Consider the following 112,669-nt stretch of genomic DNA (forward strand, 5'->3'; position numbering starts at 1 on the left):
TGCGGGCAGTGCCCATGTGGTGCTTCCGATGACCGAGGATGCGCAGGTCATGGTGCCCTATCTCGAGGGTCTGAGCCCCGAGATCATGCCGCGCGAGGGGACGGTCGCGGGCGAGGCGCTGGCGCTGGCCGAGGCGATGCTGGCCGAGGAAGGCGCGCCGGGCGGTATACTCTTCGTCACCGATGCTCTCGATCCCGCCGACGTGGCGGCGCTGGACGCCAGCGCGGCACCTCTGGCGGTGCTCTCGACCCGGCCAGAAGGCAGCCGCGACAGGGGGCTCGACGCGCTCTCGGCCCCGGTGATCGCGGTGACGCCCGACCCCTCCGACATCCGCAGGCTCGACGGGCTGCTCAACGCCGCCTACCGCCGCGCGCAGCTTGATGACGTGGACCAGCCCTGGGAGGATCGCGCGCATTGGCTGGCCTGGCCGGCCGCGGTGATCCTGCTGCTCTGGTTCCGCCGCGGCTGGACGATGCGCTGGGTGGTGATCGCGGCGCTGGGACTCATGGCCGTGCCGCAGGGCGCGCGGGCCGAGGGCGTCGCGGACTGGTTCCTGACCCCCGACCAGCAGGGGCGCATCGCCTACGACCGCCGACAGTACGCGCGCGCCGCAGAACTGTTTGTCGATCCGCTCCGGCGCGGCCATGCGCTCTACCGCAGCGGGCAATACGAGGCGGCGGTGGAGGTGCTGGACCGGGTCGAGACGGCGCAGGCCGCCTTCATCCAGGGGCTGGCCGAGATCAAGGGCCACAACTACCGCGACGGGGTGCGCGCCTTCGAGGCGGCGCTCGCGCGCGACCCGGACTATCCCGGCGCGGCGGAAAACCTCGCAACCGCGACGCGTATCGTGGCCTATGTCGAGGCGGCGCAGGAGGCTTCGGATACTGGCGAAGATCAGGGAATCGGCGCCGACGAAGAGGTCTATGACAACGAGAGCGGGCAGGGCGAGGAGACCGAGCGCGAGGCTGGCAGCGAAGGCGGCGGCGGGCTGCTGACCGCGGATCAGTGGATGAACACCGTCGACACGCGCACCGAGGACTTCCTGCGGCTGCGCTTCGCGCTAGAGGCGGCACAGCCGCCTCAAAGTGCCAATACGGCGGCACCAGCGGGGTCCACTCCCGCCGCCCCGGAAGAACCGGCAGAGGAGGGGGGAAAGTGATGCGCCTGCTCCTGCTTCTGCTGCTGGTCCTGCCCGGTGTTGTCCGGGCGCAGGACGCCGAGACCATGCCGCAGCTCATTGTCGACTTCCCCGAGACCGAGGCGATCCCCGGCCAGTCGCTCAGCCTGCGGCTGACCGTGCTGGTGCCGACCTTCATGCCGAAGCCGCCGGTCTGGCCGAGCCTCGAGGCACCGAACCTGCTGGTGCGCCTGCCGTCGCGCTCGACCAACCCCGTGTCCGAGCGGGTGAACGGCGAGACATGGGCGGGCATTTCGCGGCATTATCGCATATCGCCGATGGTGCCGGGGCAGGTCGTGCTGCCACCACAGGAGGTGCTGGTCACGTGGCAGGACCTTAAGGCAGGCGAGGCGCGACAGGCCACGCTGACCACCGGGCCGATCGCTTTTGCGGGGGTGGTGCCGGAGGGCGCCGAAGGGCTCGATCCCTTCATCGCCGCCGCCGATCTGACTCTCACGCAGCAGATCGAGGGGGAGCCCGCCGCGATGGTGCCCGGCGACAGCCTCAAGCGGCAGGTGACGGTCAAGGTGACCGGCGTTTCTCCGATGTTCCTGCCGCAGCTGCTGGCGCCGGTGGAACTGCCGGGGGTCGCCGCCTACCCGGACGCGCCGCAGCTTTCCGAAACCGACGACCGGGGCGCGCTCAGCGGGTCGCGGGTGGAGAGCGTCACCTATCTTGCCGAGGCGGGCGGCGGTGGCGCGCTGCCGGAGATCAGGCTCGACTGGTACGACACGGACGACGGGGTGGTGAAGACCGCCTCTGCCTCCGGCCTTGAGCTGCGGATCGACGGTCCGCCACCGGGGCGGAGCGCGCCGCTGGAGCCGGCGCGGCTCGCGCTGCTGGCGGGGGCTGCGCTGGTCGGTCTGGCGGTGCTCTGGCTCGGGCTGCGCATCCTGCGTCCCGCCCTGTCGCGGCGGCGCGCGCTCCGGCGCAGTGCCTACCTGACCTCGGAGCGGCACGCATGGCGCGGGCTGATGCAGGCAATCCGCGCGCGCGACCACGCGGCGCTGCGCCCGGCGCTCGATCTCTGGGCCGAACGGGTGGTGGGGCCGGACCCGCGCCGCGCCGCGCCGGTCGAGGCGGCGCTGCTGGCGCTGGGGGCGCAGCGTTATGGCGGGGGGGCCGGCAGCGCGGGGGAGACGGGATGGTCCACCCTGCGCGGCGCGCTCGAGGCCGCCCGGCCGCGCGGCCCGCAGGCAGCCGCGCGCACCGCCCTGCCGCCGCTCAATCCGGGTGGGGCGCTCTAGAGGCCCTTGTCCTGCAGCCAGCCGGTGACGATCTCGGTGAGCCGCGCGCCGGAGAAGGAGGAAAAATGCCCGCCGTGCACGATGCGCACCGGCAGCGTCGCGAGGCGCTGCATCGAGCGGATGTAGGCCTCGGCGTCGGCATGGTAGGTGTCTTCGATCAGCGGCCCGTCATAGACGATGTCGCCGGAGATCAGCACGCCCGAGGCCTCTTCCCAGAGCGCGATGCCGCCGGGGCTGTGGCCGGGCGTATGGATCACTTCGAAGTTCCGGTCGCCGAGGTCGATGATGTCGCCGTCTTCCAAGAGCCGCGTCGCGGGCGCGCCCTTCACCGCGTAGCTGGTCGAGCTGTAGGGCACGTCGGGCAGCGCGTCGAAGATCTCGTCTGTCACGTAAGGGTCGGCGAGGGTGTTCCGGCGGGAGGGCTGCGCGAGGATGTCGGCCTCGGCAGAATGGCAGAGGCGGCAGGGAAACTCGTGGTGGCAGCCGATGTGGTCGAAATGGGTGTGGCTGGCGACGGCATCCAGCGGACGCTCCGAGACCAGCGGGACCCATTCGCGCAAGCTGACCACGCCCATGCCGCTGTCGACCATCAGATCGCGGTCGCGCCCGCGCACGTGCCAGATGTTGCAGCGGTAGAACTCCTGGATGAAGGGCTCGTCGATCCAGGTGATGCCGTCGCCGACGGCGCGCTGGCGGTACCAGTCCCTGGGCGGGATGCGGGTCTTCATGCGGCGGCCTTCGCTTTGGGGGACAACACCACGGGGTTGCGGCCGAAAAGCTCGACCTCGGCGCCGGGCCGGGGGTGCTCACCCTGCGGCAGATGCGCGGTAAGCAGCAGGTCCGGCGCAGCCACCGGGCGGAAGTGGCAGCGGTGGTAGGAGCCGTAGAAGGCCGCCTCCACCAGTGTGGCGCGGCCGAGGCTGAACTCGCCCGCAAAGCCGATGCTCTCGGGGCGCAGGCAGAGCATGCCTTCGGCGGGCGGGATGGCGAGCGGGCCGAGCGGCGATGTGACCCCCTCGGCGGCGGGGCTGACGGGGATGCGATTGGTCTCGCCCATGAAGTCCGCCGAGAACATGGTCTTCGGGGTCAGGTAGACCTCCTCGGGGGTGCCGCAATGCTCGATGCGGCCGTGGTTCATCACCACGATGCGGTCGGCGATGGCCATGGCCTCCTCCTGGTCGTGGGTCACGTGCACGAAGGTGGTGCCGACGCGGCGCTGGATCGCCTTCAACTCCTCCTGCATCTGGCGGCGCAGCTTGAGATCGAGCGCGCCGAGTGGCTCGTCGAGCAGCAGCACGTCGGGCTCGACCGCCAGCGCGCGGGCCAGCGCAACCCGCTGGCGCTGGCCGCCCGAAAGCTCGTGCGGGCGCCGCGCGGCCTTGTCGGCGAGGCCGACCATATCCAGCATCTCCAGCGCCTTGGCATTGCGCGCCGCCTTGGCCATGCCGCGCATGCGCAGGCCGAAGGCGACGTTGTCGCGCAGGCTCATGTGCGGGAAGAGCGCGTAATCCTGGAACATGGTGGTGGTGGGCCGGTCCTTCGGTGCGACATGGGTCATGTCGCGCCCGCCGATCAGCACCTGCCCCTCGGAGGGCGTCAGGAAGCCGCCGATGATCGACAGCAGCGTGGTCTTGCCGCAGCCCGAGGGGCCGAGCAGCACGATGAACTCGCCCGCGGCGATCTGCAGGTCGACCCGGTGCAGGGCGGTGAAGCTGTTGAACCGGTGCTCGACGGCCTTGATGTGCACATCCGCGGTCATTTCGATCCCTTTCGGAAAAGCGTGAGTTCGAGCGTCACCACCACGATGACCGAGACGAGGAAGACCAGAGAGCCGACGGCATTGGTCGCGGGCGAGAGCCCCGAGCGCAGCATCGACCAGATCTCGACCGGCAGGGTCACGTCGAAGCGGGTCAGCAGGAAGGCGATGATGAACTCGTCCCAGCTGAAGGTGAAGGCGAGGAAGAAGGCGGCGGCGAGCGCCGGGGTCAGCATCGGGGCTGCGACGAACCAGAGGACCTGCCATTCGCGGGCACCGAGGTCGCGCGCGGCTTTCAGCGCGCTCTTCTGGTGCTCGCCGATGGCGGCGTAGAGGATGGCGAAGCAGAGCGGCAGGTTGATCACCACGTGGCCGATGCCGGTGGCCAGAAGCGAGGGGCGGATGCCGATCTTGTTGAACATCTGCAGGAGGCCGAGCGCGATGATCAGGTAGCTGACGGTCATCGGCGCGATCAGCAGGCCGCGCATCAGCACCGAGCCGGGCAGCACCACGCGGGCAAGTCCCGAGGCGGCGAGAAAGCCCAGCGTCAGCGCCACCAGCGACGACAGCAGCGCCACGATCAGCGAGTTGCCGAGCGCCTCCATCATGGCGCGGTCGGTGAGGATTTTCGCGTACCATTCGAAGGTCACGCCCTTGAACGGCGGCACCGGCAGGCGGCCGTCCTGGAAGGAGAAGATCACCAGCGTCACCACCGGCAGCAGGATGAAGCCGAAAAGCGCGACGAGATAGGCCAAGGAGAGGTATTTCATCACACGCGCTCCATCTTCAGCCAGCGCGCGCAGGCGGCATAGGCGAGCGTCACGATGACCATCAGCACCACCGACAGCGCCGAGGCCATGGGGAAGTCTCCGCGGCGTCCGAGCTGCAGCATGATGAGCTGCGGCAGGGTCAGCTCGTTGTTGCCGCCGAGGATCTGCGGCGTGATGTAATCGCCGATGCAGAGCACGAAGGTCAGGAAGGCGCCGGTCATCACGCCGGGCAGGGTGAGCGGCAAAATCACCAGCCGGATCACCTGCCACCGCGATGCGCCGAGGTCCTCGGCGGCGCGGGCGTAGTTCGGCGAGAGCTGGATCAGGTTGGAATAGATGGTGAGCGTGAGGAGCATCACGAAGAAATGCACGAAGCCGATGATCGTGGCCGAGCGGGTCGCCATAATCTGCACCGGTTCCGCCAGCAGGCCCAGACCGACGAGCGCGTTCATCACCACGCCCTTTTCGCCCAGCACCAGCGCCCAGGAATAGGAGCGCACCACGTAGGAGGTCCAGAACGGCAGCACCGCCAGCAAGAGCGCCATGCGCCGCCAGCGGGCGGGCACGCGGGTGGCGATGATCCAGGCCAGCGGCCAGGCCAGCAGAACCGAGATGACCGTGACCACCGCGGTGATCTCGAGCGAGACGAAGATGCCCCGCCGCAGCGACGGGTCGGTGAAGATCCGCAGGTAGTTGCCAAGGTCATGGCCCTGCACGATCTCGCGCCCCTCGAGGTGCGCGAGGCTCATCATCACCATCGCCGCGAAGGGGATGGCGAAGAAGCCCAGCGTCCACAGCAGCGCGGGAGCGACCAAGGCCGCTCCCTGACGTTTTTCCTGTTTCTCGATGCTCATCTGGCTCTCTTAGTTCTGGAGCATGTCGGTCCAGAGGTCCTGCATCGCGGCATCGGTGTCCGCATCGGGCACCGGGTAGAGCTGCGCACGGGCAAGGTAGTCCGGCTGGTCGTCCCAGCGCAGGATCGCCTTCTGCTCATCCGTCAGAACGTCGCCAGCCGCCTTGTTGGCCGGCATGCCCCAGTAGCAGGACGATGTCGCGAGCCGCGCCTGGCCTTCGGGGGAGGTGATGTACTTGATGAACTCCAGCGCCAGCTCGGGCTTCTCGGTGCCCTCGACGATGGCCAGCGACTGCGCCCACAGGAGGCCGCCTTGCTCTGGGATGGTCCAGTCGAGGTCGGGGTTCTCGGCGTTCAGCACGGCGGTCAGCCACTCGCCGCCACCGATCAGCACGTCGACCTCGCCGGTGGCCAGCGCGGTCTGGCTGCCGACCACGTCCGAGACCTGCTTCGAGGCGGCGTTCAGCTTCATCAGCGGCTCGCGGATGGTGTCCAGCGCGGCGGCGTCGAGATCCGCGGTCTTGATGCCCGCCTCGAGCCCGACGAGGCCCAGCACCGGCAGGTAGTAGTCATAGATGGCGATGCGGCCGTCATACTTGCCAGACCAGAGCGCATCGAGGTTTTGCATGTCCGCCGGGTCCACCGCGGCCTTGTTGTAGGCGATGGTATTGTAGCCGAACTTCTCGGTCACCGCGTAGCTGGTGCCGTCGATGGTCGTGTGGTCGGCCAGCACGGCCTCGGGGAAGTAGCTGGAGGTGTTCAGCTGGTCCGCGGGCAGCGGGGCGAGCAGCCCGCGCTCGACGGCGCGGCCCACGTCCACCGCATCGATCACCATCACGTCCCAGTCGCCGGGACGGGACTGTTCCAGCAGGGTGAGACCCGCGGCTGTGCCTTCGTATTCCTTCACGTTGACCCGCACGTCATGCGCCTCTTCGAAGGGTTGCAGCAGCTCGGGGTCGGCGTGGTCGCACCAGATCAGCGCGTTCAGGTCCTCGGCCTGCGCGGCGGAGGCGAGTCCGGCGGTCACGGCAAGAATCGAGCAGGTGTGTTTCAGTGCCATTTTTTTCCTCTCCTGTCGGCGGTGCGGGCGACGTTCTCCGCCCTGCTTCCGGAAAAAAGTTGAACCGGTTCAGTTTTGCAGTCAATATCAATTTTAGAGTGACCAAGGAGGCCCCATGGCCGGACTGCGCGAAAGACAGAAAGCGAAACGCCATCGTGCCATAATTCAGGCGGCGAGCACGCTTTTTAAGCAGAACGGATACGAGGCGGCGCGGATCGAGGCGATCGCCGAGGTCGCCGAAGTCTCGGTCGGGACGTTTTACAACTACTTCGAGCACAAGGCGGACCTGCTGCTGGCCATCGTGACGATGGAGGTCGAAGAAGTGCTGAACCAGGGCGAGGGGGTTGTCGCCGCCCCGCCGGGCGACGCCTACGAGGCGATCTGCGCGCTGGTCGCAACCTATTACGATCACTCGCTGGTCTACCTGACCAAGGAGATGTGGCGCACCGCCATGGCCTTCTCGATCCAGAGCCCGGATACGCCCTTCTCGCGGCGCTACCGCGAGCTGGATCACCAGTTGTCGGAACAGGTGGTGGCGCTGATGACGCGGCTGCAGCAGGGCGGGCAGCTGCGCGCGGGTGTCGACACGCGCGCCTTTGGCGAGCTGACGTTTCTCGGGCTGAACGGGCTCTTCACCACTTACACGGTCACCGAGGGCATGGCCCTGGAGGAGCTGAAGGCCGGCATGTTCCGGCAGGTCCGCGCCCTGACCGCCCAGATCGGCACGCCCGACGCGGCATAGCGCGACGGCGCGCCAGGGCGAAAAGCCGATGGTCCGGCCGTGGCGGGGACGGGCGCGCGACACGCGCGTGGCGCGGTGGGCACCATGCCTCCTGCCGTCCGCGCGGCGGGGTCACCTGCCATCGGATTTTCCGGATCGCGCGATCACGGCCTTGTTCAGGTCCGCGATCATCTTGACCACGACGCTCGACACGTTTTCCTGAGAGTTCGCGCAGTCCGCGATCGTCCGGATCGACTCCGCGGTATGGCCCAGCGAACTCACGATCTTCTCGAAGCTTTGCAGGGCGTAGCGCGAGCGCTCCGTGCCCTGGTTGACGCGCTCGCTGGAGACGATGATGAGCTTGCCGATCTCCTGCGCGGCCTTGGAACTGCGTTCGGCCAGCTTGCGCACTTCCTCGGCCACGACCGAGAAGCCCACGCCATGTTCGCCGGCGCGCGCCGCCTCGATCGCGGCGTTGAAGGCGAGAAGGTTGGTCTGGTTGGCAATCTCGGAGATCACGCGGGTGATCTCGGCGATCTCGGACGAGGATTTCTCGATGAGCTCGATCGCTTCGATGGCCGCGTTGAGGAAATCGAGCCCGTCGCTGGCGGTCCGCGTGGTCGAGTCGGAGGCCTCGCGCGAGGCGCGGGTGGCCTCTGATATCTTGCTGATCGAGGTCGAGAGCTCGGCGACGATGCCGTTCATCCGGTCGGCCTGCTTCTGGATTTCCTGCTCAAGCGTCACCTGCTGGGTGATGTCCTGGGCACATTTCACCACCCCCACCGGGCGGTTGTGGCTGTCGAGCAGGGGCGAATAGGTCGCGAGAATCCACACTTCGCGCCCGAATTTCCCGAGCCGCCGGTAGCGGCCGGTCTGGAATTTTCCCGACCGCAGGTCGGCCCAAAAGTCGCGATACTCCTCGGAGCGGATCATCTCCTGGTCGCAGAACATCGAATGATGCTGGTGCTGCACCTCGCGCAGCGAATAGCCCATCGTCCGCAGAAAGGTGTCGTTCGCGGTGATCACATGGCCTTCCATGTCGAACTGGATCATCGCCTGACTCCGGTCGATGGCGCGAAGCTGGTTCTGCGCGTCCAGTTCGTGATGCTTGCGCGTCGTGACATCCATGGCGAATTTCACCACCTTCACCGGATGGCCCGAGACGTCGAGGATCGGGTTGTAGGTGGCCTGGATCCAGACTTCGCGGCCGTCCTTGCTGAGCCGCTTGTATTCGCCCTGGTGGTAGTCGCCGTCCGCCAGAGTTTTCCAGAACTCGGCATAGCCATCGGCCTTGGTGTAGCCCGGCTCGCAGAAGACCCGGTGGTGCTTGCCCCTGATCTCGGCCTCCGTGTAGCCCATCAGATCGAGGAAGTTCCTGTTGGCACCAAGCACCGTGCCGTCGAGCGCGAACTCGATCACCGCCTGGCTTCGGTCGATCGCCGCCAGCTTGCCGCTGACCTCGGCCTGCTCCTGCATCGCGGCGGTGATGTCATAGGCGATCTGCAGCACCTTGCTGACCTTGCCTTCGCCGTCGATCACCGGCGTGTAGCTCGCGCGCAGCCAGACGCTCGCGCCATCCTTGCCCAGATGCCCGAAAACCCCCGACTGCGGGCTGCCGGACTTCAGCTTCTTCCAGAAGTCGCGCTGATCCCTGTTCTGCGCCAGTCGTGCGGGACAGAGGTCGCGATGGCGTCGCCCGACCAGCTCTTCCCGTTCGTAGCCGAGCGCCGTGAGAAAGTTGTCGTTGCCGTGGAGCATCACGCCCGAAGGGTCGAATTCGGCGATGGCGTTCGAGCGGTCGAGCGCGGTCTGCATGGCGCGCAGATCGGCGCTGCGATGGATATTCTCGGTGATGTCCTGGGCGACCTTGATGACCCGGCCGAGGTTTCCCGCGCGGTCCGGCACCGGGGTGTAGGAGGCCGCGATCCAGATCGTGCCGCCGTTCTTGCAGCGCCGCTTGTAGCTGCCGGTGACAATCTCGCCAGCGCTCAGCCGCCGCCACAGCTCGGCCTGCGCCGTGTCCTCGGTCTGGGACGGTGCGCAGAGGATGGCCTGGTTCTGCCCGAGGAGCTCGTCGGACGTGTAGCCGGTCAACTCGAGGTAGCAGGGGTTCACCTCCATGATCGTCCCGGCGGCATCGAACTCGACCACCGACATCGTTTCCTCGACGGCGGAAGCGATGCTCTGGGCGCGCCGCGTCTCGACCGTTTCCTCGGTGGCATCGCGCAGCACGAGGAAGGCGCGTTCCACCTCACCCGTCGGGCCGAGCAGCGGCACGAGCCCACCGGTGACATGGGTGCAGCCGCCGTCGTCGCGGGAAAAGTCGAGGCGGTGGCTGTCGCTGCGGCGCGCCGCGATGGTGCGCAGGATCGGTCCGATCTGCTCGGGCGAGGCGCTGAGGTCTGCCAGCTGATGGCCGACAACCGCGCTCTCCGGCCTGGACAGCATGTCTTGGGCGCGCGGGTTGCAGGAAAGCACCGTCAACTCCGGTGTCAGTTCGAGCAGCCCCTGGGTGGCGTTGATCGCTTCGAAGAAGCGGCTTCGGCGCGCTGGCTCCGACCGGGTGCCGATCAGCAGCGCCTCGGCTGGCTCCGTGCCCGCCAGCGCAAGCAGCCGGGCGGCGATCTGGTGATCATCGCGGAGCGTCAGCACCACCTCCTGCGGCGCCGCAAGATTCTTCAGCGCGGCGAGCAGTGGCGCGCCGCTGGCGAACAGCTCCTGTGGCGGGCAGGGCAGCCGGGTCTTCGCGCCCAGGATCTTGCGGGCGTCGGGCGAAAGCGCGAGGACCATCCCGTCCGACAGCCGCAGCCGCGCCGCGAAGCCCGAATTGAGAATGTCCTGGCACAGGTCTGCAAGTGACAGTCCACGCGTGAGATCGGTCACGTTTCGAGTTCCTTTTCAGAGATAGTGGAGCGAGGCTGCGCGGCGGAAGATCCACCGCACACCTGCCGCTCTGGCGACGGCTCCAGCGGGTCGAGGCCGAGAGCAATTCGACCCAGATGCGCGAGACACGTACGACCGCACGGGCGACGATGACCTTGGCCAGACAACGACGCTTCACCAAGGTCAGGCTGGTGGAGGCCAGAGGTGTTCACGCGCCATGGAATGCCCTTTCGTGTCTCGTTTCGTCTTCTTGCCAGCGCCCGTCTTCCAGGAGGGCCGTTTTCTTCCAGGAGAGCCATTTCCAGAGGCCCGTGTGATGTGATCCGTGACATGCGGCCGGGGTCACATGGGCCGATCAAGGCGACATGGTTGGTTTGGCCCTGGTCGCCTTCGGTCCGCCGATGCGCGATGGATCGCCCAAGGCGACGGATAGCGCCGAAACGATAATGCCGGGTGAACGGCACAGATGTATTTGGCTGATATTCGGTTATAAATCTCTTCGCCCGTCTTGAAGAGCCCTGATGCCCCTCGAACATCCCGCGTAGCCGCCGCGCCGTCCGATCCGCGACGAAGATCGCCGGACCACGCAAAAGCTCGGCGGAACTTGTCCGCCGGCCCAGACGCCGCATCGCTTGACCGTGGAGGCGCATCGCGGCGCGTCCGGATGCTCGGTCAGCTCCGCCAACGGCAGGTTCACGCGGCCGACCGGCCGGGTGAGCTTTGCCTTCGTGCCCCGGATCGGGTCCGCAACTTCGAGAAATGGGGGCTGAGATCCAGGTCGGGCGGAGGCGGCTTGTCCCTGGTCACATCGGCCCCCCGATGCCCGTCGCGGCCGGCAGGTCGAGCTGGGCATCGAAGACCGGGATGAATTCGCCTGTATCGGTCTTGCGCAACATCCTGTCCGCCGCCGTCCCGGCCCGGCTGCAGTGCGCCACTTCGAGAAGCCCCTCAGCAACCGCGCCAACCATGTTCTGGCCGATGCGGAAGAGCAGCACGCAGGCCTTGCCCTCTTCGAAGGCCGAGAATGCGCCGAAGAGATGCGCCATGGAAAAGATCGGGATCAGCTGATTGCGATGGCTCAGGCAGCCCATGTAAGCGTCGTGACGGACCTTGGCCTCGAGCATCGCGCGGGGCAGATGCAGGATCTCCACGATGTCGGTCAGGCGGCACCCCATCCGGCGCTGCGCCGAGTGGCAGATGAGGCACGGTCCCGCGCCCTCTGCGGCAGGGTCGGTGGCGAGGTCGTCAGGAGCCTCGTCGCTGGCGGCGATCGTCGTGCCGGCAAGCTGGACCACCGCTGGCTCCGAAAGCAGGGCGGTGCTGTCGGCGATCAGGAAATGCGTGCCGTCCTCGTGCATGTAGACGCCGGTGAACAGGTCGCTGCGCTGTGATATGGCTGGCGGCACCGCGAGGAGCCTGTTGCGCGACAGATGCGCGATATCGAAGAAGCGATCGATCTCGATGCAGATCAGCCCGCCCGCCGGGACCCGCATAGCCACCGAGGCCGACCTTTCGGGGCGGGAGGCGTTGCGTCCGAGCCCCATGAGGCGGAGGCTGTCGAGGATCGGGATCTTCTGGCCATGGTGCTCGACCACACCGTCGCAGGGCGGACAGGCCAGGGGACTCGGCAGCACCGGGCGCATCGGGATGGTCGTCTGGATCTCGGTCACGGCAAACGCAATCCCCTGGCCGGCGTAGCTGCAGAGCAGAACGGCCTGGTCCTGCTGCGACGGGCCGGTCGCGGCCGCGGTGCCGCGGTCGTGCTGCAGCGCGTAGGGCAGGCCAGGCAGGTCGAAGAGCCGCTGCGGATCGAGGAGCCCGACAACCAGGCCGTCCCTCACGAAGCTGCGCGCTCCGGCCAGAAGATCGCTTCGGCCCGACACGCCCATGTGGGTGATGCGCCCCGGCTCGAGGGCGGTCATGCCTTCCAGACTGTCGACCACAAGTCCAACCAGCCGCCCGGTCTCGGCGCTGAGGAGGATGAGCACAACGCGGTCCCGCAGCGGCAGGGTCGACGAAAGGCCGAGCAGGAGCCCTAGATCGACCAGCGGGATCGTGTCCCGGCGCAGCACCATCGCCCCCAGCAGCCCCGGTACGGGGGCCGCCAGTGTGCTGAGGGTGGCGGGAAAGGGCACTGCTTCGCGGATGCTGAGGGCCGAAACCGCCAGGCGACAGCCCGCCACATCGATGAGCCCGAAGGTCTCTCGCCGCGGAGGCGCGGGCGCGCCGTCCGCCAAAGTGGGCAGATCTGCCTTGGCGGTGGTGCTCCCGGTCTCGGGAGCGGGCGGCCCGTCGGCGCCCGTCGTGTCAAAGTCTGCCGTATCGCGCGCATGTTCGGATCGCGTGGTGGCGGCGGCCATCAGGGGCGGCAAGGGCGGATCCGCCGCGGCACCACAGGGCGCTGTCGCCAAGGGCGTGTTTTCGACGCCGGGAGCGGCATCCTCGGCGCCATCCGGATCTGGCCACGGGGTTGCGCGCTGCGCAATCTCATGGGGCGGATCCGCGATCACCTGCTCATTTCCATGTGCGGTTACATGCGCAGAATCCAAGAGCCAGTCTCCCGTCGTCGGTGGGCCTGAGTCTAGGCTGGCGAGGCTAACGGGGGATTAATTGCCGTCAGGTTCGGTGCCCCGGCAGGCCGAGCTAGAGCAAAGGCCCCGCCTGAGGGGCCGGCCTGCGCAACGCGCCGCCGTCAGGAATTCGCGGTGGCGCGGTGTCCGAGATGGAGTTGGGCAGTGGCCGCGTTGGGCGATCTGGGATGGAGGTGCCGCGCGGGCTCTCGCGGGACTTGTGCAAACGCTTGTGCAACGGTTTGTGCACAGCGAAACGCAAAACCCCCGGGCCTCTGCCGAGACCCGGGGGTTTTCTGCCGAAACTTCAAGCTCTTGCGAGAAGTTTGGCTCCGGCGGTAGGGATCGAACCTACGACCAATTGATTAACAGTCAACTGCTCTACCGCTGAGCTACGCCGGAACGTGGGGGGTATTTAGCAATGGCGACTCCGGGCGTCCAGAGGCTTTTTGCAGTTTTTTCGCTCGAGCGTGATTTTTCTTCTAAGGAACTGAAAAAACTGAGGATTTAGAGAGATTACCTAGAGGAAAGATCGCTTTACGCTGGGTGAGGTCGATCAAATGCGCCAACACATTCCGGGTCGCGGCGGGCAGCAGGGCGGGGTCAGTGTCCTGATATATGGCTGCTGCGAGGCTCGCCGCATCGGCGGGGCCGGTGGCGAGTCTTTCGAGGATCGCGGCCTCGCGGGCAAGCCGGTGCGCGCGCAGCGCATCGATCCGTGCGCTAGGCGCGTCAATCGGGGCCCCGTGACCCGGCAGCAGCCGTGACCAGTGCCGCTGGCGCAGCCGCGCCAGCGAGTCCATGAACGCGCCGAGATCGCCATCGGGGGGCGAGACCAGCGAACTGGCCCAGCCCATCACCAGATCGCCGGAGAACAGCATGTCGCCCCAGGCGAAGCTCAGGTGGTTGCCGAAGTGGCCGGGTGTGTGCAGCGCCTCGATCCGCCAGCCGTCGCCGGCAAGCACCGCGCCGTCGGCAAGCACGATGTCCGGGACAAAGGCCGCGTCCACCCCTTCGCCGCCCCCGGCGAGCCCCGAGTCGGCCAGCTCCTGCATCAGGGCGCTGCGCCCGGCGCGGGCATCGCCGAAGGCCAGGACCGGCGCGCCGGTGGCCTCGGCCAGCGGGCGGGCGAGGGGGGAATGGTCGAGGTGAGCGTGGGTCACGAGGATGTGGCTGATGTGCTGGCCCGGCGCCACTGCGGCGAGAATGGCGGCGAGATGCGGCTCGGACAGCGGGCCGGGGTCGATCACCGCCAGCGCGCCGGTGCCCAGCACATAGGTATTGGTGCCGCGATAGGTCATCGCCGAGGGGTTGGGCGCAAGGATGCGGCGCAGCCCGGGGGCGAGCGGTTCGGCATGTCCGGGGACGGGCTGGAAGTCGGGCTGGGGATCGATCATCTTGGGGCTCGTTTGCGGATGGTGGCGCCGGGGCGCCTCGGCTAGGGTTAGCGCATGTTCTTCCAGTGGCTCAAACGTTACATGCCGCGCGGCATCTATGCGCGTGCGGCGCTGATCCTGATCCTGCCGGTCTTCACCATACAGCTGGTGGTCTCGGTGGTCTTCGTGCAGCGCCATTTCGAGGGCGTTTCGCAACAGATGACGCGCGGCGTGGCGCGCGACATCCGCTATGCGCTGCATACGCCGGCCGCCGCCGCGCCGCTCGGGCTGAGGATGCGCCCCGTGGACGCGCAGGAGGTGCCGGCGGCGAACCAGCGGCGCTGGTACGATTTCTCGGGCATCGTGGTGATCGAGACGCTGGAAAGTTTCGTTCCCGGCGTGCAGCGCGTGATGCTGCCCAACGACAGCGACGTCGAGCTTTACCTGCGCGGCTCGCGCGGGACGCTGTTCAGGATCGACTTCTCGCGCCAGCGCGCCTCGGCGTCCAATCCGCATCAGCTGCTGGTCAACATGATGTTCTTCGGCATCCTGATGACGGTGATCGCCTTCTTCTACCTGCGCAACCAGCTGCGCCCGATCACCCGGCTGGCCGAGGCCGCCGAGGCCTTCGGTCGCGGGCGGCACGTCCCCTACCAGCCCGGCGGTGCGGTCGAGGTGCGGGCGGCGGGCAACGCCTTTCTTGATATGCGCAACCGTATCGAGCGGCAGATCGAGCAGCGCACCATGATGCTCTCGGGGGTCAGCCACGACCTGCGCACGCCGATCACCCGGCTGAAGCTCGGCCTGTCCATGCTGGACGACGCGGACCGCGAGCCTCTGGAGCGCGATGTCGAGGACATGCAGCGGCTGATCGACGCCTTTCTCGACTTCGCCCGTGGCAATTCGCAGGACGGGGTGGCCGAGCCGGTGGATCCGGTGGCGCTGGCGGCCTCGGTGGTCGCCGATGCGCAGCGCGGCGGCAAGGCGGTGACACTGGGCGTGGTCGAGGGCGAAGGCGAGGTCAGCGTTCGGCCCGTGGCCCTGCGCCGGGCGCTTGAGAATCTCGTGGGCAACGCCGTGCGCTACGGCACCCGCTGCGAGGTCTCGGTGACGCTTACGGAAAAATCCCTGCGCTTGCGGGTCGAGGATGATGGTCCGGGGATTCCGCCGGAGCGGCGCGAGGAGGCGATGAAGCCCTTTGCCCGCCTCGATCCGGCGCGGAATCAGGACCGCGGCACCGGCGTGGGGCTTGGCCTGGCGATCGCCGCCGACGTGGCGCGCGCGCATGGCGGGGTGCTGCGCCTTGGGCAAAGCGACACGCTGGGTGGTCTGCGGGCCGATATCGTCATCGCGCGCTGACGCGGGCGGGCCGTGCAGTGCGGGGGCCGGGCACCGCCGCGGCGGCGCGCCGGTCGCGGCATCAGCCCTCCTTGAGCACTTCCCTGCGGGCCTCGACCAGGAGTGCCGCGCGCTTGGCGGTGACATCCTCGGCGCTGGCTCGGCCGTTCAGGTCTCCGGTGATGCTGGCGATGATCCCGGCGTGATCGGCCTTGTCGAGGTCGGCCTTTATGATGCGCTCGGCATAGGCCGTGGCCTCGTCGCCGCTCTTGCCGAGCAGCCCGGCGGCCCAGAGACCCAGTTGCCGGTTGCAGCGCACCTCGGCCTGGAAATTCAGGTTGGCGTCATGCGCGAACTTGTTTTCAAAGGCCTGCTCGCGATCGTCAAAGGTGGTCATGGGCATCTCCTCCAAGATAGGCCCTCAGTATAGTATCTTCAGCTTGACGCCTGCCTTGCGCTGGCGCAAGTCCGAGCATGTTCGCTTGCGGCAAGGGCAGCCTTGATTTATGAGGGCGAACGAGACGCAGCGGCCGATACGCGGCCCCGGGCGAAAGGATTCCCATGGCACGGCGCAAGAAGATCTACGAAGGCAAGGCGAAGATTCTGTACGAAGGCCCCGAACCGGGCACCATCGTCCAGTACTTCAAGGACGACGCCACCGCCTTCAACGCGCAGAAGAAGGACGTGATCGAGGGCAAGGGTGTGCTGAACAACCGCCTGTCCGAGTTCTTCATGACCGGCCTGAACAACATCGGCGTTCCCACCCACTTCCTCAAGCGGCTGAACATGCGCGAGCAGCTCGTCCGCGCCTGCGAGATAATCCCGCTGGAAGTGATCGTGCGCAACTACGCCGCCGGCTCGCTGGCCAAGCGCCTCGGCCTCGAAGAGGGCACGCCGCTGCCGCGCCCGATCGTGGAATACTGCTACAAGGACGACAAGCTGGGTGATCCGCTGGTCACCGAAGAGCATATTGCCGCCTTCGGCTGGGCCGGGCAGCAGGACATGGATGACATCCTCAGCCTGTCGCTGCGCGTCAACGATTACCTCTCGGGCCTGATGTATGGCGTGGGCATCCGCCTCGTCGACTTCAAGATCGAGATCGGCCGCGTCTATGACGGCGACTTCCAGCGCCTGATCGTCGCTGACGAGATCTCGCCCGACTCGATGCGCCTTTGGGACATCGAGACCGGCCAGAAGCTCGACAAGGACGTGTTCCGCCGCGACCTCGGCTCGCTGACCGACGCTTACACCGAGGTGGCGCGGCGTCTGGGCGTGATGCCCAAGCAGGCGACCCACGTGGCAAAGCCGAAGCTGATCAATTGAAAGCGTAACGCCGGGGGCGGCGCTGCGATTTACCTGATTTGGGAAAGATGAGGGGCAAAGCCCCTCTGCGAGGAACGGAGAGATGGCCATGAAGGCACGTGTGCATGTGATGCTGAAAGAGGGCGTGCTCGACCCGCAGGGCGAAGCCGTGCGCCACGCGCTTGGCGGGCTCGGCTTCGACGGCGTGGGTGCCGTGCGTCAGGGCAAGGTGATCGACCTCGAACTGGCCGAGGGTACGGGCGAGGACACGGTCAAGGAGATGTGCGAGAAGCTGCTCGCGAACACTGTGATCGAGAGCTACCAGATCGAGATGCTCTGAGCCGCTCCGGCGGATCGGCCGCAGGGCCACCGAGACAAGACAGCGTCCCCGGCACCGTGCCGGGGACGCTTTTTGTTGCGGCGGGCGGTTCTTGCGCCATTGGGGCGCTGATGTGGCGGGCCACGGGGAGGGGCATCGTCCGGCCCTGTCGAGGGCCGAATTGATGCCATATTTAACAAATTGATTCGTATCTCCTTGCGCTTGCGCGGCGTGGCTCTTGGCCAATCTCCGCGCGGGCCCTGGATTGGTTCTCTGGTGGCGACAGCATTGCCCGAAATCGGGCGGCGAGGCGGCGGCATCGCGGACCGGCGACGGGCACCGGCTCTGTTTCCTCGCAGGGGACAAAGCAAACGCGCGTTTGCGCAAGGCAGGCGTGAAATAAGCCGGATTTGCCAAGGTCACGCATCGGCACCGGCGAAAGTTGGAAACAATTTTTCGCCACATTCACGTCAGATTCACGCGGCCTTGCGCGATATTGGCCCTTGGTTCGTCACATCGCGCCACGCGAGCGCCATTTTTGACTTTGTTAACGGCCCTGCCGGATCTAAGTAGTTCGTTAAGCCCGACTGGGGGGCGACGAAGGACCGGCCGGGGGCGGCCGCCGATTTCAAGTCATCCGCGAGGATGTGACCGATGGTCTCGGGAGGATGTGCCCGGCACCAGCAGGACCGCCTTTGCCCGCTGCCACGCGGGGAGGTCCGACGGACGCAGCGACGCGGGAAGGACGGAAGTGGGGCAATAGGGCGCTGCCGCGCCGCAAGCCGCTGTCGCGGTGCGGGGCAGGCCCCGTTCTGGTGTTGAAGGGTGTAACGATGGCTGATCTGTTTTTGAACTGGGCGTCGCTGGGCGCATTTGGGACCACGCTGGCGGACACCTCCACCGGCGGCACATCGACCTCTGTCGACGCAGGCGGTGTCACGGTCGGCATCTCGTTCTCGGCGCAGGATGCCGGTGCCGAGGCCTTCACCGTGAACCACGACGGTTACGTGCCCGAAGGCTCCACGGTCGATCCGAACTCGCACCTCAAGCTTTTCGGCGAGGGTGGTGACGGCGGCAGCGTCTCCGCCACCTCGAGCACGGTGTTCGATTTCAGCTCTTCGAACGCGCTCTATGCCGATGAAGTACAGAACCTGTCGTTCATTCTCAACGACGTGGATGGTGGCGCGGGCTCCGACCTTGGCGATCTGGGCGGTGACAGCACCAGCACGGCGGGTGGCGTCGACTTCCAGGACAACATCACCATCCTGGCCTATGACGCCGAGGGCAACCCGGTCGAGGTCACGCTGACCTCGCTCGGCAGCACCAGCACCAGCGGCGGCACCGCGACCGGCGAAGATGTCACCAGCTTCGCGGACGAGGATGGCACCGTGCTGGTCTCGATCGCCGGCCCGGTGTCGCGCATCGAAGTGGTTTACGGCAACGGCGGCGACTCGACCCAGGGCGTGCTGATCTCGGACATGAGCTTCTCGACGATCGACGCCGAGGACAGCGATCCCATCGCCGAAGACGACAGCGCCGAAACCGACGAGGACGTGGCCGTCACCATCGACGTGCTGGCCAACGACAGCGACCCCGAGGGCGAGCCCCTGACGGTGGTCTCGGCCGAGGTCACCGGCGGCGAGGGCTCCGTCGTGATCAACGGCGACGGCACGCTGACCTTCACCCCGGCGGAGGATTTCACCGGCGATGCCGAGATCACCTACACGATCGAGGATCCGGCGGGCAACTCGGCCACCGGCCACGTCGCGGTTGCAGTCTCGCCGGTGAACGGCGATCCGGTCGCCGAGGACGACCTGGTCACCACCGCCAACAACACGCCCGTGACGCTCGACCCGACGCTGAACGACAGCGACCCGGATGGCGACACGCTGACCGTCACCGGCGTGGGCGAGGCCAGCAGCGGCACGGTGACGCTGAACGCCGATGGCACCGTGACCTATGCGCCGAACCCCGGTCACTCGGGGCCGGATTCCTTCACCTACACGATCGACGATGGCAACGGCGGCACCGACACGGGCACCATCGTGGTCAAGACCGGCATCCCGACCACTCCGACCGAAGGCGGGAACACCCCGCCGGACGCCGTGGACGACCTTTATCACACCACCGGCACTTCGACCGCGACCTTCGATCCGACGCTGAACGACAGCGACGCGGACGGCGATGCCTTGAGCATCACCAGCATCGGCACGCCGACCAACGGCACCGCCACGCTGAACGAGGACGGCACGGTCTCCTACACCGCCGAAGAGGGCTTCGAGGGCTACGATTCCTTCGCCTATACCATCGAGGACGGCCAAGGCGGCTACGACACGGCCTATGTTACGGTCGAGGTGATGCCCTGCTTCACCCCCGGCACGCTGATCGCCACGCCGCAGGGCGAGCGTCTGGTCGAGGATCTGAAGGTCGGCGATCGGGTGATCACCCGCGACAATGGCATCCAGGAAATCCGCTGGGTCGGCCGCAAGGAGCTCACCGGGTTCGAGCTTGCGCGCCAGCCGCATCTGCGCCCGGTGCTGATCCAGAAGGGCGCGCTCGGCAAGAACCTTCCAGAGCATGATCTGCTGGTTTCGCCGAACCACCGCGTGCTCGTGGCCAACGACCGCACCGCGTTCTACTTCGACGAGCGCGAAGTGCTCGCCGCTGCCAAGCACCTGACCGGGCTTCCGGGCGTGGACGAGGTGGAGACCATGGGCGTGGCCTATATCCACTTCATGTTCGACCAGCACGAGGTCGTGCTGTCGAACGGCGCCTGGACCGAAAGCTTCCAGCCCGGCGACTACACGCTGAAGGGCATCGGCGACGAGCAGCGCGAAGAGATTTTCGCGCTCTTCCCCGAGCTCGAGCACGCCGAGGGGCTACAAGCCTATGGCGCGGCGCGGCGCTCGCTCAAGAAGCACGAGGCGCAGCTGCTGATCGGCTGAGCCACGACGCATCCACAAGGCATGCAGCACGTCGCGGGACGGCCGGTGGGGCGGTCACGCCGCGGCGGAAAAGAGACCCCGGAGCGCGGTTCGCGGTCCGGGGTTTTGCTTTGCACCGAGGCGCGGGTCAGCAGGGATCCAGCGCTTCCTGGTTCTGCTGCCAGTCGTGCCAGGCCTCGGGCGTGTCCAGGTCGGTCAGCGCGCGGCGGCCGGGCAGGATCACCTGCCGCAGCCGGTTGCGGTTGCGCGCCAGAACGCTGCGCGCACCCTCGTCGCCATTCAGCATCTGGATCGCAGAGAAGCAATCGGCCGGAAACAGCACCGGGTGACCGGGCGAGCCATCCTCGGCGCAGCCTTGTTGCAGCGTGGGATGCGGCATGGCGCGAAACCCTTGCACGAGGCTCAGGATATCCTCTGACGTCAATTCGGGCATGTCGGCAGGCAGGACCACCAACGCCTCGGTTCCCTTGGGCAACATGCTGACCCCGCGGCGCAGCGAGGCGGACATGCCGAGCGCCGCGTCCGGCACCGCGACGAGCTGCACCGGAAGGCCCGCAAGGGCTGCGGCGCGCGGATGGTCATAGTCAGGCAAGGTGACCGTCACATGGTTGACCGCGCGCAGCGCTTCCTCGGCCTGGCGGCGCAAAAGCGCCCGGCCACCGACCTGCATCAAAAGCTTGTCGGCCCCGCGCATCCGGCTGCTCGCGCCGGCGGCGGGAATCAAAACGGCTATTCCTCCCATGGGACTCCTTATACAGCAAAGCCCGGAAACCCGACGGGATTTCTCGGGGGAGCGGAGGGGTGGGCGCGATCCCGCATCCTGGGCTAGACCGCGCCCGGACCTGCCGGGCGTTGGGCCTGCCCGAGTGAAGCCTAGCGACGCCGAAGCGCGGACAGGAAAGCAAATGCAGCAAATTTGCGAAAAAAGAGTAAACTGCGGGCGGCGGTTCCGGCTCTGCCGCCGCGTTTGCGTCCCAGGCTGCGCTTTCGCTCTTGGCGGGTGCCGGTGCACTGCTATTTCTGGATGAATAACCGCGGTGCGCGCAACAGTCGGCCCGCGGGCCTAGGAAAAGGGACAGTTTCGGACGATGGTTCTGGCACGGAAATCGGAAGATGAGCTTGAGCGCCTCGCCGAGCTGCGCAGCTTTGGTGTGCTTGACAGCGGTACGGACCCGGCCTTTGACGAAGTCGTGGACCTGCTCGCCGCGCTGCTCGAGGTTCCGGTCGCGCTGATCAGCCTCGTCGACGAGAGCCGGCAATGGTTCAAGGCGCGTCACGGCATGGAGCCTGGCCAGACGCCGCTCGAGCAGTCGATCTGCGCCCATGCGATCCTGTCCGAGGACATTCTGGAGATCGAGGACACGATGCTCGATCTGCGCAGCGCGGACAACCCGCTGTGCTGCGGCACGATCTCGGCCATGCGCTTCTATGCCGGCGCGCCGCTGGTCACCCGCAGCGGCCACAGCGTCGGAACGCTTTGCGTGCTGGACGACAAGCCGCGCAAGCTGACGGCACAGCAGCGCAAGCTGCTGAAGGTCATGGCGGGGCAGGTGATGCGCCAGCTCGACCTTCAGCGCGCCCTGCACAACAAGGAGATCCTGCGCGAGGAAATCGACCACCGGGTGAAGAACTCGCTCCAGACCGTGGCCTCGACCATCCGGCTCTACCGCGCGCGCTCGCAGGAGGCCGAAACGCGCGAGGCGCTTGATGCCATCGCGCGTCGGGTGGATTCGGTATCGCAGCTCCATGCCGAGCTGAACCTCACCTCCAAGATGCATTTCGTGCGGCTCGACACCTACCTGTCGCGCGTCGCGACGCTGCTTCAGCGGCACGCGTCGCTTCAGGTGCAATTCGAGGTCGATGTGCCGCGGATCGAGGTGGAATCGCGGGTTGCCGCCTCGATCGGGGTGGTGGCCAACGAATTTGCCGCCAACGCGATGAAATACGCCTTCCACGAGGGGGGCGCGGCGCCGGAGATCCGTTTCGAGATGCGCCCCGCAGGGGTGAATCGCATCCTCTTCACCTGCCGCGACAATGGCACCGGGCCGGTGCCGGGATCGACGCTGGATGCGCTGGCCTCGACCGCGCTCGGCGCGCGGCTGCTCGAGGCGGCGGTGAGCCAGGTCGGCGGCACCATCGTCGAGCGGCGCGAGCCTGGCGGCTACGTGCTCGAGGCCGAGCTGCCGATCGATCCGGCCGCCGACACGCCGGTCACTCCGGCAGAGGCTCCACGGGCCGCACCCGCAGCCGAGTGATCCGGTTGTTCTCGCGCTCCATGACCTCGAAGCGGAAGCCGTGGAAGCTGAAGCGCTGGCCGACGGTCGGGATCATCTGCGCCTCGTGAATCACCAGCCCGGCGATGGTGTTCGCCTCGTCGTCGGGCAGTGACCAGTCGGCGGCCCGGTTGAGGTCGCGGATCGTCATCGCGCCGTCGAGCCAGTACCAGCCATCCTCGCCGGCGCTGACCTGATGCTCGGCGTCGGGGTCGTGCTCGTCGGCGATCTCGCCGACGATCTCCTCAAGGATGTCCTCGAGCGTGATCAGCCCCTCGAGCGAGCCATATTCGTCAACCACCAGCGCGAAGTGCGTGCGGCGGCGCAGGAAATTGCGCATCTGGTCGGCGAGCGTGGTGGTGTCGGGCACGAAGTAGGGCTTCATCATCACCTCGGTGATGCGGAAGTCGTCGAGCGCCGCGAAGCCGCGCTCGCCGGCCTGCGCCATCGTGTCGTACATGGCGCGCAGCAGATCCTTGGCGTGGACCATGCCGATGATGTTCTCGGGCTCGCCGCGGTAGACGGGCAGGCGGGTGTGGTTGCTGTCGAGGCATTGCTGCAGGATCGCGCGCGGCTCGGCCTCGGCGTCGATGCTCTCGATCCCCGAGCGGTGCAGCATGATCTCTTCCACCGTGCGTTCGGCCAGATCGAGCGCGCCGAGGATGCGGTCGCGGTCCTCTTTCTCGACCACGCCTTCCGAATGGCCCAGTTGCAGCGCCCCGGCGATCTCCTCGCGCACGGCGAGGATCTGGCTGTCGGGGTCGGTCTGCACGCCGATGAGCTTGAGCAGGACGCGCACCAGCGCACGGATCGCCGCCACCACGGGCGAGAAGATCAGGATCACCACGCGGATCGGCGGCGCGACCGTGGCGGCGGCCTGCTCGGGATTGGTGATGGCGTAGGTCTTGGGCAGCACCTCGGCGAAGATCAGGACCAGGAAGGTCATGATTAGCGTCGCCATGGCGACGCCACCATCGCCGAGCAGCCGGGTGAACAGCGCCGTGGCGAGCGACGTGGCCAGGATGTTGACGAGGTTGTTGCCCAGCAGCACCGAGCCGATCAGCCGCTCGTTGTCCTCGGTGATCTTCAGCGCCATGGCGGCCCCGCGCGAGCCGCGGTCCATCGCGGCGCGCAGTTTCCCGCGCGATGCGGCGGTGAGCGCGGTCTCCGAGCCCGAGAAGAAGGCCGAGAAGAGGATGAGCACGAGGATCGCGGCAGAGGTCATCCAGAAGGCCGCGTCGAGTGTTCCGGTGGCAGGGGCGTCCATACGTCCGTCTTTTGTGTCTGAGAATGTTCAGACAGTTATGGGGCGCAGGACGCGTCGCTTCAAGGGCGCTGGGATAACGTTGCGCTCAGCTGCGTCCGCCGGTCCGGCCCGGCAGGGCGGTGGCGAAACGAAAATCGCCCGGCGCAGCCGCCGGGCGATGTGATCAGGTTGGTCTGTAGTGCCGCGCTGCCAGAGCGCGCCGGATCAGAACGGAATCTCGTCGTCGATGTCGCGCGAGCTGCCGCCACCGGAGCCGCCGCCATAGCCGCCGCCCGAGCCGCCGCCGTAGCCGCCGTCGTTGCCACCGCCGTAGCCACCGCCCGAACCACCACCGTAGCCGCCGCCGGACCCGCCGCCGAAGTCACCGCCGCCGCCGCCCTGGCGGCTGTCGAGCAGGGTGAGCTCGCCGCCGAAGGGGCGCAGCACGATCTCGGTCGTGTAGCGGTCCTGGCCGGACTGGTCCTGCCACTTGCGGGTCTCGAGCTTGCCCTCGATGTAGACCTTGGAGCCCTTGCGCAGGTACTGCTCGGCGATCCGCGCGAGCGGCTCCGAGAAGATCGCGACCGAATGCCACTCGGTGCGCTCGCGGCGCTCGCCGGTGTTGCGGTCCTTCCAGTTCTCGGAGGTGGCGATGCGCAGGTTGCAGACCTTGCCGCCGTTCTGGAAGGTGCGCACCTCGGGGTCCGCACCGAGATTGCCTACCAGGATCACCTTGTTCACGGAGCCGGCCATGTCATCCCCTTATTCTTGGTCGTATGCCTGTGTGTCGCGCGCATATGCGCATGTTTTTCGCATGACTGCGAATCCCCGCAAGCGGGGTGTTTGCACAGGTCTACACCACGCGCCCGGCCTCCCCAAGCGATCAATCGGCAGGGGTCGGCGCGCGGAAATCCGCCAGTTCCCCGGGGGCGCGCGCGCTGGCGCAGGGTCAATTTACCTGTATAGTCTCCGGACAAGGGAACAGTGAAGCGGGACAGGGACGTGATGCGCAAGAACGCAACGCGCGCGCTGGCCGGAGTTGTGTGTGCTCTGGTGATGTCGGGAACTGCGGTGTCGGCGGAAGTGCTGTCATCCAAGAGCCGCGTGCGGCTCTTTTCGAAACAGACAGGCGTGCTCGATGGGCGCGCGGCGCAGCAATACAACAATTCGGTGCGGCTTCAGCCGAACCGCGTGGTGACCCCGACCAAATGGGGGCCCATGGGCGGCAACGAGGGGGCGGTGCCGACATATCGCGGCAGCTACCGCGGTCCCTATGCCGATCTGGCAAGGCAGGCGGCGCGGCGCAACGGTGTGCCCGAGGATCTGTTCCTGCGCCTGGTGCAGCAGGAATCGGGCTTCAACCCGAAGGCGCTGTCGCACAAGGGCGCGATCGGCCTCGCGCAGCTCATGCCGTTCACCGCGCGCAAGCTCGGTGTCGATCCGCATGATCCCGCGCAGAATCTCGAGGGCGGGGCGCGCTACCTGATCCAGCAGTACCGCAAGTTCGGCTCGTGGCAGCTGGCGCTGGCGGCCTATAACGCCGGGCCGGGGGCCGTGGAAAAGCACGGCGGCGTGCCGCCCTATCAGGAAACGATGAACTACGTGAAGGTGATCTGGGGCCAGTGAGCCCCGGTCCGCCGCACGTCGCGTGCGGGCTGGCGCCGCGCCCGGCTTGACGCAGCAGCGCGTTTCCCCGATATGCCTGAGCTAAAGGCTAGGGATTTGATCCCGGTCAAGGCCGGTGCCGGTGCATGCGGCCATGCTGATCGGGTCCCTGGGTCACGAGCCAGGTCACGGGAGAGCCCCATGCGTCATGCAGCCATCCTTGCCTCTGCAGCCGTGCTCGCGCTTTGCGCGGGCAGCTTCGGCGTCCAGAGGCTCACGGCCGCGCCGGCCAGCTTCGAGAGCCTCGACGCGCTCGGCGAGGCGCTGTTTTTCGATCCCAACCTGTCGAAGACCCGCTCGCAGAGCTGCGCCTCGTGCCATGATCCCGCCTATGCGTTTGCCGACCCGCGTGGCGCGGCCTCGACCGGCGATGACGGCAGCTCGCTCGGCGATCGCAACGCGCCCACGGTGACCTATGCCGCGCAGGTGCCCGCTCTGGCGCGCGATGCGGAGGGGCGCTGGCGCGGCGGCCTGTTCCACGACGGCCGCGCGGTGACGCTCGAAGAACAGGCCGGGGGGCCGCCGCTGAACCCGATCGAGATGGGCATGGGTGACAAATCCGAGGTTGTCGCACGCCTGCGCGAGAATCCGGATTACGTCGCCGCCTTCGGCACGCTGTTCGGACCGGCCACTCTAAGCGATCCCGAGGCGGGCTATGCCGCCATGACCCGTGCCATCGCCGCCTTCGAGCGGCGTCCGGAGTTCGCGTCCTTCGATTCCAAGTATGACCGCTTCCTGCGCGGCGAGGCCGAGCTGACCAGGCAGGAAGAGCTCGGAAGGCTGCTGTTCTTTTCGCAGCAGTTCACCAACTGCAACCAGTGTCACCAGCTTCAGCGCAGTGCCGTGGACCCGGCCGAGACCTTCTCGGACTACCGCTTCCACAACCTCGGGGTGCCGGCCAATGCCGAGCTGCGCGCTTCGAACGGTGCGGCGGCGGGCTTCGTCGACGGCGGGCTGATGCAGAACACGCATCTGACCGAAGACGGAAGCCCCGCGGACGAAGGCCTGCGCGGCGCTTTCCGCACGCCGACCCTGCGCAACGTGGCGGTGACCGCGCCCTACATGCACAATGGCGCCTTCGAGGACCTGCGCACGGTGATCCTGTTCTACAACAGCTACAACACGCGCAACGCGGCGCGGAAGGTCAACCCCGAGACCGGCGCGCCCTTCGGCCCGCCCGAGGTGCCCGAGAACCTCGCCCCCGAGCTGACCGACGGTCCGGCGCTGGACGACAAGCGGGTGGATGCGCTGGTCGCCTTCCTCAGGACCCTGACCGACGCGCGCTACGAGGAGCTGTTGGCGCAGTAGTGTCTCAGCGCGCCATCTCCTCCTCGATCACCGAGGTCACGGCGGGGCGGGACAGGCAGCGCTCCACCCAGTCGCGGATGCGCGGATCGTCGGGGATCAGGTCACGGAACCAGGCGTAGGTCGAGGATATCAGAAGGTCCGCCGCGCTGATCTCGTCATCGACCAGCCAGTCCTTCTCGGCCAGGGCCTCCGACAGCCGCGCCACCGCCTCAGGCACGTCGCGGAAGGTGACCTGCGTCACCGGGTGCGAGACCCCCGCCACCTGAAGCACGTAGACCGGCTCGAAGACATTGCCGTACCAGGCCAGCCAGGACACATAGGCGGCGCGCGACGGGTGGCCCACGGGGCGGCCCATCGGGCTGTCGGGATAGAGGTCGGTCAGGTAGAGCATCACCGCGTTGCTCTCGCGCACCGACGCGCCGTCATGCAACAGCAGCGGCACCTTGCCCTCGGGGTGGGGATTCTGCGGATCGCGCCCGCCGGAGCCGTCCTGGCGCGGGATCTGCGTGATGCGCAGATCGACGTCTTCCTCGATGCCCATTTCGCGGATGAGTTGCAGGATGCGCGTCGAGCGCGAGCGCGGCGCGTGGTAGAGCGTCAGCATTCGGGTTTCCTCCCAGAGGCGGCCGGGGATGCGGCCTGTGCCACTGCGCTGCACTCTGCCGGAGAAGGCCGTCGCTGTCACCGGCGGCGGCGGGCCTCCGCGGATCGGCGCTCGCTAGACTTCCAGCGCCAGCTTGTAGGGGTGGATTTCGAAGGCGGGGTGCATCTCGGCGCCGTGCACGCCGGGGCGCATGTGGCGGTAGAGCGAGCGCCAGAAGGGCTGCACGATCACGGCGTCCTCCTGCAGCTTGCGCTCGATGCGGGCCATGATGCCCTGGCGCTCGACCGCATCGGCGATGGTCAGTGCCTCGGCCACCAGCGCATCGAAATCGGGATCGGCATAGCCGGTCTCGTTCCAGGCCTCGCCGGTGCGATAGGCAAGTGCCAGCACCTGGATGCCGAGTGGGCGGTGGTTCCACTCGGTGATCGACAGCGGGTATTCCTTCCATTCCTGCCAGAAGGCCGAACCGGGAAGCACCTTGCGCTCGACCTGGAAGCCGGCGTCCCGCAGCATGGCGGCGCAGGCATCCCCGGTGCGCCGCGTGAAGCCGTCGTCCAGCGTCACCAGCTCGTGCACGACATCGCCAAGCCCGGCCTCCTCGGCCAGCGGCAGCGCCAGCGTGGGGTCGTATTCGGTGGTGCCGACCTCGGCGTAATCGGGGTGGATCGGGGCGACATGGTGGTTCTCGGCCACGGTGCCAAGTCCGGCATGACCAAGTTCCAGCGCGACCTCGTTGGAGATGGCCAGTTGCAGCGCCTTGCGCATCCGCTTGTCGGCATAGACCGCGCGCCCGTCGAGCAGCGCGCGCTGGTTGCCGCGCAGCACCACGGTCGCGCCGGTCACCACCTCGGACCGTTGCCAGCCGATCGCATCGACGGCCTCTATGAAGGTGCCGACATTCTCGTAGAGCATGTCGATCTCGCCGGCCTTGGCAGCGGCCAGCCAGGAGGCAGGATCCGTGCCATAGTCCAGGAACTCGATCCGCTCGAGTGTCGCGCCGCCCCAGCCTTCGGCCTCGGAGCCCCACCAGGGGTGCGCGTGGTTGCGCACCAGCACGGCGCGCTGGGTCGGCACGACCTCCTCGGGCAGAAACGGGCCGGTGCCGATGGGATCGGTGAGCATGGTTTCCGGATCGTGCCGGGCATGGACGCAGGCGGCAGGGTAGTCCGACAGGCCGACCATCAGCGCCACGTCCGGATAGGCGAGGTTCAGGCGCAGCGTCAGATCATCGAGGATCTCGACGGCGCTTTCGGACAGCCGCTCGGTCTGCGGGTCGCCGAGCGCGGCGAGCCGGCCGGCCATGGAATTGCCCTCGACGCTGCGGTCGCACCAGTAGCCCATCAGCCGTGCGACATCGGCCGAGGTGAAGGGTTCCCCGGTGGTCCAGGTGACGCCGGGGCGTACCCGCAGCAGGTACTGGCTGGCGTCCTCGCTGGCTTCCCAGCTTTCGAGCAGCATGCCGCGAAGGCTGCCGTCGCGGTTGTACTCGACGAGGTATTCCAGCCACCCGCGCGAGACATTGGCGATCTCGGACCAGTCGTATGTGCGCGGGTCCTTGAGCGGGCGCACCTCCATCTGGATGCGCAGCGTGCTGCCCTTCGGTGCCTCGACGGCAGGCTCTTCGGCGGCCGCCATGCCGACCATCCCGCGCGCGAGAACTGCCGAGGTGCCGAGCGCGGTGGCGCGGGTGAGGAATTCCCGTCGCGAGACCCGGCCCTGCTGGAAGTCGCAGAGCTCTTGGCGCACCGCAGGATGGATCCACTGCGTGTGGCGGCCTCGGCTCATCTGCGTTTCCCCCTAGGACTGTCTGCACTCGTGTGCCGCACCATAGCGCCCCAATTGTGGTCCTACGTCAATCAGGTAACGCCCAGATTGCGCCGGGACACCTGCCGCGGTTGCGCGTCAGCGTCGGCGCAGCGACACGCTGCGGCCGACCGGACGCGCGGCCTGTCCGGTCCCGGCGCGCAGCTCGCTCGGGGTCCGGCCGGTCTGCTTGCGGATGAAGCGGGTGAAATAGGCCGGGCTGGCGAAGCCGAGCGCCGCGGCGATCGTGGCGACCGGCGTCTCGCGGTCCAGAAGAAGGCGCTGCGCCTCGTGCAGCTTGCGCTCCGACAGGATGCGCTGCGCCGAGCGCCCGCAGCTGGCGCGGCAGGCGCGGGTCAGGTGGGTGCCGGTGACGCCCAGGCCCGCCGCCATGGCACCCGGCCCGGCGACGCAGCGGTAGCCCGCGACGACCGAGCCGGCATAGGCCTCGGACAGCCGCTGCGCCGCGCTCTCGTCGGGCGCGTCGCTGATGCCTTCCTGCCGCTGGCGCCGCAGCCAGACCGCCGCCAGCCGGACATAGGCGGCGAGCGCCTCGTCCAGATGCGGCCGGCCGCGGCTCAGTTCGCGCTGGATCGACTCCAGCACCGAGGTCAGCTCGGCCTGGGCCAGGGCGTCACGCACCCGCAGGTGCACCGGCGCATCGGGGAAGGCACTTTCGTCGCCGCCGGGAGCATGCAGGATCAGCGCAAGGCTCTGCGGCCCGAGATCGAGCGCGAAGAGCCTGCGCGGCGGGATCAACACCGCGCTGTGCGTTCCGAGCCCGCGGCGCACCCCGCCGAGGGTGATCTTGCCCTGTCCGCGGGTGAGCCACAGCAGGGTCGTCTCGGGGCGGTCATGCAGCAGGCCATAGGCCCAGGCTGGCTGCTGGCCCGGCGACAGGAGGCGGATGCCGCCCTGTCCGGACACCGCCTCTGCCGTCATGCCAGCGCCTCCGCCGGGCAATAGCGCGGCCAGTCCTTCATTCGGGCGCGGAACCAGCTCCGCTGGCGCTTGGCGAACTGCCGCGTGAGGATGGCGCCGCGCGCAACGGTCTCGTCGAGGCTCAGAGCGCCCTTCAGATGGGCAATCAACTCGGCGGCGCCGATTGCCTTGGCCGAGGGCAGGGCAGGGTGCCAGGTCTCGAGGTTGGCACGCGCCTCGTCCAGCGCGCCCTCCTCGATCATCTTCCGGAAACGCCGGGCGATGCGCTCGTTGAGCCAGTCTTTCGGGACGTCGAAGAGGATCGGCTGCGCCTGGGCGAGCGGCAGCAGCGGCGGCGGCGTCTCGGCCTGCCAGGCGGCGATGCCGCGGCCGGTGGCGGTCAGCACCTCCCAGGCGCGCTGCACCCGCATCGGGTTCTGGCAGTCGATGCGGGCGCGGCTCTCGGGGTCGAGTTCCGCGACCATCGCGGTCAGCTCCCCGGCCTCGAGCCGGGCCATCGCGCGGGACCGGACCTCGGGCGGGGTTTCCGGAATCGCCGCCAGCCCCCCGGTGAGCGCTGCGAAGTAAAGTCCGGTGCCGCCGACGATAATCGGTCTCTGGCCGGCCAGCAGCGGCGTCAGGTCGCGCAGCCAGTCGCCCACGGAATAGGCTTGGCTGCCCGGAACGTGACCGTAGAGCAGGTGCGGCGCGCGGCTTTCTTCTTCTCGCGAGGGCCGCGCGGTCAAAACCCGCCAGTCCGCGAAGACCTGAAGCGCGTCGGCATTGATGACTGTCCCGCCGGCAGATTCGGCGATTTCCAGTGCCAGGGCGGACTTGCCGCTGGCGGTGGGCCCGGCGATCAGCACCGGAAGAGCCGGATCGGGCGCATATTGTTTCACCAGATCGGGCACCGGTGATCCTTTCTTGCGGAGGGCCCGCAGCATTGCAGGCGCAGGCATTTTCGGTCACATATAGCCGCAATTTGGATCGTGCACAGACGGAGCGCAACATGACCGAGCAGCCCCAAACCACCTTCAAGCGTGTGATGCTGAAAATCTCGGGGGAAGCGCTCATGGGCGACCAGGGCTACGGCCTGCACCCGCCGACCGTCGAGCGGATCGCCCGCGAAGTGAAGTCGGTGCACGACATGGGCGTCGAGATCTGCATGGTGATCGGCGGCGGCAACATCTTCCGCGGCCTCGCCGGCTCGGCGCAGGGCATGGAGCGCACCACCGCCGACTACATGGGCATGCTCGCCACGGTGATGAACGCGCTCGCGATGCAGTCGGCGCTCGAGGAACTGGGTGTCTTCACCCGGGTGATCTCGGCCATTCGCATGGACGAGGTGGCCGAGCCCTACATCCGCCGCCGCGCCGTGCGCCACCTCGAGAAGAAGCGGGTCTGCATCTTCGCCGCGGGCACCGGCAACCCCTATTTCACCACCGACACCGCCTCGTCGCTGCGCGCCAACGAGATGGCCTGCGAGGCGATCTTCATGGGCAAGAACGTCGACGGGATCTACGACTGCGATCCGAAGACCAACCCGGACGCCAAGCGCTACGATCGCATCTCCTACGATGATGTGCTGCGCGACAACCTCAAGGTGATGGACGCCTCGGCGATCGCTCTGGCGCGCGACAACAAGATGCCGCTGATCGTCTTCTCGCTGAACGAGCCGGGCGGCTTCCGCGGCATCCTCGCGGGCGAGGGCACCTATACCGAGGTTCACGCCTGAGGCTGAGCCAGACCCGGGCGCGCTGCCGCCACACGCGGGTCAAAGCGGGGGCGCTGCCCCCGCGCCCCCGGGATATTTTCGCCTAGAAGAAAGGGCGGGGCCTTGGCCCGTTGCAGGCGTCTCGGTTCAAGCGTCTCGGTGCAGGCGTGTCAGTCGCGGGCCATCGGGTGGTGGTCGAGCACCAGTTCGCGCAACCGCTCCTCGAGAACATGCGTATAGATCTCGGTGGTGGCCACGTCCGCATGGCCGAGGAAGGTCTGGATGGCGCGCAGGTCGGCGCCATTGGCCAGCAGATGCGTGGCAAAGGCATGGCGCAGAGTGTGCGGCGTGACCTTGGCGGGAGAGACGCCCGCGGCCACGGCGATGTCCTTGATCATCACGTAGAAGGCATGGCGGGTCAGATGCCCGGCCTTGCCGCGCGAGGGGAAGAGGGCGCTCGAGGCGGGCTTGCCCTCGGCCCGGTTCAACGTCTCCTGCTGGTCGCGCCGGGCCAGCCAGTCGGCCAATGCCAGCCGCGCCGGTCCGGAGAGCGGCACCATGCGTTCCTTGCCACCCTTGCCGCGGATCAGCAGCATGCGCGGATCGCCCCGCGCCGCCGAGAGCGGCAGGGTGACAAGCTCGCTCACCCGCATGCCGGTGGCATAGAGAAGCTGCATCAGGCAGCTGTTGCGCAGCCGGTCGTCGGCGCTGCGCCCGTGCCGCTCGGCGGCGTCGAGCAGCCGGTCGACCTCTTCGGTCGACAGCGTCTTGGGCAGGCGCCTGGGGCGGCCCGGCCCGGCGATTTGCACCGCCGGATTGTCGCTGCGCAGAGCTTCCTCGAAGGCGAAGCGGTAGAGCTGCTTGATCGCCGAGAGCCGGCGCGCGCGGGTCGAGACCGCCAGCCCCTCGGCCTCGCAGCCGATCAGATAGGCCTCGACATCGCCGCGCTGCGCCGTCGCGAGATCGAGGCGGCGCGCCGCGAGCCAGGCGGTGAAGGCCGAGAGGTCGCGGGCATAGGCGGCCTGGGTGTTCTCCGCCGCGCCACGCTCGGCGACCTGCGCCTCGAGAAAGGCCGAGACCCAGTTGCCGGCGCTCACAGCGGCGCGCCTTCGTCCGAGAGGATGATCTGCTGGATCGCCGCACGGCGCGCGGTGTCCTCGAGGCCGACGTGGCGCAGCGTCGCCAGCGCCCCGGTCAGGTCGGCGTGGTTGCCCTGCGCGCCCGACTGGAACAGCGCGATGGCGCGCAGGATCGCCTCGCCCAGCTTGTCCGCGCGCAGCAGCGCGGCCAGGTCGGGCGGCACCTCGGCATCGGGACGCCAGGCCTCGGCCACGGCCTGCGCGGCGGGGGTAAGCGGGATGGCCTCTGGCATGTCGCCCTGGGCCACCGCAGCCACGGCGCGCATCAGGCCGCTGCGTGCGGGCAACTGGCGGGCGGCGGCCTCGTAATCCGGCGAGAGCAACGCGGCGCGCTGCGCCAGTGCCGCGGCGCGCGGGTCGAGGTCGAGCCCCTGCAGGCGCGGCGCGTAAAGCTCGGAGAAGGGCACCAGCAGGCCGGCGCTGCGCATCTGCGGCCAGGCGGCGAGCAGGGCAGGGCCGATCAGATCGGCGCGGCCCGCTGTGAGCGCCGCCTCGAGCTCCTGTACCGCGGCGACCCGGTCCCAGACGCCGCCCGAGGCCGCGGGCTCACGGTCGGTGTAGATGCCGAGCAGCCGGTTCTCGGACAGCGTCCCACGCCGTGCCAGCCGCTCTGCGGCGAGGATCTGCGCCCGCCAGCCGCTGTTGCCGGACAGGTCGGCGGCGGCAAACATGCGCGGCAGCGGCTGCGTGGGCAGCGCCTCGCCCACCGCCTCGAAGAGGTGGAATTCCAGCGGCGTCGGCCGCGCCGGCGGGTTCAGTGGCTCGGAGGCGTCCACCAGCTCGGGATCGAGATAGCGGGCCAGCAGCTCGGCGTCGCGCGGGCCGATCTGGCCGAGCGCCTCGGCCGAGCCGTAGACGGTGACCGCATGTTCCCAGTTGCCGATGCGCGCGTCGCAGTAGATCCGCGTGGCGATGTCCTCGGTCAGATGCGGCTTGCGTCCCAGCGCGCGGCAGGCGGGTTCGTCGTCGGCGGCAATCAGCGACAGGTCGAGCCAGCGCGCGAAGATCGCGGCATCGCTGTCGCCGCCGGCCTGTTCGACGAGCGCCAGCGCGGCATCCACCGCGCCCTCGTCCATCAGCCGGTCGATGCGCGCCACCAGCAGCGAGCCGGAGCCGCCGGGTGCATCCGCCTCGGCGAGCAGCAGCGTCAGCAGCTGCGCCGAGAGCGCCGGCACCGCGGGCTCGACCCGCTCGATCAGCGCCGCGAGCTCGGCCGCGTCAGAGGCTGACCAGAGCGTGCGCGGCAAGCCGGTGAGGGCGCTCGACAGCAGCCCCGCCGCCTCGGCGCTGGGGGCGTCGAGTGGAGCGCTCTGCACGTCCGGCGTGTCGCCCGAGGTGGCCACAGGCGGCTCGTCGCGCCGGGCGCGTTCGACCTGCGGCACGGCCAGACCGCCCGCGGCCGGGGCGCCGGGAAGGGGCAGGGCTGCGCTCACGCCGGGGCCGCGCTTGAGCCAGTCGATGGCGGCAAGCGGGGCCTCGGCGGCAACCGCCGTCGGCGCGCCCAGGGCAAGGGCGCAGAGAAGAAGCCTAGTTCGCATCAAGCTCCACGGGCTGGCGGATCTCCGTCTGCGGCGGCGAGAAGTCCGCGCCGAAGTAGGGGCCGATATAGGCGTAGGCCACCAGCGCAATCACCGCCAGCAGGAGAAGGATCAGAAGGGGTTTGAACAGTCGTCCCATATGCTCAGTAGTCCTGCCTCATGTTTTTTGTCACTTATACCTAGCCTTTTCGGCAGTGACACGTCATTCACGGCCTCAGGAGGCAGAATTGGCGATGCAGGGCCGAGAAACAAGGGGATTGAACCCGAAGTTGAAAAAGACAGTTGTGCTTGTGGGCATGATGGGAGCGGGGAAATCGGCCGTTGGCCGGGCGCTCGCCTCTGCCCTGAACGTGCCGTTCCGCGATTCGGATGCCGAGATCGAGAAGGCGGCCAACATGACCATCGCCGAGATCTTCGCCCGCGACGGCGAGGCCTTCTTCCGGCGCAAGGAATCGCAGGTGATCGAGCGGCTGCTCGACGCCCGCCCGGCGGTGCTGTCGACCGGCGGCGGCGCCTATATGGCCGAGGGCAACCGCAGCATGATCACCGAGAAGGGCGTCGCGGTCTGGCTCGATGCCGATCTCAAGGTGCTCTGGGGGCGGGTTCGTCACAAGGACACGCGGCCGCTGCTGCGCACGCCCGACCCGCTTGCCACGCTGAGCGAGATCTATGACCGCCGGGTGCCGGTCTACGCGCTGGCCGATCTGGCGGTGAAATCGGAGCAGGGCCTGTCCATCGACGCCATGGCCCGCAAGGTGATCGAGACGCTGAAGACGCGTCCGGACGTGTTGGAGGAAAACTGATGAGCGATGTGATGCAGCCACGGCCCGTGCACGTGGACCTGGGCGCGCGCGCCTATGACGTGCGGATCGGGTCGGGGCTTCTGGCGCGCGCCGGGGCCGAGATCGCGCCGCTGCTCGGCGGGCGCAGACGGGTCGTGGTGGTCAGCGACGAGACCGTCGCCGCCGCGCATCTCGAAGCGCTGAAGGCGGGTCTCGCTGCCGAGGGCATCGCCTGCGAGGCGCTGCTGCTCACCCCCGGCGAGGCCACCAAGTGCTGGCGCGAGCTCGAGCGGGTCACCGAATGGCTGCTGGCGCAAAAGGTCGAGCGGCGCGACATCGTGGTGGCGCTCGGCGGCGGGGTGATCGGCGACCTGGTGGGTTTCGCCGCCGCCATCCTGCGCCGCGGCGTGCGCTTCGTGCAGATCCCGACCTCGCTTCTGGCGCAGGTCGACAGCTCGGTCGGCGGCAAGACCGGGATCAACTCGCCGGCGGGCAAGAACCTGATCGGTGCCTTCCACCAGCCCTCGCTGGTGCTGGCGGACATCGAGGTGCTGCAGACGCTCACCCCGCGCGACTTTCTCGCCGGCTACGGCGAGGTGGTGAAATACGGGCTGCTCGGCGACGCGCAGTTCTTCACCTGGCTCGAGGCGAGCGCCGGGGACCTGCTGGCCCGCCGCCCCGCGGCGCTCGCCCATGCGGTGACCCGCTCGGTGGAGATGAAGGCCGAGATCGTGGTCCGTGACGAGACCGAGCAGGGCGACCGTGCGCTGCTCAACCTCGGCCACACCTTCTGCCACGCGCTTGAGGCGGCGACGGGCTATTCGGACCGGCTGCTGCACGGCGAGGGGGTGGCGATCGGCTGCGCGCTGGCCTTCGAGCTCTCTGCGCGGCTCGGGCTCTGCCCGCAGGAGGATCCGTCGCGGCTGCGCGCGCATCTTGGCGAGATGGGCATGAAGCGCGACTTGTCGGACATCCCCGGCTCGCTGCCTTCGGCGGAGCGGCTCTACGAGCTGATGGGCCAGGACAAGAAGGTGCTCGATGGCGCGATCCGCTTCATTCTCGCGCATGGCATCGGCCGCGCCTTCGTCACCGCCGACGTGCCGCGCGAGGCGGTCCTGGCGCTGCTGCGCGACGGTCTCGCGGGGCGCTGACGGCGCGGCCGGAGGGGGCTCTGCCCCCGCGCCGCTGCGCGCCGCTCCCCCGGGATATTTGACCCTAGAAGAAGACGGCATGACGCCCGGCGGTCTGCGGACCTCCGGGCTTCTTCTCTTTCCAAATACGCCGGCATGCCGTCGTCACCCGTGCGGCGTGCGGCGTGCGGCGTGCAGCTGGGGGCGGGGAGGGGCGGGCATGAAAAAAGGCGCGAGGGGATGCCTCGCGCCCAGGGGAAGAGGTCCTGTCAGGTCCGGGGATCAGCCCTGCCAGAACTTGCGGCGCGCCTCCCGCAGGGCGACGTGCCGTTCCAGTCCGACGTCGCGCAGCAGATGGTCGTCGAGGTCCATCAACGCACGGCGGGTACGGCGACGCTCTGACCATTGCGCGGTCACCACCGCCACGCGGAGCGCCAGCGCGGCAAACGGCGGCAGCGGGTGCTGCGCGTCGAGATAAGCGATTAGCGGGGCGTGTGCGGCAGGTGCCATCGGTGTGTCTCCAGTATTGTATCGGTACAATTATCTTGATCTCATGGGTATATTGATACATTGTGCCAAGATGACCGTCGAGCAAAACATTGTGACCGATACAATTTTCGAGCTGTTCGAAAATCAGGCGTCGGGGCCGAAATATCGTGTTCTCGCAAGCGCTTTGCGGGAGGGGGTGACGCAGGGGCAGCTGGTGTCGGGCACGCGGTTGCCGCCGGTGCGCGAGCTGGGATGGCGACTCGGCATGACGCCCGGAACGGTGGCGCGGGCCTATACAATCCTCACCGACGAGGGCGTACTGGTCGCCGAGGTCGGGCGCGGCACCTTCGTGCGCGGCGAATTGAAGCTGGCGGCGCCGCTGCTGATCGAGAGCGCCCCGCGCGAGGTGACCGAGACCGGCGACCGGATGGTGAGCCTTTTCACCGGGCGCATTCCTGACCTCGGGCAGGTGGGACTGGTGCGCGAGGCGCTGGCGCGCATCGCGGCGCGCCCGGCGCCGGGCCTCATGGATTATCCCACCCCCCGTGCTTTCGCGCCGGCGCGGCAGGCGGCGCTCGACTGGCTGTCGGACGTGCCTCTGGGGCAGGTGCATCACGAGGATCTCGTGCTGAGCCACGGGGCGCAGAACGGCATCTCGCTGGTGATGCAGGCGGTGCTGCGCGGGCGGCGTCCGGTCGTGCTGGTCGAGGAGCTGTGCTATCCCGGTTTTCGGCGCGCCGCCGAGCTGCTGCGGGCCGAGCCGGTGACTGTGCCGATGGACGAGAAGGGCATCCGTCCCGACGCGCTTCGCGACCTGGCGCGCCGGCACGAGGCGCAGTTGCTCTGCACCTCTCCGGCGATGCACAACCCCACCACCATCGTCACGCCGCCCGAGCGGCGGCGCGAGATCGCCGAGGTGGCGCGGAGCTGCGGGCTGCATATTCTCGAAGATGACAGCACCTTCCTTGGCCAGGCGCGCTGCGAGACCTACCGGGCGATGCTGCCCGAGCAGGGCTGGTTCGTCTCGTCGATCTCGAAGACGCTGACCCCCGGCCTGCGGGTCGGCTTCGCCATCGCGCCGAGGGCGCGGCGCGGCGACCTGCGGCGCGCGGCGGAATACGGTTTCTTCGGATTGGCCCTGCCGCTGGCCGAGCTGGTGGCCGATGTGCTGGCGCGGCAGGAGACCAGGCAGATTGTCCGAGCCGTGCGCGAGCGCAATGCGCTTTACGTGCGCAGCACAGTCAATTTCCTCGGCGGGCACGAGCTGCGCTGGAGCGAGGAGGCGCCCTTTGTCTGGCTGCGGCTGCCGCCCGGCTGGCGCGCCGCCGCCTTCTGCATGGCGGCTGAGGCGCAGGGCGTGCAGGTGCGCCCCGGCGAGGATTTCGCCCTGCGCGACGCCTTCGCGCCGCACGCGGTGCGCATCGGGATGAACGGGCAGGTGCCGCTCGCCGAGTTCGAGCAGGCGATCCTGCGGCTGCGCCGGCTTCTGGACGATCCGCCTGAACAGATGATCGTCTGAGCGGGAGGGGGGCCGAAAATTGGGGTATTTAGATACCGTTTTTTTAAGTATCTGTTTTACATAGATAAATGCAAGGATAAGGCGCTTGACTGTGCTGCGCGCGGGCTTATAACCCGCCCATCGGAATTCGGACCCCCCAGGCGGGTCCTCTTTGAACAGCTCAAGGGCACCCACGATGAAAACCTTCTCTGCGACTCCTGCAGACATCGAGAAGAAATGGATCGTGATCGACGCGGAAGGCGTCGTTCTCGGCCGTCTCGCCTCGATCATTGCCATGCGTCTGCGCGGCAAGCACATGGCTACCTTCACCCCGCACATGGACATGGGCGACAATGTCATCGTCATCAACGCCGACAAGGTGCAGATGACCGGCAAGAAGCGTGAAGAGCACTTCTACTGGCACACCGGCCACCCGGGCGGCATCAAGTCCCGCACCAAGGCCCAGATCCTCGAGGGTGCACACCCCGAGCGCGTCGTGTTCCAGGCCGTCAAGCGCATGCTGCCGGGCAACCGTCTGTCGCGCAAGCAACTGACCAACCTGCGCATCTACGCAGGCGCGGCGCATCCGCACGAGGCACAGTCGCCGGAAGTGCTGGACGTCAAGTCGATGAACAAGAAAAACACCCGGGTGTAATCATGGCCGATCAGATCAACTCCCTGGAAGAGCTCGGCGCCGCAGCCGGCATCGAAACTGCACCCGCAGTCGTTGAAACCCCGCGCGAGCCCGTCCGTGACGCGCTTGGCCGCTCCTACGCGACCGGCAAGCGGAAGGACGCGGTTGCCCGCGTCTGGATCAAGCCGGGCTCCGGCAAGGTCGTGGTGAACGGCAAGGAACAGTCCGTCTACTTCGCCCGCCCGGTGCTGCAGATGATCCTGCGCCAGCCCTTCACCATCGCCGGTGTGGAAGACCAGTTCGACGTCTACGCCACCGTCAAAGGCGGCGGTCTCTCGGGTCAGGCCGGTGCGGTCAAGCACGGCATCTCGAAAGCCCTGCAGCTCTACGATCCGTCGCTGCGCAGCGCGCTGAAAGCCGCAGGCTTCCTGACCCGCGACAGCCGCGTCGTCGAGCGTAAGAAGTTCGGTAAGCGCAAGGCACGCCGCAGCTTCCAGTTCTCGAAGCGTTAATCCCTACGCTTTCGCGACAGTGCAAAGATTGGAAAAAGCGCAGTTTCGACTGCGCTTTTTTTGCGTTTTCGGAGGGGGCAGGGATCGCCCGTTCTTCTTGCGGGGGGCGGTGTCGCTGCGGCCGGGGACCTCCCTGTCCCGAGTGAGGTCGGACGGGGCGTGTCTCGAACCTGCTCATGCTACACGGGAAACGTGGCAATGGGTATGGCGATGGACGACGGCATCGAGCGGTGGACGGCGACGCGGAGCGAGGATGCGATCCGCCATTGGTTCGAGGATGCATCCGAACGCGCTGGTGATCGAGATCATCCAGGGCAAGACGACCGTTTCGGAGGCGCGCTGGTCCCTTGACCTCACACCCACCGAGGCCCGAGGGCTGGGTCGAGGATGCGAAACGCGGCATGGGGAACGCGCTGTGCGCCAACCCGCTCGCTCCGTGAGCAATAGGAGCAGCAGCTCCGGGCCCTGCTGGACGCGCAGGACGGGGAGTGATCCGTCGCATCCAGCAGGGCCTCTTGGCCGTGGGCGTCGCGGTGTCGATCGCCAAGCTCGGCACCTGGTTCGGCATTCCACCAGCGGACGGTCTACTGGAAGCCGGTGAAAGCCGCGCCGAAGGTCGAGCCCCGCTTTGCAGATCCGATCAGCAAAAGGATCGGGGAGAAGCTGTCCTTCGGCGATTGCAGGGTGGCCTCGCTCCCGGGCTTCAGCAAGAACAGGGAACAGCGGTTCTTCCGGATCGAGGGCTGGCAGCTCCGCAAGCGCGCCCTGGGCACGCGGACCCGTATCCATGCACTCCGTTCTGTCGCAGATTCGCCGAACGAGAGGGGGATGACCGATCTCGCGCATCTGGACCGGCAAGGCCATGACCGCCAGCGCTGCCCTGGAGCACGCGCTGATCGGCCGGGTCGAGGCGGAGGTCCCGCCGCGCTTGGACACTGGAGGAGCAAGGCGTGCTAGAAAGCATCCGACATTCGATGCGCGTGATCGGGGACCGGATCGCCTTCCTCAACAACCGGCGCCCTGATCGGGCGCTTGCGCTGCGCACGCCTGCCGAGGCATTCAGATTGGCCGCTTTACCTGCGCAGAGTCCGCTGTGTCGATACCGTGCGGCAGAGCGCGAAGCTTCGCGCCTCAGCCGAGCACATGAGGCCCGCATCAAATGCGGCGCGAATCCCGTTCGGCCGACGCGCGAGGGCCGTCTCTCGAAGGTGCCTTTTTCTTTTTGGGGGCAGGCGCTAGGACTGGCGGTGGAATGATGCTCGCTTGGTCTGTCCGCCTCGGGGACCTGCGGCGCGTCGCGGACGGAATGCGCAGAGGGAGGGCCCGGCATGGCTCCATATACGATGGATCGCGTCGGGGAGCTGGTCGCGAGTGTCTCGCGCCCCGTAGACCCAGGCAAGCTGACGATCTTCTCGACCTTCCGCAACGAGATTGCCTTTTGCCCCGCGTTTTTCGAGCACTACCGCGGCATCGGCGCCGAGCAGTTCCTGATCATCGACGACGGCTCGGACGATGGCACCGGCGCATGGCTCGAGGCGCAACCCGATTGCTGCGTGGTGCGCACCCGGCGCGCCTATGGTGACGAGATCGAGATCCAGCTCGAGGGGCAAGGGCCGAAACGTCAGCGTGCGGGGATCTTCTACAAGATCGCCCTGCCGCACCTGTGGTTCGACGGCGCCTATGTGACCTACGTCGATGCCGACGAGTTCCTCTTCCTGCCGCCGGGTGTCGGCGCGCTGCAGGAGATCGCCGCACGGCTCAAGGCAGAAGGCGCGGCGGCCGCGGTCGCCTCGGTGGTCGAGTTCTTCCCGGCCTCGGTGACGGGTCTGTCCGGCCCGCTGCCCGAGAGTTTCGAGGCATTGCTCGCGGCCTATCCCTATTTCCAGGCCGAGCAGCTTGTCGCGCTGTCACCCGAGGGGGCCGAACTGGTCGGCGAGAGCAAGACCGCGCGGCTGTTCGAGCGCTACGCCATCACGCCGAAAGTCGAGCGTCGCGGCTGGCACCGGCTCTACATGCCGTCGCGGGTGCGCAAGGCGCAGAGCTTCCAGAAGGCCGCGCGGCACAAGACACCGATGGTCCTGCGCAGCAGCGAGAGCCGGCTTATCGACACGCATAACGCCAATCTGCCGCCCTCGCAGACGGTGCTGCTGACCCTGGCGCATTTCGTCTACACCTCGGAATTCGCGGCGAAGATCGACCGGGCGATCGCCTGGGGCGCGCATGCCAATGGCGCTGCCAAGTACCGCTACTACGCCGAGCTTCTGGCGAAGATGGGCGGGGTGGAAAACGGTTTTCTCGACGAGAACTCGCTGCGCTACGAGCGGCCGGAGCAGCTGGTGGCGCTCGGCCTCATGCGCTGGTGAGCGCGTAGGGGGCCGAGGGCCAGAGGTCGCGGACGCGGGGCAGCCGAGCAGCGGCGGCCTCGTAGGCGGGGCGGTAATGCGCCGCGATCTCGGCCAGCAGAGCCTCGGGCAGGGTGCCCGCCCCCTTGGCCCGTGCGTTGACCGCCTGGCCCCCTTGCGAGGGATCACAGGGCACTTTGGCGAAGCCGGAAAGGGCGGCGATGCCCTCGGGGCCGAAGAGGTCCTCGAAGAGGCACAGGTATCGGTCCTCGGGTGCGAAGGCTTGCTCGATGGCGGCGATCGTGCGGTCGTAGCGGCTGCGCGCCGCGGCCTCCTCGGTGGCGTAGAAGGCCCGCAGCGGCGCGGCGTTGCCCTCTTCGGAGGTGAGCCGGTCCTTGGCCATCTCCATGCGCATGTGCGAGCGCAGCCGGTCCACCGGGTCACGCATGGAGAAGATCGCCTTCACCGTGATGCCGCGGCGGGCGAAGCCGTCGCGGATAAGCGCCAGCGTCTCGGGCGGCAACGCGGCGTAGGAGGGGGTGATGTCGCCGGTGCGGGTGATGCCCGGCCGCGCCAGCAGCGCGGCGAAATAGTCGAAATAGGTCTCCGGGTCCGATTGCAGGCGCCAGCGCAGGTGCTGCGCGGGCTCATCGGCCCCCACCGAGGTCTTCAGCCGCGCCCGCAGCCGCTCCTTCAGCGGCGGCTGCGGCACCTTGTAGCGGTCGAAGACGCCGCCGAGCTGATGCTCCCAGACCTGGTATTCGCCAAGGCGGCCGAAGTCGCTGCCCTGCTGCCGGTTCAGGTAGGCCTGGATCCAGGTCGAGCCGCATTTCTGGCCGCCGAGGCCGAGGAAGAAGGTCTTTTGGGTCATGCTGCGGTCCTGGTGGTGGGGTCGACGGGGGCTCCGCCCCCGCCGCGCGTTGCGCGGCAATTTGTTAGTGAGGGGGCTCCGCCCCCGCCGCGCGTTGCGCGGCTCCCCCGGGATATTTGTGCCTAGAAGAAGGCTCAGGCGTCGGGCGGGATGAGGCCGAGGCCACGCAGGTAGATGCCGATGCCGGTCTCGAGCAACTCGTCGGCGGGAAAGGGCGACTGGGTGCCGGGAGAGTTTCGGGCAAAAAGCTCGACCACGCCGTGACTCATCGCCCAGACATGCGCCGAGAACATCGAGGCGGGCGGGCGCTTTTCCGGGGGGATGTGCTGCGAAAGCTCGGCAGCGGCCTTTTCCAGCACGCCGCGGGCATGGCGCGAGGCGGCGGCCAGCTCCGGCGAGTGGTTCACCGACACGCCGCTTTCGAACATCGCGATGTAATGGCCGGGGTAGCGGCGGGCGAAGGCGAGATAGGCGCGGCCGGTCGCTTCGAAGGCCGCCAGCGCCGAGGGCTGGCCGCTGTCATAGGCGTATTGCATGAGGTCGCCGAAGATCTCGTAGCCCTGCCGCGCCGCCTCGGCGATGAGGTCCTCGCGCCCCGAGAAATGCCGGTAGACCGCGGCGGGGGTGACCCCGGCGCGTTTCGCCGCCTCCGAGAGGGTGAAGCCCGTCGGGCCCTTCTCCTCGATCAGCAGCAGCGCCGCCTCGACCAGCGCCTGGCGCAGGTTGCCGTGGTGGTAGCCCTGTTTACCCATCCCAGACTTCGGGGCCCCCGGCGATCTTGGGATCGGGCACGCCGACGTTGCGTGCATCCTTGTTGTCGTAGTCGAGGTGGGTCAGCACGTGGCGGATCGCCTCGATCCGGGCGCGCTTCTTGTCGTCCGAGCGGATCACCGTCCAGGGCGCTGCGGCGCTGTGGGTGCGGGACAGCGTCTCGTGGATCGCCGCGCCATACTCGTCCCAGAGCTTCAGCCCGTCGACATCGATGGCCGAGAGCTTCCACTGCTTGAGCGGATCGCTCTCGCGTTCAAGAAAGCGGCGCAGTTGTTCGGCGCGGCCGACATTGAGCCAGAACTTGAAGAGCTTGATGCCTTCCTCGACCAGCATCTTCTCGAAGTCGGGCACCTGCGCGAAGAAATGCTCGCGCTGCGCCTCGGTGCAGAAGCCGAAGACCTTTTCCACCACGCCGCGGTTGTACCAGCTGCGGTCGAAGAAGACGATCTCGCCGCCCGCCGGCAGGTGGTCGATGTAGCGCTGCAGGTACCATTGCGTCGCCTCGGTGTCCGAGGGCTTCGACAGCGCCACCACCCGCGCGCCACGCGGGTTGAGGTTCTCGCGGAAGCGCTTGATCGTGCCGCCCTTGCCGGCGGCGTCGCGCCCCTCGAAGAGGATGGCGACGCGCGCCCCGCTGGCCTTGACGTGGCGCTGCAGCTTCATCAGCTCGATCTGCAGCGCCTGCATCTGCTTGTCGTAGGCCTTGCCCTTCATCTCCTCGGAATAGGGGTAGCTCGGCGAGAGGATGTCGTCCTTGTCGGCGCGGCGGATCGCCTCGCGGATTTCCTTGGGGGCCTTCTTGTCGAAATAGGCGCTGATCGCGCCGTCGAAGGGCTTGGACACGGGCTTGGGTCCTTCGTGTTGAAATCTCACGGTCAATATGCCGTGTCGGAGTGGCTAGCGCAAACCCGCGCGCGCGGCGGCGCGGGCGATGGCGGCGTCCATCTGCGCCGGGCTGACGTGCTGCGGCATGTGGCCGATGCGGGGCAGGGTGACAAGATGCGCGCCGGGGATCTGCGCCGCCGTGGGCACCGAGTGGATCTGCAGCCCGACGGTGGAGTCGGCCTCGCCGTGGATCAGTTCGACCGGCAGATCGAGTGCCGGGTACCGCGGGGCGAGCGTGCGGATCTCGGCCTTGAGGCTGGCGCGCTGGCGGGCGTTGGCGTCGAGGCTGGCGCGGCGCAGCGTCAGAGGCGCGCCGATATGCTCGGCGTAGCCCGCGGGTACCGGGTTGGGGGCGAAGACCTCGGTGATCGCCTGCTGCACCTTGCTGTCGGGCGCAAAGGCGGCAATGGCGGGGTTGGCCAGCGGCGCCAGGGGTCCGGCGGTCAGCTTGTAGAAAAGCGGCAGCCCGCCTTCCCAGGGCTGCGAGGCCGCGCCCAGCAGGACCAGCGCCGAGACCCGCTCGGGATGGTCTGCCGCCCAGGCCAGCGCCACCGCGCCGCCGTAGGATTGGCCGAGCACGATCGGGCGCGTCGCGCCGAGCTGCGTGGCGGCGGCGGAGAGCAGGGCGGCCTGCTCGAAGATGCTGTCACCATCCGCTTCGGCCTCGGTATAGCCGAGCCCCGGGCGGTCGAAGGCGATGACCCGGTAGTCGGGGGCAAGCCGGGAGACGGCGTCGAAGGTCCAGTCCCGCAGGTTGCCGCTGGCGCCGTGGATCAGAACCAGCGCCGGGCCGGAACCCTGCTCGACGTAATGCACCCGGCGGCCGCCCACCTGCAGGAAGCGGCCCTCGGGCGGAAAGGCGGCCTCTGCGGCGGCTTCCTCTCTTGCCGCCTTGCTGCCGGCGAGCCCGCAGCCCGCCAGCACCAGCGCGGCAATCGGCAGCAGCGCCTGCCACATGGCTCAGGCCCCGACCTTGGTCGCGGCGCGCCAGTCGGTGGACTCGGTGCCGATGCGGGTGAGGTCGAAGGGTGTCGTCATGTAGATTTCCGAGATCCAGTTGGTGAAGAGCAGGTGCGCATGGCTGCGCCAGCGGTTCTGCGGCTTTTTCGTCGGATCGTCGTTCGGGTAGTAGTTGGCGGGAACGTTGATCGGCTTGCCGGCCTCGATGTCGCGGTCGTACTCGTCCTTCAGCGTGGTGCTGTCGTACTCGAGGTGGTTGAAGATATAGAGTGCGCGATGCGCCTTGTCCTCGACCAGAGCCGGGCCGGTCTCGGGTGAGTCGATCAGCACCGGCAGACCCGCCGCCTCGATCTCGGCGCGCTGCATCTCGGTCCAGCGCGACACCGGCATCACCATGTCGTCCGAGAAGCCGCGCAGGAAAGGCGAGGCGGGGGCGAGGTTCTGGTGGCGCACGCAGCCAAAGGCCTTGTGGCCCAGGATATGCTTCTTCACCCCGTGGAAATAGTTGATCATCGCCATACCGCCCCAACACACGCCGAAGGTGGCGTGAACATGGGTCTGCGTCCAGTCGAAGACGCGTTTCAACTCGTCCCAGTAGGTCACATCGGCGAATTCGAGATGCTCGATCGGCGCGCCGGTGATGATCAGCCCGTCGAACTTCTCGCCCGAGGCCTCGACCTCGGCAAAGGGCCGGTAGAAGGCCTCCATGTGCTCGGCGGCGGTGTTCTTGGTCTGGTGCTCGCTCATGCGGATCAGGCTGAACTCGATCTGCAGCGGCGTCGCCCCGATGAGGCGCGCGAACTGGTTCTCGGTCTGGATCTTCTTGGGCATGAGGTTCAGGAGCGCGATGCGCAGGGGCCGGATATCCTGCCGCGAGGCGCTGTCCTCGGACATGACCATCACGCCCTCGCGCGAGAGCACGTCATAGGCGGGAAGATCTTCGGGCAGCTTGATGGGCATGGATACGGTCCTCTTGTCAGGCCCGCAGATGTATCGCCGCAGGGGCAATTGCTCAAGAGGCACGCGGGGATGGCCCGAACCGCGCGCCACGGGCGCGCTGCCGAGAGGGGGCTTTGCCCCCGCCCGCTGCGCGGGCTCCCCCAGGATATTTGCACCTAGAAGAAGGGCGCGCGGGTTCTTCTAGGTTCAAATATCCCCGCCGGAGGCATCGCAGGCGTGACGGCGGCGCGAGGCTCTTGTGTTTCCCACACGTCTGTCGTTCTGTGATCGCAGATTCTGGAGGAGACCCCGATGCCTGCGACCATGCGCGCTGCCGTGCTGCGAGAGTATAATTCCGACCTGTCGATCGAGCAGGTGCCGATGCCCGACTGCCCTGCGGATGGCGTGGTGCTGAAGGTGCTGGCCTGCGGCGTCTGCCGCTCGGATTGGCACGGCTGGTCGGGTGAACATCCGCGGGTGAAGCCGGGGCAGATCCAGGGCCATGAGTATTGCGGCGAGGTGGTCGAGGCCGGGCCGGGTTCGCAATGGCAGGTCGGCGACAAGCTGGTGGCGCCGTTCATCCTGGCCTGCGGCACCTGCCCGCAGTGCCGGGAGGGGCAGCAGCACACCTGTTTCGACCAGCGTCTGCCGGGGTTCATCGAGCCGGGCGCCTTTGCCGAATACGTCGCCGTGCCGCGCGATTTCAACCTTGCCCGGCTGCCCGAGGGCATGTCGCCCACGCTGGCCGCGGGGCTCGGCTGCCGGGTGACCACCGCCTGGCACGCGCTGACCGGGCGCGCGGCGCTGCAGGGGGGCGAGTGGCTGGCGGTGCATGGCACGGGCGGCATCGGGCTGTCGGCGGCGATCCTCGGCCGCGCGCTCGGCGCGCATGTGGTGGTCGTGGACGTGGTGACGGAAAAGCTCGACCACGCGCTCTCGCTCGGCATGGATGCGGCGGTGAATGCCGCGACGGAGGATACCGCGGCCAGGATCAAGGAAATCACCGGCGGCGGCGCGCATGTCAGCGTCGAGGCGCTGGGGATTCCGCAGACCGTCAACGCCTCGATCCGCTGCCTGCGCCCCTTGGGGCGGCACGTGCAGGTCGGCATGCCCGTGGGACACCATGCCATCCAGGAGGTGGACATGAACGCGGTCTACATGGCCAACCTGGCGCTCTACGGCACCCGCGGCATGCCCTCGCACCGCTATCCGTCGCTGCTTGGATTGATTACGCGCGGAAAGGTGGATATGAGCCCGCTTATCGCGCGCGAGATTCCCCTCAGCCTGGCCGGGGCGGAGCTGGCCGCGTTCAACGGGCCGACGCCTCCGGGTGTGGCCGTGATCACCGATTTCACCCGCTGAGGCGGGGCGGCGCCGCAGCGCGTCGCAAGGCCGTTCAGGAGAGTGCCCATGAAAGCCGCCGTCATCGTCTTCCCCGGATCGAACTGCGATCGTGATCTGAAGACGGCCTTCGAACAGGCCGGGCTCGAGGTCGAGATGGTCTGGCACAAGGACACCTCGCTGCCCAAGGGCATCGACATCGTCGGCCTGCCGGGCGGCTTCTCCTACGGCGACTACCTGCGCTGCGGCGCCATCGCCGCCAACTCGCCGATCTGCCGGGACGTGAAGGCCCATGCCGAGCGCGGCGGCTACGTCTTCGGCGTCTGCAACGGTTTCCAGATTCTCACCGAGACCGGGCTGTTGCCGGGCGCGCTGCTGCGCAACGCGAACCTCAAGTACATCTGCCGCACGGTGGGGCTGGAAGTGGCCGAGAGCCAGTCGGTCTTCACCCGCGGCTACAAGACGGGCGAGCGGATCGGCATTCCGATTGCCCATCACGACGGCAATTACACCGCCGACGCGGCGACGCTCGACATGCTGGAAGGCGAGGGCCGCGTGGCCTTCCGTTACACCGACAACCCCAATGGCGCGGACCGCGACATCGCCGGGATCCTGTCGGAGAACCGCCGCGTTCTGGGGATGATGCCGCACCCCGAGCGGGCCTGCGATCCGGCTCATGGCAACGAGGACGGTGCGCGTCTTTTCGCCAATCTGACGGCGGCTCTCGCCGAGGCTTGACCGGCACCGCTTGAGCCGGCCCGGCGCGCAGCGTAAGTTGGGCGCCATGTCGGAGCTCGCGAGTGACAAGAAAGACAGACGGCGTTCGGGCCCGCTGAGTTGGCGGGTGCGGGCGGCGCTTATCCTTTTGCTGGTGCTTGCGGTCAGCACGGTGTGGATCACCAACGTCCTGCTGACCGACCGCTCCACCGCCTCGACGCGCAACCGCGCCGAGCTGCGGCTGGCGCTCTACTCCGGCAACATCCTTTCGGAACTGCGCCGCAACGCCATCGTGCCGCAGCTGCTGGCGCGGGACCCGGCGCTGATCGGGGCGCTGAACTCGGGCGACTTCAGCCAGTCGACGCAGCGGCTGATTTCCTATGTCGACGAGATCGGCGCGGCCTCGCTGATGCTGCTCGACCGCGACGGGCGCACCGTGGCGGCGACCGACCGCAACCGGCTCGGCTCGAACCACCGCTCCGAGGCCTATTACGTCGACGCGCTGCGCGCCAATACCACCGTCTTCACCGTGCAGGAGCGCGAGGCGGGAGGCTATGCCTTCACCTACTCGCGCCGCATGGAAAGCCAGAATTCGGCCATCGGCGTGATCATGGTCGAGGTCGATCTTGCCAAGTTCGAGCGTGCCTGGGCGGGGATCACCGATGCCGTGGCGGTGCTCGACTCCGAGGGGCGGATCATCCTTGCGACCGAGCCGCGCTGGCGCGGGCTGACCATGGACGAGGCGCTGGCCAAGCAGCCTGCCGAGAACGCCATCGAGCGCGCCATAAAGGCCACCGCCGACTGGACCGCGCTGCCCGCCGACGCCTATCTGCGCGGCGAGGCGGTGATGCGCATCGACGGGCGCATCCCGTTCCGTGGCTGGACCATGGCGACCTTCACCACCTACGCCTCGGTGCGCGAGAAGGTGAACGCGGTGCTGGCGCTGGAGATCATGGCCTTTGCGCTGCTGGCGGCCTCGGCCTTCTACGCGCTGTCGCGCAAGACCGCGCTGCGCATGGCGCTGTTCCAGCGCGAAAGCGTCGAGCTGCGCGCGCTGAACGCACGGCTGCAGCGCGAGATCGCCGAACGCGAGAAGGTGCAGAAGGACCTCGCGAGCGCCGAGCAGACGCTGGAGCAGAGTTCCAAGCTGGCGGCGCTGGGGGAGATGTCGGCCGCGGTCAGCCACGAGCTGAACCAGCCGCTGGCGGCGATGAAGACCTATCTTGCCGGGGCACGGCTGCTGCTCAAGCGCAACCGCCCCGAGGAGGCGATGACCGCCTTTTCCCGCATCGATGACCTGATCGAGCGGATGGGAGCGATCACCCGCCAGCTCAAGAGCTATGCCCGCAAGGGGCAGGCGAATTTCGTGCCCGTCGACATGGCCGAGGCGCTGGCCTCGTCGCTGTCGATGATGGAGCCGCAGCTGAAGGCGCGGCGGGTGCGAATCTCGAAGATCCTGCCCGACCAGCCGGTGATGGTGATGGGCGACCGGATGCGCATCGAGCAGGTGCTGGTGAACCTGCTGCGCAACGCCATCGACGCGACCAAGTCCGTCGCCAACCCCGAGATCGAAATCCTCCTCGCCAGCGGCGAGACCGCGACGCTGAGCGTGCGCGACAACGGCCATGGCATCGAGGATCTCGATGCGCTGTTCGAGCCCTTCTACACCACCAAGCAACCCGGCGACGGCACCGGCCTTGGCCTTGCGATCTCCTCGGGGATCGTCAGCGACCTCGGCGGGCGGCTCACGGCGCGGAACGGAACCGAAGGGGGGGCTGTTTTCGACATGCAGCTTCCTATCTTGAACCAGAGCCCTGCGGCGGCCGAGTGACGGGCCGTCCTGACCAGTATGAGACCGCGTAAAAAGAACACAACAAAAGGCGACCAGACCGAATGACCAAAGCCATGAAGATCGCCATCGTCGACGACGAGAAGGACATGCGCCAGTCGATCAGCCAGTGGCTGGCTCTGTCCGGGTATGACACCGAAACCTATTCCAGCGCCGAAGAGGCGCTCGGCGCCGTTGGCGCGGATTATCCGGGCATCGTGATCTCGGACATCCGCATGCCCGGCATGGATGGCATCCAGTTCCTCCGCAAGCTGATGGGCAACGACAGCGCGCTGCCCGTCATCATGATCACCGGCCACGGCGACGTGCCGATGGCGGTCGAGGCAATGCGCATCGGGGCCTATGACTTCCTTGAAAAGCCGTTCAACCCCGACCGCATGTCCGAACTGGCCAAGAAGGCCACCAACGCCCGCCGCCTGACGCTCGACAACCGCGTGCTGCGCCGCGAGCTCTCGGACGGCGGCCAGCTGATGAGCAAGCTGATCGGCCAGAGCCCCGCCATGGAGCGCCTGCGCGAGGACGTGCTCGACCTCGGCCAGGCCGACGGCCACGTGCTGATCGATGGCGAAACCGGCACCGGCAAGACGCTGATCGCCCACGCGCTGCACGCCGTGGGCTCGCGCGCCGGCAAGAAGTTCGTGCTGATCTCCTGCGCGGCGATGGATGAGGACGCGCTGATGCGCCGCCTCTTCGGCCCGATGCAGCCCGAGGACACGCGCCTTCCGGCGATCGAGGAAGCGCGCGGCGGCACGCTGGTGCTGGAAGACATCGAGAGCCTCTCGGACGCCTCGCAGGCCCGCCTTCTGTCGGTGATCAACGATCAGGGCACCCCGCCCGAGACGCGCATCGTGGCGATCTGCAACCTTCAGGACGAGGGCCGGACCTGCGAGACCGCGCTGCGCCCCGACCTCTACTACCGGCTCGCGGCGCTGAAGATCACCGTGCCGCCGCTGCGCCAGCGCGGCGAGGACATCCTGACGCTGTTCACCCGCTTCTCCGAGCAGTTCTCGGACGAATACGGCTGCGACTCGCCGCAGGTCTCGGCGCAGGAGGCGGCGCAGCTGCTGCAGGCCCCCTGGCCGGGCAACGTGCGCCAGCTCATCAACCTTGCAGAGCGCGCGGTGCTGCAGTCGCGTCGCGGCACGGGCACCATCGCCTCGCTGCTGATGAACGACCACGAGGACATGCAGCCGGTGATGACCACCGAGGGCAAGCCGCTGAAGGAATACGTGGAGGCCTTCGAGCGCATGCTGATCGACAACACGATGCGCCGCCACAAGGGCTCGATCTCTTCCGTCATGGACGAGCTTTGCCTGCCGCGCCGGACGCTGAACGAGAAGATGGCAAAATACGGCCTCCAGCGCTCGGACTACCTCTGAGCGCGGAGAGGCGTGCCTCGATTGCAAGAAACGCCGCCCGAGAGGGCGGCGTTTTTTGTGTGTTGGTGCGTCTCGCCATGGTGGCCACGCACCAACCGCGTCAGCCTGGCTGTTCGGGAACGTGGTTAATAGGATCTTAATACTTCATTGAAAGTGTGAACGAACCGGCGCCTTTCGGCCGCCGCGATATATTCATTTGACGATTTCCTTTGTGCCTGGGGGCTATCAGCGATGATGAGTGACCTGCCAGACCTCGATGCTTTCGGACGCAACGGCGTGCCGGTTTCCGAACTTGACGAGCTGCTCGACAGGATCGGGGCGGCCTCCCTGCCGCTCAGTGGCGCGGTTGCCTGCCTTGTCGATCTCGCGCCCGAGGTGGTCGGTCCGCGCGGCGTGCGCATGGTCGCTCCGCTGCACGGGCCGCTCTCGGAGGCGCTGCAATGCCTGATCGCTCACCGCAAGCAGATGGCTCCCTGCGGCGCGCGCAGCCAGGTCGTCAGCCGTGCGGTCGCAGGGCGCAGCTATCGCTTCCTGATCGAGAGCATCGGCCCCGACACGGGGTCCGACACAAGACCCGACGCGGGGAGCGACATGGGCACGGTGATCCTCGGCTACGAGGCGGACACGAAGACAGCGCACGATATGGAGCGCCGGGCGCGGCCCTTCCTCGACCTGCTGGAAGCCCTGCTGATTGAACGCTGCACCAAGCTCGCGGTGGTGCGGGACATGGCGGCGCTGGAGCTGGACGCTGCGGAGTTTCGGGAACAGGCCCAGAAGGACGCGCTCACCGGGCTGATCAACGCCTGCACCTTCCGCGAGAGGGCGCGACAGACGCTGGCCGAGGCGCACGGCCCCCATGCGCTGGTTCTTCTGGACGTGGATCACTTCAAGCAGATCAACGATCTGCACGGCCATCAGTTCGGCGACGTCTATCTCAGCGCCATCGCCGGAGTGTTGCGCGGCAGCTTCGGCCCCGACACGCTGATCGGGCGGATGGGGGGGGATGAGTTCGCGCTGCTGCTGCCGGAGGATGCGGACGGGGCGCTGGTGCGGGCCACAGAGGCCTGCCGCAAGGCGCTGGCCCGGCTGGGCGTGACCATGGGCAAGCCGGAGCTCGGCAGCGTCAGCATGGGCGCGGCGTTTTTCCCACGCCATGGCGAAAGCTATGATGCGCTGTTCGAACTGGCCGACACCGCGCTCTACGCCGCCAAGGAGAACGGGCGCGGCAGCGTGGTGTCCTTCGACCCGCACCGGCACCTGCGGTTCAGCCTGCGCGAGCTCATGCGCGACTTTTCCGAGGCGCTTGCGGAAGGCGAGATCAGACCGGTGTTCCATCCGGTCGTCGATCTCGCCACGGGACATTGCTCTGGCTACGAGGTGCTGGCGCGCTGGCGTGGCGCGTCGGGAGAGACGCTTGGGCCGGAGCGCTTCTCGCCGATCTTCGAGAACGGGGTCCTTGCAGAGCAGCTCACCCGCAGCATGATCACCCAGGCCAGCCACCTGCTGCGGTCGCTGCCGCAGCGGACGGCCGCAGGGGGGGCACCGCTGCGCATCGGGATCAACGTGACGGGCTTCGATTTGCTCAACAGCGATTTCGCCGGAGACCTCGGCGACCTGCTCTCCGAGCTCAGGCTGCCCTGGTCGGCCATCGTGATCGAGGTCCCCGAGACCGTGATGCTGGGCGAGACCGGCGGGCGGGCGTTCGAAACTCTCCGCGAACTCCGCGGGCGCGGGGCCCGCATCGCGCTCGACGATTTCGGCACAGGCTACGGCAGCCTGCGCCACCTCGAGGACTGGCCGGTGGACATGCTGAAGATCGATCGCCAGTTCGTGCAGGGGCTGAGCGCCCGCCCGCGCGACCGCGCCGTGGTGGAAGCGATCCTTGGCATTGCCCGCCGCTTCGGCTTCCGGGTCGTCGCCGAGGGGATCGAGACACCCGGCCAGCTGAGTTACCTTATGGCGATGGGGTGCGATGCCGGGCAGGGGCACCTGCTCTCGCCTCCGCTGGAGGCGCATGAGCTTGCCACGGCTCCCGCGGTCTACAGGCTGCGCGACAGGGTTGCTGACGAGGATTAGCCGCGCAGGAAGCGGCGGCGCGCCTCCTCGGCCATCGCCTGCTTCATCTGAAGCTCCGCCAGCTTCGCCATGGCTTCCCTGCGCTCGGCGGGATCGGTCAGCGTCGCGAGCAGCTGCCGTTGCGCCGAAACCTGCTTCTTCAGCGTGATTTCCTCGGGCAGCGCGCCGGCCTCGGCCATGATGCGGAAGCCCATGGCCTCGCCGGGGTCGAGATGCGCCTCGCCGCTGCGGTCGGGCAGGGGGCGGCCTTCGCCCTCCAGTCCCTGCAGCTTGCCCTCGGCGAGTGACTTCAGAATGCGGCGTTCGGTCAGACGGCTCAGCCACGACATGAGAAGGCCCACCCTTTCACAGAAAGGATGGGCCACGTGTCTCTGCGGGGCAAGGGGGTGCGGCGATCAGTAGCCGCGCCAGATCCAGCCGCCGCCGAAAATACGGCTGCCCTCGGGGGCATAGAACACGCAGGCCTGACCGGGGCTGACGCCTTCTTCCGGGGTCAGCAGCTCTACCTCGGCCGTGGTGTCCGAGAGCGGACGGATGATCGCATCGCGCGGCGGACGGGTGGAGCGGACCTTCACCTTGAGGTGCCACTCGTCGCGGCTGGTGAAGGGCTCATCGCCGAGCCAATTGATCTCGCGCACCGGGATGACGCGGGTCGCCAGCATCTCCTTGGGGCCGACCACCACCTGCTTGGCGTCCACGTCCAGCTTCACCACGTAGAGCGGCTCTTCCAGACCGCCGATGCCGAGGCCGCGACGCTGGCCGATGGTGTAATGGATCACGCCCTTGTGGGTGCCGAGCTTGCGCCCGTCCGCATGGACGATCTCGCCCGGCTCGGCCGCACCGGGGCGCAGCTTTTCGATCACCGAGGCGTAGTTGCCGTCGGGCACGAAGCAGATGTCCTGACTGTCGGGCTTGTCGGCGACCGACAGGCCGTATTTGGCCGCGAGCTCGCGGGTCTCGGCCTTGCTCTTGAGATGGCCGAGCGGGAAGCGCAGGTACGACAGCTGTTCGGGGGTGGTCGAGAACAGGAAGTAGCTCTGGTCGCGATTCGCATCCGCCGCCGAATGCAGTTCGGGACCTTCGTCGCCCAGCATGCGCTGGATGTAGTGGCCGGTGGCCATGCAATCGGCGTCGAGGTCCTTGGCGGTCTCGAGCAGGTCCTTGAACTTCACCCGCTCGTTGCAGCGGATGCAGGGCACCGGGGTGGCGCCGCCAAGATAGCTCTCGGCGAATTCGTCGATCACCGCGTCCTTGAAGATGTTCTCGTAGTCCAGCACGTAATGCGGGAAGCCCATCTGCTCGGCCACGCGGCGGGCGTCGTGGATGTCGATCCCGGCGCAGCAGGCGCCCTTCTTGGCCAGCGCCGCGCCATGATCGTAGAGCTGCAACGTCACACCGACCACGTCATAGCCTTCCTCGGCCAGCATGGCGGCGACGACGGAACTGTCCACGCCGCCGGACATGGCCACCACCACCCGCGTGTCGGCGGGGGATTTCGCAAAGCCAAGCGAGTTCAGGGTCTGGGTATCGAGGGCCATCGTCAATCTCCGGGAGTCCGGGGGAATATAGGAAAATGCGTTTTACTAACAAGGGCGCGTTTTAGACAGCGTTAAATCGCGCAAGGCCAGTATGCGTCACCCCCATAGCTGGGTCGGAGCATTGAGCCCGGTCGCGCGTCGGGGCGCCCTCGGGCCGGAGCGGCCCGCAATGCCGAGAGTATGGCAGAATCGGCGCCCCTGAGACAGCGGTCCCGCGCTGGTGCCTCGACCCAGGGGGAGGCCACACGGGACGACGACCATGTACCTGAAGAAGATCGATGGCCCGCGCGCGGTGACGCTGCCAGACGGCTCGATCATGACACGGGCCGACCTGCCGCCGGCGGAGACGCGGCGCTGGGTAGCCTCGCGAAAGGCCGCGGTCGTGCGCGCGGTGCGTCACGGTCTGCTGACGGAAACGCAGGCGATGGACCGCTACGCTCTCAGCTCCGAGGAACTGGCGGAATGGCTGAATGCCGTTTCGAGCCATGGCGAAGAGGCCCTCAAGGCCACGCTGGTGCAGCGTTTCCGCGAAGGTGGGGCCTAAAGGCACCGGTGCAGGGGCGCGCAAGACCCCCTGCGGATCGTCTACCCCTAGAGGATTCGGCCCGAGTGGCCCAGAAATGTCGCCGAAATGTAGAATATTGCGCGACCTATCCTTATGAGACTCTGTCAAAAGTTGAATGAATCTCCGTCTCGCTTAGACTGCGCCGGGCTGGGGTAAAGAACCATTAACTAAATTGGGACAGGCTCGGTGCAGGGGTAGAGATAAGCGGAGACAGCCATGCGCATCCTTCTGGTTGAAGACGATCCGACCACGTCGAAGAGCATCGAGCTGATGCTGAATCACGCAAACCTAAATGTCTACGCCACCGACCTCGGGGAAGAGGGCATCGATCTGGCGAAGCTCTATGACTACGACCTGATCCTGCTTGACCTGAACCTGCCGGATATTCACGGACATGAGGTGCTGCGCCAGCTGCGCATGGCGCGGATCAATACGCCGATCCTGATCCTTTCCGGTGCGGATGACACCGACAACAAGATCAAGGGATTCGGCTTCGGTGCAGATGACTACCTGACCAAGCCTTTCCACCGGGACGAGCTGGTGGCGCGCATCCATGCGATCATACGCCGGTCCAAGGGGCACTCGCAGTCGATCATCCGCACTGGCAAGGTCTCGGTGAACCTCGACGCCAAGACCGTCACCGTGGCGGAACGCCCCGTGCATCTGACCGGCAAGGAATACCAGATGCTCGAGCTGCTCTCGCTGCGCAAGGGCACGACCCTGACCAAGGAGATGTTCCTCAACCATCTCTACGGTGGCATGGACGAGCCCGAGCTGAAGATCATCGACGTCTTCATCTGCAAGCTGCGCAAGAAGCTTTCCGAAGCCACCGGGGATGAAAACTACATCGAGACCGTGTGGGGGCGCGGATACGTGTTGCGTGACCCCGAGCCTCCGGTCGGCGCCATGGCGGTGAACGCCTGATACTGGACGTGCCCCGCCGCGCGGCCTATCACGTCTGCCAAAAGGCGTGAGCAAGGAATGCGGCGATGGCCCAGACAGTGGCGGAGAAAGCGGTAGAGGCACTGACGGACGCGGAGGCGCGGGACGAGCTGGCCCGCCTTGCCGAGGTTCTCGCGCAGGCCAATACCGCCTATCACACCGAGGACGCCCCCGAGATCTCGGACGCGGACTACGATGCGCTCAAGCGCCGCAATCTCGAGATCGAGGAACGATTCCCCGCGCTCAAGCGCGCCGACAGCCCCAGTGAGCAGGTTGGCGCGCCGCTGGCCGAGGGGTTTTCCAAGATCCGCCACGCGGTGTCGATGCTCTCGCTCGGCAATGCCTTCGAACCCGAGGAAGTCGAGGAGTTTGACGCCCGCATCCGCCGCTATCTCGGGATGGAGGGCGGCGCCGGGCTGACCTATACCGCCGAGCCCAAGATCGACGGGCTTTCGCTCTCACTGCGCTACGAGAACGGCGCCCTGGTACAGGCCGCCACCCGTGGCGACGGGGCGGTGGGCGAGAATGTCACCGCCAACGCCCGCACCATCGCCGACATCCCGCAGAGCCTCGACGGGGCACCCGACGTGCTGGAAGTGCGCGGCGAGGTCTACATGAGCCACGAGGATTTCGCTGCCCTCAACGAACGGCAGGAGGCGCGTGGCGGCAAGCTCTTCGCCAACCCGCGCAACGCCGCCGCCGGCTCGCTGCGCCAGCTCGACGCCGAGATCACCCGTGCCCGGCCGCTGCGCTTCTTCGCCTACGCCTGGGGGGAGCTCTCGGCACCGCTGGAAGAAACCCAGATGGGGGCCATAGAACGGCTGCGGGCGCTGGGCTTCCAGACCAATCCGCTGACGCAGCTTTGCAATGGGCCGCGCGAGATGATCGCGCATTACCGCGAGATCGAGGCGCAGCGCGCCACGCTCGGCTATGACATTGACGGCGTGGTCTACAAGGTCAACGACCTCGGCCTGCAGGGGCGGCTCGGCTTCCGTTCGACGACCCCGCGCTGGGCGATTGCCCACAAGTTCCCCGCCGAGCTGGCCTGGACCCGTCTCGAGGCGATCGACATCCAGGTCGGCCGCACCGGCGCGCTGAGCCCCGTCGCGCGGCTCACCCCGGTCACCGTGGGTGGAGTCGTCGTGTCGAACGCCACGCTGCACAACGAGGATTACATCGCCGGGCGCGACGCAAAGGGCGAGGTGATCCGCCCCGACCCCGAGGGCCGTGCCAAGGACATCCGCGTCGGCGACTGGGTGCAGGTCTACCGCGCAGGGGACGTGATCCCCAAGGTGGCCGACGTCGACCTTTCCAAACGTCCCGAGGACGCGCAGATCTACAGCTTCCCGGCCACCTGCCCGGAATGCGGCTCCGAGGCGATCCGCGAGGAGGGCGACGCCGTGCGCCGCTGCACCGGCGGCCTCGTCTGCCCGGCGCAGGCGGTGGAGAAGCTGAAGCATTTCGTCTCGCGCGCCGCCTTCGACATCGAGGGGCTCGGCGCCAAGCAGGTCGAGCAGTTCTACCGCGACGGCTGGATCAAGGAGCCTGCGGACATCTTCGAGCTGAAGGCGCGCTACGGCTCGGGCATGCAGCAGCTGAAGAACCGCGAGGGCTGGGGCGACAAGAGCGCCTCGAACCTTTTCGACGCGATCGACGAGAAGCGGAAGATCGAGCTCAACCGGGTGATCTTCGCGCTCGGGATGCGCCATGTCGGCGAGGTGGTCGCCAAGGATCTGGCGAAACACTACCTCGGCTGGGATGCGATGATCGCGGCAGTGGATCAGGCAGTCCCGGCCGTCGAGCGTTACCGCAAGGCCGAGGCCGCCGTAGAAGAGGAGCGCAAGGCCGCCGCCGCCGCCGGTCGCCGTGCCCGCATCAAGGAGACGCAGGACGCGGTCTGGGCCGAAGAGCCGAAGGTCGCGCCCGAGGCGCGCGCTGCCTGGGACGACCTCGTCGGCATCGATGGCATCGGTGCCATCGTCGCAGTCTCGCTGGTGACCTCGCTGCACCAGCAGGCCGAGCGCGCCTCGGTGGACAGGCTGGTCGCGCATCTCGACATACAGGATGCCGAGCGGCCGGCGACGGAAGGCAGCCCCGTCGCCGGGCTGACCGTGGTCTTCACCGGCACGCTCGAGAAGATGAGCCGCGCCGAGGCCAAGGCGCGCGCCGAAGCGCTGGGGGCAAAGGTCTCGGGCTCTGTGTCGAAGAAGACCGACATCGTCGTCGCCGGTCCCGGCGCAGGCAGCAAGGAGGCCAAGGCGAAGGAACTCGGCGTGCGGCTGATGGACGAGGACGCATGGCTGGCGCTGATCGGCGGGTAACCCAAGCATGAGCCAGCGCCCCGAGGCCCTGTGGCCGCTCTTTGCCGAGCTGAAGACGCTGGACGGCGTCGGCCCCAAGACCGCCCTGGCGATGGAGGGGCTGGATGTCGTCGCGCCGCGCGATCTGCTGCTCACCCTGCCGCATTCGGTCATCGACCGCCGCCCGCGCGCCTCGGTGCAGGGCGCCGATCTGCCAGGCACGGTGACGGTCGAGGTGCAGGTGCTGCGCCACATGCCGCCCGCCGTGAAGGGGCGACCCTACCGCATTCAGGTCGAGGACGCCGAGACCACCTTCCAGCTGGTGTTCTTCCATGGGCGCGCCGATTACCTGACCCGCGTGCTGCCCGAGGGAACGCGCCGCCTGGTCTCGGGCAAGGTGGAATTCTTCGACGGGCTGGCGCAGATGGTCCATCCCGACCACATGCTGCCGCCCGAGGAGGCGCACACCCTGCCGCTCTTCGAGCCGGTCTATCCGCTCACCGCCGGGGTGACGCAGAAGCTGATGGCCCGCGCGGTGGCCGGGGCGCTGACCCGCGCCCCCGAACTGGCGGAATGGATCGACGGCCCGCTGAAGGAGCGCGAGGGCTGGCCTGACTGGCACGCCGCGCTCGAAGCCGCCCATGCCCCCGATGGCATGGCAGCACTGACCCCCACGGCCCCGGCCCGCGCCCGGCTCGCCTATGACGAACTGCTGGCGCATCAGCTGACCCTGGGCCTCGCGCGGATCAACCGCCGCCGCGGCAAGGGCCATCCCACCATGGGCGACGGGGCGTTGCGCCGCCGCGTGCTCTCGGCGCTGCCGTACCGGCCCACCGGCGCGCAGCTGCGCGCCATGGACGAGATCGCCGAGGACATGGCCGCCGAGAGCCGGATGAACCGCCTGTTGCAGGGCGACGTCGGCGCGGGCAAGACGCTGGTGGCTTTCATGGCGCTGCTCATCGCGGTGGAAGCGCGCGGGCAGGGCGTGATGATGGCGCCGACGGAAATCCTCGCCCGCCAGCACATGGAAGGGCTGCAGCCGCTGGCCGAGAGCGCCGGGGTGGTGGTCGAAATCCTCACCGGGCGCGACAAGGGGGCTGAGCGCAAGGCCAAGCTGGCGGCGCTGGCGGCGGGCAACATCCACATCCTCGTCGGCACCCATGCGGTGTTCCAGGATGATGTGCTGTTCAAGGACCTGCGCCTTGCCATCGTCGACGAGCAGCACCGCTTCGGCGTGCGCCAGCGGCTCGAGCTCGGGCGCAAGGGCGCGGCCGCGGACGTCCTCGTGATGACCGCGACGCCCATCCCACGCAGCCTCGCGCTGGCGCAATACGGCGACATGGACGTCTCGGTGCTCGACGAGAAGCCGCCGGGGCGCAAGCCGGTGCAGACCGCACTTCTCTCCACCGAACGCATGGGCGAGGTGGTCCAGCACCTGCGCAAGGCCGTCGCCGAGGGGCGGCAGGCCTATTGGGTCTGCCCGTTGGTCGAGGAAAGCGAGGTCTCGGACCTCTCCTCCGCCGAGGAGCGCTTCAAGCGCCTGCGCGCCGAGCTCGGCGAGGGCGTCGTGGGGCTTGTGCACGGCCAGATGCCGCCCGCCGAGAAGGACGCCGCCATGGCGCGCTTCGTCGCCGGGGAGACCAAGGTGCTGGTCGCCACCACGGTGATCGAGGTCGGGGTGAACGTGCCCAATGCCTCGATCATGGTGATCGAGCGGGCCGAGATTTTCGGCCTTGCCCAGCTGCACCAGTTGCGCGGCCGCGTCGGGCGCGGCGCGGCGGCCTCGACCTGCCTGCTGATGTACCAGCCGCCGCTGGGCGAGAGCGGCATGAAGCGGCTCACCACCCTGCGCGAGACCGAGGACGGCTTCCGCATCTCCGAGGTCGACCTGCAGATGCGCGGCGCGGGCGATCTGATCGGAACGGCGCAATCCGGCCTGCCGCGCTTCAAGGTGGCGGATCTGGAAAGCCAGGCCGGGCTCATGGCGATCGCCCAGAGCGACGCGCGGCGGCTGCTGGCGGAGGATCCCGACCTCTCGACGGATCGCGGCAAGGCGGCACGGATGCTGCTCTGGCTGATGCGGCAGGACGAGGCGATCAAGCTGATCAGCGTCGGCTGATCAGGGCAGCCCAGGCTAACCGGCTGAAAAAATTTACGTTCTTCAGGAGCCGGAGCACGCTGACGTGCTCCGGCTTTGTTCGTTCCGCACCTGCATTCTCATGTGTTCACAAATGTTCTCAAAAAGTTCTTTACTCGAATCGGATCGCATGAGAACAAAAGGGCAACAAGAGAACACGCAGATCACGCACCGACATCACACACCGACATCACGCAAAAGACAGCACGCACAGAGGGAACGCCAAGATGATCGACACCATCCGCACCACCATGAGCCGCTCGAACACCACCCTGGTCACCGACATGATCGGTGCCGTCTCGCTGATCGTCATCCTTGTCGGGGCGCTGCATCTGCCGCTGCTCTGAGTTTTCGACTTCCTGCCTGCGGTCTTGCCCCGGGTGCCGCCCGCATCACTGTCCCGATGCACCGCATTGTTTCCCCAGCTCCGGGTCGCCTGATCCCCGGACATGCACATCGGCATCCCCTAGGGTTCACAAGACACGCCACTGCCGCCGCCTCCCATCCCCGGAGTGCGGCGGTTTTTTTGCTCGGAGTCTGCGAGGGGGGGACGGCGCTCAGGCGCTGCGCGCGGCGGCGATTTCCTCGGCGGCCTCGGTCGCCGCCTCCAGCGCCAGCATGATCGAGGCGTGGCGGTTCTTGTAGGCCGCCGCCGGGCGCAGCACCTCGAGCCCGTCGAAGGGGGCGGGCGGGGTCGGGCCGTCCTCCTTGAGCATGGCGCGCAGCGCGTCGCGCGCCTGCGCCAGCTGCGCCGGGGTGCAACCGATGATCGCCTCGCCCACGACCGAGGCGGCCGCCTGACCCAGCGCGCAGGCCTTCACGTCCTGGCCGAAATCGCTCACCCGCCCGCCTTCCAGCGCCAGGTCCACGGTCACCGTCGAGCCGCAGAGCGGCGAGCGCTTCTTCACCGTGGCGCCCGGCTGCTCCAGACGCTCGGTCCGGGGAATATCCGCCGCCAGCGCCAGGATGCGCGAGGAATAGAGCTTGATCAGATCGGTCTCGGCGGAGGTGGTGGCGGTCATGGCTTTCCCTTTCGGCTCGCCCCCCATAGATAGGGTGCGCGCCCGGCGCCTGCAAAAGGGAATTTCAAAATGAACTTCGATCCTGCGACCCTGGTCTATGACGCAAACGGCCTGATCCCCTGCATCGCGCAGGAGGAAGCGACGGGCGAGGTGCTGATGATGGCCTGGATGAACGCCGAGTCCGTTGCCCGCACGCTCGAAACCGGCCGCGTCACCTACTGGTCGCGCTCGCGCCAGAGCTACTGGATCAAGGGCGAAAGCTCGGGCCACGTGCAGGAGCTGGTCGACCTGCGCGTCGATTGCGACCGCGACAGCCTGCTGGCGCTCGTGCGCCAGACCGGCCCGGCCTGCCACACCAACCGCCGCAGCTGCTTCTACACCGCCCTGCGTGATGGCCAAGAGGTCGAGATCATGACACCGATGGCAGAGAGCTGAGAGGTCGCGCCATCTGCGTATTTATGAAACGATGAAGGACATGGGCCTTCTTCTCTTTCCAAATACGCCGGGGTGAGGCGCGCAGCGCCGAGGGGCGGAGCCCCTCAGTCGCCGAGGCCGACCATACGCCGGATGTCCTCGGGGGTCGCGCCGCCCTCTCGGTAGGTCGCGATTGCCCGCGCGTCGTCGCGCTTCGCCAGCCGCTTGCCCTGCGCGTCGCGGATCAGCTCGTGGTGGTGATAGACCGGCGTCTCCAGCCCCATGATCCGTTGCAGCACAACATGGATCGCCGTCGCCTCGAAGAGGTCGTGGCCCCGCACCACGTGGCTGACCTGCTGCGCGGCATCGTCCAGGACCACCGACAGGTGATAGGAGCCGGGGAAGTCCCTGCGTGACAGCACGACATCGCCGACATGGTCCAGCAGCTGCGCGGGGCAGAGCGTGATGCGCCCGGTTTCGCCCGTGGGACCCGCGCCGGTCTCCTCGAACCACGCTGCGGACCCGATGGTCTCAAGCGCTCGCGCCATATCGAGCCGCAGGGCCGCGCCGCGCGGGCGGGGCGTGGTGCCGTAGCCGGGTGCGCGAAGAGCGCGGCACGTGCCGGGGTAGACCAGCCCGTCTGGGCCAAAGGCAGGCTCCGCGCCCTCCTGCGGCGCCGAGGCGGCGGCCTGGATGTCGCGGCGGGTGCACTGGCAGGGGTAGATCAACTCGCGCGCCCAGAGCGCGTCGAGCGCGGTCTCATAGGCGGGCAGCCGGTCCGACTGGCGCATCGGCACCTCGTCCCAGCAGAGGCCGAGCCAGCGCAGGTCCTCGTGGATCTGCGCCTCCCAATGGGGCCGCGAGCGGGTGCTGTCGATGTCCTCGATGCGCAGCAGGAAGGCGCCGCCCGCCGCCCGCGCCATTCCCTCGGCCAGCAGCGCCGAATAGGCGTGGCCGAGGTGCAGCGGGCCGGTGGGCGAGGGGGCAAAGCGCGTGCGCAAATCAGTCCTCGCGGCGATAGGCCTTCTCGATGCGGCGTGTGCGGCGCTCCTCGCCGGACTGGTAGATCAGCACCCAGGCCAGCAGGATGAACATCGGATGCGTGAGCCCGCCCGAGAAGATGATGGCCGGCACCCAGATCACGAAGACCAGGATGCCGAGGATCGGCCGGCCGGTCAGCAGGATCGACAGCGGCGGCAGCAGCAGGGCGAGCACGTAGTTCACGCGGGCACCTCCTGCGCGGCGAGCCAGTCCTGCCAGACCTCCTTGGCCCGGTCGGTGTAGCCCTTGTAGCGGTCCTTGCGGCCACGACGGCCGCCGCGCAGCCCCTCAAGCGGGCGGAACAGGCCGAAGTTCACGTTCATCGGCTGGAAGGTCTTGGCCTCGGCGCCGCCGGTGATGTGGTGGATGAGCGCGCCATGGGCGCTGTCCTGCGGCACGGTCGGCAGATCGCGCCCGAGGATCTCGGCGGCGGCCATGCGGCCTGCAAGCAGCCCCATCGAGGCGCTCTCGACGTAGCCCTCGACCCCGGTGATCTGCCCGGCGAAGCGCAGGTTGGGGCGCGAGCGCAGGCGCATCTGCGCATCGAGCAGCGTCGGCGAGTTGAGGAAGGTGTTGCGGTGGATGCCGCCGAGGCGCGCGAAGCTGGCGTTCTCCAGCCCCGGGATGCGGCGGAAGACCTCGGTCTGCGCGCCGTATTTCATCTTCGTCTGGAAGCCGACGATGTTGTAGAGCGTGCCTAGCGCGTTGTCGCGGCGCAGTTGCACCACGGCATAAGCCTTTTCTTCGGGGTTGTGCGGGTTGGTCAGGCCGATGGGCTTCATCGGCCCGTGGCGCAGCGTCTCGCGGCCGCGTTCGGCCATGACCTCGATCGGCAGGCAGCCGTCGAAGTAGCCCGCCGTCTCGCCCTCGTGGAACTCGGTCTTCTCGGCGGCCAGCAGCGCGTCGATGAAGGCCTCGTACTGGTCTTTGGTCATCGGGCAGTTGATGTAGGCCTTCTGCTCTTCCTCGGTCTCGCCCTTGTCGTAGCGGCTCTGCAGCCAGGCGGTGTCCATGTCGATCGTGTCGAAATAGACGATGGGGGCGATGGCGTCGAAGAAGGCCAGCGCCTCGGCGCCGGTCTCTTCCTGCAGGGCCTTGCCGAGCGTGCCCGAGGTCAGCGGGCCGGTGGCGAAGATCCAGTGACCGTCCGAGGGCAGCTCGCAAATTTCTTCCGCGCTCACCGAGACGTTCGGCAGGGCAAGCAGCTTGGCGGTCACCGCCTCGGAGAAGGGATCGCGATCGACCGCCAGCGCGCCGCCCGCGGGCAGCCGATGCTCGCCCGCCGTGGTCATGATCAGCGAGCCTGCCTGGCGCATCTCCCAGTGCAGCAGGCCGACGGCGTTCTGCTCGTGGTCATCCGACCGGAAGGAGTTGGAACAGACCATCTCGGCCAGGTTTCCGGTGCGATGGGCGAAGGTTTCCACCTTGGGCCGCATCTCGTGGATCACCACGTCGACACCCAGCCGCGCCGCCTGCCAGGCAGCCTCGGATCCGGCCATGCCGCCGCCCACGATATGAAGAGTTTTGTCCATCTCGGGCAGATAGGCGATCCGCGCGCCGGTGTTAAGGGGGCGCGGCGGTGGAGAGGGCGAAAAGGGGGGGCTGCCGCCCCCTCGGCGCTGCGCGCCTCACCCCCGCGCGTATTTGCAAAGAGAAGAAGTATCGCGCCGGCCCGCGGCTTCTTCTCTTTCCAAATACGCAAATCCCGCCGGTGCCGCAGGCGCGACTTGGCGTCAGTCGGGCGCGGGCGCGGGCAGCGCCTTGACGTAGGCGGCGACGGCGTCGCGGTCCTCGGCGGGCAACCGCGCGAAGTTGTCGATCACCTCCACCATGTGCCCCCCGGCGCTGTCGTAGTCGGGGGTGAAGCCCGTCTCGAGGTAGTAGGCGATATCCTCGTGGCTCCAGCTCAGCGCGTCCGGGGTAAGGGCCGGAATCCGCCCGGTGCCGTCCGGCGCGGGGCCGCCGGAGAGCCAGGCGTCGCGCTGAAGCCCGCCCAAGGCGTCGCGCGGCGTGTGGCATTCGCCGCAATGGGCCAGCGCCTCGACGAGGTAGCGGCCGCGGCGCAGGGTCTCGTCCTCGGCCGAGGCCAGGACCCAAGCCGGCTCGAGATAGAGCTGTTTCCACAGCCCGAGGCCGCGCCGGAGGTTGAAGGGGAAACGCAGGCCATGCGGCTGGCTTGCTGCATCCGAGGCGGGCAGGGTGCGGATGTAGCTCCACAGATCGACCACATCCTGCGGCTCCATGCGGATGTAGGACGTGTAGGGGAAGGCGGGGTAATAGTGCCGCCCCTCGGGCGAGACGCCGCGGAGCAGGGCATTTGCGAAGTCGTGCAGGCTCCAGGCGCCGATGCCCTGCTGCGGGTGCGGCGAGATATTGGGGGCGGTGAAGGTGCCGAACTCGGAGGGGAAGCGCTGCCCGCCCGCGAGCAGCAGCTTGTCCTCGCTCTCGGGAGCGTGGTGGCAGGAGGCGCAGCCCGCGGCGGTGAAAATGGTCTGGCCGCGCGCAGGATCGCCGCCCGCATCCGCGGCGAATTCGGCCGCGGGCAAGGGATCGGGGGCGCTGATCATCCAGACCGCCCCGGCGGCGAGCAGCGCCACCAGGAGCAGAAAGCCGAACAGGCGGCGCATGGGCGTTTACTCGGGCGCGCGGAAGGTGTCGTGGCAGGCCTTGCAGGCGCCGCCGAGTTGGCCAAGCGCCGGGCCAAGCTCTTCCGGTCCGGCTGCCGCGACCTGCTGGAGCTGCGCGGCGGCGCTGCCCAGCCCGGCCCATTTTTCGGCGAAGCCGTTCCAGTCGTCCCAGATTTCGGCCTTGGCGCGGGTGCCGTTCAGATCCATCTCGGAGGTGCCCTCGCGGAAGAGCGGCGCCTCGTTGATCATCGAGACCGCGACGATGGTGTCTGCGGCCATCTGCGCGGCCTCTGCGTCATAGGGGGCCTTGTCGCGCGCCATGTCCCCGAGGATGCCGAGGTTGATGGCGAGAATGTTGAACTGGCCCTGTCGTGCCTTGACCGGTGCGGGCAGCTCCTGGGCAAGCGCGGCGGTGGCGAAGGTGGCGAGGCCGGCGGTCAGCGCGAGCCCGGTGGCGGTGATCTTCATGAGCAACTCCATATGGTTCCGAGATCGGATTGGCCGAAGTCGGGGTGTCGTCGAAAACCCTAGTCCGCCGCGCAGCCTAGCCGAGGGTGGGATTGGATCAAGGGGGCTGTGCGGCGAGCGATGCGGACATGCGCGGCGCGCCCAAGTGGGCTATCGATGTGGAATTCGCGAAAAAATATTTATTTGCAATGACATGAAAGTCAATTTTCGTGTGTTTCCCGAGGATCCACTGCCGGTCGCTCACGCCGGGGTTCACGCGGTCTGACGGCATTGGGAACGCGGCCTGGCCGGGATCGGCAGCGCGCGCCGGGCACTTCGACGCGCCGCAGGCAGAGCGTGTCCTGCGCAGCGCGGGCTTGCGCGGGTCGGGAGGGTGCCGGGCGGGCACCCTCCGCGATCGGCTCAGGCCGAGGCGGCCTCTTCGGGGAAACGGACCTTGCCGATGAACGGCAGGTTCCTGTTGCGTTGCGCGAAGTCGATGCCGTAACCCACGACAAACTCGTCAGGAATCTCGAACCCGATCCAGTCTGCCTTGAGCGGGACCTCGCGCCGCGCCGGCTTGTCCAGCAGCGCGATGGTGCGCAGCTTGCGCGGCTTGCGGCTCTCCATCAGGTGAATGACGTGGCTGAGGGTGAAGCCGGTGTCGACGATGTCTTCCACCAGCAGCACGTCACGGCCCTCGATCGGCGAGCGCAGGTCCTTGAGGATGCGCACCTCGCGGCTCGATTCCATGCCGTCGCCGTAGGAAGAGGCCTCGAGGAAATCCACTTCCACCGCGAGGTCCAGCTCGCGCACCAGGTCGGCGATAAAGACGAAGCTGCCGCGCAGCAGGCCGACCACGACGAGCTTCTCGGTATCGGCGAATTCCCGCTCGATCTCGCGTGCGAGGTCCTCGATCTTGGCGGCGATGGTCTTGGCCGAAATCATCTGGTCTACGACATATGGCTTTTCTGCCATGGTTCTCCCCTTGAAAATCCGCGCGCAGCATAGGAAATGTGCCGGCATTGTCACGCGATAAAGGGGCGACATGCCGACCCACTCCGAGACGAAGCGCCTGCCGTACACGGCGCAACAGATGTATGACCTCGTGGCGGATGTCGCGAATTACCCGAAGTTCCTGCCGTGGACGGCAGCGGCGCGGATCCGTTCGCGCGACGACATGGGGGATCACGAGGTGATGCTGGCCGACCTGGTGATCAGCTTCAAGGTGTTCCGCGAGCGCTTCGGCAGCCGCGTCACGCTCTGGCCCGAGGCGAAGAAGATCGACACCGAGTATCTCGACGGCCCGTTCAAGCACATGATCTCGAAATGGCACTTCGAGGATTCACCCGAGGGCGGAGTCGACGTGCATTTCTTCGTGGATTTCGAGTTCAAGAACCGCTTGCTGCAGAGCGCGGCGGGGATGTTCTTCTACGAGGCGATGCAGCGCATCGTGCGCGCCTTCGAGCGGCGCGCGGCGGAGCTCTACGGCTGAGAGGCGCGTGCGCCCCGTTTCAGGACAGGGCGTCCAGCAGCAGCCTGAGCGCGTGGCGCGTTGCCGCCGCGCGGACCTTGCCGCGCCCCAATGCGCCGAACTCGACGGTTTCGGTCCGCGTGCCCGATGCGCTGGCGAGGCCGAAGCAGACCCGGCCCTCGGGCTTATGTTCCGAGCCGCCGGGCCCGGCGATGCCCGAGATGGACACCGCGAGATCGGCACCGGCCCGCGCCCGCGCGCCTTCCGCCATTTCGGCTGCGACCTCTTCGGAGACCGCGCCATGCGCCTCCAGCGTGGCGGGCTGCACGCCCAGCAGCTCGACCTTGGCGGCGTTGGAATAGGTCACCACGCCGCGCTCGAAGATGTTCGACGAGCCGGCGATGTCGGTGATCGCGGCGGCGACCATGCCGCCGGTGCAGCTCTCGGCGGTGGTGAGGGTGAACCCGGCCCCCATGGCGCGGGTCAGAATGTCTCGCGCAAGCTCTTCGGTCATCTCTGTCCTCACATCAGGAAGCCATGCGCGATCCCGGCGAGGACAATGCTCACCAGCGCCGCGAAGATGCCCGCGATCACGTCGTCGAGCATCACGCCCATCGCGTCGCCGCGGCGGTCGGCCCAGCCCACCAGCCAGGGTTTCCAGATGTCGAACAGGCGGAACAGCAGGAAGCCCGACACCCAGCCCGGCCAGAGCCGCCAGAAGTCCACGCCCATCATCATCGCGCCGTAGCCGACCGGGAAGAGCGCGATCCACATGCCGACCACCTCGTCGATGACGATCCATGAAGGGTCCTCGTCCTCGCCATCCGCGGTGAGCTTCTGCGTGGCGATGTAGCCCAGCACGAAGGCGATCACGGTGGCCGCCAGCAGCAGCCAGAAGCCGCCGAGCACCAGCAGCAGGTAGGCGGCGGGCAGGGCGGCGAGCGAGCCCCAGGTGCCCGGCGCGGGGCGCATCAGCCCGGCGTAGAAGAAGGTCGCGATCAGTCTCATGGCTTCACCAGCGTTGCGGTTGCGATGGCGGCGATGCCCTCTTCGCGGCCGGTGAACCCGAGCCGTTCCGAGGTGGTCGCCTTGACCGACACGCGGTCCGCCTCCAGCCCCATGATCCGGCCCATCTCGGCCATCATGGCCGCCGCGTGGGGGCCGATCTTGGGCTGCTCGCAGACCAGCGTCACGTCGATATTGGAAATGGTGTAGCCCTTGGACGTGGCAAGCTCGACCGCATGGCGCAGGAAGATTTCCGACGCCGCGCCCTTCCACTGCGGATCGCTGGGCGGGAAGTGGCGACCGATGTCGCCCTCGGCCAGCGCCCCGTAGAGCGCGTCGGTGACCGCATGCATGCCGACGTCGGCGTCGGAATGGCCCTGCAGCGCGCGCCCGTGCGGCACCTTCACGCCGCAGAGCATCACGTGGTCTCCGGGGCCGAAGCGGTGCACGTCGTAGCCATTGCCGAGGCGGATATCCATGGCGGTCTCCTGCATGGGGGTCTTGAGGTAGCGGGCGGCCCGCTCGAAATCATCGGGGCCGGTGATCTTCAGGTTGCGCTCGTCGCCGGGAACGATGGTGACCGAAAGACCCGCGGCACGGGCGACCTCGACGTCATCGGCGGCACCGCCGGGATGGGCGGCATGGGCGGCGCGGATGTCTGCATAGCGGAAGCCCTGCGGGGTCTGGGCACGGAAGAGGCCGCTGCGGTCCTGCGTGCCGGTCACCTGCGCCCCGGCACCGGTCCAGAGCGCGTCGGTCACGGCCAGGGCCGGTGCGGCGCCGGGGGCGGTGTCGAGCGCCGCCAGCACCGCCTCGATGATCCGGGGCGTGACGCAGGGGCGGGCGACGTCGTGGATCAGCACTTTGGCGGGCGGGTCACCGGCCAGCGCGTCGAGCCCGGCGCGCACCGAGCCGGCACGGTCCGCCGCCCCCTCGACCAGCGTCACCGGCAGGCCCGCGATGGCCGACTCGGCAAGCGCGCGGTCCTCGGGATGAATCACCAGGATGATCGGGCAGATCGGCGCGAAGGCCTCCAACGTCCAGCGCGCCACCGGCCGCGCCGCTATGTCGCGCCATTGCTTCGGGCGCCCGCCACCGGCGCGGGTGCCGCGCCCTGCGGCGACGATGATTGCGGCTGTTTCCATAAAGTTGACCTCCGGCGCCTCTCTCTAGGCTCTGCCGATGTGGGGTGCAATCACCGGAGGCGCGCCGCTTAATTTTTAATCACTCGCGTGTGGCGTGCGTGTATAACGCTCCCAAATGATTGAACACGCGGCGCGCGCGCGTTAACTCCCAAGCATCTGCACAAGGAATAGGCGCTTGAACTTCTCGCTGGGTGACAGACTCATCGACCCGCCGGTCCTGCTGGCCCCGCTCGCGGGAATCACGGATTTGCCCTTCCGCAGCCTCGTGTCGGGCTTCGGTGCCGGGCTCGTGGTCTCGGAAATGATTGCCAGCGGCGAGTTTCTCACCGCGCGTCCCGGCACCCGCGAAAAGGCGGAACTTGGGGCCGGCATCGAGAACACTTCGGTGCAGCTGGCAGGCCGTGCGCCCGAGCCCATGGCCGAGACGGCGCGACATGTCGCCGGCATGGGCGCGAAGGTCATCGACATCAACATGGGCTGCCCGGCGAAGAAGGTGACGGGCGGCTGGTCGGGCTCGGCGCTGATGCGCGAGCCGGACCACGCGCTGCGGCTGATCGAGGCGGTGGTCGCCGCGGTCGATCTGCCGGTGACGCTGAAGACGCGGCTTGGCTGGGACGAGGGCTGCCTCAACGCCGCGCAGATCGCGAAACGGGCAGAGGAGGCGGGGGTCCGGATGATCGTCATCCACGGGCGCACCCGCTGCCAGTTTTACAAGGGCGCCGCCGACTGGGCGGCGATCAGGGAGGTGGTCGAGGCCGTGTCGATCCCGGTGGTTGCCAATGGCGACATCGTCGATGCGGCCAGCGCGCGGGCGGCTCTGAGGGCCTCCGGCGCGGCGGGGGTCATGGTTGGCCGGGGGGCGCAGGGCGCGCCCTGGAAACTGGCGCAGATCGCTGCCGAGCTTTACGGGACACCGGCACCTGACGTGCCGACAGGAAAGGCGTTTTATGAAATGGTCGCAGAGCATTACGAAGCGATGCTTAAGTTCTACGGCAAAGAGTTGGGCAGCCGTGTCGCGCGCAAGCACCTCGGCTGGTACATGGATCACGCCGCGCCCGAGGCCGAGCTGCGCAAGCGCGTGCTGACCTCGCGCGCGCCTGCCGATACGCTGGACCTGCTGCACGAGGCGCTCGGCGACGATCTGCGGATCGCCGCATGAGCACCAACACCGAACTGCTGACCCAGCTGTGGTCTTCGCTGCCCGTGCCCGCCGTGCTGCTGGATGCCGAGGAGCGCATCGCCGACATGAACCCCGCCGCCGAGGGCTTCATGAACAACTCGGCGAAATGGCTTGTCGGGCAGCCGATCTGGGATCGCCTCGCGGTGGATGCGCCGCTCGAGGGAAGCCTTGCCCGCGCCCGCGAGCACGGCACCCCGCTTTTCGTCAACGACGTGGACGTGGGCACCGGCAATCGCCCGCCGCTGGTGTGCAACCTGCAACTCGCGCCGGTGCAGAATTATCCGGGCTGGTTTATCATGCTGATCAGCCCGCGCGAACTGGCCGGACGCATGACCCAGAGCCATTCTGTGAAATCCGCCGCCAAGTCCGCCATCGGCATGGCCGAGATGTTGGCGCATGAGATCAAGAACCCGCTGGCGGGGATAACCGGCGCGGCGCAGCTGCTGTCGATGAACCTGACGAAGGACGATCTCGAGCTGACCGACCTGATCGTCGCCGAGACCCGTCGCATCGTGAAGCTGCTGGAGCAGGTCGAGCAGTTCGGCAACCTCTCGGCGCCCGAGCGCAAGCCGGTGAACCTGCACGACGTGCTCGACCGCGCGCGCCGCTCGACCCAGCTCGGCGCCGGGGCGCATATGAAGTTCATCGAGGACTACGACCCCTCGCTGCCGCTGGCCTACGGCGATCCCGACCAGCTGCTCCAGGTGGTGCTGAACCTGCTCAAGAACGCCGCCGAGGCAGCCGACTCCAAGGAGGGCGGTACCATCCGGCTGCACACCTTCTTCGAGCACAGCTTCCGCATGCGCCGTCCCGACGGCTCGACGCAGAAGCTGCCGCTGCAGATCGAGGTGATCGACGACGGCCCCGGCCTGCCCGAGGACATCAAGGGCGACGTCTTCGATCCCTTCGTGTCCGGGCGCGAGAACGGCACCGGCCTCGGCCTCGCGCTGGTGTCGAAGATCATCTCCGACCATGACGGCTGGATCTCGGTGGATTCCGTCCCCGGCCGCACGGTCTTCCGCATTTCGTTGCCGCGCGCCCCGCGCGAGATTGAGGAGAACAGGTAAATGGACGGCACCGTACTTGTCGCCGACGACGACCGCACCATCCGCACCGTGCTGACCCAGGCGCTGACCCGCGCCGGGTGCAAGGTGCACGCCACCTCGTCGCTGACCACGCTGATGCGCTGGGTCGGCGAGGGCAAGGGCGACGTGGTGATCTCCGATGTCGTCATGCCCGATGGCAACGGGCTCGAAATGCTGCCGAAAATCCACCAGGACCGGCCCGACCTGCCGGTCATCGTGATCTCGGCGCAGAACACCATCATGACCGCGATCCAGGCCGCCGAGGCTGAGGCCTACGACTATCTGCCCAAGCCCTTCGACCTGCCGGACCTGATGAAGCGCACTGCCAAGGCGCTCGACAACCGCAACCGTTCGGCCAAGCGCGAAGAGGCGGCGACGATCGGGGCCGACGGTCCCGACGAGCTGCCGCTGGTCGGCAAGACGCCGGCGATGCAGGCGCTCTACCGGCTTGTGGCCAAGGTGATGAACACCGACCTGCCGGTGCTGATCTCGGGCGAGAGCGGCACGGGCAAGTCGCTGATCGCACGTGCCATCCATGATTTCTCGGACCGCCGCACGCTGCCCTTCGTGACCGTCACCGGCGCGGATTTGTCCGACCTCGAGGGGCCGGCGCGGGTGCTGGCGCGGGTCAAGGGCGGCACGCTGCTGATCGACGAGATCACCGACATCCCCGACGAGATCCAGGCGCGGGTGGTGCGCATGATGGACATCCCCGGCGAACATGTGCCGCGCTTCATGGCCACCAGCCAGGGGGATCTGGCACAGGCGATGGACGAGGGCGCCGTGCGCCAGGACCTGTACTACCGCCTGTCGGGCGCGACGATCAACGTGCCGAGCCTGCGCGAGCGGGTCGAGGACATCGCCCTGCTGACCGAGCACTTCCTGCAGCGCGCCGAGCGTGAGGGGGCCTCGAAGCGCTGGCTGTCGAAGGACGCCGCCGAGCTCTTCCGCGCCTACAGCTGGCCCGGCAACGTGCGGCAGCTGGAAAACGCCGTGCGCCGCCTGAGCCTGACCAGCCGCGCCGAGGAAATCAGCCGCGCCGAGGTCGAGGCGGTGCTGGGCAATCAGCCCGACACCGGCCCGATCCTGCGCGGCGGCGACAGCGAGAAGCTCAGCACCTCGGTCGCGCGCCACCTGCGCCGTTACTTCGACCTGCACGGCAACATGCTGCCTGCGCCGGGGCTCTACACCCGCATTCTCAAGGAGGTCGAAGCGCCGCTGATCGAGATCGCGCTGGAAGCCACCGGCGGAAATCAGGCGAAATGTGCGGATCTTCTCGGCATCAACCGCAATACCTTGCGTAAGAAAATCACCGATCTTGATATTCGCGTGACACGGCGACGCAAACTGATGTAAAACCGTCACAGGCATGTGGCCAGGTTGCGCCGCCCTCGGGGCGGCGCACTTATGAGAAGCCACAGCATATGGCGGCGCTGCCTCGAGCAGCCAATCAGTGTGAGGTGAATCTGTGGCCACCCGGGCACGGAGTTCGACTTGGGCGCGCATGAACAGGCTGCGCCGGCAACGGCGCGTTCAGAACGTGGCGACCCTTGGGCTGGTCCTGCTCGGGCCGGTGCTTGCGGGGCTGACGTTCCTCGTGCTCGGTCCCCTTGGCAGCGGCGAGCGCGCGACGCAGTTGAGCCTGCGCCTCGTCCTGCTGGCCGACATGATCTACGTGCTGCTGATTGCCACGCTGGTCATGGCACGGCTGGTCCGGATGATTTCCGAGCGGCGCGCGCAATCGGCGGGCTCGCGGTTGCACTTGCGGTTGACCGGCGTCTTCGCGCTGATGGCGCTCCTGCCGACGGTCACCGTCGCCGTCTTCGCGGTGCTGACGATCAACATCGGCCTCGAAACCTGGTTCTCCAGCCGCGTGCAGAACGTGGTGGGGGCCTCGCTGGCGGCCGCCGAGGCCTATGAGGAAGAGCAGCGCGTGGCGCTGATCGAGGATGTGCAGGCGCTGGCCCGCTTCATCGACGGGGCGCGGCGGGCCAATTTCGCGCTTGATGACGGCGATGTGCGGCAGGTGCTGGGGCAGGGCCAGGGACAGATCCAGCGCGGCCTGCGCGAAGCTTATGTGATCGACGGTGGCGGCGAGATCCGCGCGCGCGGCGAACGCTCCTACCTGTTCTACTACGAGCAGCCGACCCGCGAGCAGTTCGTCCGCGCCCGTGCCGAGGGTCTGGTGCTGGTTCCCGACTGGGACAACCACGAATTGCGCGCGCTGGTGCCGCTCTCGGCCTTTGCCGATCGTTTCCTTTACGTCAGCCGCGTGGTTGACGGCAACCTGCTGAACTTGCTCGACGAAACCCAGGAGACGGCACGTTTCTACCAGCAGCAGGAAACCGAGCGCGGGCGGCGGCTCTTCGACTTCGCGGTGGTCTATCTTGGTTTTGCGCTGTTGCTGATCCTTGCTGCGGTCTGGCTGGGCCTGTGGTTCGCCGAGCGCATGGCGCTGCCGGTGGGCCGGCTCACCGGCGCGGCGCAGCGGGTCGGGGCGGGCGATCTCGACGTGCAGGTGATCGAGGGCGAGGGCGATGACGAGATCGCCATGCTCGGCCGCTACTTCAACCAGATGACCCGCCAACTGAAGGGCCAGCGCGAGACGCTGCTCGAGAACACTCGCCAGATCGAGCGCCGCCAGCGGCTGTTCGACTCCGTGCTCTCGTCGATCACCTCGGGGGTTGTCGGCCTTGATGCCGAGGGCAAGGTGACCTTCGTCAACCGCCCGGCCGAGCGGCTGCTCGGCTGGAGCGAGCCGCGCGCCGACGTGCCGCTGACCGTTGCAGTGCCCGAGTTCGGCCCGCTCTACGAGCGGCTGCGCGACAGCGGGCTCGAGACCGCGCAGGAAGAGGTCAAGGTCAGCCGCGAAGGGCGTCTTGAGCATCTGCTGGCGCGGCTTTCGGTGCGGCGGCGGCAGGATGGCGCGCTTGAAGGCTACGTGGTGGCCTTCGACGATGTGACCGACCTTGTCAGCGCGCAGCGCATGGCCGCCTGGGGTGACGTGGCGCGGCGCATCGCGCATGAGATCAAGAACCCGCTGACGCCGATCCGGCTTTCGGCCGAGCGCATCACCCGCAAGTTTTCGCGCCAGTTGCAGGCCGAGGATGCCGAGAAGCTGGGGCAGATGACCGAGGTCATCGTGCGCCAGACCGAGGATCTGCGCCGCATCGTCGACGAGTTCAGCAAGTTCGCGCGGATGCCCGAGCCGCAGCGCAAGCCCGAGGACGTGGTGGCGCTGTTGCGCGGTGCGGTGCTGCTGCAGGAAACCGGACAGCCCGGCATCCGTTTCGTCAGCGACCTTCCGGCGCATCCGCTGCCGGCGGAGCTTGATGCCACGATGGTGGGGCAGGCGCTGACCAATCTGATCAAGAACGCCGGCGAGGCCATCGAGAGCCTCGGCGAGAAGGGCGCCCCCGAGGGGCACAGCCCCGAGATCCGCGTCAGCCTGACCCAGGAGGACGGCCGCGCGGTGATCCGCATCATGGACAATGGCATCGGCCTGCCCGAGGATCGGGCGCGGCTGTTCGAGCCCTATGTCACCACGCGCGACAAGGGCACCGGCCTTGGCCTGCCCATCGTCAAGAAGATCATCGAGGAGCACGGCGGAACGCTGGCGCTCGAGGATGCGCCGCTGTTTGGCGGCGCGGACCATGCCGGGGCGATGGCGGTGATCCGCCTGCCGCTCGGCACCGCCGGCGAGGCGCCGGAGAATTCGGACACGAGCATTTCGGAACTGGAGAGGCAGACATGAGCGACATCCTGATCGTCGATGACGAACGCGACATCCGCGAGTTGATCGGGGACATCCTCGAGGATGAAGGCTATACGACCCGGCTTGCAGGCAACTCCACCGACGCGATGAACGAGGTCAATGCCGAGCAGCCTGCGCTGATGATCCTCGACATCTGGCTGAAGGACAGCAAGATGGACGGGATCGACATCCTCAAGACCGTCAAGCGCGACAACCCCGACATTCCGATCATCATCATCTCGGGCCACGGCAACATCGAGATCGCCGTGGCGGCGATCAAGCAGGGTGCCTACGACTTCATCGAGAAGCCGTTCAACATCGACCAGCTGCTGGTGGTGATCCGCCGCGCGATGGAGACCTCGCGCCTGCGGCGCGAGAACAGCCAACTGCGCCGCCGCGAGACCGAGGTCGCGCAGATGATCGGCGAGAGCGCCATGTTCCGCGGCCTCGTCAGCCAGATCGACAAGGTGACCAAGTCCAACGGCCGGGTGATGCTCACCGGTCCGGCGGGCTGCGGCAAGGAGGTGGCGGCGCGCTATATCCACGCCAATTCCGGCCGCGCTTCGGCACCGTTCATCACCGTCAACTGCGCGGGTGTCGCGCCGGACAACATGGAGCAGATGCTCTTCGGCCGCGAAAGCGCCGAGCGCGGCATCGAGCCGGGGCTGCTGGAACAGGCGCACGGAGGGGTGATCTATTTCGACGAGGTCGCCGACATGCCGCTTGGCACCCAGTCGAAGATCCTGCGCGTGCTGGTCGACCAGAGCTTCACCCGCGTCGGCGGGGCGGACAAGGTGCGCGTGGATCTGCGGGTGATCTCTTCGACCAACCGCGATCTCGAGGATGAGATCGCCCATGGCACCTTCCGGCAGGAACTTTACCACCGGCTCAACGTTGTGCCGATCCATGTGCCCTCGCTCGAGGACCGGCGCGAGGACATCCCGCTGCTGGCGCAGCACTTCATCGAGACCTTCAACCGCACCCAGGGCCTGCCGCTGCGAGAGCTCTCCGAGGATGCGGTGGCGCTGCTTCAGACGATGATCTGGCCGGGCAACGTGCGCCAGCTGAAGAACCTGATCGAGCGGGTGCTGATCCTCGGCGACGGCACCGGCCCGATCGAGGCGCGCGAGCTGCCGCAGGACGGCCCCGCGGGCGAGGACGAGGAGGGCCGCGTGGTGCTTTCGGGCACGCTGGCGACGCTGCCGCTGCGCGAGGCGCGCGAGGCCTTCGAGCGCGAGTACCTGCTGACCCAGATCAACCGCTTCGGCGGGAACATCTCGCGCACCGCGGCCTTTGTCGGCATGGAACGCTCGGCACTGCACCGCAAGCTGAAGTCGCTGGGGGTGGTCACCGGGGCGAAATCCGGCGGTCGCATCGCCTATGTCGACGACGATCAGGTCTCCACGGCCTCCTGAGCGCGGCCCTGCCGCTGTGAAGAGAGGCGGCCAAATTCCGGGTCAGCCTCGCTTTTCCGGCGGGGCTGGGGCTGCAAGATGCGGCGCTCTGCATTGACCGCTGGCACCCGGCATGTCATGCCGGGCGCACTCCGGGCCTCGCTCGGGAACCTTGGCCAGCAATTTGGACGGACGACATGAAGGTCATCATTTGCGGCGCGGGCCAGGTCGGCTGGCAGATCGCCCGCCACCTCTCGGGCGAGCGCAACGACGTCACCGTGGTGGACAGCAATCCCGATCTGGTGCGGCGCGCGACCGACACGCTTGACGTGCAGGGGATCGCCGGCTTTGCCTCTTATCCCGACGTGCTGGACAAGGCCGGGGCGCGCGACGCTGACATGATCATCGCCGCGACCTATTCAGACGAGGTCAACATGGTCACCTGCCAGGTGGCCCATTCGATCTTCGCCATCCCGCGCAAGATCGCCCGTCTGCGCTCGCAGAGCTACCTGACGGCGATCTACTCGGACCTCTACCGCCGCGACCACCTGCCGATCGACGTGGTGATCTCGCCCGAGAAGGAGGTTGCCGAAGCCGCGTTGCAGCGCCTCTCGGCCCCGGCGGCCTTTGACACCGAACGTTTCCTCGAAGGCGGGGCGCAGCTGCTCGGCCTGACCATCGACGAGCATTGCCCGATCATCAACACGCCGCTGCGGCAGCTGTCGGACCTCTTTTCGACGCTGCGCTCGGTGGTGGTGGGCATCCGCCGCGAGGGCACGCTTTTCGCGCCCGAGCCGCGCGACCAGATCTTTGCAGGCGATGCCTGCTACGTGCTGGTGCACGCCGACGACATCCAGCGCACGCTGGAGATCTTCGGAAAGGCGCAGCGCAAGCAGGAGCGCGTCGTGGTGCTGGGCGGCGGCAACGTCGGCCTTGCCGTGGCGCGGGCGCTGGAAACCCGTGCCGACCGCATCCGCGCCAAGGTGATCGAGAAGGACCGCGCCGCCGCCGAGCGCGCCGCCGACGCGCTGGAGCGGACCATCGTGCTGCATGGCGACGCGCTCGACACCGCGCTCCTGCGCGAGGCGGGCATCGGCCGCGCCGATGCGGTGCTCTGCGTCACCGATGACGAAAAGACCAACCTGCTCGCCGCCGTCCGCGCCAAGGCCGAAGGCTGCCCGATGGCCATCGCGCTGATCAACGATCCGACGCTGGTGCCGCTGATGGAGCCGATGGGGGTCGATGCGCACATCAACCCGCGCGCCACCACCGTCAGCTCGATCCTGCGCCACATCCGCCACGGCCGGGTGCGCTCGGTCTACTCCATCGGCGACGCCGAGGCCGAGGTGATCGAGGCCGAGGTGCTTTCGACCTCGTCGATTGCCGGGCGGATGATCCGCGAGATCGAATTCCCCGAGGGCGTGCTGGTCGGCGCGGCGATGAAGGACGGCGAGGTCGTGAAGATCCGTGGCGACCTGCGGATCGAAGAGGGCGACCGCATCGTGATGTTCGCCCTCGCCAAGGACGTGCCGGAGGTCGAACGGCTCCTGCAGGTCTCGATCGACTTCTTCTGACCCATGCTGACCCTCAGCCGCACGCCCCTTCTGCTGCTGCTGGCGGGCATCGCCAGCGCCTCGATGATCGCCCCCGCCGCCGTGGCGCTGGCGCATGAGGACTTCCACGACGCGCGCAGCTTCTTCTATGCCGCCATCGTCGGTCTGGTGCTGACCACGCTGATCGGCATCGCGCAGGCGACACGGGCGCACTACCAATCGGCGCCGCGCCAGCTTCTGGCGCTGCTGGCGGCCTTCCTGCTGCTGCCCGCGATGCTGGCGGTGCCCTTCCACGAGGCGGTGCGCACCACAAGTTTTCTCAACGCCTACGTCGAAATGGTCTCTAGCCTGACGACCACCGGCGCCACGCTTTTCGCGCCCGAGCGCCTGTCGGCGGCCGAGCACCTGTGGCGCGCGCAGGTCGGCTGGATGGGCGGGCTGCTGATCTGGGTCAGCTCTGCGGCGCTGCTCGCTCCGCTGACGCTGGGCGGATTCGAGGTGACCGCCTCGGGCGAGCCCGGCCAGAGCGTCGACGCTGGTGCCGCGCGGCGCGACATCTCGGACCCGGCGCTGCGGCTGGCGGCCTCGGCGCGGGTGCTGGCCCCGATCTACATCGGGCTGACGCTGGCGCTCTGGGTCATGCTGCTGATGGCAGGCGACCAGCCGCTGGTGGCGCTGAGCCACGCCATGTCGACGCTCTCGACCTCGGGCATCTCTCCGATCGGCGGGCCGCAGACGGCGCAGAGCGGCATGGCCGGAGAGATGATCATCTTCCTGTTCCTGTTCTTCGCGCTGTCGCGGCTGACCTTCTCGGGCGACACCAAGGGGCTGACCGGGTCGCGCCTGCGCAACGATCCCGAATTCCGGCTGGGCTTGCTGATCGTGCTGCTGCTGCCCGCGGCGCTGTTCCTGCGGCACTGGATCGCCTCGTTCGAGATCGGCACGGAGACCAATCTTGGCGCCGGTCTGCGCTCGCTCTGGGGCGGGCTGTTCACCGCGCTCTCGTTCCTGTCCACCACGGGCTTCCAGAGCGCCGACTGGGGCGCGGTGCGCGGCTGGTCGGGGCTGCAGACGCCGGGCGTGATTCTCATGGGGCTGGCGATCATGGGCGGCGGCGTGGCGACCACGGCGGGCGGGGTGAAGCTGCTGCGGATCTACGCGCTCTACCTCGCGGGCGTGCGCGAGATGGAACGCCTGGTACACCCGCATTCGCTGGGCCGTTCCGGCGTCATGGCGCGCCGCATCCGCCGGCAGGGGGCCTTTGTCGCCTGGGTGTTCTTCATGCTGTTCGCGATGACCATCGCGGTCTTCTCGCTGCTCTTCTCGCTGTCGGGGCTGGACTTCGAGAACGCCATGGTCACCACCGTCGCCGCGCTGACCAACTGCGGTCCGTTGATCCGCGCCGCCGCCGAAACCCCGATCCCGCTGAGCGAGATGAACGATGCCGCCAAGGGGCTTTTCGTGGCGGCCATGGTGCTGGGACGGCTCGAGGTGCTGGGCATCATCGTGCTGCTGACCCCCGACATTTGGCGAGATTGATCTCGCGCTTGGCGAGCACTTGTGCGAAGCCTTGCTGAGGGTGCCGCCGGGGCGACATTTTTGCTCTGGAAGTTCCGCAACTTGCGATACATACTCGCGCGGACGAGGGAGCGCCTGAGAACGGCTACAGCAAGAAAAAAAGGCTAATTTAATGGCTTCGGACAGACAAAATCTACAGGACGCATTTCTTAACCATGTTCGGAAAACCAAGGTTCCGGTTACGGTTTTCCTGATCAACGGTGTAAAATTGCAGGGTGTCATCACCTGGTTTGACAATTTTTGCGTTCTTCTCCGCCGCGACGGTCAGTCGCAGCTCGTGTATAAGCACGCGATCTCGACCATCATGCCGTCGCAGCCGATCAACCTTTATGACGGCGACGATAACGCTTGAACGAACATGAACCGCATGTGACCCGCGCCTGGGTCCTGCATCCCGACCTCAAGTCCGACCGTGATCGCCGCGATGCGGAGATGGCGCTCGAAGAAGGCGTGGCCCTTGCGGCCGCGCTTCCCGACCTCGAGGTCGTGGGCAGTGAAGTCGTGCCGCTGCGGGATCCGCATCCCGGCACGCTTTTCGGCTCCGGCAAGATCGCCGAGCTGAAAGAGCGCCTGAAGGAAGCCGAGGTCGAGCTGGTGCTCGTCGACGGCCCGGTCTCGCCGGTGCAGCAGCGCAACCTCGAAAAAGAGTGGAAGGTGAAGCTGCTCGACCGGACCGGGTTGATCCTCGAGATCTTCTCGGACCGCGCCGCCACCCGCGAGGGCGTGCTGCAGGTCGAGATGGCGGCACTGAGCTACCAGCGCACCCGCCTGGTGCGGGCCTGGACCCACCTCGAACGTCAGCGGGGCGGGCTCGGCTTCGTCGGCGGCCCCGGCGAGACGCAGATCGAGGCCGACCGCCGCGCCATCGACGAGCAGCTGGTGCGTCTGCGCCGGCAGCTCGACAAGGTGGTCAAGACCCGCGAGCTGCACCGCAAGGCGCGGGCCAAGGTGCCTTATCCGATCGTCGCGCTGGTGGGCTACACCAACGCCGGCAAGTCCACGATCTTCAACCGCCTCACCGGGGCGGACGTGCTGGCCAAGGACATGCTCTTCGCCACGCTCGATCCGACCATGCGCGCCGTGAAGCTGCCGACCGGCATGGACGTGATCCTGTCGGACACGGTGGGCTTCATCTCGGAGCTGCCGACCGAACTGGTCGCGGCCTTCCGCGCCACGCTCGAGGAGGTGCTGGCTGCCGACATCGTGCTGCATGTGCGGGACATCTCGCATCCGGGCACGATGGAGCAGGCCGAGGACGTCTACGCGATCCTGCGCTCGCTCGGCGTGAATGACGACGTGGCGCAGATCGAGGTCTGGAACAAGATCGACCGGCTTGAGCCCGAGGACCGCGAGGCCGCTCTGGCCCGTGCCTCGCGCGATGAGGGCATCTTCGCCGTCTCGGCGATCACCGGCGAGGGGCTCGACGGGCTGCTCGAGGCGGTGACAGAACGGCTTCAGGGCGCGGCGGTGGACGAGGATGTCAGGCTCGGCTTCGGCGAAGGCAAGCGCCGCGCCTGGCTGTTCCAAAAGGGCTTCGTGCTGTCCGAGGAACAGGACGACGACGGTTACCTTCTGCATCTGCGCTGGACGCCCAAGGACCGCGCGCAGTTCGAGACCGTGTAGGCCAAATCTCTTCGAAGAGATTTGCAATTTCCTTCGAAGGAAATTGCCCCGATCAGAACAACGGATTTTCGGCGGCGAGGATGATCTTCGCCGCCTCTAGCCGTGCGCGCTGGCGCTGCGAGGGGGCGGCGGGTGTGCGTGCCCAGGTGCCGAGCGCATAGGCTCGCTGCAGGAAGAGCCGCGCCTCGGGGGCGGTGATCTGGTCTGCGTAGCCGTGGGCCAGCGCGGCGCCGAAGCGCGGGGCATCGGGCTCGGGGGCCGTGGCGAGCGCGTCGATCAGCAGCGCGGTGAGGTCGCGGTAGGGCGCGTCGGGCAGGTCATTGTCGAAATCCAGCCCCCAGAGCGCGCCGTCGGCGCTGACCAGGTTGGCGAGATGCAGGTCGCGGTGGGTGACGGCGCGGGTTGCGGCGGCACCGCGCGCGGCGGGAAAAAGTGCCTCGAGCTCTGCGAGGGCGAGGGAAAAATTCTCGAATTCGGCAAACCCCTCCTCGCTCTCGCGGGCTTGTCTGAGCTGCGCTGCGAGCCAGTCAAGCTGACCGCGCGGGCGGAGCTTGCGCGGCTCGAGCGTCGGGCGGTGCAGCGCGGCCAACCAGCTTCCCGCCGCCTCCAGCGGCACGTCGCGCTTGCCCGCGGGCAGGCGGGGCCAGAGTTCGGCCAGGCTCGGACCCGCGGCATAGGCCATGCCGAGCACGAGCCGGCTCGAGTCGAAGAACAGCACCTGCGGCGCGCGCCAGGGCCCCTCGGCCATCTGCGTCGCGACGGCGCTCTGCCGGTCCGCCTGGGCATGGGCGCGGGCGGCGATCTCCCGGGCGAAAACCTTGACCACGAGATGCTCGTCCGGATGGGCGGCGCAGAACACCTGTGCGCGCATGGGCCGGTCGATGTTCTTCAGGCAGCCAAGGCCGAAGGTACGGCCGGGACGGGCCGCGGCAAGTGCCGCGCGCGCCTGCGCCTGCGCCTCGGCGCGGGTCAGCCGCGCGTCTGCGGTCACGCGGCCGCTCCGGTCACGGCTTCACCAGCCGCGTCACACCGACCGAGGCGGCACGGGCGAGATCCTCGTCGAGCGACATGGGAAGATATTCGCCGCGCCGCCAGAGCGTGCCCATGTCATCGTAGTGCCGCGAGAGCAGGTGGCCGGACTCGCCGGTCGAGATGATGAAGACCGAGCTGTCCGGATCGGCAAAATCGTAAACCCCGCGGTAGGTCGCCCCATGCACATTGGCAAAGGGCGTTGGCCCGGACCCGGCGGTGACCCCGCGCTGTAGGGTGAAATCGCCGCCGGAGGTGGGCTGGCGGATGTTCACGAAGTAGTTCAGCAGCGGCACGTCGCCCAGCACGCTGTGCTTGTGCGTCGCCTGGTGGGCATCGCCCCAGCGCAGGCTCTCGAGCTGGGTGCCATAGGTCTCGCCGATCCAGACCAGCGCGTCATCGAGCGCCATGCGGGCGATGTCGGTGCAGCTTTCCTTCGGCGCCGAGCGCAGCACGTCACACCATTTTCCCGCGCCGTCGATGTTGCGGAAGACGCGCTCGATGAACAGCGGATCGACATGGGTGTAGGCATCGGCCAGCGGGCCGATCTCGTCGCGGATCAGCCGGTCCTGCAGCGCCCGCAGCCAGGCGCTGTAGATCAGCGGCTCGGGCAGGTGCTCGTTCATCTCGCCGTTCCATTCGGCCAGCAGGTCGAGCGCCCGGCGGCGCTGGCGCTCGGGCGTGCCCTCGGCGGCGGCCTCGCCGGTGAACCAGAGGTCGCGGCCGATGAGCGGCAGCAGCGTGCGGGCGGCGGGCGAGACGGTGTCGAGCTGCGCTTCGATGAAACTGTCGCGGGTGTGCACCTCGCGGCCCTGCATCAGCGCGCTCCAGCGGGTGATCCGCTGGCTGTCGCCCCAGTTGAAGCTGACATGCTCGGGGAAGGGGCGGTCGACGATCTTGTTGTTGGTATTGCCGAGGATGCCGCCCTTGGGATCCCGGAAGAGCGGGTTGTCGCCGTCCGGCAGCACGCCCTGCCAGCGGTTCGTGGCGATCCAGCCGGGGCTCGGCATGCGGCCCTGCGTCTGGTTCTGCGGATCGCGCTTGGGCATGGCGCCTATCAGCTTCATCGCGACATGCTGATCGTCGATCAGCGTCAGCATCTGCGAGGGTGCGACGAAGCGCGCGCTGGCGTCGAGCGCCGCGTCCACCGTCTGCGCCTTCATCAGGCCGATCGCGGCGCTCATCGAGGTGTCGCCGTCAGAGAGCGCGGTCCAGCTCAGGGACACCACGTCGCCCTGCGGCGTGATGCGGTCAAGATCGAAGGCCTTGCGCGGCAGCACCGGGCCGTTCTCGGTCCAGCGCAGGGTCAGGGTGACCGGCGGCGCGCCCTTGATATCGACGATCGATCGCCGGGTGCGGAAAGGCTTGTAGCCATCGGGGGTGCGGTAGCGCTCGGGATTCTCGGGGTCGAGTTCCTCGATGTAGAGATCCTGGTCGTCGAGATAGGACGAGGTGAGCCCCCAGGCGATATGCTCGGAACGGCCCAGCATCACCGCGGGCACACCGGGGATGGTGCCGCCGATCACGCCGCCGGTCGAGAGCTGGAGCCGCGCGAGATACCAGGTCGAGGGCGCGGTGAAGCCGAGATGCGGATCGTTGGCCAGCAGCGTGCCGCCGCCCGCGGAGCGCGCCGGCGCGGCCGCCCAGGCGTTGGAGGCCCCGGCCAGGCCCGGCGGGGCGACCGGCGTCATCGCCGGGGCCGGACGGCTCGCCTCGGCGAAGCGCGGCAGCGGCGTCTCGGGGAACAGCGCGGCGTAATCCGGCAACTCGGTGATGCCGGGGCCGGGAATGTCGGGCAGGATGTCGCGGATCATCTCGGGATCGGGCAGGGCGAGCGAGGTGCGGGCCCGCAGGATCTCGTCGCGGAACTGGCCCGAGAGCTGCAACGCCATGAGCTTGACGATGGCCAGGGAATCCGCCGGCTGCCAGGGTGCGATCGGCGCGTTGAACAGGAAGAACTCCGGGGCGCCGCGGCCGAGGCTCTGGGCATTGATCTCGTCGATGCGCGCGTTGACGCCGGCGGCATAGGCTTCGAGCGCATCCAGCGTCTCGCCGTCCTGCGCCTCTACGGACATGCGCGCGTGGGTGTAGAGATCGAGGCGGCGCATCAGCGTATCCGTCTCGACGGTGCGGCGCCCGAAGAGTTCCGACAGGCGACCCTGCGCGGTGCGGCGCAGCAGGGTCATCTGCCACAGCCGGTCCTGCGCGTGCACGTAGCCGAGTCCGAAGTAGACGTCGCGATCCACCGGAGAGAAGATATGCGGCACCCCGGCGTTGTCCCGGACGATCTCGATGTCGCCCGCGGTGCCGGCGACCGCCAGCGTCTTGTCGTAATCGGGCAGTGAGCGCGAGGCCAGATAATAGGCCAGAGCCACGCCGAGGATGGTCACCAGGATTGCCGCGCTGGCGAGCCTGAAAAGCCACCTGAAGAGTGTTGCCATGTTCCGCCCCGAGGTTGCCCAGTGTTTGCCCGCTGCGACGGGCTTACCCAAGACCCGCCCCCTTGCCAAGGGGCGGGCGAGCGGCGACAACCTTCCTGAACGACAACGGTAACGGGAGGTTGATCCATGGCAAAATGTGCATTCCTGGGGCTTGGCGTGATGGGCTATCCGATGGCGGGGCACATGACCAAGGCCGGTCACGAGGTGACGGTCTACAACCGCACCGCCGCCAAGGCGGACAAATGGGTGAGCGACTTCGGCGGCAAGATGGCCGCGACACCGCGGGAGGCCGCCGAGGGCGCCGAGTTTGTCATGGCCTGCGTCGGCAATGACGACGACCTGCGCGCCGTCTGCCTCGGTGCCGACGGGGCCTTTGCCGGCATGGGCGAGGGCGCGGTCTTCGTTGATCACACCACGGTCTCGTCGATGGTGACGCGCGAGCTCTGGGAGGTCGCCAAGGACAACGGCTTCGGCTTTGTCGACGCGCCGGTCTCGGGCGGGCAGGCGGGGGCCGAGAACGGCCAGCTCGTCGTGATGTGCGGCGGTGACCAGGGCGACTATGACATGGCCGCGCCGGTGATCGACGCCTATGCCAAGCTGTGCAAGCGGATCGGCGACAGCGGCGCGGGCCAGCTGTGCAAGATGGTCAACCAGATCTGCATCGCCGGGCTGGTGCAGGGCCTGTCGGAAGGTCTGGCCTTCGCCGAGAAGGCGGGGATCGACGGGCGCGCGGTGGTCGAGGTCATCGGCGGCGGCGCGGCGGGCTCTTGGCAGATGGTGAACCGCTATGAAACGATGCTCGACGACAAGTTCGAGCATGGTTTCGCGGTGGACTGGATGCGCAAGGACCTCGGGATCTGCCTTGCCACCGGCAACGAGATCGGCGCCCCGCTGCCGGTGACCGCGCTGGTGGACCAGTTCTACAAGGATGTCCAGAAAATGGGCGGAGGCCGCTGGGACACCTCCGCCCTGATAAAGCGCCTGAAGGCGTTTGACTGAGCCTCAGTAGCTCGCCAGCGGGGCAGACTGCGTGTCCGCCTCGCCCAGGGCTTCGGCGGCCTGCGCCTTTGCGGCGCGCGCCGCGCCTGCAAGCAGGTGCACGTCGTTCGGGCCGACGATGAAACGGTAGCCCGCCTCGCGCAGCTCGGCGTAGCCGCGGCCGGGTCCCGCGACGCCGGTGATCGTGCCGAGCAGCAGCCCGCCGTCCAGCGCGGCCTTTTCCGCCTCGGCGATCTTGGCGCGCACGTCCGGATGTTCGGTCTGCTCCAGCAGTCCCATGGAGGCGGCGAAGTCGTTGGGCCCGACGAAGGCCATGTCGATGCCGTCGACCGCGGCGATCTCGGCGACCTCGGCCACGGTGTCGACGTGCTCGACCTGCGCCATGAGCAGCAGCTCTTCGTGCGCGGTGGCACCGTAGTCCGGCATGTTGCCCCAGTTGGTGGCGCGCACGATGGGGGCCGCATAGCCGCGGCGGCCGCGCGGCGCGTAGAGGCAATAGGAAGCGATGTCGCGCGCCATGGCCGCGGTATGCACCATCGGCACCATGATCGAGCGCGCGCCCCGGTCGAGCGCGCGCTTCAGCGTCGCTTCAGAGGAGTCGGGCACCCGGATCACCGCCTCGCCGCCCGCGCCCTCGACCGCGCGCAGCAGGTTCAGCCCGGCCTCGAGCCCCGCAGATCCGTGTTCGCAATCGATCACCAGCACGTCCCAGCCGCTGTAGACCAGCAGTTCCGCCACCTCGGGCGAGCCCAGCTCGAACCATGCAGCCGTCACCGTTTCCCCCGCCTGGAGCCGCGCCTTGAGCTTGTTTCGTCCGGTCATGAGTTCCTCCTCGTCTGCGCCCCGTCTCCGTTTTCGGGGCTGTCCGGGCGAGTTGAATACGGCTGGCGACGCAAGGTCAATAAGGATGGTATACCAAAATGGTACTGCGCGGCCGGCGGAGGCGGGGCGGGGCGCATCGTCGGAAAGAGGAAGGCGCGGACGTCCGGCCCGGACGGCCGGCCAAGACAATGGGTGCGGCGGCGGACAAGGGTGTCCTTGCCACTGGGGGCAGCCCTGTGGATGAATTCATGCACCGGTCACATTCCATATTGTCATTGGGGCTGCGATGCCCCTATGCTACTCGTCAGGCAAGTGCGTTTTCCGCCTCCCGCGGGATGCAATGCCAAAGAGTTTCGCTGCTTCGGAGCCGTCCGCAAAAGGACCCTGGGCAGACCGATCTGGCCGCAAGGCCAAGCACATTGCCCGGATCGCCCAAGGCGACGGGCCGCAACAAGGCACCGCTCGGCGTATCGCCGTGACGGTGTCGGAGAAGAACCGCGATGAAGCGCGCGACGCAGATCAGGCACCTGGGCGAAGACAGATTGTCTTCCCGTGCCTGCGCGCCGCTCACCGCCCAGACAAGCCACGCCACTTCGTCCTGCAGCCCGGCTCCGCCCGGTCCGTTGGCGCATGTGCCGTGCACACGGAAAACATGGCTAAGAAAATGCTCATCGATGCCACCCACGCGGAAGAGACCCGCGTCGTGGTGGTTGACGGAAACAAGGTCGAGGAATTCGACTTTGAATCTGAAAACAAGCGCCAGTTAGCAGGTAATATCTACCTGGCGAAGGTCACGCGGGTCGAGCCCTCGCTGCAGGCGGCCTTCGTGGACTACGGCGGAAACCGCCACGGGTTCCTCGCCTTCTCGGAAATTCACCCCGACTACTACCAGATTCCCGTCGCCGACCGTCAGGCGCTGATGGAGGAAGAGGCGGCTCTGGCCGCTGAAGAGGACGAGGACGACAAGGAAAAGTCGCGCTCGAAGACCTCGCGCTCCCGCACGCGCCGGTCGCGTTCGCGCAGCAAGGCCGAGAAGGCGAGCGCCGACGACAAGCTGGTGACCGGCGAGATCGCCGAGGGCGTCCTGGGCGAAGCGTCCGAGGGTATCTCGGGCATGGAAACGATCGATCTTGGCGACGACGTTCTCGATACGCGCGACGACGAAGGTCTGTCGCCGATGGAGACCGTTGCCGAGACCCCGGTCGAGGAACCTGCCGAAGGCTCCGCCGCTGATCTCAAGGCGCCCGAAGAGGCGCCCGAGGCCGATGACCACGACGAGCACGAGCTCGACGCGGCCAAGTCCGACGACAGCATCGAGTCGGTCGCCGATGACGACACCGAGGAAGACATCCGCCCGGCGCGCAAGCCCCGCGCGCGGAAGTACAAGATCCAGGAAGTCATCAAGGTCCGCCAGATCCTGCTGGTGCAGGTCGTCAAGGAAGAGCGCGGCAACAAGGGCGCGGCGCTGACCACCTATCTCTCGCTCGCCGGCCGCTACTGCGTGCTGATGCCGAACACCGCCCGTGGCGGCGGCATCTCGCGCAAGATCACCAATGCCGCCGACCGTTCGAAGCTGAAGGAAATCGCGCAGAGCATCGACGTGCCGAAGGGCGCGGGGCTGATCATCCGGACCGCGGGCGCCAAGCGCACCAAGACCGAGATCAAGCGCGACTACGAATACCTGCAGCGCCTCTGGGAGCAGATCCGCGAGCTGACGCTGAAGTCGGTGGCGCCCGCGAAGATCTACGAGGAGGGCGACCTCATCAAGCGCTCGATCCGCGACCTCTACAACCGCGAGATCGACGAGGTTCACGTGGAAGGCGAACGCGGCTACCGCAACGCCAAGGACTTCATGAAGATGATCATGCCGTCCCACGCGAAGAACGTGAAACACTACCTTGACCCGATGCCGCTCTTCGCGCGCTACCAGGTCGAGACCTACCTCGGCGGCATGTTCAACCCGACCGTGCAGCTGAAGTCCGGCGGTTACATCGTGATCGGCGTCACCGAGGCGCTTGTGGCGATCGACGTGAACTCGGGCCGGGCCACCAAGGAAGGCTCGATCGAGGAGACCGCGCTGAAGACCAACCTGGAGGCCGCCGAGGAGGTGGCCCGCCAGCTGCGTCTGCGCGACCTCGCGGGTCTCATCGTCATCGACTTCATCGACATGGAAGAGCGCAAGAACAACGCCGCCGTCGAGAAGAAGCTGAAAGACAAGCTGAAAACCGACCGCGCCCGCATCCAGGTCGGCCGCATCTCGGGCTTCGGCCTTCTGGAGATGTCGCGCCAGCGCCTGCGTCCGGGCATGATCGAGGCCACCACGCAGCCCTGCGCGGCCTGCCACGGCACCGGCCTGATCCGCTCGGATGACAACATGGCGCTGAACATCCTGCGCCAGATCGAGGAAGAGGGCGTGCGCCGCCGCTCCCGCGAGGTGCTGGTGAAGTGCCCGGTCGGCATCGCCAACTACCTGATGAACCAGAAGCGCGAGCACGTCGCCCAGATCGAGGCGCGCTACGGTATGGCCGTGCGCATCGAGGGCGATCTGCACCTGGTGAGCCCGGACTTCACCATGGAGAAGTTCAAGACCGCGACGCGCAACGTGCCCGAGGTGGTCACCCCGGTGGTTTCGGCCACCGCCTCGCTGATGGACCAGGTGGACGAAGATTACGCCGCCGAGGAAGAGGAAGACGAGGACCTGATCGAGGCGGAAGCCGAAGAGACGTCCGAGGCCGAAGCCGAGACCTCCAACGGTGCAGCCGATGCCGAGGGCGATGGCAAGACCAAGAAGCGCCGCCGCCGCCGCCGCCGCTCGCGTTCGAAGACCCGCGACGGGCAGAACGGCGAATCCGGCGACGAGGCGATCGGCGATGCCGAAGGCGAGGCGGAGGACATTCCGAGCGAGCCGCTGACCGAGGCCCCGGCCGAGGCCGAACCCGCCGCGGAAGCGCCGGGCGAGGAAGCGGCAGAGGCGGGTGAGGCCCCCGAGGCGCCCGCAGCCCCCGCAGCCGAGGAAGCCCCGGCCGAGAAGCCCAAGCGCGCCCGCCGGTCGCGCAGCCGCAAGAAGGCCGAGCCCGAGGCGACCGAAGCCCCGGCCGAGGCCGCAGCGGTTGCCGAAGCGCCGGCACAGGTCGCTCCGACCGAGGCCGAAGTGCAGCCCGAGCCGGCTGCGGCCGAGGCCGAGGCCCCCGCGGAGGCAGCGGCAGAGCCGGTGGTCGCCGCAGCGGCAACCCCTGCCGAGGTGATCACAGAGGCCGAGCCCGTCGCCGAGACCCCGGCCGAGGAGCCTGCGGTCGATGCGCCGGTGGAAGCTCCGGTTGAAACCCCGGTGGAAGCTCCGGTCGCGGAAGCGCCCGTCGCCGCCGAGCCGGTTGCCGAGGAGGCCCCGGCCGAGCCGGAACCCGTGCGGACGCCGGAACCCGTGGCGGCAGAGGCGGACGACGCCTCGAAGCCCAAGCGCAAGGGCTGGTGGAGCCGCTGAGCCCCGCCGCCTTGGATTTGAAGAGCGCCCCGGTCGACAGACCGGGGCGTTTTTCTTTGCCCGTCTCGCAACGCCCGGGCACCGCGGGCGTGGCAGGGGCACATCATTTCAGAAGGGGAACGCAGACGTGAGAGCGGATCAGGTGACGCGTGGCGCGCGATCGCCTATTCCGAAGGCATGTTCGGAATCGAGATCATCGACGCAAGCCTGCTCCCCGCCATGATCGTGGCGCTCTTCGGGGGTGTCATCTCGTTCCTCAGCCCCTGCGTGTTGCCCATCGTGCCGCCCTATCTCGCGTTCATGTCGGGCGTCAGCCTCTCCGAGATGCAGGCAGGCGGCAGCGCCCGCTGGCGCGCCTTCACCGCCGCGCTCTTCTTCGTGCTGGGGCTTTCCACCGTCTTCATCCTGCTCGGTTTCACCGCGTCATGGCTCGGCACCTTCTTCCTGCAGAACCAGATCCTGCTGGCGCGCATCTCGGGCGTGGTGGTGATCGTCTTCGGGCTGCACTTCCTGCATGTCTTCCGCATTCCCTTCCTCGACCGCGAGGCGCGAATCGACGCGGGCGAGGCAGGGGGCTCGGCGTTTGGCGCCTATCTTCTGGGTCTTGCCTTCGCCTTCGGCTGGACTCCCTGCATCGGTCCGCAACTCGGGGCGATCCTGTCGCTGGCCGCGACCGAGGCCTCGGTCGCCCGCGGCACGCTGCTGCTGGGGGTCTATGCGCTGGGGCTGGGGTTGCCGTTCCTGCTGGCGGCGATCTTCCTCAGCCGCGCCATGGGGGTGATGAACCGGCTCAAGCGTCACATGAAGACCATCGAGCGGATCATGGGCCTGCTGCTCATCGTCGTCGGTCTGGCGCTGCTCACCGGTGCCTTCTCGGCCTTCTCGTTTTGGTTGCTGGAAACCTTCCCGGCGCTCGGCCAGCTCGGCTGAGGCTTTCATCTTTCCGCAAATGTTCCCGCCGGGGGGCGCCTTTCCGGCGCGTGGCACGAGTGCTTGGGGAAAGATGAGACTGCCTGCCGCGCGCTGGCCACCCTCTTGCCCTTCGTCGCCGCTACGGTCATTTTCCGGGCAGGGGAACGAGGGCCTTGGTATGAGTGAGAGCGGAACGGTGACGCGCAGGCGGGTGGTCTACATTCCCGGCTATGATCCCATTCACCCGCGCCGTTACCGCGAGCTCTACCGCAAGGAGGGCGCGGCGCAGGCGTCGATCTCGGGCTACGCTCTGGCGCTCCGCCCCAAGACCGGCGGCGGTCGCTATGGCTGGCATGTCGAGGCGGCGATGGACGGGGCCGAGATCGCGGCGGATGTCGAGGTGCTGGTCTGGTCCGACATCGTGCGCGCCAGCATGTCGACCTCGATCCTGGCAACCTACCTGCAGCTGCTCCGCACCGCCTGGGAATACATCGTCACGGGGGCGCTCTTCCGGCTGATGCTTCTGCGCAAGGGGCCGGTGATCGCCGCGCTCTACCCTGTGGGCATGCTGCTGCTGCAGCTGTTGCTGGCGCTGCTGGCGGGCTGGGCCGTCTACGCGCTGGCGGCGCTTACGGTGCCGCTGCTCGGCGGCGCGGCGCGGCTGGCCGGCGGCGTCGCGGGGATTCTGGTGGCCTGGGCTCTGCTGCGCTGGTTTCATGCCAATGACGGCAAGGTATTTGCCTACTACCTGATGCACGATTACGCCTATTCGGCCCGCCACCGTGGCGCCAATCCTCCCGAGCTCGAGGCACGGATGGCTGCCTTCGGCGAGACCATCGCCGCGGCGCTTGCCGAGGAGGTCGACGAGGTGCTGGTGGTCGGTCACAGCTCGGGGGCGCATCTGGCGGTCTCGGTCCTTGCCGATCTCATTCGCGCGGGCCGGGTGCCGCCGCAGGGGCCGAAGCTGGCCTTTCTCAGCCTCGGGCAGGTGGTGCCGATGGTGTCCTTCCTGCGCGGCGCGTGGCGGCTGCGTGCCGACCTTGCCTATCTCTCGACCCGCGAGGAGCTGACCTGGGTGGACGTGACCGCCCCCGGCGATGGCTGCGCCTTCGCGCTCTGCGATCCGGTGTCGGTCTCGGGCGTCGCGCCCGCGGGCAAGCGCTGGCCGCTGGTCTTCTCGGCGCAGTTCACCCGCTCGCTCAGCCCGGCGCGCTGGAAGGAATTGCGCTGGCGCTTCTTCCGGCTGCACTTCCAGTATCTCTGCGCCTTCGATGCGCCGCTGGACTATGACTACTTCCGCATCACCGCGGGGCCGCTGACCTTGGCCGAGCGCTACGCGCAGCGCCCGCCTTCGGCCAGCCGGCTGGAGGCGCCGGTGAACCGTTTCACCTCGATCACGCCCGACGCCGCGGCCCGCACCGCATGATCCCGCCGAAACCCAGATCGCGGCCCGACCGGGTCTCGCTGCTGCGCTACCTGCGGCTGTTCCGGGCGGACCTGCTTTCGGCGCAGCCGGCGCGGCTCTATCGCGCGTGGATGGCCGAGTTCCGTACGCCTTTCTTCCGCTCCTATCTGGTGAACCAGCCGGAGCTGGTGAAGACCGTGCTGAAGGACCGGCCCATGGATTTCCCCAAATCCGGCCGCATCGCCGAGGGGTTGCGGCCCTTGCTCGGCAACTCGGTCTTCCTGACCAATGGCGAAGCCTGGCTGCGGCAGCGGCGGATCATCGACCCGGCGTTCGAGGGCGGGCGGCTGCGCGAGAGCTACCCGGCGATGTGGCAGGCGGCGGAGGCGGCGCTGGCCCGTCTCAAGGCCGAGGCGGGCGAGGGCGCGGTCCTCGAGATCGAGGAGCACACCAGCCATGCCGCCGCCGATGTGATCTTCCGGACGCTTTTCTCGCTGCCGATCGAGCACGCGCTGGCGCAGGAGGTGTTCCACGAGTTCCGCGCCTATCAGCGCACGCAGCCGATCCTGAACCTTGCCGCCTTCCTGCCTCTGCCGCGCTGGATGCCGCGGTTCCACCGGCGCGCGACGCGGGCTGCGGCGAAACGCATCCGCGCGCTGATCACCGAGCTGACCGCCGCGCGGCAGGCGGACATCGCCGCGGGCCGGGCGCCGGATGACCTGGCGACCAAGATCATGACCACGCCCGACCCGCAGACCGGCGCGCGCTTCAGCACCGAGGAGATGGTCGACCAGGTGGCGATCTTCTTCCTCGCCGGACACGAGACCTCGGCCTCGGCGCTGGCCTGGGCGCTCTGGCTGGTGGCCGCGCATCCCGAGTGGCAGGAGCGGCTCGCGCAGGAGGCGCGGGTGCTGGGCGATACTGCCGATTTTTCCGACATCGCCCGGCTGCGGCTCTCGCGTGACGTGTTCCGCGAGGCGCTGCGGCTTTACCCGCCGGTGCCGATGATGGTGCGCGAGACCAGCTGTCCCGAGCGGTTCCGGGATCGCGCGCTGCCGAGGGGGTCGCAGGTGGTTCTGAGCCCCTGGCACCAGCACCGGCACGAGCGGCTCTGGGACAATCCCGACGGGTTCGATCCCGCCCGCTGGGGCACCGACAACGGCAAGACCTGCGCGCGCGAGGCCTACATGCCGTTTTCGGCAGGACCACGGGTCTGCACCGGCGCGGGCTTTGCCATGGTCGAGGGGGTGCTGCTGCTCTCGCTGATCCTGCGCGATCTGAAGCTCGAGATCGTGCCGGAGCGGGTGCCAGAGCCGGTTGCCTTCCTCACGGTGCGCGCACGCGCTGGCATCTGGCTGCGGATTACCGCTCGCTAGCGCTAATGGTAGCGATAAAGCGCTGCTTCGACCTACCCAATCGCCACGGCTTGGGCTAACTCTTTGGTAAACCAATTTTAACGATCTTACAGAGGATCTTTCATGGCACAGGACAAGGCCGTTTTTGCAAAGCAAAAAGACCAGATGGCATCGGGCAAGGGCTTCATCGCCGCGCTCGACCAGTCCGGCGGCTCGACCCCCAAGGCGCTGCTCCAGTACGGCGTCGAGGAGAGCGAATACAACGGCGAAGCCGAGATGTACGGCGAGATCCACAAGATGCGCACCCGCATCATCACCGCCCCCGAGTTCACCAATGACAAGGTGCTGGGCGCGATCCTCTTCGAGCGTACCATGCGCGGCGAGATCGAGGGCCTGCCGACCGCGCAGTACCTCTGGGAAAAGCGCGGCGTGGTGCCCTTCCTGAAGATCGACAAGGGCCTCGAGGACGAGGCGAACGGCGTGCAGATGATGAAGCCGATTCCGGGCCTTGCGGAGTTTCTGAACGAGGCGGCGCAGGAGTTCGGCATCTTCGGCACCAAGGAGCGTTCGGTGATCCACGAGGCGAACGCAGACGGCATCGAGGCCGTGGTGGCGCAGCAGTTCGAGATCGGCCGCATGGTGATTGCCGCCGGCATGGTGCCGATCCTCGAGCCCGAGGTGAACATCCATTCGGCGAGCAAGGCAGAGGCGGAAGAGCTGCTTGAAGCGTCGCTGGCCAAGCACCTCGACACGCTGGCCGAGGGCGAGGACGTGATGATCAAGCTGACCATCCCCAGCAAGCCGGGCCTCTATGACGGTCTTGCCGATCACCCGCGCGTCGTGCGCGTGGTGGCGCTCTCGGGCGGCTACAGCACCGACGACGCCTGCGAGCGGCTCTCGAAGAACTCTAAGATGATCGCCTCCTTCAGCCGCGCGCTGGCCGAAGGCCTGTCGAAGAAGCAGTCGGACGGCGACTTCAACGCCGCGCTCGGCAGCAACATCGACAAGATCTACCAGGCGTCGCTCTGAGCCCCGCCTGATCCCGATGTCGCCACCTGTGGCGGCCTGCGCCCGGTCCCTCGAAGAGGGGCCGGGCGCTTTGCTTTCGTGATATCCTGTGAGCGGGGCTGTTCGGGCGCGAAGGGAACGCCGGACCGTGCCGGACGTTGACTCCCCGGAAGCAAAGGAGGAACGACAATGGCGATTCTCAGCAATGGCACATGGGTTCTGGTCGCGGACGGCGAAAAAGCGCTGTTCCTGCGCAACGACGTGGACGAGCGCGACCCTGATCTGAACGTGGTGCGCATTGAGACGCAGGAGAACCCCCCGGACCGCGAGCAATCGGCCAACCGCCCCGGCCGGATGGCCGACGGGGGGCCGGGGCAGAAGTCGGCGCTCGACGACACCGACTGGCACGAGCTGGCCAAGGAACGCTTCGCCGACGAATTGGCCGAGATCCTCTACAAGCTGGCGCACAAGGGGCGCTTTGAGCGCATCGTTCTGGTTGCGCCGCCCGCGACCTTGGGCGAGCTGCGCGCGAAGCTGCACAAGGAAGTGTCGAGCAAGGTGGTGGCCGAACTGGACAAGACGCTGACCAACCATCCGCTCGACAAGATCGAGAAGCTGCTGCGCGACGAATTTGCGACGGCCTGAACTATCAGGTCATGCAGAAGCCGAAAACGCCGCCCGGAATTGGCGGCGTTTTCTTTTTATAACAAGTCTTTGAACGTATATGTTCAGAAACGCCTTTAGCTCATCTCGCGTGCAAGGATGTCCATGACGCCCTCGGGGCTGTCGGCACTGTGCACGTAGTCGAGCAGCGAGGCCTCGGCAAATCCCTGGGCCACGACGTGATCGAGCAGCGCCTTCAGCGGCGTCCAGAACCCTTCGGTGTCGAGCAGCACGATCGGCTTGGCGTGAAGGCCGAGCTGGCGCCAGGTCAGCGCCTCGAAAAACTCGTCGAGACTGCCCGCGCCGCCGGGCATCAGAACGACCGCGTCGGCGTTCATCAGCATGACCTTCTTGCGCTCGTGCATGGTCTCGGTGACCACGAAGCGGGTGAGGTCGGTCTTGCCCACCTCGCGCGACAGAAGATGTGTCGGGATCACCCCGAAGGTGTCGCCGCCAGCCTCCTGGGCAGCGCGCGCGACCTCTCCCATCAAGCCAACGTCGCCAGCGCCGTAGACAAGTCGCCAGCCTTGTTGTGCAATGGAAGTGCCGAGCTTTGAGGCATCGGCAGCATAGCTGGATGCAATGCCGTGGCGCGAGCCGCAATAAATGCAGACAGATTTGGCGGTCATGTGGATAATCCAAAAAAATGCTGTTTTGACGGGTGATAACGGGATTGTTATAGGTTCTCAACCGCGCTCAGGAAGATGGTCGGGCGCCGTGTGTGGGATACGAGGAAGATGAACGACAAACTTTGGGTCTGGATCGGCTTGGGCGCAGCCGCTGTGGTTGGCGCGCTCTACGTGAGCGGCGTGATCGGCCCGAACCCCACGGAGATGAGCCAGCCTGCCGTGACGCAGGTGACCGAGACGCCGGGCAAGGCCGCTGCCCCTTCCGAAGCCCGCCCCGCACAGTCGGCAGAGACGCAGCCCGACGCGCCGCAGGTCGCTGACACGAATGCCGAGAACGCGGCAGAGGCCGCAGCCGACGCCGGAACCGGGGCGGCCCCGGAGACCCCGGAGACCGACGCACCCGCGACCGACGCGCAGGAGCCGGGCAGCGAGGTCGCGCTGGCGCTGCCCTCCGAGGGCGAGGCCGCCACCGAGACTTCGATGCCCCCGGCGGAGACCGATGCCACGCCCCCTGTGGCCGATGCTCCCGAGGCGGCGGGTGCCGCCGCGCCGAGTTTCGATCTTGTACGGGCAGAGCCCGGCGGGCTGATCACCGTCGCCGGGCGCGCCGTTCCGGGCAGCGAGGTCGTGCTGCTGCTCGACGGCGAGGCAGAGCTGACCAGCCCGGTTGGCGACGACGGCCGTTTTGCCGCCTTCTTCGATCTTCCCCCTTCGAGCGTGCCGCAGGTGCTGCGTCTGCGCATGTCGGTGAACGGGCAACAGGTCGACTCCGAGCAGGAAGTGATCCTGACCCCGCCGGTTCCGCAGGTCGCGTCTGCCGCGCCAGAGGGCGAGGCGACCGAGGCGGCGACCGGGCTGTCCGCTGCGGGCACCACGGAAGGCCAGTCGCCGGAGCCGGCAGCGCCCACGGTGCTGCTCTCGGATGCGCGCGGTGTCGAAGTGATGCAGAGCCCGCAACCCGTTGCCCCCGGCGGCGTGGCCATCGACGCGATCACCTATGACGATGAGGGCGGGGTGGAGCTCTCGGGGCGCGGCAGCGGCGAAGCCGTCCTGCGGGTCTATCTCGACAACAGCGAGGTCACCACGCTTCAGGTCGCGAGCAACGGCCGCTGGCAGGTGGCGCTTCCGCAGATCGCGGCGGGCACCTACACGCTGCGGGTCGATCAGATCGACGCGGGTGGCAAGGTGATGGCGCGCGCGGAAAGCCCGTTCCGCCGCGAGCCGCCCGAGAAGCTCGCCGCCGCCGCCGCGGAGCTGACCTCTGCCGAGGCGGTGACCGCGGTCACCGTGCAGCCGGGCAACACGCTCTGGGCCATCGCGCGTGAGCGCTACGGCGACGGCATGTCCTACGTGCGTCTGTTCGAGGCGAACAAGACGCAGATCCGCGACCCCAACCTGATCTATCCGGGCCAGATCTTCGCCTTTCCCGATTGATCCGCCCTTGGCCGCGGCGCCCCGGTTCGAGGCGCGCCGCGGCGAGTTGCGCCCGCCACCGCACAGGGGCCTGTGCGCTCCGGTCCTCTGGCCTTCGGAGGGGTGAAGCGGTAAAGGCATGATCCGCCAAGCCAAGAGAGCCGAGCCCATGCCTCCCGAGACAGATCAGACCGACCTCCAAGACGCCGAGCGCCGTTCCGGCATGCGCACCATCCGCCGCGTCGCGCCCTACCTTTGGCCCGAGGGCGAGGCCTGGGTGAAGCGCCGCGTGGTGACCTCTCTGCTGATGTTGGTGGCGGCCAAGTTGATCGCCGTGGGGACCCCGATGCTCTACAAGCAGGCGGTGGACAGGCTCGGCGGCGAGGCCTCGACGCTGCTGCTCGGCGCGGTCGGGCTGACGCTGGCCTACGGCATGGCGCGCATCCTCAACGCCGGCTTCCAGCAACTCCGCGACGGCATCTTCGCCAAGGTCGGCCAGCGCGCGCTGCGCAAGCTGGCGCTCGAGACCTTCACCCACATCCACAAGCTCTCGCTGCGCTATCACATCACGCGCAAGACCGGCGGGCTGTCGCGGATCATCGAGCGGGGGGTGAAGGGGGTCGATTTCCTGCTGCGCTTCCTGTTGTTCTCGATCGGACCGCTGGTGCTCGAGCTGCTGCTCGTGGGTGTCGTGCTCTTCTGGCTCTTCGACATCTGGTACCTGCTGGTGGTGGCGGTGACCATCGCGCTTTACGTATGGTTCACCTTTGCGGTGACCGAATGGCGCGTGAAGCTGCGGCGCAAGATGAACGCGCAGGACACCGACGCCAACCAGAAGGCCATCGACAGCCTGCTGAACTTCGAGACGGTGAAATACTTCAACGCCGAAGGCCGCGAGGCCGCGCGCTATGACGACGCCATGCGCGGATATGAGGATGCGGCTGTGAAGACCGCGACCTCGCTCTCCATGTTGAACTTCGGGCAGGCGCTGATCATCAACCTCGGGCTGGTGGCGGTCATGGTGATGGCCGCGCTCGGGGTGCAGAATGGCAGCCTGACCGTCGGCGATTTCGTCATGGTCAATGCCTACATGATCCAGATCACCATGCCGCTGAACTTCCTTGGCACGGTCTACCGCGAGATCCGCCAGAGCCTTGTCGACATGGGCCAGATGTTCGATCTTCTGGATCAGCCCGCCGAGGTTTCCGACAAGCCCGGCGCGTCGGCGCTGGCCGTGGCTGGCGGCGCGGTGCAGTTCGACAAGGTGCGCTTCGGCTACGACGCCCAGCGCGAGATCCTCAAGGGTATCTCGCTGACCGTCGGTGCGGGCGAGAGCGTGGCGCTGGTCGGCCCGTCGGGCTCGGGCAAGTCCACCATCGGGCGGCTGCTGTTCCGCTTCTACGACGTCTCTGGCGGGGCGATCCGCATCGACGGGCAGGATCTGCGCAATGTGACGCAGGACAGCCTGCACGCCTCGATCGGCGTGGTGCCGCAGGACACCGTGCTGTTCAACGACACGATCCGTTACAACATCGCCTACGGCAAGGATGACGCCACAGAGGCAGAGGTCATCGCTGCCGCGCGGGCGGCACAGATCCACGAGTTCATCAGCTCGCTGCCCGAGGGGTACGAGACGATGGTGGGCGAGCGCGGTCTGAAGCTCTCGGGCGGCGAGAAGCAGCGCGTCGGCATCGCGCGCACGCTGCTCAAGGACCCGCCGATCCTGCTGCTCGACGAGGCGACCTCGGCGCTCGACACCGAGACCGAGGCTTCGATCCAGAGCGCGCTGCGGCGGGCGGGCGAGGGGCGCACCGTGCTGACCATCGCACACCGGCTGTCGACGATCGCCGATGCCGACCGCATCGTCGTGCTGGAAAGAGGCGAAGTGGTCGAGGAGGGCACCCACGAGGCTCTGCTCGCCCGCGCCGGACGCTACGCCCAGCTCTGGGCGCTGCAACAAGCCGAGGAACGCGCGGCCTGAGCCGCCGGGGCAGGGTGTTTCCGGACGCCCGAGCAATTTTGGAAAGATGACTGGCGGGGGCGGGCGCGGCAGGCGTGCGCCCCTTTTCGCTGCGCGGATGCCTGACGGCATCGCCGGACTTGGTGCCCGAGGGTCGAGGGCGCTATCCTTTGCGCCGAAAGTGGCGGGAGCCGGGGCACGACAGGGGGCCGACGATCGGCCTGAAGAATAGCGGGTGGCGGATTTTGGTTAGTTTTTGTGACCACGCTTGTTGCCTATCGGAAACTTGTTTCCTAAACGTGACCTAACCAAGATTCCGAAGGAGGTGTCCCCATGACTGCCAGCACGACCGCCCGCATCGATCGCCACGGCCTGCAGATCGACCCGGTGCTCTGCACATTCGTCGAGGAAAAGGCCCTGCCGGGGTCCGGCGTCGAGGCAGACGCCTTCTGGGCGGCGCTGTCGCAGCTGGCGCATGAGTTCGGCCCGCGCAACGCGGCGCTGCTGGCCAAGCGCGACGCACTGCAGGAGCAGATCGACGCTTGGCACAAGGCGAACCCGGGCGTGCCGGACCTGCCGAGCTACACCGCGTTCCTCGAGGAGATCGGCTACCTGCTGCCCGAGGGGCCGGACTTCGAGATCGAGACCCAAAACACCGACCCCGAGTTCGCCTCGGTGCCCGGCCCGCAGCTGGTGGTGCCGATCACCAACGCCCGTTACGCGCTGAACGCCGCCAACGCCCGCTGGGGCTCGCTCTACGATGCCTTCTACGGCACTGACGCGATGGGCTCGACCCCGCTCAAGGGCGGCTTCGACGCCGCGCGCGGCAAGCAGGTCGTGGCCAAGGCCAAGGCTTTCCTCGACGAGAACTTCCCCGTTTCGGGCGGCAGCCATGCCGAGGCCACGGGCTACGCCGTCGAGGGCGGCGCGCTGCTGGTGGGTGGCAAGCCGCTGTCGAAGCCCGAGCAATTCGCGGGCTACCGTGGTGACGCCGCCGCGCCGGAGGCGGTGCTGCTGGTCAACAACGCGCTGCACGTCGAGCTGGTCATCGACCGGACGCATTTCATCGGCAAGGACGATGCCTCGGGTCTCGCCGACGTGCTGATGGAATCCGCCGTCTCGGCGATCATGGACTGCGAGGACTCGGTCGCCTGCGTCGACGGCGAGGACAAGGCGCTGGCCTACGCCAACTGGCTCGGCCTGATGAAGGGCGATCTGGCCGACACCTTCGAGAAGGGCGGCAAGCAGGTCACCCGCACGCTCAACGCCGACCGCAGCTACACCGCGCCGGACGGCTCGGAGCTGGTGCTGAAGGGCCGGGCGCTCATGCTGGTGCGCAACGTCGGCCACCTGATGACCAACCCGGCGATCCTGCTCAAGGACGGCTCGGAGATCTTCGAGGGCCTGATGGACGCGATGATCACCACGCTCATCGCCAAGCACGATCTGGCCAAGGACAGCGGCCCGCGCAACTCGACCGAAGGCTCGGTCTACGTTGTGAAGCCGAAAATGCACGGCCCGGAAGAAGTGGGTTTCGCCGACGAGATCTTCAGCTTCGTCGAAAAATCGCTCGGCCTGCCGCAATACACCGTGAAGCTCGGCATCATGGACGAGGAGCGCCGCACCTCGGCCAACCTCAAGGAATGCATCCGCGCCGCCAAGAACCGCGTCGCCTTCATCAACACCGGCTTCCTCGACCGCACCGGCGACGAGATGCACACGGCGATGGAAGCGGGCCCGATGCTGCGCAAGGGCGACATCAAGAACACCGCCTGGATCGCCTCCTACGAGGACCGCAACGTCGACATCGGTCTTGCCTGCGGGCTGCGCGGCAAGGCGCAGATCGGCAAGGGCATGTGGGCGATGCCCGACCTGATGGAAGCGATGCTCGCGGCGAAGATCGGTCACCCGAAGGCCGGGGCCAACTGTGCCTGGGTGCCGTCGCCCACCGCCGCCACGCTGCACGCGCTGCACTACCACATGGTGGACGTGCTGGCCCGCCAGGCCGAGATCGCCGAAGGCGGGCCGCGCGGCACGCTCGAGGACCTGCTGACCATCCCGGTCGCCGCCGGTGCCAACTGGTCGGAAGAGGAAATCCGCGAGGAGATCGAGAACAACGCCCAGGGCATCCTCGGCTACGTGGTGCGCTGGGTCGACCAGGGCGTCGGCTGCTCGAAGGTGCCGGACATCCACGACGTCGGCCTGATGGAAGACCGCGCGACCTGCCGTATCTCCTCGCAGCACCTGGCCAACTGGCTGCACCATGGCGTGGTCTCCGTCGAGGAAGTGCGCGGCGTGATGGAGAAGATGGCGGCCGTGGTCGATCGCCAGAACGCCGGGGACGCCGCCTATACGCCGATGGCACCGGGATTCGACACCGTTGCCTACAAGGCTGCCTGCGATCTCGTGTTCAAGGGCCGGGTGCAGCCCTCGGGCTATACCGAGCCGGTGCTTCACCGGCGGCGGCTGGAGCTGAAGGCGGGCTGAGCCGGGGCCGCGCGTGTGATCTGCGTGGGAGTGAGGGGGCTGTCTGCCCCCTCACGCTCCCCCGAGGATATTTCCACCTAGAAGAAAGGGCGGGCGCGGCGCGTCTGCCGGAAGAAAGGGAGAGAGACGATGGCAGGAATTTCGCTGAGCCGGGCGCGGACGATCATTCGCAAGGCGCTCGAGGCCGGGAAAGAGGCGGGCATGGCACCGCTGTCGGTGGTGGTGCTGGACGAAGGCGGCCACGTGCAGGCCTTCGAGCGCCAGGACGGCGCCGCGCCGGGCCGCTTCGAGATCGCCTTCGGCAAGGCTTACGGCGCGGTGATGCTGGGCATGCCCGGCTCGGCGCAGATGGCACGGGCCGAGAGCCAGGCCTATTTCATCGCCGCCGCCAACGGCGCTTTCGGCGGCAAGCTGATCCCCGTGCCGGGCGGCGTTTTGGTCAAGGATTCCAAGGGGCGGACCCTGGGCGCGGTCGGCGTGACGGGCGATACTTCGGACAATGACGCAGCTGCTGCAAAAGCGGGCATCGAGGCGGTGGGGCTGACCGCGGTCATCTGAGCCATCTTTCGCAGCGCCTGCACCTGCCTTATGTTTGTCCCAAACAGGCAAGGAGAGGCATGCAAATGACCCGCCCCGTCGTCGGCATCATCGGAAACCAGCATCTGCTGAATGAGCATTACCCCGCCCACGCGGGCGGGGTGATGAACACCGAGGCGATTGCCTGTGTCGCCGGGTGCCTGCCGCTGCTGATCGCGGCGGACCCGCGCTTCGTGTCGGTCGAGGAGTTGATGGCGACCTGCGACGGCTTCCTGCTCACCGGCGGGCGGCCCAACGTGCATCCCGAGGAATACGGCGAGGAAGCGACCGAGGCGCATGGCGCCTTCGACCGCGCCCGCGACGCCATCGTTCTGCCGCTGGTGCGCGCCTGCGTCGAGCGCGGCCAGCCGTTCCTCGGCATCTGCCGCGGCTTCCAGGAGGTCAACGTGGCGATGGGCGGCACGCTTTATCCAGAGATCCGCGACCTGCCGGGCCGGATGAACCACCGCATGCCGCCCGACGGGACGCTGGAAGAGAAATTCGCCCTGCGCCACAAGGTGACGCTGACCGCGGGCGGGCGGTTCCACCATCTCTTCGGCGCCGCCGAGGTGATGACCAACACGCTGCACGGGCAGGGCATCAAGACCCCCGGCGCGCGGATCGAGATCGAGGGGCATGCCCCCGACGGCACGCCCGAGGCGCTTTACGTCAAGGGCGCGCCGGGCTTCACCATGGCGGTGCAATGGCACCCCGAGTGGGATGCAGCCAACGATCCGGTGTCACGACCGCTGTTCACCGCCTTCGGCGACGCGGTGCGGGACTGGGCGGGCGGCGCCAAGGGGCAGGGTGCCCCCCGGCTTGCCTCGGTCTGAGCAGAAACGGCCCGATCAGGTCACGCGCTTGCGGCGCTGGTACTTGGGCTGATCCCAGAGCGCGCCGCGCAGGATGCGGGCGAGGATCTCCACCGCCTCGCGCACCTCGTCCTCGCCGATGTAGAGCGGGGTGATGCCGAAGCGCATGATGTCGGGGGCGCGGAAATCGCCGATCACCCCAAGGTCGATCAGCGCCTGCATCGCCGCGTAGCCGTGCTCGAAGCGGAAGCTCACCTGGCTGCCGCGCTGATCATTCTCGCGCGGGGTGGCCAGTTTCAGGCCCGGACAATGGGTCTCCACCTCCTCGATCATCAGCCCGGTGAGCGCCAGCGAACGCTTGCGCACCTCGGCCATGTCGAGCTTGTCCCAGACATCGAGCGCGGCGTCGAGCGCCGCCATCTGGATCACCGGCGGCGTGCCGACGCGCATGCGTTCGATGCCCGGGGCGGGGCGGTAGCTGCGCTCGAAGGCGAAGGGCGTGTCGTGGCCAAGCCAGCCCGAGAGCGCCGGCTCGGCATGGCCCGCGTGGCGCGGGGCGACATAGATGAAGGCCGGCGCGCCGGGGCCGGCGTTGAGGTACTTGTAGGTGCAGCCGACGGCGAAGTCGGCCTTGCCGCCTGCCACATCGACCGGCACCGCGCCGGCCGAATGCGCCAGGTCCCAGATTGCCAGCGCGCCCATCTCATGCGCCCTGGCGGTGAGCGCGGCGACGTCGTGGCGGCGACCGGTACGGTAGTCGACCTCGGTCACCAAGAGCACGGCGACCTCCTCGGTGATCTCCTCTTCCAGCCGGTGCGGCTCGGCGAGACGCAGCTCGTAATCGTCGCCCAGCAGCTCGATCAGCCCCTCCGCCATGTAGAGGTCCGACGGGAAGTTGCCGGTGTCCGACAGGATCACCTTGCGCCCGGGGTTCAGCGCCACGGCGGCGGCCAGCGCCTGGAAGACCTTGATCGACAGCGTGTCGCCGACCACCGTGTGGCCGGTCTCGGCGCCGATGAGCCGGCCGATGCGGTCGCCGAGGCGGGTCGGCATCTCCATCCAGCTGCAGGCGTTCCAGCCGGTGATGAGGTGATCGCCCCATTCCTCGGTCAGCATCTTCTGGATGCGCGCGGGGGTTGCCTTGGGCAGCGGGCCCAGAGAGTTGCCGTCGAGATAGATCATCCCGAGCGGCAGGTGGAACTGGTCCTTGGTCCAGTCGAAGATGGAGCCTGTGGGGGTGGTCAAAATGCGCCTCCTGCGATTTCGATGGCCTGACCGTTCACGCTGCCCGAGCCGGGGCCGCAGAGCCAGAGCGCGGCGTCTGCGATTTCCTCGGGGGCGATCAGGCGGTTATGGGGATTGGCGGTGTGGACGAGGCGCGTCGCCTCGTCACGCGTCAGCCCGTCTCGGGCCATGACGCGGATGATGTTCTGCGCGGCGATCCCGGTCTCGACATAGGCCGGGCAGAGCGCGTTGAAGGTCAGCGGCGCGCCGGCGTGATCGGCGGCGAGCGCCCGGATCAGCCCGACCAGACCATGCTTGGCGGCGACATAGGGCGCGGCGCGGCGCATGCCCTTGATCCCGGCGACCGAGGAAATGGCGATGACCCGGCCCCAACCGGCCGCCTGCATGGCGGGCAGGGTCTCGCGGATGGTCAGGAAAGCGCCATCGAGGTTGACCGCCATGCTGCGGCGCCAGTCGTCGAGCGAGATGCCGGGCAGTTCGGCGGGCTCTGCAAGCCCGGCATTGGCGATGCAGATCTGGATGGGGCCGCGCGCGGCGCTGGCGGCGGCGATGGCGTCGCGCACCGAGGCCTCGTCGGTGACATCCATCCCCTGGGGGTGCAGGCCGGGGCCGGCGGCGGCCTCGAGCACGTCGGCGCGGCGTCCGGAGATGATGACCTGCGCGCCCGCGCTGGCCAGCGCGCGGGCAATGGCGAGGCCGATCCCGGTTCCTCCGCCGGTTACCAGCGCGTGGTATCCTGTCAGCATCTCGCTCCCTCGTCCTGCGCGGCGAAAGTGGCGGGGATTTGCGGCAGAGGCAAGCGCGGGCTGCGGCATATCGCCCGCGCGACGTCGCGGAAACGCCGCGATAGAAAGGAAAAAGCCCTAGGGGCGCCTGGGGTTGACCCCGTCGAGGCAAAGGAGGTGAGAGGCGATGCCAAGATCCGTCGGTCGCATGCTCGACCTGCCGCCGCTCTGGCTTCTGAGCTGCCTGTGCCTGGCCTGGGTGCAGAAAGACCTGCTGCCACTGGGGCTGGGCTTCGGCTCGGTCTGGGCGGACCTTCTGGGCGGGCTCCTGGTCGGAGGCGGTGTGCTTCTCGCAGCCTTGGCGCTGCTGGAACTGCGGCGTCAGCGCACCACCTTCATGCCGCATGAGGAACCGGACCGTCTTGTGACCTCGGGCGTGTTTCGCCTTTCGCGCAATCCCATCTATCTGGGAGACGTGATGATTCTGGCGGGCTTCATCCTGTACTGGGACGCGGTGCCGTCGCTGGTCTTGCTGCCGATCTACGTCTGGCTGCTTGAAAAGCGCTTCATCGTGCCGGAGGAGGGCCGTTTGCGACGAAAGTTTCTTGCGGAATTCCGTAAGTATGAGAAACAAACCAGAAGATGGCTTTGAATTTCCTTTGCCATGTGATTAACCGGGTCGTTCCGGTTGTGAGCATGTCACCGCGCGGGTAGACCATACGTCAACCGAACAGCAAACAAGAGACCATGAAGGGTCGGACACTCGGCCTAAAAGGGGGACGAATTACGTGAAGATCGGAACGCCGACAGAGATTTTCGAGGGAGAGGCGCGCGTCGCCATGACCCCGGACTCGGCGCTGCAACTGCAGAAGCTGGGATATGATTGCCTGATCCAGTCAGGCGCCGGCGCGAAGGCAGGCTTTGCCGACGCGGCCTATGAGGCCGCTGGCGTGACCGTGGTTGCGGATGCCGGGGCGCTCTGGGCGCAGGCGGACATCATCGCCAAGGTGCGCCCGCCGAGCGAAGAGGAAGTGGCGTATCTGACGCCCGAGAAACTGCTGATCTCCTTCTTCTACCCGGTGGCCAACGAGGCGCTGATGAAGCAGGCCGCCGATCTCGGCGCCAGCGTCATCGCGATGGACATGGTGCCGCGCATCAGCCGCGCGCAGAAGATGGACGCGCTGTCGTCGATGGCCAATATCGCCGGCTACCGCGCGGTGATCGAGGCGGGCAACAACTTCGGCCGCTTCTTCACCGGCCAGGTGACCGCCGCCGGCAAGGTGCCGCCCGCCAAGGTGCTGATCGTCGGCGCCGGCGTGGCAGGTCTTGCGGCCATCGGCACCTCGACCTCGCTGGGTGCGATCACCTACGCCTTCGACGTGCGGCCGGAAGTGGCCGAGCAGGTCGAATCCATGGGCGCCGAATTCGTCTACCTCGACTTCGAGGAAGAGCAGGCCGACGGCGCGTCGTCCGGCGGCTATGCCTCGGTCTCCAGCCCCGAGTTCCGCGAAGCCCAGCTCGCCAAGTTCCGTGAACTTGCGCCGCAGATGGACATCGTCATCACCACCGCCCTCATTCCGAACCGGGAAGCCCCCGAGCTCTGGACCGAGGACATGGTCAAGGCGATGAAACCCGGCTCGGTGATCGTCGACCTCGCGGCCGAGCGCGGCGGCAACTGCAAGCTGACGGTGATGGACGAGAAGATCGTCACCGACAACGGCGTGACCATCATCGGCTACACCGACTTCCCCAGCCGCATGGCGACGCAGAGCTCGACGCTCTACGCCACCAACATCCGGCACATGATGTCCGACCTGACGCCCGGCAAGACCGACGGCACGGTCGTGCACAACATGGAAGACGACGTGATCCGCGGCGCGACCATCGCGCACGCCAAGGATGTCACCTTCCCGCCGCCGCCGCCGAAGACCAAGGCGATCGCGGCGCAGAAGCCGAAGGAAAAGGCTCCCGAGCTGACGCCGGAAGAGAAGCGCGCGCAGGAAGTCGCCGCCTTCAAGGCGCAGACGAAGCAGCAGGTGACCCTGCTGACCGTCGGTGCCGTGCTGCTGCTCGGCGTGGGCCTCGTCGCGCCCGCCAGCTTCATGCAGCACTTCATCGTCTTCGTGCTGTCGGTCTTCGTCGGCTTCCAGGTGATCTGGAACGTCTCGCATTCCCTGCATACCCCGCTGATGGCCGTCACCAACGCCATCTCCTCGATCATCATCCTTGGCGCGCTGATGCAGATCGGCTCGGGCAACTGGCTGGTGATCATCCTTGCCGCGCTCTCGGTCTTCATGGCCGGGATCAACATCTTCGGCGGCTTCCTCGTGACACGGCGCATGCTCGCCATGTTCCAGAAATCGTAAGGAGAGGTGGGGACAATGGAATTCGGATTCACGACGGCGGCCTATGTGGTCGCGGCCGTCCTGTTCATCCTGTCGCTCGGCGGCCTCTCGGGGCAGGAAAGCGCCAAGCGCGCCGTGTGGTACGGCATCGTCGGCATGGGCCTCGCGGTCTTTGCCACGCTGATCGGCCCGGGCTCGGGCCTCTGGCTGCTGTCGGTCATCCTGATCGCGGCAGGCGGCATCATCGGCACCTATGTGGCCAAGAAGGTCGAGATGACCGAGATGCCGCAGCTGGTCGCCGCGATGCACTCGCTGGTCGGCCTTGCGGCGGTCTTCGTCGGCTTCAACGCGCATCTCACCATGCGCAGCGTCGAGAAGGCACGGGCGGCCGGTGAGGCGGTGCATGGCACCTTCGCCGAGCTCGTCGCGCACAAGACCCCGGTCGAGCTGAGCATCCTGCAGGTCGAGCTGTTCCTCGGCATCTTCATCGGCGCGGTGACCTTCACCGGCTCGGTGATCGCCTACGGCAAGCTGGCGGGCAAGGTGTCCTCCAAGGCCGAGAAGCTGCCGGGCGGGCACATGCTGAACGCGGGCGCCGCGGCGCTCTCGGCGATCTGCCTGATCTGGTACATGAACAGCGGCGGGCTCTTCCCGGTGCTGATCATGACCGCCTGCGCGCTCTTCATCGGCTACCACCTGATCATGGGCATCGGCGGCGCCGACATGCCGGTGGTGGTCTCGATGCTGAACAGCTACTCGGGCTGGGCGGCGGCGGCGATCGGCTTCTCGATGTCGAACGATCTGCTGATCGTCGTCGGCGCGCTGGTCGGCTCCTCGGGTGCGATCCTGTCGTACATCATGTGCAAGGCGATGAACCGTTCGTTCGTCTCGGTGATCCTGGGCGGCTTCGGCGGCACCTCGGGCCCGGCGATGGAAGTCGAGGGCGAGCAGGTGGCGATCGACGTCGATGGCGTCGCCTCGGCGCTCGACGAGGCCGACAGCGTCATCATCGTGCCGGGCTACGGCATGGCTGTGGCGCAGGCGCAGCAGAACGTCGCCGAGCTCACGCGCAAGCTGCGCGCCAAGGGCAAGGAGGTGCGTTTCGCGATCCACCCCGTGGCGGGCCGCCTGCCGGGCCACATGAACGTGCTGCTGGCCGAGGCGAAGGTGCCCTACGACATCGTTCTGGAAATGGACGAGATCAACGAGGACTTCCCCGAGACCGACGTGGTCATCGTCATCGGCTCGAACGACATCGTCAACCCCGCGGCGCAGGAAGACCCGAACTCGCCCATCGCCGGCATGCCGGTGCTGGAAGTGTGGAAGGCCAAGCAGGTCTTCGTGTCGAAGCGCGGCCAGGGCACCGGCTACTCGGGCATCGAGAACCCGCTGTTCTACAAGGACAACACGCGGATGTACTACGGTGACGCGAAACAGTCGATCGGTGAGCTGCTGACCAAGATCGGCTGATCCGAATATCGGCTTGTGAACGGGGGCCCCGCCAGCGATGGCGGGGCCCTTTCCGTTGCCGTGCGCCTGCCCGGCGCGGCGCGTTTTCTGCCGGCGGGATCTGCGTATTTGGAAAGAGAAGAAACCCAAGGTTTGCCGCCGCCTTCTTCTCTTTCCAAATACGCACATCCCATGCTGTCCGCGGGCGCGACGCGGGGCAGGGCGGCGCGCGCCCGAGGGAAAACAGCGGTTTGTGCGCGTGGGGGGCGATAGTGGGGGCGCAACGCGCGTTTCCGCCTTGCATGGACCCTCGTGGACGCATAGAAGACCGCAAATTCGAATTTCGCGGTGGGCCGGAGTCCGTGCCCTCGCATCACGACCACAAGGGAATTGGCATGCAGGTCAACGAGACGCTGAACGAAGGTCTGAAGCGCGCCTACGAACTCATCCTCACCGCCGAAGAGCTCGATGCGAAGGTGAACGAGAAGCTCGTAGAGGCTCGTCCGGAAATCGAGATGAAGGGCTTCCGCAAGGGCAAGGTCCCGATGCCGCTGCTGAAGAAGCAGTTCGGCCAGCGCGTGCTGGGCGAAAGCATGCAGGAAGCGATCGACGCGGCGATGAACGAGCACTTCGAGAAGACCGGCGACCGCCCGGCGCTCCAGCCGCAGGTCAAGATGACCAACGACGACTGGAAAGAAGGCGACGACGTCTCCGTCGAGATGAGCTACGAGAAGCTGCCGGAAGTTCCGGAAATCGACGCGTCGAAACTGTCGCTCGAGAAGCTCGTGGTGAAGGCCGATGACGCCGCCGTCGACGAGGCGCTCGCGCAGCTCGCCGAGAACGCGCAGGACTTCAAGGACCGCCGCAAGGGCTCCAAGGCGAAAGAGGGCGACCAGATCGTCATCGATTTCGTCGGCAAGGTCGACGGCGAAGCCTTCGAAGGCGGCTCCGCAGAGGACTACCCGCTGCAGCTCGGCTCGGGCTCCTTCATCCCCGGCTTCGAGGACCAGCTGATCGGCCTCAAGGTCGAGGAAGAAAAGGCCGTTGAGGTCACCTTCCCCGAGGAATACGGCGCAGAGCATCTGGCCGGCAAAGCCGCCGTCTTCGACGTGACCGTCAAGGCCGTCAAGGAACCGGTTGCCGCCGAGATCGACGACGAGCTGGCCAAGAAGTTCGGCGCCGAGGACCTCGAGTCGCTGAAGGGCCAGATCCGTGAGCGTCTCGAAGCCGAGTACACCGGTGCCGCGCGCCAGGTGCTGAAGCGCGCCATGCTCGACGCGCTGGACAAGGAAGTCAGCTTCGAGCTGCCGCCGAGCCTCGTTGAAGCGGAAGCCAAGCAGATCGCCCACCAGCTCTACCACGAAGAGCACCCGGACGATCACGGCCACAACCACGGCGAGATCGAACCCACCGACGAGCACAACAAGCTCGCCGAGCGCCGCGTGCGCCTTGGCCTGCTGCTCGCCGAGATCGGCCAGAAAGCCGAGATCGAGGTGACCGACCAGGAGATGACCCAGGCGATCATGATGCAGGCGCGTCAGTATCCGGGTCAGGAGCGCGCGTTCTTCGACTTCGTGCGCCAGAACGCCCAGATGCAGCAGCAGCTGCGCGCGCCGATCTTCGAGGACAAGGTCATCGACCACATCGCCGCAGGCGCGACCGTGACCGAGAAAGAGGTCTCGAAAGATGATCTCATGAAGGCTGTCGAAGCGCTCGACGAAGAGTGAGTTCAGGCTTCACCGCGTGAACGAAGGGCCGCCCGCTGGGCGGCCCTTTTTGCATTTGCGGCATTGGCGGGCTGCATCTGCGGCGGGGAATTTCCTTGCCGCGCTGCGCGCTTGCATGTGATCCTGACGGCAGGGAGGGTGCCCGATGGAGTCAACTCACGCAGGCGACGCGCGGCGCAAGCTGCTCGATGCGGCGGAGATCGGCGCGGTGGCGCATCTCTACCGCGGCGAGGTCTACCGCTCGACCATCTGGCGCACACGGCTCGACACCACGACGAACTGGGCGGTGGTGACGCTGGGCATCGCACTGTCGATTTCCTACAGCTCTCCGGCGGCCTCTCCGCTGCCGCTGATCCTCGTCGGAATCCTGATCCTGTTCTTCCTGATGCTCGAGGCCCGGCGCTACCGCTACTTCAACGTCTGGCGCGCGCGCTGCCGCTGGATGGAGACGCATTTCTTCGCGCCCATGCTGCACGATGGCGACCTGCACATGGAAGACGGCTGGCAGGAGGTGCTGGCGCAGGACTACTGGCGACCGCGCTACCATGTCACGCTCTGGGTGGCGATGGGGCGGCGCATCCGCCGCAACTACGTGTGGATCCTGCTGATCCAGACCATCGCCTACGTCGGCAAGCTGCTGGTGCACCCCGAGCCGCTGA

Annotated in this window: 98 protein-coding genes and 1 tRNA gene (2 of these 99 cut by a window edge); 55 read left to right on the forward strand and 44 right to left on the reverse strand. The window is 67.6% G+C overall.

The features are described 5' to 3' along the window. Positions 1–1,159: the 3' portion of a vWA domain-containing protein gene (locus IQ782_RS01375; RefSeq protein ID WP_194132813.1), read on the forward strand. The gene continues 431 nt to the left of window position 1, outside the view; the window shows 1,159 of its 1,590 coding nt (coding positions 432–1,590); its start codon lies beyond the left edge, outside the window; its stop codon occupies positions 1,157–1,159. Next, positions 1,159–2,424, forward strand: coding sequence for a hypothetical protein (locus IQ782_RS01380; protein WP_240989020.1), 1,266 nt, complete (start codon positions 1,159–1,161; stop codon positions 2,422–2,424). The genes IQ782_RS01375 and IQ782_RS01380 overlap by 1 nt, the downstream gene beginning before the upstream one ends. On the opposite strand, the gene IQ782_RS01385 is transcribed toward IQ782_RS01380, so the two are convergent. From IQ782_RS01385 to IQ782_RS01405, 5 genes are read right to left on the reverse strand one after another with little or no spacing between them, the layout of a single operon-like run. Further along, complete coding sequence (locus IQ782_RS01385; RefSeq protein WP_194132815.1) at positions 2,421–3,152, reverse strand: MBL fold metallo-hydrolase; 732 nt, start codon at positions 3,150–3,152, stop codon at positions 2,421–2,423. The two genes, IQ782_RS01380 and IQ782_RS01385, sit on opposite strands and share 4 nt — an antisense overlap. Next, positions 3,149–4,183 carry an ABC transporter ATP-binding protein gene (locus IQ782_RS30355; RefSeq protein ID WP_194132816.1) on the reverse strand — a complete coding sequence of 345 codons (1,035 nt, stop codon included), beginning with the start codon at positions 4,181–4,183 and terminating at the stop codon, positions 3,149–3,151. The genes IQ782_RS01385 and IQ782_RS30355 overlap by 4 nt, the downstream gene beginning before the upstream one ends. Then, positions 4,180–4,950 carry an ABC transporter permease gene (locus tag IQ782_RS01395; RefSeq protein WP_194132817.1) on the reverse strand — a complete coding sequence of 257 codons (771 nt, stop codon included), beginning with the start codon at positions 4,948–4,950 and terminating at the stop codon, positions 4,180–4,182. The genes IQ782_RS30355 and IQ782_RS01395 overlap by 4 nt, the downstream gene beginning before the upstream one ends. Next, positions 4,950–5,804 carry an ABC transporter permease gene (locus IQ782_RS01400; protein ID WP_194132818.1) on the reverse strand — a complete coding sequence of 285 codons (855 nt, stop codon included), beginning with the start codon at positions 5,802–5,804 and terminating at the stop codon, positions 4,950–4,952. The genes IQ782_RS01395 and IQ782_RS01400 overlap by 1 nt, the downstream gene beginning before the upstream one ends. Positions 5,805–5,813: 9 nt before the next feature. Beyond that, a complete protein-coding gene (locus tag IQ782_RS01405; RefSeq protein ID WP_194132819.1) occupies positions 5,814–6,863 on the reverse strand; it encodes a polyamine ABC transporter substrate-binding protein in 1,050 nt (349 codons plus the stop codon). A gap of 115 nt (positions 6,864–6,978) precedes the next feature. Between IQ782_RS01405 and IQ782_RS01410 the strand changes: the two genes are divergently transcribed. After that, positions 6,979–7,605: a TetR/AcrR family transcriptional regulator gene (locus IQ782_RS01410; RefSeq protein WP_194132820.1), complete on the forward strand. Its 627-nt coding sequence runs from the start codon at positions 6,979–6,981 to the stop codon at positions 7,603–7,605. A gap of 111 nt (positions 7,606–7,716) precedes the next feature. On the opposite strand, the gene IQ782_RS01415 is transcribed toward IQ782_RS01410, so the two are convergent. From IQ782_RS01415 to IQ782_RS01430, 4 genes are all read right to left on the reverse strand, one after another. Continuing rightward, positions 7,717–10,467, reverse strand: coding sequence for a PAS domain S-box protein (locus tag IQ782_RS01415; protein ID WP_194132821.1), 2,751 nt, complete (start codon positions 10,465–10,467; stop codon positions 7,717–7,719). A gap of 803 nt (positions 10,468–11,270) precedes the next feature. After that, entirely contained in the window at positions 11,271–12,839 is a 1,569-nt protein-coding gene (locus IQ782_RS01420; protein ID WP_194132822.1) for a chemotaxis protein CheW, read from the reverse strand. 525 nt (positions 12,840–13,364) lie between these two features. Continuing rightward, positions 13,365–13,439: transfer RNA gene (locus IQ782_RS01425), tRNA-Asn, on the reverse strand. Between the two features lie 80 nt (positions 13,440–13,519). Further along, a complete protein-coding gene (locus tag IQ782_RS01430) occupies positions 13,520–14,434 on the reverse strand; it encodes an MBL fold metallo-hydrolase (RefSeq protein ID WP_194132823.1) in 915 nt (304 codons plus the stop codon). 54 nt (positions 14,435–14,488) lie between these two features. On the opposite strand from IQ782_RS01430, the gene IQ782_RS01435 reads away from it, so the two are divergent. Continuing rightward, on the forward strand, positions 14,489–15,772 hold the full coding sequence (locus IQ782_RS01435; protein ID WP_194132824.1) for an ATP-binding protein: 1,284 nt from the start codon (positions 14,489–14,491) through the stop codon (positions 15,770–15,772). Positions 15,773–15,833: 61 nt separating this feature from the next. Here IQ782_RS01435 and IQ782_RS01440 read toward each other — a convergent pair whose 3' ends face one another. Next, on the reverse strand, positions 15,834–16,148 hold the full coding sequence (locus tag IQ782_RS01440) for a DUF1476 domain-containing protein (protein WP_194132825.1): 315 nt from the start codon (positions 16,146–16,148) through the stop codon (positions 15,834–15,836). 164 nt (positions 16,149–16,312) lie between these two features. On the opposite strand from IQ782_RS01440, the gene purC reads away from it, so the two are divergent. The 3 genes from purC (at position 16,313) to IQ782_RS01455 (ending at position 20,317) form a co-directional block, all read left to right on the forward strand. Beyond that, positions 16,313–17,074 (forward strand): phosphoribosylaminoimidazolesuccinocarboxamide synthase, encoded by a 762-nt coding sequence (purC, locus tag IQ782_RS01445; protein WP_194132826.1) that lies wholly within the window; start codon positions 16,313–16,315, stop codon positions 17,072–17,074. Positions 17,075–17,162: 88 nt separating this feature from the next. Further along, complete coding sequence (gene purS, locus IQ782_RS01450; protein WP_194132827.1) at positions 17,163–17,393, forward strand: phosphoribosylformylglycinamidine synthase subunit PurS; 231 nt, start codon at positions 17,163–17,165, stop codon at positions 17,391–17,393. Positions 17,394–18,205: 812 nt separating this feature from the next. Beyond that, positions 18,206–20,317, forward strand: coding sequence for an Ig-like domain-containing protein (locus tag IQ782_RS01455; protein WP_194132828.1), 2,112 nt, complete (start codon positions 18,206–18,208; stop codon positions 20,315–20,317). A gap of 127 nt (positions 20,318–20,444) precedes the next feature. On the opposite strand, the gene IQ782_RS01460 is transcribed toward IQ782_RS01455, so the two are convergent. Further along, the gene (locus tag IQ782_RS01460; RefSeq protein ID WP_194132829.1) at positions 20,445–21,059 is read right to left on the reverse strand and encodes a nucleotidyltransferase family protein; all 615 of its coding nucleotides are present in this window, start codon (positions 21,057–21,059) and stop codon (positions 20,445–20,447) included. A 346-nt stretch (positions 21,060–21,405) separates the two neighbouring features. Here IQ782_RS01460 and IQ782_RS01465 point away from each other — a divergent pair, with 346 nt between their 5' ends. After that, the gene (locus IQ782_RS01465) at positions 21,406–22,572 is read left to right on the forward strand and encodes a histidine kinase dimerization/phosphoacceptor domain -containing protein (RefSeq protein WP_194132830.1); all 1,167 of its coding nucleotides are present in this window, start codon (positions 21,406–21,408) and stop codon (positions 22,570–22,572) included. Here the strand turns inward: IQ782_RS01465 and IQ782_RS01470 are convergent. Both IQ782_RS01470 and ssb read right to left on the reverse strand, forming a co-directional pair. Further along, a complete protein-coding gene (locus IQ782_RS01470; protein WP_194132831.1) occupies positions 22,529–23,857 on the reverse strand; it encodes an HlyC/CorC family transporter in 1,329 nt (442 codons plus the stop codon). The two genes, IQ782_RS01465 and IQ782_RS01470, sit on opposite strands and share 44 nt — an antisense overlap. Positions 23,858–24,061: 204 nt before the next feature. After that, the gene (gene ssb / locus IQ782_RS01475; protein ID WP_194132832.1) at positions 24,062–24,589 is read right to left on the reverse strand and encodes a single-stranded DNA-binding protein; all 528 of its coding nucleotides are present in this window, start codon (positions 24,587–24,589) and stop codon (positions 24,062–24,064) included. 252 nt (positions 24,590–24,841) lie between these two features. Here ssb and IQ782_RS01480 point away from each other — a divergent pair, with 252 nt between their 5' ends. Beyond that, the gene (locus IQ782_RS01480) at positions 24,842–25,462 is read left to right on the forward strand and encodes a lytic transglycosylase domain-containing protein (RefSeq protein WP_194132833.1); all 621 of its coding nucleotides are present in this window, start codon (positions 24,842–24,844) and stop codon (positions 25,460–25,462) included. A 180-nt stretch (positions 25,463–25,642) separates the two neighbouring features. After that, positions 25,643–26,809, forward strand: coding sequence for a cytochrome-c peroxidase (locus tag IQ782_RS01485; protein WP_194132834.1), 1,167 nt, complete (start codon positions 25,643–25,645; stop codon positions 26,807–26,809). 4 nt (positions 26,810–26,813) lie between these two features. Here the strand turns inward: IQ782_RS01485 and IQ782_RS01490 are convergent, their stop codons facing one another. The 4 genes from IQ782_RS01490 to miaA all read right to left on the reverse strand — a co-directional run bounded on the left by IQ782_RS01490 (position 26,814) and on the right by miaA (position 31,081). Further along, on the reverse strand, positions 26,814–27,413 hold the full coding sequence (locus tag IQ782_RS01490) for a glutathione S-transferase family protein (RefSeq protein WP_194132835.1): 600 nt from the start codon (positions 27,411–27,413) through the stop codon (positions 26,814–26,816). A 114-nt stretch (positions 27,414–27,527) separates the two neighbouring features. Next, positions 27,528–29,198 carry an ABC transporter substrate-binding protein gene (locus IQ782_RS01495; RefSeq protein WP_194132836.1) on the reverse strand — a complete coding sequence of 557 codons (1,671 nt, stop codon included), beginning with the start codon at positions 29,196–29,198 and terminating at the stop codon, positions 27,528–27,530. Positions 29,199–29,315: 117 nt separating this feature from the next. Further along, positions 29,316–30,158, reverse strand: a complete 843-nt coding sequence (locus IQ782_RS01500; protein WP_194132837.1) for a helix-turn-helix transcriptional regulator — start codon at positions 30,156–30,158, stop codon at positions 29,316–29,318. Continuing rightward, the gene (gene miaA, locus IQ782_RS01505; protein ID WP_240989062.1) at positions 30,155–31,081 is read right to left on the reverse strand and encodes a tRNA (adenosine(37)-N6)-dimethylallyltransferase MiaA; all 927 of its coding nucleotides are present in this window, start codon (positions 31,079–31,081) and stop codon (positions 30,155–30,157) included. The genes IQ782_RS01500 and miaA overlap by 4 nt, the downstream gene beginning before the upstream one ends. Positions 31,082–31,146: 65 nt before the next feature. Between miaA and pyrH the strand changes: the two genes are divergently transcribed. After that, on the forward strand, positions 31,147–31,872 hold the full coding sequence (gene pyrH, locus IQ782_RS01510; protein ID WP_092420687.1) for a UMP kinase: 726 nt from the start codon (positions 31,147–31,149) through the stop codon (positions 31,870–31,872). A gap of 149 nt (positions 31,873–32,021) precedes the next feature. Here the strand turns inward: pyrH and IQ782_RS01515 are convergent, their stop codons facing one another. From IQ782_RS01515 to IQ782_RS01525, 3 genes are read right to left on the reverse strand one after another with little or no spacing between them, the layout of a single operon-like run. Further along, entirely contained in the window at positions 32,022–32,948 is a 927-nt protein-coding gene (locus IQ782_RS01515) for a tyrosine recombinase (protein WP_194132839.1), read from the reverse strand. Beyond that, positions 32,945–34,528 carry a hypothetical protein gene (locus IQ782_RS01520; RefSeq protein ID WP_194132840.1) on the reverse strand — a complete coding sequence of 528 codons (1,584 nt, stop codon included), beginning with the start codon at positions 34,526–34,528 and terminating at the stop codon, positions 32,945–32,947. Before IQ782_RS01520 ends, IQ782_RS01515 begins: the two co-directional genes overlap by 4 nt. Next, positions 34,518–34,667, reverse strand: coding sequence for a hypothetical protein (locus IQ782_RS01525; protein ID WP_194132841.1), 150 nt, complete (start codon positions 34,665–34,667; stop codon positions 34,518–34,520). The genes IQ782_RS01520 and IQ782_RS01525 overlap by 11 nt, the downstream gene beginning before the upstream one ends. Positions 34,668–34,761: 94 nt before the next feature. Between IQ782_RS01525 and IQ782_RS01530 the strand changes: the two genes are divergently transcribed. Both IQ782_RS01530 and aroB read left to right on the forward strand, forming a co-directional pair. Beyond that, positions 34,762–35,331: a shikimate kinase gene (locus IQ782_RS01530; RefSeq protein WP_194132842.1), complete on the forward strand. Its 570-nt coding sequence runs from the start codon at positions 34,762–34,764 to the stop codon at positions 35,329–35,331. After that, the gene (aroB, locus tag IQ782_RS01535; RefSeq protein ID WP_240989021.1) at positions 35,331–36,461 is read left to right on the forward strand and encodes a 3-dehydroquinate synthase; all 1,131 of its coding nucleotides are present in this window, start codon (positions 35,331–35,333) and stop codon (positions 36,459–36,461) included. The genes IQ782_RS01530 and aroB overlap by 1 nt, the downstream gene beginning before the upstream one ends. A gap of 261 nt (positions 36,462–36,722) precedes the next feature. Here the strand turns inward: aroB and IQ782_RS01540 are convergent, their stop codons facing one another. Next, complete coding sequence (locus IQ782_RS01540) at positions 36,723–36,950, reverse strand: DUF1127 domain-containing protein (RefSeq protein ID WP_194132843.1); 228 nt, start codon at positions 36,948–36,950, stop codon at positions 36,723–36,725. A gap of 70 nt (positions 36,951–37,020) precedes the next feature. On the opposite strand from IQ782_RS01540, the gene IQ782_RS01545 reads away from it, so the two are divergent. From IQ782_RS01545 to IQ782_RS01565, 5 genes are all read left to right on the forward strand, one after another. Further along, entirely contained in the window at positions 37,021–38,448 is a 1,428-nt protein-coding gene (locus IQ782_RS01545) for an aminotransferase-like domain-containing protein (RefSeq protein WP_194132844.1), read from the forward strand. A gap of 175 nt (positions 38,449–38,623) precedes the next feature. Then, positions 38,624–39,082, forward strand: a complete 459-nt coding sequence (rplM, locus tag IQ782_RS01550; RefSeq protein ID WP_194132845.1) for a 50S ribosomal protein L13 — start codon at positions 38,624–38,626, stop codon at positions 39,080–39,082. A 2-nt stretch (positions 39,083–39,084) separates the two neighbouring features. Further along, complete coding sequence (gene rpsI, locus IQ782_RS01555; RefSeq protein ID WP_194132846.1) at positions 39,085–39,573, forward strand: 30S ribosomal protein S9; 489 nt, start codon at positions 39,085–39,087, stop codon at positions 39,571–39,573. Between the two features lie 950 nt (positions 39,574–40,523). Then, entirely contained in the window at positions 40,524–40,829 is a 306-nt protein-coding gene (locus IQ782_RS01560) for a hypothetical protein (RefSeq protein ID WP_194132847.1), read from the forward strand. 72 nt (positions 40,830–40,901) lie between these two features. Then, entirely contained in the window at positions 40,902–41,936 is a 1,035-nt protein-coding gene (locus tag IQ782_RS01565; protein ID WP_194132848.1) for a glycosyltransferase family 2 protein, read from the forward strand. On the opposite strand, the gene IQ782_RS01570 is transcribed toward IQ782_RS01565, so the two are convergent. From IQ782_RS01570 to IQ782_RS01590, 5 genes are all read right to left on the reverse strand, one after another. Continuing rightward, positions 41,923–42,786 carry a sulfotransferase family protein gene (locus IQ782_RS01570; protein ID WP_194132849.1) on the reverse strand — a complete coding sequence of 288 codons (864 nt, stop codon included), beginning with the start codon at positions 42,784–42,786 and terminating at the stop codon, positions 41,923–41,925. The two genes, IQ782_RS01565 and IQ782_RS01570, sit on opposite strands and share 14 nt — an antisense overlap. 134 nt (positions 42,787–42,920) lie before the next feature. Further along, a complete protein-coding gene (locus tag IQ782_RS01575) occupies positions 42,921–43,538 on the reverse strand; it encodes a TetR/AcrR family transcriptional regulator (RefSeq protein WP_194132850.1) in 618 nt (205 codons plus the stop codon). Further along, positions 43,531–44,400 carry a polyphosphate kinase 2 gene (gene ppk2, locus IQ782_RS01580; protein ID WP_194132851.1) on the reverse strand — a complete coding sequence of 290 codons (870 nt, stop codon included), beginning with the start codon at positions 44,398–44,400 and terminating at the stop codon, positions 43,531–43,533. Before ppk2 ends, IQ782_RS01575 begins: the two co-directional genes overlap by 8 nt. Positions 44,401–44,454: 54 nt before the next feature. After that, positions 44,455–45,399: an alpha/beta fold hydrolase gene (locus IQ782_RS01585; RefSeq protein ID WP_194132852.1), complete on the reverse strand. Its 945-nt coding sequence runs from the start codon at positions 45,397–45,399 to the stop codon at positions 44,455–44,457. 3 nt (positions 45,400–45,402) lie between these two features. Then, positions 45,403–46,362: a homoserine O-succinyltransferase gene (locus IQ782_RS01590; protein ID WP_194132853.1), complete on the reverse strand. Its 960-nt coding sequence runs from the start codon at positions 46,360–46,362 to the stop codon at positions 45,403–45,405. A 303-nt stretch (positions 46,363–46,665) separates the two neighbouring features. Between IQ782_RS01590 and IQ782_RS01595 the strand changes: the two genes are divergently transcribed. The 5 genes from IQ782_RS01595 to IQ782_RS01615 all read left to right on the forward strand — a co-directional run bounded on the left by IQ782_RS01595 (position 46,666) and on the right by IQ782_RS01615 (position 53,703). Then, complete coding sequence (locus IQ782_RS01595; protein WP_194133195.1) at positions 46,666–47,703, forward strand: zinc-binding dehydrogenase; 1,038 nt, start codon at positions 46,666–46,668, stop codon at positions 47,701–47,703. A 48-nt stretch (positions 47,704–47,751) separates the two neighbouring features. Beyond that, complete coding sequence (purQ, locus tag IQ782_RS01600; RefSeq protein ID WP_194132854.1) at positions 47,752–48,420, forward strand: phosphoribosylformylglycinamidine synthase subunit PurQ; 669 nt, start codon at positions 47,752–47,754, stop codon at positions 48,418–48,420. Between the two features lie 46 nt (positions 48,421–48,466). Continuing rightward, complete coding sequence (locus tag IQ782_RS01605; RefSeq protein ID WP_194132855.1) at positions 48,467–50,230, forward strand: sensor histidine kinase; 1,764 nt, start codon at positions 48,467–48,469, stop codon at positions 50,228–50,230. Positions 50,231–50,292: 62 nt separating this feature from the next. Beyond that, entirely contained in the window at positions 50,293–51,627 is a 1,335-nt protein-coding gene (locus tag IQ782_RS01610; RefSeq protein WP_092420755.1) for a sigma-54-dependent transcriptional regulator, read from the forward strand. Between the two features lie 234 nt (positions 51,628–51,861). Further along, complete coding sequence (locus tag IQ782_RS01615; RefSeq protein ID WP_194132856.1) at positions 51,862–53,703, forward strand: putative bifunctional diguanylate cyclase/phosphodiesterase; 1,842 nt, start codon at positions 51,862–51,864, stop codon at positions 53,701–53,703. Here IQ782_RS01615 and IQ782_RS01620 read toward each other — a convergent pair. Further along, entirely contained in the window at positions 53,700–54,032 is a 333-nt protein-coding gene (locus tag IQ782_RS01620) for a DnaJ family domain-containing protein (protein ID WP_194132857.1), read from the reverse strand. The genes IQ782_RS01615 and IQ782_RS01620 overlap by 4 nt on opposite strands. A 66-nt stretch (positions 54,033–54,098) precedes the next feature. Further along, complete coding sequence (mnmA, locus tag IQ782_RS01625; RefSeq protein ID WP_194132858.1) at positions 54,099–55,241, reverse strand: tRNA 2-thiouridine(34) synthase MnmA; 1,143 nt, start codon at positions 55,239–55,241, stop codon at positions 54,099–54,101. A 259-nt stretch (positions 55,242–55,500) separates the two neighbouring features. Between mnmA and sciP the strand changes: the two genes are divergently transcribed. From sciP to recG, 4 genes are all read left to right on the forward strand, one after another. Further along, a complete protein-coding gene (gene sciP, locus IQ782_RS01630) occupies positions 55,501–55,785 on the forward strand; it encodes a CtrA inhibitor SciP (protein WP_194132859.1) in 285 nt (94 codons plus the stop codon). Between the two features lie 237 nt (positions 55,786–56,022). Next, the gene (gene ctrA, locus IQ782_RS01635) at positions 56,023–56,730 is read left to right on the forward strand and encodes a response regulator transcription factor CtrA (protein WP_194132860.1); all 708 of its coding nucleotides are present in this window, start codon (positions 56,023–56,025) and stop codon (positions 56,728–56,730) included. A gap of 65 nt (positions 56,731–56,795) precedes the next feature. Beyond that, a complete protein-coding gene (gene ligA / locus IQ782_RS01640; protein ID WP_194132861.1) occupies positions 56,796–59,069 on the forward strand; it encodes an NAD-dependent DNA ligase LigA in 2,274 nt (757 codons plus the stop codon). Positions 59,070–59,076: 7 nt separating this feature from the next. Next, positions 59,077–61,167 (forward strand): ATP-dependent DNA helicase RecG, encoded by a 2,091-nt coding sequence (recG, locus tag IQ782_RS01645; protein ID WP_194132862.1) that lies wholly within the window; start codon positions 59,077–59,079, stop codon positions 61,165–61,167. A gap of 575 nt (positions 61,168–61,742) precedes the next feature. On the opposite strand, the gene IQ782_RS01650 is transcribed toward recG, so the two are convergent. Further along, positions 61,743–62,207: an iron-sulfur cluster assembly scaffold protein gene (locus IQ782_RS01650; protein ID WP_240989022.1), complete on the reverse strand. Its 465-nt coding sequence runs from the start codon at positions 62,205–62,207 to the stop codon at positions 61,743–61,745. 69 nt (positions 62,208–62,276) lie between these two features. On the opposite strand from IQ782_RS01650, the gene hisI reads away from it, so the two are divergent. Further along, entirely contained in the window at positions 62,277–62,642 is a 366-nt protein-coding gene (hisI, locus tag IQ782_RS01655) for a phosphoribosyl-AMP cyclohydrolase (RefSeq protein WP_194132864.1), read from the forward strand. 104 nt (positions 62,643–62,746) lie between these two features. Here hisI and gluQRS read toward each other — a convergent pair whose 3' ends face one another. The 6 genes from gluQRS to hpt all read right to left on the reverse strand — a co-directional run bounded on the left by gluQRS (position 62,747) and on the right by hpt (position 67,714). Beyond that, a complete protein-coding gene (gene gluQRS, locus IQ782_RS01660) occupies positions 62,747–63,622 on the reverse strand; it encodes a tRNA glutamyl-Q(34) synthetase GluQRS (RefSeq protein WP_194132865.1) in 876 nt (291 codons plus the stop codon). Between the two features lies 1 nt (position 63,623). Continuing rightward, positions 63,624–63,845 carry a hypothetical protein gene (locus IQ782_RS01665; RefSeq protein ID WP_194132866.1) on the reverse strand — a complete coding sequence of 74 codons (222 nt, stop codon included), beginning with the start codon at positions 63,843–63,845 and terminating at the stop codon, positions 63,624–63,626. Next, on the reverse strand, positions 63,842–65,194 hold the full coding sequence (gene trmFO / locus IQ782_RS01670) for a methylenetetrahydrofolate--tRNA-(uracil(54)-C(5))-methyltransferase (FADH(2)-oxidizing) TrmFO (protein WP_194132867.1): 1,353 nt from the start codon (positions 65,192–65,194) through the stop codon (positions 63,842–63,844). Before trmFO ends, IQ782_RS01665 begins: the two co-directional genes overlap by 4 nt. A 201-nt stretch (positions 65,195–65,395) precedes the next feature. Further along, positions 65,396–66,289: a cytochrome c gene (locus IQ782_RS01675; RefSeq protein ID WP_194132868.1), complete on the reverse strand. Its 894-nt coding sequence runs from the start codon at positions 66,287–66,289 to the stop codon at positions 65,396–65,398. A gap of 6 nt (positions 66,290–66,295) precedes the next feature. Next, positions 66,296–66,757, reverse strand: a complete 462-nt coding sequence (locus IQ782_RS01680) for a c-type cytochrome (RefSeq protein ID WP_194132869.1) — start codon at positions 66,755–66,757, stop codon at positions 66,296–66,298. Between the two features lie 402 nt (positions 66,758–67,159). Further along, positions 67,160–67,714: a hypoxanthine phosphoribosyltransferase gene (gene hpt, locus IQ782_RS01685; protein WP_194132870.1), complete on the reverse strand. Its 555-nt coding sequence runs from the start codon at positions 67,712–67,714 to the stop codon at positions 67,160–67,162. 70 nt (positions 67,715–67,784) lie between these two features. Here hpt and IQ782_RS01690 point away from each other — a divergent pair, with 70 nt between their 5' ends. Beyond that, positions 67,785–68,231, forward strand: a complete 447-nt coding sequence (locus IQ782_RS01690; RefSeq protein ID WP_194132871.1) for a type II toxin-antitoxin system RatA family toxin — start codon at positions 67,785–67,787, stop codon at positions 68,229–68,231. 19 nt (positions 68,232–68,250) lie between these two features. Here the strand turns inward: IQ782_RS01690 and IQ782_RS01695 are convergent, their stop codons facing one another. From IQ782_RS01695 to IQ782_RS01705, 3 genes are read right to left on the reverse strand one after another with little or no spacing between them, the layout of a single operon-like run. Further along, positions 68,251–68,724: a CinA family protein gene (locus IQ782_RS01695; protein WP_194132872.1), complete on the reverse strand. Its 474-nt coding sequence runs from the start codon at positions 68,722–68,724 to the stop codon at positions 68,251–68,253. 8 nt (positions 68,725–68,732) lie between these two features. Further along, the gene (locus IQ782_RS01700; protein ID WP_194132873.1) at positions 68,733–69,218 is read right to left on the reverse strand and encodes a phosphatidylglycerophosphatase A family protein; all 486 of its coding nucleotides are present in this window, start codon (positions 69,216–69,218) and stop codon (positions 68,733–68,735) included. Beyond that, on the reverse strand, positions 69,215–70,360 hold the full coding sequence (locus tag IQ782_RS01705) for a bifunctional 2-C-methyl-D-erythritol 4-phosphate cytidylyltransferase/2-C-methyl-D-erythritol 2,4-cyclodiphosphate synthase (protein WP_194132874.1): 1,146 nt from the start codon (positions 70,358–70,360) through the stop codon (positions 69,215–69,217). Before IQ782_RS01705 ends, IQ782_RS01700 begins: the two co-directional genes overlap by 4 nt. A gap of 175 nt (positions 70,361–70,535) precedes the next feature. Here IQ782_RS01705 and dusB point away from each other — a divergent pair, with 175 nt between their 5' ends. The 9 genes from dusB (at position 70,536) to hflX (ending at position 82,527) form a co-directional block, all read left to right on the forward strand. After that, the gene (gene dusB, locus IQ782_RS01710; protein ID WP_194132875.1) at positions 70,536–71,519 is read left to right on the forward strand and encodes a tRNA dihydrouridine synthase DusB; all 984 of its coding nucleotides are present in this window, start codon (positions 70,536–70,538) and stop codon (positions 71,517–71,519) included. Continuing rightward, on the forward strand, positions 71,516–72,607 hold the full coding sequence (locus tag IQ782_RS01715; RefSeq protein WP_194132876.1) for a two-component system sensor histidine kinase NtrB: 1,092 nt from the start codon (positions 71,516–71,518) through the stop codon (positions 72,605–72,607). Before dusB ends, IQ782_RS01715 begins: the two co-directional genes overlap by 4 nt. After that, a complete protein-coding gene (locus tag IQ782_RS01720) occupies positions 72,608–73,981 on the forward strand; it encodes a response regulator (RefSeq protein ID WP_194132877.1) in 1,374 nt (457 codons plus the stop codon). It abuts the gene before it with no gap. Positions 73,982–74,129: 148 nt separating this feature from the next. Further along, positions 74,130–76,379, forward strand: coding sequence for a sensor histidine kinase (locus IQ782_RS01725; RefSeq protein ID WP_194132878.1), 2,250 nt, complete (start codon positions 74,130–74,132; stop codon positions 76,377–76,379). Continuing rightward, the gene (ntrX, locus tag IQ782_RS01730) at positions 76,376–77,794 is read left to right on the forward strand and encodes a nitrogen assimilation response regulator NtrX (protein WP_194132879.1); all 1,419 of its coding nucleotides are present in this window, start codon (positions 76,376–76,378) and stop codon (positions 77,792–77,794) included. Before IQ782_RS01725 ends, ntrX begins: the two co-directional genes overlap by 4 nt. Before the next feature lie 176 nt (positions 77,795–77,970). Beyond that, positions 77,971–79,347 carry a Trk system potassium transporter TrkA gene (gene trkA / locus IQ782_RS01735; RefSeq protein ID WP_194132880.1) on the forward strand — a complete coding sequence of 459 codons (1,377 nt, stop codon included), beginning with the start codon at positions 77,971–77,973 and terminating at the stop codon, positions 79,345–79,347. 3 nt (positions 79,348–79,350) lie between these two features. Then, positions 79,351–80,865, forward strand: coding sequence for a TrkH family potassium uptake protein (locus IQ782_RS01740; RefSeq protein ID WP_194132881.1), 1,515 nt, complete (start codon positions 79,351–79,353; stop codon positions 80,863–80,865). A gap of 151 nt (positions 80,866–81,016) precedes the next feature. Further along, positions 81,017–81,256: an RNA chaperone Hfq gene (gene hfq / locus IQ782_RS01745; RefSeq protein ID WP_066100377.1), complete on the forward strand. Its 240-nt coding sequence runs from the start codon at positions 81,017–81,019 to the stop codon at positions 81,254–81,256. A gap of 17 nt (positions 81,257–81,273) precedes the next feature. After that, entirely contained in the window at positions 81,274–82,527 is a 1,254-nt protein-coding gene (gene hflX, locus IQ782_RS01750; RefSeq protein WP_194133196.1) for a GTPase HflX, read from the forward strand. 52 nt (positions 82,528–82,579) lie between these two features. Here hflX and IQ782_RS01755 read toward each other — a convergent pair whose 3' ends face one another. Together IQ782_RS01755 and IQ782_RS01760 are read right to left on the reverse strand one after the other, a co-directional pair. Further along, entirely contained in the window at positions 82,580–83,518 is a 939-nt protein-coding gene (locus tag IQ782_RS01755) for a phosphotransferase (RefSeq protein WP_194132882.1), read from the reverse strand. 13 nt (positions 83,519–83,531) lie between these two features. Then, a complete protein-coding gene (locus IQ782_RS01760) occupies positions 83,532–85,997 on the reverse strand; it encodes a penicillin acylase family protein (RefSeq protein ID WP_194132883.1) in 2,466 nt (821 codons plus the stop codon). A gap of 126 nt (positions 85,998–86,123) precedes the next feature. On the opposite strand from IQ782_RS01760, the gene IQ782_RS01765 reads away from it, so the two are divergent. Then, complete coding sequence (locus tag IQ782_RS01765) at positions 86,124–86,996, forward strand: NAD(P)-dependent oxidoreductase (protein WP_194132884.1); 873 nt, start codon at positions 86,124–86,126, stop codon at positions 86,994–86,996. Positions 86,997–86,999: 3 nt separating this feature from the next. On the opposite strand, the gene IQ782_RS01770 is transcribed toward IQ782_RS01765, so the two are convergent. Next, positions 87,000–87,818, reverse strand: coding sequence for an HpcH/HpaI aldolase family protein (locus IQ782_RS01770; RefSeq protein WP_194132885.1), 819 nt, complete (start codon positions 87,816–87,818; stop codon positions 87,000–87,002). 652 nt (positions 87,819–88,470) lie between these two features. On the opposite strand from IQ782_RS01770, the gene IQ782_RS01775 reads away from it, so the two are divergent. From IQ782_RS01775 to IQ782_RS01800, 6 genes are all read left to right on the forward strand, one after another. Continuing rightward, positions 88,471–91,299: an Rne/Rng family ribonuclease gene (locus IQ782_RS01775; RefSeq protein ID WP_194132886.1), complete on the forward strand. Its 2,829-nt coding sequence runs from the start codon at positions 88,471–88,473 to the stop codon at positions 91,297–91,299. 177 nt (positions 91,300–91,476) lie between these two features. Next, the gene (locus IQ782_RS01780) at positions 91,477–92,229 is read left to right on the forward strand and encodes a cytochrome c biogenesis CcdA family protein (protein WP_194132887.1); all 753 of its coding nucleotides are present in this window, start codon (positions 91,477–91,479) and stop codon (positions 92,227–92,229) included. 160 nt (positions 92,230–92,389) lie between these two features. Continuing rightward, the gene (locus IQ782_RS01785) at positions 92,390–93,637 is read left to right on the forward strand and encodes a hypothetical protein (RefSeq protein WP_194132888.1); all 1,248 of its coding nucleotides are present in this window, start codon (positions 92,390–92,392) and stop codon (positions 93,635–93,637) included. Beyond that, positions 93,634–94,992, forward strand: a complete 1,359-nt coding sequence (locus tag IQ782_RS01790) for a cytochrome P450 (RefSeq protein ID WP_194132889.1) — start codon at positions 93,634–93,636, stop codon at positions 94,990–94,992. The genes IQ782_RS01785 and IQ782_RS01790 overlap by 4 nt, the downstream gene beginning before the upstream one ends. A 102-nt stretch (positions 94,993–95,094) precedes the next feature. Beyond that, positions 95,095–96,000, forward strand: a complete 906-nt coding sequence (locus IQ782_RS01795) for a fructose bisphosphate aldolase (protein WP_194132890.1) — start codon at positions 95,095–95,097, stop codon at positions 95,998–96,000. A 168-nt stretch (positions 96,001–96,168) separates the two neighbouring features. Beyond that, positions 96,169–96,624 (forward strand): baeRF12 domain-containing protein, encoded by a 456-nt coding sequence (locus tag IQ782_RS01800; protein WP_194132891.1) that lies wholly within the window; start codon positions 96,169–96,171, stop codon positions 96,622–96,624. Positions 96,625–96,719: 95 nt separating this feature from the next. Here IQ782_RS01800 and IQ782_RS01805 read toward each other — a convergent pair whose 3' ends face one another. After that, positions 96,720–97,271, reverse strand: coding sequence for an LOG family protein (locus IQ782_RS01805; protein ID WP_194132892.1), 552 nt, complete (start codon positions 97,269–97,271; stop codon positions 96,720–96,722). A 108-nt stretch (positions 97,272–97,379) separates the two neighbouring features. On the opposite strand from IQ782_RS01805, the gene IQ782_RS01810 reads away from it, so the two are divergent. The 5 genes from IQ782_RS01810 to IQ782_RS01830 all read left to right on the forward strand — a co-directional run bounded on the left by IQ782_RS01810 (position 97,380) and on the right by IQ782_RS01830 (position 104,540). Further along, a complete protein-coding gene (locus tag IQ782_RS01810; RefSeq protein ID WP_194132893.1) occupies positions 97,380–98,705 on the forward strand; it encodes a LysM peptidoglycan-binding domain-containing protein in 1,326 nt (441 codons plus the stop codon). 148 nt (positions 98,706–98,853) lie between these two features. Continuing rightward, on the forward strand, positions 98,854–100,665 hold the full coding sequence (locus IQ782_RS01815) for an ABCB family ABC transporter ATP-binding protein/permease (RefSeq protein ID WP_194132894.1): 1,812 nt from the start codon (positions 98,854–98,856) through the stop codon (positions 100,663–100,665). A 312-nt stretch (positions 100,666–100,977) separates the two neighbouring features. Next, positions 100,978–103,131 (forward strand): malate synthase G, encoded by a 2,154-nt coding sequence (locus IQ782_RS01820; protein WP_194132895.1) that lies wholly within the window; start codon positions 100,978–100,980, stop codon positions 103,129–103,131. 129 nt (positions 103,132–103,260) lie between these two features. Further along, a complete protein-coding gene (locus tag IQ782_RS01825; RefSeq protein ID WP_194132896.1) occupies positions 103,261–103,689 on the forward strand; it encodes a GlcG/HbpS family heme-binding protein in 429 nt (142 codons plus the stop codon). 65 nt (positions 103,690–103,754) lie between these two features. After that, positions 103,755–104,540 (forward strand): gamma-glutamyl-gamma-aminobutyrate hydrolase family protein, encoded by a 786-nt coding sequence (locus IQ782_RS01830; protein WP_194132897.1) that lies wholly within the window; start codon positions 103,755–103,757, stop codon positions 104,538–104,540. Positions 104,541–104,555: 15 nt separating this feature from the next. Here the strand turns inward: IQ782_RS01830 and kynU are convergent, their stop codons facing one another. Continuing rightward, entirely contained in the window at positions 104,556–105,764 is a 1,209-nt protein-coding gene (kynU, locus tag IQ782_RS01835; protein WP_277347825.1) for a kynureninase, read from the reverse strand. After that, a complete protein-coding gene (locus IQ782_RS01840) occupies positions 105,761–106,510 on the reverse strand; it encodes an SDR family NAD(P)-dependent oxidoreductase (protein WP_194132898.1) in 750 nt (249 codons plus the stop codon). The genes kynU and IQ782_RS01840 overlap by 4 nt, the downstream gene beginning before the upstream one ends. A gap of 187 nt (positions 106,511–106,697) precedes the next feature. Here IQ782_RS01840 and IQ782_RS01845 point away from each other — a divergent pair, with 187 nt between their 5' ends. The 5 genes from IQ782_RS01845 to IQ782_RS01865 form a co-directional block, all read left to right on the forward strand. Continuing rightward, positions 106,698–107,141 carry a methyltransferase family protein gene (locus tag IQ782_RS01845; protein ID WP_240989024.1) on the forward strand — a complete coding sequence of 148 codons (444 nt, stop codon included), beginning with the start codon at positions 106,698–106,700 and terminating at the stop codon, positions 107,139–107,141. A gap of 136 nt (positions 107,142–107,277) precedes the next feature. After that, entirely contained in the window at positions 107,278–108,855 is a 1,578-nt protein-coding gene (locus tag IQ782_RS01850) for a Re/Si-specific NAD(P)(+) transhydrogenase subunit alpha (RefSeq protein WP_194132900.1), read from the forward strand. A gap of 15 nt (positions 108,856–108,870) precedes the next feature. Next, positions 108,871–110,304 (forward strand): NAD(P)(+) transhydrogenase (Re/Si-specific) subunit beta, encoded by a 1,434-nt coding sequence (locus IQ782_RS01855; protein ID WP_194132901.1) that lies wholly within the window; start codon positions 108,871–108,873, stop codon positions 110,302–110,304. A gap of 374 nt (positions 110,305–110,678) precedes the next feature. Further along, positions 110,679–112,010, forward strand: coding sequence for a trigger factor (gene tig / locus IQ782_RS01860; protein WP_194132902.1), 1,332 nt, complete (start codon positions 110,679–110,681; stop codon positions 112,008–112,010). A 145-nt stretch (positions 112,011–112,155) separates the two neighbouring features. After that, on the forward strand, positions 112,156–112,669 hold the 5' portion of the coding sequence (locus tag IQ782_RS01865) for a DUF2270 domain-containing protein (protein WP_194132903.1). 170 nt of this gene lie beyond the right edge of the window; 514 of the gene's 684 nt are visible here — the first part of the coding sequence; it begins with the start codon at positions 112,156–112,158; its stop codon lies beyond the right edge, outside the window.

It is taken from the genome of Salipiger mangrovisoli (genome assembly GCF_015223355.1).
GTDB classification, from domain to species: domain Bacteria; phylum Pseudomonadota; class Alphaproteobacteria; order Rhodobacterales; family Rhodobacteraceae; genus Salipiger; species Salipiger mangrovisoli.

What these genes read in the sequence shown, in the direction of transcription:
- IQ782_RS01380 (WP_240989020.1), top strand. Translation starts at nt 1,159, where the DNA reads ATGCGCCTGCTCCTGCTTCTGCTGCTGGTCCTGCCCGGTGTTGTCCGG.
- IQ782_RS01385 (WP_194132815.1), bottom strand. Translation starts at nt 3,152, where the DNA reads ATGAAGACCCGCATCCCGCCCAGGGACTGGTACCGCCAGCGCGCCGTC.
- IQ782_RS30355 (WP_194132816.1), bottom strand. Translation starts at nt 4,183, where the DNA reads ATGACCGCGGATGTGCACATCAAGGCCGTCGAGCACCGGTTCAACAGC.
- IQ782_RS01395 (WP_194132817.1), bottom strand. Translation starts at nt 4,950, where the DNA reads ATGAAATACCTCTCCTTGGCCTATCTCGTCGCGCTTTTCGGCTTCATC.
- IQ782_RS01400 (WP_194132818.1), bottom strand. Translation starts at nt 5,804, where the DNA reads ATGAGCATCGAGAAACAGGAAAAACGTCAGGGAGCGGCCTTGGTCGCT.
- IQ782_RS01405 (WP_194132819.1), bottom strand. Translation starts at nt 6,863, where the DNA reads ATGGCACTGAAACACACCTGCTCGATTCTTGCCGTGACCGCCGGACTC.
- IQ782_RS01410 (WP_194132820.1), top strand. Translation starts at nt 6,979, where the DNA reads ATGGCCGGACTGCGCGAAAGACAGAAAGCGAAACGCCATCGTGCCATA.
- IQ782_RS01430 (WP_194132823.1), bottom strand. Translation starts at nt 14,434, where the DNA reads ATGATCGATCCCCAGCCCGACTTCCAGCCCGTCCCCGGACATGCCGAA.
- IQ782_RS01435 (WP_194132824.1), top strand. Translation starts at nt 14,489, where the DNA reads ATGTTCTTCCAGTGGCTCAAACGTTACATGCCGCGCGGCATCTATGCG.
- IQ782_RS01440 (WP_194132825.1), bottom strand. Translation starts at nt 16,148, where the DNA reads ATGACCACCTTTGACGATCGCGAGCAGGCCTTTGAAAACAAGTTCGCG.
- purC (WP_194132826.1), top strand. Translation starts at nt 16,313, where the DNA reads ATGGCACGGCGCAAGAAGATCTACGAAGGCAAGGCGAAGATTCTGTAC.
- purS (WP_194132827.1), top strand. Translation starts at nt 17,163, where the DNA reads ATGAAGGCACGTGTGCATGTGATGCTGAAAGAGGGCGTGCTCGACCCG.
- IQ782_RS01455 (WP_194132828.1), top strand. Translation starts at nt 18,206, where the DNA reads ATGGCTGATCTGTTTTTGAACTGGGCGTCGCTGGGCGCATTTGGGACC.
- IQ782_RS01460 (WP_194132829.1), bottom strand. Translation starts at nt 21,059, where the DNA reads ATGGGAGGAATAGCCGTTTTGATTCCCGCCGCCGGCGCGAGCAGCCGG.
- IQ782_RS01465 (WP_194132830.1), top strand. Translation starts at nt 21,406, where the DNA reads ATGGTTCTGGCACGGAAATCGGAAGATGAGCTTGAGCGCCTCGCCGAG.
- IQ782_RS01470 (WP_194132831.1), bottom strand. Translation starts at nt 23,857, where the DNA reads ATGGACGCCCCTGCCACCGGAACACTCGACGCGGCCTTCTGGATGACC.
- ssb (WP_194132832.1), bottom strand. Translation starts at nt 24,589, where the DNA reads ATGGCCGGCTCCGTGAACAAGGTGATCCTGGTAGGCAATCTCGGTGCG.
- IQ782_RS01480 (WP_194132833.1), top strand. Translation starts at nt 24,842, where the DNA reads ATGCGCAAGAACGCAACGCGCGCGCTGGCCGGAGTTGTGTGTGCTCTG.
- IQ782_RS01485 (WP_194132834.1), top strand. Translation starts at nt 25,643, where the DNA reads ATGCGTCATGCAGCCATCCTTGCCTCTGCAGCCGTGCTCGCGCTTTGC.
- IQ782_RS01490 (WP_194132835.1), bottom strand. Translation starts at nt 27,413, where the DNA reads ATGCTGACGCTCTACCACGCGCCGCGCTCGCGCTCGACGCGCATCCTG.
- IQ782_RS01495 (WP_194132836.1), bottom strand. Translation starts at nt 29,198, where the DNA reads ATGAGCCGAGGCCGCCACACGCAGTGGATCCATCCTGCGGTGCGCCAA.
- IQ782_RS01500 (WP_194132837.1), bottom strand. Translation starts at nt 30,158, where the DNA reads ATGACGGCAGAGGCGGTGTCCGGACAGGGCGGCATCCGCCTCCTGTCG.
- miaA (WP_240989062.1), bottom strand. Translation starts at nt 31,081, where the DNA reads ATGCTGCGGGCCCTCCGCAAGAAAGGATCACCGGTGCCCGATCTGGTG.
- pyrH (WP_092420687.1), top strand. Translation starts at nt 31,147, where the DNA reads ATGACCGAGCAGCCCCAAACCACCTTCAAGCGTGTGATGCTGAAAATC.
- IQ782_RS01520 (WP_194132840.1), bottom strand. Translation starts at nt 34,528, where the DNA reads ATGCGAACTAGGCTTCTTCTCTGCGCCCTTGCCCTGGGCGCGCCGACG.
- IQ782_RS01525 (WP_194132841.1), bottom strand. Translation starts at nt 34,667, where the DNA reads ATGGGACGACTGTTCAAACCCCTTCTGATCCTTCTCCTGCTGGCGGTG.
- IQ782_RS01530 (WP_194132842.1), top strand. Translation starts at nt 34,762, where the DNA reads ATGCAGGGCCGAGAAACAAGGGGATTGAACCCGAAGTTGAAAAAGACA.
- aroB (WP_240989021.1), top strand. Translation starts at nt 35,331, where the DNA reads ATGAGCGATGTGATGCAGCCACGGCCCGTGCACGTGGACCTGGGCGCG.
- IQ782_RS01540 (WP_194132843.1), bottom strand. Translation starts at nt 36,950, where the DNA reads ATGGCACCTGCCGCACACGCCCCGCTAATCGCTTATCTCGACGCGCAG.
- IQ782_RS01545 (WP_194132844.1), top strand. Translation starts at nt 37,021, where the DNA reads ATGACCGTCGAGCAAAACATTGTGACCGATACAATTTTCGAGCTGTTC.
- rplM (WP_194132845.1), top strand. Translation starts at nt 38,624, where the DNA reads ATGAAAACCTTCTCTGCGACTCCTGCAGACATCGAGAAGAAATGGATC.
- rpsI (WP_194132846.1), top strand. Translation starts at nt 39,085, where the DNA reads ATGGCCGATCAGATCAACTCCCTGGAAGAGCTCGGCGCCGCAGCCGGC.
- IQ782_RS01565 (WP_194132848.1), top strand. Translation starts at nt 40,902, where the DNA reads ATGGCTCCATATACGATGGATCGCGTCGGGGAGCTGGTCGCGAGTGTC.
- IQ782_RS01570 (WP_194132849.1), bottom strand. Translation starts at nt 42,786, where the DNA reads ATGACCCAAAAGACCTTCTTCCTCGGCCTCGGCGGCCAGAAATGCGGC.
- IQ782_RS01575 (WP_194132850.1), bottom strand. Translation starts at nt 43,538, where the DNA reads ATGGGTAAACAGGGCTACCACCACGGCAACCTGCGCCAGGCGCTGGTC.
- IQ782_RS01585 (WP_194132852.1), bottom strand. Translation starts at nt 45,399, where the DNA reads ATGTGGCAGGCGCTGCTGCCGATTGCCGCGCTGGTGCTGGCGGGCTGC.
- IQ782_RS01590 (WP_194132853.1), bottom strand. Translation starts at nt 46,362, where the DNA reads ATGCCCATCAAGCTGCCCGAAGATCTTCCCGCCTATGACGTGCTCTCG.
- IQ782_RS01595 (WP_194133195.1), top strand. Translation starts at nt 46,666, where the DNA reads ATGCGCGCTGCCGTGCTGCGAGAGTATAATTCCGACCTGTCGATCGAG.
- purQ (WP_194132854.1), top strand. Translation starts at nt 47,752, where the DNA reads ATGAAAGCCGCCGTCATCGTCTTCCCCGGATCGAACTGCGATCGTGAT.
- IQ782_RS01605 (WP_194132855.1), top strand. Translation starts at nt 48,467, where the DNA reads ATGTCGGAGCTCGCGAGTGACAAGAAAGACAGACGGCGTTCGGGCCCG.
- IQ782_RS01610 (WP_092420755.1), top strand. Translation starts at nt 50,293, where the DNA reads ATGACCAAAGCCATGAAGATCGCCATCGTCGACGACGAGAAGGACATG.
- IQ782_RS01615 (WP_194132856.1), top strand. Translation starts at nt 51,862, where the DNA reads ATGAGTGACCTGCCAGACCTCGATGCTTTCGGACGCAACGGCGTGCCG.
- IQ782_RS01620 (WP_194132857.1), bottom strand. Translation starts at nt 54,032, where the DNA reads ATGTCGTGGCTGAGCCGTCTGACCGAACGCCGCATTCTGAAGTCACTC.
- mnmA (WP_194132858.1), bottom strand. Translation starts at nt 55,241, where the DNA reads ATGGCCCTCGATACCCAGACCCTGAACTCGCTTGGCTTTGCGAAATCC.
- sciP (WP_194132859.1), top strand. Translation starts at nt 55,501, where the DNA reads ATGTACCTGAAGAAGATCGATGGCCCGCGCGCGGTGACGCTGCCAGAC.
- ctrA (WP_194132860.1), top strand. Translation starts at nt 56,023, where the DNA reads ATGCGCATCCTTCTGGTTGAAGACGATCCGACCACGTCGAAGAGCATC.
- ligA (WP_194132861.1), top strand. Translation starts at nt 56,796, where the DNA reads ATGGCCCAGACAGTGGCGGAGAAAGCGGTAGAGGCACTGACGGACGCG.
- recG (WP_194132862.1), top strand. Translation starts at nt 59,077, where the DNA reads ATGAGCCAGCGCCCCGAGGCCCTGTGGCCGCTCTTTGCCGAGCTGAAG.
- IQ782_RS01650 (WP_240989022.1), bottom strand. Translation starts at nt 62,207, where the DNA reads ATGACCGCCACCACCTCCGCCGAGACCGATCTGATCAAGCTCTATTCC.
- hisI (WP_194132864.1), top strand. Translation starts at nt 62,277, where the DNA reads ATGAACTTCGATCCTGCGACCCTGGTCTATGACGCAAACGGCCTGATC.
- trmFO (WP_194132867.1), bottom strand. Translation starts at nt 65,194, where the DNA reads ATGGACAAAACTCTTCATATCGTGGGCGGCGGCATGGCCGGATCCGAG.
- IQ782_RS01675 (WP_194132868.1), bottom strand. Translation starts at nt 66,289, where the DNA reads ATGCGCCGCCTGTTCGGCTTTCTGCTCCTGGTGGCGCTGCTCGCCGCC.
- IQ782_RS01680 (WP_194132869.1), bottom strand. Translation starts at nt 66,757, where the DNA reads ATGAAGATCACCGCCACCGGGCTCGCGCTGACCGCCGGCCTCGCCACC.
- hpt (WP_194132870.1), bottom strand. Translation starts at nt 67,714, where the DNA reads ATGGCAGAAAAGCCATATGTCGTAGACCAGATGATTTCGGCCAAGACC.
- IQ782_RS01690 (WP_194132871.1), top strand. Translation starts at nt 67,785, where the DNA reads ATGCCGACCCACTCCGAGACGAAGCGCCTGCCGTACACGGCGCAACAG.
- IQ782_RS01695 (WP_194132872.1), bottom strand. Translation starts at nt 68,724, where the DNA reads ATGACCGAAGAGCTTGCGCGAGACATTCTGACCCGCGCCATGGGGGCC.
- IQ782_RS01700 (WP_194132873.1), bottom strand. Translation starts at nt 69,218, where the DNA reads ATGAGACTGATCGCGACCTTCTTCTACGCCGGGCTGATGCGCCCCGCG.
- IQ782_RS01705 (WP_194132874.1), bottom strand. Translation starts at nt 70,360, where the DNA reads ATGGAAACAGCCGCAATCATCGTCGCCGCAGGGCGCGGCACCCGCGCC.
- IQ782_RS01715 (WP_194132876.1), top strand. Translation starts at nt 71,516, where the DNA reads ATGAGCACCAACACCGAACTGCTGACCCAGCTGTGGTCTTCGCTGCCC.
- IQ782_RS01720 (WP_194132877.1), top strand. Translation starts at nt 72,608, where the DNA reads ATGGACGGCACCGTACTTGTCGCCGACGACGACCGCACCATCCGCACC.
- IQ782_RS01725 (WP_194132878.1), top strand. Translation starts at nt 74,130, where the DNA reads ATGAACAGGCTGCGCCGGCAACGGCGCGTTCAGAACGTGGCGACCCTT.
- ntrX (WP_194132879.1), top strand. Translation starts at nt 76,376, where the DNA reads ATGAGCGACATCCTGATCGTCGATGACGAACGCGACATCCGCGAGTTG.
- trkA (WP_194132880.1), top strand. Translation starts at nt 77,971, where the DNA reads ATGAAGGTCATCATTTGCGGCGCGGGCCAGGTCGGCTGGCAGATCGCC.
- IQ782_RS01740 (WP_194132881.1), top strand. Translation starts at nt 79,351, where the DNA reads ATGCTGACCCTCAGCCGCACGCCCCTTCTGCTGCTGCTGGCGGGCATC.
- hfq (WP_066100377.1), top strand. Translation starts at nt 81,017, where the DNA reads ATGGCTTCGGACAGACAAAATCTACAGGACGCATTTCTTAACCATGTT.
- IQ782_RS01760 (WP_194132883.1), bottom strand. Translation starts at nt 85,997, where the DNA reads ATGGCAACACTCTTCAGGTGGCTTTTCAGGCTCGCCAGCGCGGCAATC.
- IQ782_RS01765 (WP_194132884.1), top strand. Translation starts at nt 86,124, where the DNA reads ATGGCAAAATGTGCATTCCTGGGGCTTGGCGTGATGGGCTATCCGATG.
- IQ782_RS01770 (WP_194132885.1), bottom strand. Translation starts at nt 87,818, where the DNA reads ATGACCGGACGAAACAAGCTCAAGGCGCGGCTCCAGGCGGGGGAAACG.
- IQ782_RS01775 (WP_194132886.1), top strand. Translation starts at nt 88,471, where the DNA reads ATGGCTAAGAAAATGCTCATCGATGCCACCCACGCGGAAGAGACCCGC.
- IQ782_RS01780 (WP_194132887.1), top strand. Translation starts at nt 91,477, where the DNA reads ATGTTCGGAATCGAGATCATCGACGCAAGCCTGCTCCCCGCCATGATC.
- IQ782_RS01785 (WP_194132888.1), top strand. Translation starts at nt 92,390, where the DNA reads ATGAGTGAGAGCGGAACGGTGACGCGCAGGCGGGTGGTCTACATTCCC.
- IQ782_RS01790 (WP_194132889.1), top strand. Translation starts at nt 93,634, where the DNA reads ATGATCCCGCCGAAACCCAGATCGCGGCCCGACCGGGTCTCGCTGCTG.
- IQ782_RS01795 (WP_194132890.1), top strand. Translation starts at nt 95,095, where the DNA reads ATGGCACAGGACAAGGCCGTTTTTGCAAAGCAAAAAGACCAGATGGCA.
- IQ782_RS01800 (WP_194132891.1), top strand. Translation starts at nt 96,169, where the DNA reads ATGGCGATTCTCAGCAATGGCACATGGGTTCTGGTCGCGGACGGCGAA.
- IQ782_RS01805 (WP_194132892.1), bottom strand. Translation starts at nt 97,271, where the DNA reads ATGACCGCCAAATCTGTCTGCATTTATTGCGGCTCGCGCCACGGCATT.
- IQ782_RS01810 (WP_194132893.1), top strand. Translation starts at nt 97,380, where the DNA reads ATGAACGACAAACTTTGGGTCTGGATCGGCTTGGGCGCAGCCGCTGTG.
- IQ782_RS01815 (WP_194132894.1), top strand. Translation starts at nt 98,854, where the DNA reads ATGCCTCCCGAGACAGATCAGACCGACCTCCAAGACGCCGAGCGCCGT.
- IQ782_RS01820 (WP_194132895.1), top strand. Translation starts at nt 100,978, where the DNA reads ATGACTGCCAGCACGACCGCCCGCATCGATCGCCACGGCCTGCAGATC.
- IQ782_RS01825 (WP_194132896.1), top strand. Translation starts at nt 103,261, where the DNA reads ATGGCAGGAATTTCGCTGAGCCGGGCGCGGACGATCATTCGCAAGGCG.
- IQ782_RS01830 (WP_194132897.1), top strand. Translation starts at nt 103,755, where the DNA reads ATGACCCGCCCCGTCGTCGGCATCATCGGAAACCAGCATCTGCTGAAT.
- IQ782_RS01840 (WP_194132898.1), bottom strand. Translation starts at nt 106,510, where the DNA reads ATGCTGACAGGATACCACGCGCTGGTAACCGGCGGAGGAACCGGGATC.
- IQ782_RS01845 (WP_240989024.1), top strand. Translation starts at nt 106,698, where the DNA reads ATGCTCGACCTGCCGCCGCTCTGGCTTCTGAGCTGCCTGTGCCTGGCC.
- IQ782_RS01855 (WP_194132901.1), top strand. Translation starts at nt 108,871, where the DNA reads ATGGAATTCGGATTCACGACGGCGGCCTATGTGGTCGCGGCCGTCCTG.
- tig (WP_194132902.1), top strand. Translation starts at nt 110,679, where the DNA reads ATGCAGGTCAACGAGACGCTGAACGAAGGTCTGAAGCGCGCCTACGAA.